90 protein-coding genes, 2 tRNA genes, 1 other RNA gene and 1 pseudogene (2 of these 94 cut by a window edge) are annotated in these 115343 nt (G+C 65.6%); 58 read left to right on the top strand and 36 right to left on the bottom strand.

Features of this window, described 5'->3' with window-relative positions; genetic code table 11:
* From CWT10_RS08505 to CWT10_RS08480, 6 genes are all read right to left on the bottom strand, one after another.
* A protein-coding gene (locus CWT10_RS08505; RefSeq protein ID WP_103062767.1) for a replication-relaxation family protein crosses the window boundary here: on the bottom strand, positions 1–361 show its 5' end (the start). Its footprint begins 464 nt before the window's first position; 361 of the gene's 825 nt are visible here — the first part of the coding sequence; the start codon lies at positions 359–361; the stop codon falls past the left edge of the window.
* Positions 362–574: 213 nt separating this feature from the next.
* Positions 575–2767, bottom strand: a complete 2193-nt coding sequence (locus tag CWT10_RS08500) for a type IV secretory system conjugative DNA transfer family protein (protein ID WP_103062768.1) — start codon at positions 2765–2767, stop codon at positions 575–577.
* 216 nt (positions 2768–2983) lie between these two features.
* Complete coding sequence (locus CWT10_RS08495) at positions 2984–3172, bottom strand: hypothetical protein (RefSeq protein WP_103062769.1); 189 nt, start codon at positions 3170–3172, stop codon at positions 2984–2986.
* Between the two features lie 33 nt (positions 3173–3205).
* Positions 3206–3835 (bottom strand): MT-A70 family methyltransferase, encoded by a 630-nt coding sequence (locus CWT10_RS08490; protein WP_103062834.1) that lies wholly within the window; start codon positions 3833–3835, stop codon positions 3206–3208.
* A 281-nt stretch (positions 3836–4116) separates the two neighbouring features.
* Complete coding sequence (locus CWT10_RS08485) at positions 4117–4398, bottom strand: hypothetical protein (protein WP_103062770.1); 282 nt, start codon at positions 4396–4398, stop codon at positions 4117–4119.
* 32 nt (positions 4399–4430) lie between these two features.
* The gene (locus tag CWT10_RS08480; protein WP_103062771.1) at positions 4431–4742 is read right to left on the bottom strand and encodes a phosphoenolpyruvate carboxylase; all 312 of its coding nucleotides are present in this window, start codon (positions 4740–4742) and stop codon (positions 4431–4433) included.
* Between the two features lie 220 nt (positions 4743–4962).
* Here CWT10_RS08480 and CWT10_RS08475 point away from each other — a divergent pair, with 220 nt between their 5' ends.
* The 3 genes from CWT10_RS08475 to CWT10_RS08465 all read left to right on the top strand — a co-directional run bounded on the left by CWT10_RS08475 (position 4963) and on the right by CWT10_RS08465 (position 8111).
* Positions 4963–5892 (top strand): hypothetical protein, encoded by a 930-nt coding sequence (locus tag CWT10_RS08475; RefSeq protein ID WP_128683362.1) that lies wholly within the window; start codon positions 4963–4965, stop codon positions 5890–5892.
* 203 nt (positions 5893–6095) lie between these two features.
* The gene (locus tag CWT10_RS08470; RefSeq protein WP_103062773.1) at positions 6096–6317 is read left to right on the top strand and encodes a hypothetical protein; all 222 of its coding nucleotides are present in this window, start codon (positions 6096–6098) and stop codon (positions 6315–6317) included.
* Positions 6318–6377: 60 nt separating this feature from the next.
* Positions 6378–8111: an SIR2 family protein gene (locus CWT10_RS08465; RefSeq protein WP_103062774.1), complete on the top strand. Its 1734-nt coding sequence runs from the start codon at positions 6378–6380 to the stop codon at positions 8109–8111.
* A gap of 452 nt (positions 8112–8563) precedes the next feature.
* Here the strand turns inward: CWT10_RS08465 and CWT10_RS08460 are convergent, their stop codons facing one another.
* Complete coding sequence (locus CWT10_RS08460) at positions 8564–9538, bottom strand: hypothetical protein (protein WP_128683358.1); 975 nt, start codon at positions 9536–9538, stop codon at positions 8564–8566.
* A 134-nt stretch (positions 9539–9672) separates the two neighbouring features.
* Complete coding sequence (locus CWT10_RS08455; RefSeq protein ID WP_233188100.1) at positions 9673–9837, bottom strand: helix-turn-helix transcriptional regulator; 165 nt, start codon at positions 9835–9837, stop codon at positions 9673–9675.
* A gap of 364 nt (positions 9838–10201) precedes the next feature.
* Between CWT10_RS08455 and CWT10_RS08450 the strand changes: the two genes are divergently transcribed.
* On the top strand, positions 10202–11170 hold the full coding sequence (locus CWT10_RS08450) for a hypothetical protein (RefSeq protein ID WP_103062776.1): 969 nt from the start codon (positions 10202–10204) through the stop codon (positions 11168–11170).
* Positions 11171–11220: 50 nt separating this feature from the next.
* On the top strand, positions 11221–14271 hold the full coding sequence (locus tag CWT10_RS08445; RefSeq protein ID WP_103062777.1) for a transporter permease: 3051 nt from the start codon (positions 11221–11223) through the stop codon (positions 14269–14271).
* A 330-nt stretch (positions 14272–14601) separates the two neighbouring features.
* Here the strand turns inward: CWT10_RS08445 and CWT10_RS08440 are convergent, their stop codons facing one another.
* The gene (locus CWT10_RS08440; protein ID WP_103062778.1) at positions 14602–15009 is read right to left on the bottom strand and encodes a DUF6907 domain-containing protein; all 408 of its coding nucleotides are present in this window, start codon (positions 15007–15009) and stop codon (positions 14602–14604) included.
* Between CWT10_RS08440 and CWT10_RS08435 the strand changes: the two genes are divergently transcribed.
* Entirely contained in the window at positions 15008–15229 is a 222-nt protein-coding gene (locus CWT10_RS08435) for a helix-turn-helix domain-containing protein (protein WP_103062779.1), read from the top strand. The genes CWT10_RS08440 and CWT10_RS08435 overlap by 2 nt on opposite strands.
* A gap of 94 nt (positions 15230–15323) precedes the next feature.
* On the opposite strand, the gene CWT10_RS08430 is transcribed toward CWT10_RS08435, so the two are convergent.
* The gene (locus tag CWT10_RS08430) at positions 15324–17240 is read right to left on the bottom strand and encodes an ATP-dependent nuclease (protein WP_103062780.1); all 1917 of its coding nucleotides are present in this window, start codon (positions 17238–17240) and stop codon (positions 15324–15326) included.
* A 143-nt stretch (positions 17241–17383) separates the two neighbouring features.
* Complete coding sequence (locus CWT10_RS17350) at positions 17384–17842, bottom strand: helix-turn-helix domain-containing protein (RefSeq protein WP_233188101.1); 459 nt, start codon at positions 17840–17842, stop codon at positions 17384–17386.
* 788 nt (positions 17843–18630) lie between these two features.
* On the opposite strand from CWT10_RS17350, the gene CWT10_RS08420 reads away from it, so the two are divergent.
* From CWT10_RS08420 to rnpB, 4 genes are all read left to right on the top strand, one after another.
* On the top strand, positions 18631–20331 hold the full coding sequence (locus CWT10_RS08420; RefSeq protein WP_146032391.1) for a hypothetical protein: 1701 nt from the start codon (positions 18631–18633) through the stop codon (positions 20329–20331).
* A gap of 26 nt (positions 20332–20357) precedes the next feature.
* Positions 20358–21227 carry a Nif3-like dinuclear metal center hexameric protein gene (locus tag CWT10_RS08415; protein WP_174721953.1) on the top strand — a complete coding sequence of 290 codons (870 nt, stop codon included), beginning with the start codon at positions 20358–20360 and terminating at the stop codon, positions 21225–21227.
* 65 nt (positions 21228–21292) lie between these two features.
* The gene (locus CWT10_RS08410; RefSeq protein ID WP_103062783.1) at positions 21293–22027 is read left to right on the top strand and encodes a zinc ribbon domain-containing protein; all 735 of its coding nucleotides are present in this window, start codon (positions 21293–21295) and stop codon (positions 22025–22027) included.
* Positions 22028–22257: 230 nt separating this feature from the next.
* An RNA gene (rnpB, locus tag CWT10_RS08405) (RNase P RNA component class A) lies at positions 22258–22646 on the top strand.
* Between the two features lie 91 nt (positions 22647–22737).
* On the opposite strand, the gene CWT10_RS08400 is transcribed toward rnpB, so the two are convergent.
* On the bottom strand, positions 22738–23916 hold the full coding sequence (locus CWT10_RS08400; protein WP_103062784.1) for a hypothetical protein: 1179 nt from the start codon (positions 23914–23916) through the stop codon (positions 22738–22740).
* 242 nt (positions 23917–24158) lie between these two features.
* Positions 24159–25049, bottom strand: coding sequence for a type I methionyl aminopeptidase (gene map / locus CWT10_RS08395; protein WP_103062836.1), 891 nt, complete (start codon positions 25047–25049; stop codon positions 24159–24161).
* 234 nt (positions 25050–25283) lie between these two features.
* On the opposite strand from map, the gene CWT10_RS08390 reads away from it, so the two are divergent.
* Positions 25284–26048 (top strand): histidine phosphatase family protein, encoded by a 765-nt coding sequence (locus CWT10_RS08390; RefSeq protein ID WP_103062785.1) that lies wholly within the window; start codon positions 25284–25286, stop codon positions 26046–26048.
* Positions 26049–26152: 104 nt separating this feature from the next.
* On the opposite strand, the gene panB is transcribed toward CWT10_RS08390, so the two are convergent.
* On the bottom strand, positions 26153–27070 hold the full coding sequence (gene panB, locus CWT10_RS08385; protein ID WP_103062786.1) for a 3-methyl-2-oxobutanoate hydroxymethyltransferase: 918 nt from the start codon (positions 27068–27070) through the stop codon (positions 26153–26155).
* Between the two features lie 1009 nt (positions 27071–28079).
* On the opposite strand from panB, the gene glnA (CWT10_RS08380) reads away from it, so the two are divergent.
* Genes glnA (CWT10_RS08380) through CWT10_RS08370 form a run of 3 tightly spaced genes read left to right on the top strand, consistent with a single transcriptional unit; the run spans position 28080 to position 33689 of the window.
* Entirely contained in the window at positions 28080–29411 is a 1332-nt protein-coding gene (gene glnA, locus CWT10_RS08380; protein ID WP_103062788.1) for a type I glutamate--ammonia ligase, read from the top strand.
* Positions 29412–29417: 6 nt separating this feature from the next.
* The gene (locus tag CWT10_RS08375; RefSeq protein ID WP_103062789.1) at positions 29418–32999 is read left to right on the top strand and encodes a bifunctional [glutamine synthetase] adenylyltransferase/[glutamine synthetase]-adenylyl-L-tyrosine phosphorylase; all 3582 of its coding nucleotides are present in this window, start codon (positions 29418–29420) and stop codon (positions 32997–32999) included.
* 39 nt (positions 33000–33038) lie between these two features.
* Positions 33039–33689, top strand: a complete 651-nt coding sequence (locus CWT10_RS08370; RefSeq protein ID WP_103062790.1) for a histidine phosphatase family protein — start codon at positions 33039–33041, stop codon at positions 33687–33689.
* 60 nt (positions 33690–33749) lie between these two features.
* On the opposite strand, the gene CWT10_RS08365 is transcribed toward CWT10_RS08370, so the two are convergent.
* The 7 genes from CWT10_RS08365 to lipB form a co-directional block, all read right to left on the bottom strand.
* On the bottom strand, positions 33750–34565 hold the full coding sequence (locus tag CWT10_RS08365; RefSeq protein WP_103062791.1) for an amino acid ABC transporter ATP-binding protein: 816 nt from the start codon (positions 34563–34565) through the stop codon (positions 33750–33752).
* Positions 34562–35536 (bottom strand): amino acid ABC transporter permease, encoded by a 975-nt coding sequence (locus CWT10_RS08360; protein WP_103062837.1) that lies wholly within the window; start codon positions 35534–35536, stop codon positions 34562–34564. The genes CWT10_RS08365 and CWT10_RS08360 overlap by 4 nt, the downstream gene beginning before the upstream one ends.
* Positions 35537–35541: 5 nt before the next feature.
* Complete coding sequence (locus CWT10_RS08355; protein ID WP_103062792.1) at positions 35542–36489, bottom strand: ABC transporter substrate-binding protein; 948 nt, start codon at positions 36487–36489, stop codon at positions 35542–35544.
* Between the two features lie 98 nt (positions 36490–36587).
* Positions 36588–38012 carry a type I glutamate--ammonia ligase gene (gene glnA, locus CWT10_RS08350; RefSeq protein WP_103062793.1) on the bottom strand — a complete coding sequence of 475 codons (1425 nt, stop codon included), beginning with the start codon at positions 38010–38012 and terminating at the stop codon, positions 36588–36590.
* 189 nt (positions 38013–38201) lie between these two features.
* Positions 38202–38924, bottom strand: coding sequence for a DUF4191 domain-containing protein (locus tag CWT10_RS08345; protein ID WP_103062794.1), 723 nt, complete (start codon positions 38922–38924; stop codon positions 38202–38204).
* Positions 38925–38954: 30 nt separating this feature from the next.
* A complete protein-coding gene (lipA, locus tag CWT10_RS08340) occupies positions 38955–39986 on the bottom strand; it encodes a lipoyl synthase (RefSeq protein ID WP_103062795.1) in 1032 nt (343 codons plus the stop codon).
* Between the two features lie 99 nt (positions 39987–40085).
* The gene (gene lipB, locus CWT10_RS08335; RefSeq protein WP_103062838.1) at positions 40086–40772 is read right to left on the bottom strand and encodes a lipoyl(octanoyl) transferase LipB; all 687 of its coding nucleotides are present in this window, start codon (positions 40770–40772) and stop codon (positions 40086–40088) included.
* 375 nt (positions 40773–41147) lie between these two features.
* On the opposite strand from lipB, the gene CWT10_RS08330 reads away from it, so the two are divergent.
* The 3 genes from CWT10_RS08330 (at position 41148) to CWT10_RS08320 (ending at position 44745) form a co-directional block, all read left to right on the top strand.
* Entirely contained in the window at positions 41148–42659 is a 1512-nt protein-coding gene (locus CWT10_RS08330) for a serine/threonine-protein kinase (protein WP_103062796.1), read from the top strand.
* A 320-nt stretch (positions 42660–42979) separates the two neighbouring features.
* On the top strand, positions 42980–43840 hold the full coding sequence (locus CWT10_RS08325; RefSeq protein ID WP_103062797.1) for a GAD-like domain-containing protein: 861 nt from the start codon (positions 42980–42982) through the stop codon (positions 43838–43840).
* Positions 43841–43842: 2 nt separating this feature from the next.
* Complete coding sequence (locus CWT10_RS08320; protein WP_103062798.1) at positions 43843–44745, top strand: polymorphic toxin type 15 domain-containing protein; 903 nt, start codon at positions 43843–43845, stop codon at positions 44743–44745.
* A gap of 92 nt (positions 44746–44837) precedes the next feature.
* Here CWT10_RS08320 and CWT10_RS08315 read toward each other — a convergent pair whose 3' ends face one another.
* From CWT10_RS08315 to CWT10_RS08295, 5 genes are all read right to left on the bottom strand, one after another.
* Positions 44838–45818 carry a Clp protease N-terminal domain-containing protein gene (locus tag CWT10_RS08315; protein ID WP_158247624.1) on the bottom strand — a complete coding sequence of 327 codons (981 nt, stop codon included), beginning with the start codon at positions 45816–45818 and terminating at the stop codon, positions 44838–44840.
* 2 nt (positions 45819–45820) lie between these two features.
* Positions 45821–46087, bottom strand: a complete 267-nt coding sequence (locus CWT10_RS08310; RefSeq protein ID WP_103062800.1) for a hypothetical protein — start codon at positions 46085–46087, stop codon at positions 45821–45823.
* Positions 46088–46271: 184 nt separating this feature from the next.
* On the bottom strand, positions 46272–47618 hold the full coding sequence (gene sucB, locus CWT10_RS08305) for a 2-oxoglutarate dehydrogenase, E2 component, dihydrolipoamide succinyltransferase (RefSeq protein WP_103062801.1): 1347 nt from the start codon (positions 47616–47618) through the stop codon (positions 46272–46274).
* 70 nt (positions 47619–47688) lie between these two features.
* Positions 47689–49104 carry a dihydrolipoyl dehydrogenase gene (gene lpdA / locus CWT10_RS08300; RefSeq protein ID WP_103062802.1) on the bottom strand — a complete coding sequence of 472 codons (1416 nt, stop codon included), beginning with the start codon at positions 49102–49104 and terminating at the stop codon, positions 47689–47691.
* Positions 49105–49267: 163 nt separating this feature from the next.
* Positions 49268–50848, bottom strand: coding sequence for a leucyl aminopeptidase (locus tag CWT10_RS08295; RefSeq protein ID WP_103062803.1), 1581 nt, complete (start codon positions 50846–50848; stop codon positions 49268–49270).
* Positions 50849–50962: 114 nt separating this feature from the next.
* Between CWT10_RS08295 and CWT10_RS08290 the strand changes: the two genes are divergently transcribed.
* The gene (locus CWT10_RS08290; protein WP_103062804.1) at positions 50963–51442 is read left to right on the top strand and encodes a hypothetical protein; all 480 of its coding nucleotides are present in this window, start codon (positions 50963–50965) and stop codon (positions 51440–51442) included.
* Positions 51443–51567: 125 nt separating this feature from the next.
* Here CWT10_RS08290 and CWT10_RS08285 read toward each other — a convergent pair.
* Positions 51568–53576 (bottom strand): annotated as a pseudogene (locus CWT10_RS08285) (alpha/beta hydrolase family protein).
* Between the two features lie 261 nt (positions 53577–53837).
* Between CWT10_RS08285 and dxs the strand changes: the two are divergent.
* The 4 genes from dxs (at position 53838) to pflA (ending at position 59491) form a co-directional block, all read left to right on the top strand.
* Positions 53838–55874, top strand: coding sequence for a 1-deoxy-D-xylulose-5-phosphate synthase (gene dxs / locus CWT10_RS08280; protein WP_103062839.1), 2037 nt, complete (start codon positions 53838–53840; stop codon positions 55872–55874).
* Between the two features lie 272 nt (positions 55875–56146).
* Positions 56147–58267: a pyruvate formate lyase family protein gene (locus CWT10_RS08275; protein WP_103062806.1), complete on the top strand. Its 2121-nt coding sequence runs from the start codon at positions 56147–56149 to the stop codon at positions 58265–58267.
* 77 nt (positions 58268–58344) lie between these two features.
* Entirely contained in the window at positions 58345–58590 is a 246-nt protein-coding gene (gene grcA2 / locus CWT10_RS08270) for an autonomous glycyl radical cofactor GrcA2 (RefSeq protein WP_103062807.1), read from the top strand.
* A gap of 22 nt (positions 58591–58612) precedes the next feature.
* Positions 58613–59491 (top strand): pyruvate formate-lyase-activating protein, encoded by an 879-nt coding sequence (pflA, locus tag CWT10_RS08265; protein WP_103062808.1) that lies wholly within the window; start codon positions 58613–58615, stop codon positions 59489–59491.
* A gap of 48 nt (positions 59492–59539) precedes the next feature.
* On the opposite strand, the gene CWT10_RS08260 is transcribed toward pflA, so the two are convergent.
* Positions 59540–60829, bottom strand: coding sequence for an HRDC domain-containing protein (locus tag CWT10_RS08260; RefSeq protein WP_233188102.1), 1290 nt, complete (start codon positions 60827–60829; stop codon positions 59540–59542).
* Entirely contained in the window at positions 60826–61428 is a 603-nt protein-coding gene (locus CWT10_RS08255) for a DUF3000 domain-containing protein (RefSeq protein WP_103062809.1), read from the bottom strand. The genes CWT10_RS08260 and CWT10_RS08255 overlap by 4 nt, the downstream gene beginning before the upstream one ends.
* A gap of 188 nt (positions 61429–61616) precedes the next feature.
* Between CWT10_RS08255 and CWT10_RS08250 the strand changes: the two genes are divergently transcribed.
* Positions 61617–62747: a lipid II:glycine glycyltransferase FemX gene (locus CWT10_RS08250; RefSeq protein WP_103062810.1), complete on the top strand. Its 1131-nt coding sequence runs from the start codon at positions 61617–61619 to the stop codon at positions 62745–62747.
* 29 nt (positions 62748–62776) lie between these two features.
* Here CWT10_RS08250 and treY read toward each other — a convergent pair whose 3' ends face one another.
* Together treY and glgX are read right to left on the bottom strand one after the other, a co-directional pair.
* Complete coding sequence (gene treY, locus CWT10_RS08245; RefSeq protein ID WP_103062811.1) at positions 62777–65311, bottom strand: malto-oligosyltrehalose synthase; 2535 nt, start codon at positions 65309–65311, stop codon at positions 62777–62779.
* Positions 65308–67689 (bottom strand): glycogen debranching protein GlgX, encoded by a 2382-nt coding sequence (gene glgX / locus CWT10_RS08240; protein WP_103062812.1) that lies wholly within the window; start codon positions 67687–67689, stop codon positions 65308–65310. The genes treY and glgX overlap by 4 nt, the downstream gene beginning before the upstream one ends.
* A 218-nt stretch (positions 67690–67907) precedes the next feature.
* Between glgX and CWT10_RS08235 the strand changes: the two genes are divergently transcribed.
* The 4 genes from CWT10_RS08235 to CWT10_RS08220 all read left to right on the top strand — a co-directional run bounded on the left by CWT10_RS08235 (position 67908) and on the right by CWT10_RS08220 (position 70566).
* Positions 67908–67980: transfer RNA gene (locus tag CWT10_RS08235), tRNA-Gly, on the top strand.
* A 1-nt stretch (position 67981) separates the two neighbouring features.
* A tRNA-Val gene (locus CWT10_RS08230) sits at positions 67982–68053 on the top strand.
* A gap of 80 nt (positions 68054–68133) precedes the next feature.
* Positions 68134–69378 carry a carboxylate--amine ligase gene (locus CWT10_RS08225; RefSeq protein ID WP_233188103.1) on the top strand — a complete coding sequence of 415 codons (1245 nt, stop codon included), beginning with the start codon at positions 68134–68136 and terminating at the stop codon, positions 69376–69378.
* Between the two features lie 147 nt (positions 69379–69525).
* Positions 69526–70566 carry a lipid II:glycine glycyltransferase FemX gene (locus tag CWT10_RS08220; RefSeq protein WP_233188104.1) on the top strand — a complete coding sequence of 347 codons (1041 nt, stop codon included), beginning with the start codon at positions 69526–69528 and terminating at the stop codon, positions 70564–70566.
* A gap of 45 nt (positions 70567–70611) precedes the next feature.
* On the opposite strand, the gene CWT10_RS08215 is transcribed toward CWT10_RS08220, so the two are convergent.
* Entirely contained in the window at positions 70612–71853 is a 1242-nt protein-coding gene (locus CWT10_RS08215) for a DegT/DnrJ/EryC1/StrS family aminotransferase (RefSeq protein ID WP_103062813.1), read from the bottom strand.
* Positions 71854–71977: 124 nt separating this feature from the next.
* Between CWT10_RS08215 and CWT10_RS08210 the strand changes: the two genes are divergently transcribed.
* From CWT10_RS08210 to CWT10_RS08110, 21 genes are all read left to right on the top strand, one after another.
* Positions 71978–73231, top strand: a complete 1254-nt coding sequence (locus tag CWT10_RS08210; RefSeq protein ID WP_103062814.1) for a carboxylate--amine ligase — start codon at positions 71978–71980, stop codon at positions 73229–73231.
* A gap of 180 nt (positions 73232–73411) precedes the next feature.
* Positions 73412–75463, top strand: a complete 2052-nt coding sequence (gene thrS / locus CWT10_RS08205; protein WP_103062815.1) for a threonine--tRNA ligase — start codon at positions 73412–73414, stop codon at positions 75461–75463.
* Positions 75456–76130 carry an HIT family protein gene (locus CWT10_RS08200; protein WP_103062816.1) on the top strand — a complete coding sequence of 225 codons (675 nt, stop codon included), beginning with the start codon at positions 75456–75458 and terminating at the stop codon, positions 76128–76130. Before thrS ends, CWT10_RS08200 begins: the two co-directional genes overlap by 8 nt.
* Before the next feature lie 8 nt (positions 76131–76138).
* Positions 76139–76780, top strand: a complete 642-nt coding sequence (pgsA, locus tag CWT10_RS08195; protein WP_103062817.1) for a phosphatidylinositol phosphate synthase — start codon at positions 76139–76141, stop codon at positions 76778–76780.
* Positions 76777–77784, top strand: coding sequence for a phosphatidylinositol mannoside acyltransferase (locus CWT10_RS08190; RefSeq protein ID WP_103062818.1), 1008 nt, complete (start codon positions 76777–76779; stop codon positions 77782–77784). Before pgsA ends, CWT10_RS08190 begins: the two co-directional genes overlap by 4 nt.
* Positions 77781–78962 (top strand): glycosyltransferase family 4 protein, encoded by a 1182-nt coding sequence (locus CWT10_RS08185; protein WP_103062819.1) that lies wholly within the window; start codon positions 77781–77783, stop codon positions 78960–78962. The genes CWT10_RS08190 and CWT10_RS08185 overlap by 4 nt, the downstream gene beginning before the upstream one ends.
* Positions 78963–79067: 105 nt before the next feature.
* Positions 79068–79679, top strand: coding sequence for a hypothetical protein (locus tag CWT10_RS08180; RefSeq protein ID WP_416171707.1), 612 nt, complete (start codon positions 79068–79070; stop codon positions 79677–79679).
* Positions 79676–80881 (top strand): PrsW family intramembrane metalloprotease, encoded by a 1206-nt coding sequence (locus CWT10_RS08175; protein WP_103062821.1) that lies wholly within the window; start codon positions 79676–79678, stop codon positions 80879–80881. The genes CWT10_RS08180 and CWT10_RS08175 overlap by 4 nt, the downstream gene beginning before the upstream one ends.
* Positions 80865–81500, top strand: coding sequence for an NUDIX hydrolase (locus CWT10_RS08170; protein ID WP_233188105.1), 636 nt, complete (start codon positions 80865–80867; stop codon positions 81498–81500). Before CWT10_RS08175 ends, CWT10_RS08170 begins: the two co-directional genes overlap by 17 nt.
* A 136-nt stretch (positions 81501–81636) precedes the next feature.
* Positions 81637–84018 carry a PrsW family glutamic-type intramembrane protease gene (locus tag CWT10_RS08165; protein WP_128683354.1) on the top strand — a complete coding sequence of 794 codons (2382 nt, stop codon included), beginning with the start codon at positions 81637–81639 and terminating at the stop codon, positions 84016–84018.
* A 52-nt stretch (positions 84019–84070) separates the two neighbouring features.
* Positions 84071–84754, top strand: coding sequence for a hypothetical protein (locus tag CWT10_RS08160; RefSeq protein ID WP_103063335.1), 684 nt, complete (start codon positions 84071–84073; stop codon positions 84752–84754).
* A complete protein-coding gene (locus CWT10_RS08155; RefSeq protein ID WP_128683352.1) occupies positions 84751–85401 on the top strand; it encodes a hypothetical protein in 651 nt (216 codons plus the stop codon). The genes CWT10_RS08160 and CWT10_RS08155 overlap by 4 nt, the downstream gene beginning before the upstream one ends.
* A gap of 131 nt (positions 85402–85532) precedes the next feature.
* Positions 85533–86297 carry a YebC/PmpR family DNA-binding transcriptional regulator gene (locus CWT10_RS08150; RefSeq protein ID WP_103063337.1) on the top strand — a complete coding sequence of 255 codons (765 nt, stop codon included), beginning with the start codon at positions 85533–85535 and terminating at the stop codon, positions 86295–86297.
* Between the two features lie 117 nt (positions 86298–86414).
* A complete protein-coding gene (locus tag CWT10_RS08145; RefSeq protein WP_269843779.1) occupies positions 86415–87020 on the top strand; it encodes a crossover junction endodeoxyribonuclease RuvC in 606 nt (201 codons plus the stop codon).
* 57 nt (positions 87021–87077) lie between these two features.
* A complete protein-coding gene (gene ruvA, locus CWT10_RS08140; RefSeq protein ID WP_103063339.1) occupies positions 87078–87686 on the top strand; it encodes a Holliday junction branch migration protein RuvA in 609 nt (202 codons plus the stop codon).
* The gene (gene ruvB, locus CWT10_RS08135; RefSeq protein ID WP_103063340.1) at positions 87679–88734 is read left to right on the top strand and encodes a Holliday junction branch migration DNA helicase RuvB; all 1056 of its coding nucleotides are present in this window, start codon (positions 87679–87681) and stop codon (positions 88732–88734) included. The genes ruvA and ruvB overlap by 8 nt, the downstream gene beginning before the upstream one ends.
* Positions 88735–88877: 143 nt before the next feature.
* Complete coding sequence (locus tag CWT10_RS08130) at positions 88878–89294, top strand: preprotein translocase subunit YajC (RefSeq protein ID WP_103063341.1); 417 nt, start codon at positions 88878–88880, stop codon at positions 89292–89294.
* A gap of 68 nt (positions 89295–89362) precedes the next feature.
* Entirely contained in the window at positions 89363–91315 is a 1953-nt protein-coding gene (secD, locus tag CWT10_RS08125) for a protein translocase subunit SecD (RefSeq protein ID WP_103063342.1), read from the top strand.
* Positions 91312–92415 carry a protein translocase subunit SecF gene (gene secF, locus CWT10_RS08120; protein ID WP_103063343.1) on the top strand — a complete coding sequence of 368 codons (1104 nt, stop codon included), beginning with the start codon at positions 91312–91314 and terminating at the stop codon, positions 92413–92415. Before secD ends, secF begins: the two co-directional genes overlap by 4 nt.
* Positions 92412–92966, top strand: coding sequence for an adenine phosphoribosyltransferase (locus CWT10_RS08115; RefSeq protein WP_103063344.1), 555 nt, complete (start codon positions 92412–92414; stop codon positions 92964–92966). Before secF ends, CWT10_RS08115 begins: the two co-directional genes overlap by 4 nt.
* A gap of 50 nt (positions 92967–93016) precedes the next feature.
* Complete coding sequence (locus tag CWT10_RS08110) at positions 93017–95383, top strand: RelA/SpoT family protein (protein WP_103063345.1); 2367 nt, start codon at positions 93017–93019, stop codon at positions 95381–95383.
* On the opposite strand, the gene CWT10_RS08105 is transcribed toward CWT10_RS08110, so the two are convergent.
* Positions 95347–96009, bottom strand: coding sequence for a hypothetical protein (locus CWT10_RS08105; protein ID WP_128683348.1), 663 nt, complete (start codon positions 96007–96009; stop codon positions 95347–95349). The two genes, CWT10_RS08110 and CWT10_RS08105, sit on opposite strands and share 37 nt — an antisense overlap.
* A gap of 199 nt (positions 96010–96208) precedes the next feature.
* Here CWT10_RS08105 and CWT10_RS08100 point away from each other — a divergent pair, with 199 nt between their 5' ends.
* Positions 96209–97066 (top strand): TrmH family RNA methyltransferase, encoded by an 858-nt coding sequence (locus CWT10_RS08100; protein WP_103063347.1) that lies wholly within the window; start codon positions 96209–96211, stop codon positions 97064–97066.
* Positions 97067–97188: 122 nt separating this feature from the next.
* Here the strand turns inward: CWT10_RS08100 and CWT10_RS08095 are convergent, their stop codons facing one another.
* The gene (locus CWT10_RS08095) at positions 97189–98859 is read right to left on the bottom strand and encodes a DUF349 domain-containing protein (RefSeq protein WP_103063348.1); all 1671 of its coding nucleotides are present in this window, start codon (positions 98857–98859) and stop codon (positions 97189–97191) included.
* A 223-nt stretch (positions 98860–99082) separates the two neighbouring features.
* Here CWT10_RS08095 and CWT10_RS08090 point away from each other — a divergent pair, with 223 nt between their 5' ends.
* Both CWT10_RS08090 and hisS read left to right on the top strand, forming a co-directional pair.
* Entirely contained in the window at positions 99083–99907 is an 825-nt protein-coding gene (locus CWT10_RS08090) for an MBL fold metallo-hydrolase (RefSeq protein ID WP_103063379.1), read from the top strand.
* Positions 99908–100027: 120 nt separating this feature from the next.
* The gene (hisS, locus tag CWT10_RS08085) at positions 100028–101425 is read left to right on the top strand and encodes a histidine--tRNA ligase (RefSeq protein WP_103063349.1); all 1398 of its coding nucleotides are present in this window, start codon (positions 100028–100030) and stop codon (positions 101423–101425) included.
* On the opposite strand, the gene CWT10_RS08080 is transcribed toward hisS, so the two are convergent.
* Both CWT10_RS08080 and CWT10_RS08075 read right to left on the bottom strand, forming a co-directional pair.
* On the bottom strand, positions 101422–103023 hold the full coding sequence (locus CWT10_RS08080) for a cation:proton antiporter family protein (protein ID WP_103063350.1): 1602 nt from the start codon (positions 103021–103023) through the stop codon (positions 101422–101424). The two genes, hisS and CWT10_RS08080, sit on opposite strands and share 4 nt — an antisense overlap.
* Positions 103024–103065: 42 nt before the next feature.
* A complete protein-coding gene (locus CWT10_RS08075; protein WP_103063351.1) occupies positions 103066–105438 on the bottom strand; it encodes a DEAD/DEAH box helicase in 2373 nt (790 codons plus the stop codon).
* 624 nt (positions 105439–106062) lie between these two features.
* On the opposite strand from CWT10_RS08075, the gene CWT10_RS17345 reads away from it, so the two are divergent.
* The 7 genes from CWT10_RS17345 to CWT10_RS08040 form a co-directional block, all read left to right on the top strand.
* On the top strand, positions 106063–108222 hold the full coding sequence (locus CWT10_RS17345; protein ID WP_233188180.1) for a hypothetical protein: 2160 nt from the start codon (positions 106063–106065) through the stop codon (positions 108220–108222).
* 61 nt (positions 108223–108283) lie between these two features.
* On the top strand, positions 108284–109075 hold the full coding sequence (locus tag CWT10_RS08065; RefSeq protein ID WP_103063352.1) for a DNA-directed RNA polymerase II: 792 nt from the start codon (positions 108284–108286) through the stop codon (positions 109073–109075).
* Positions 109076–109178: 103 nt separating this feature from the next.
* Positions 109179–110954, top strand: coding sequence for an aspartate--tRNA ligase (gene aspS / locus CWT10_RS08060; protein WP_103063353.1), 1776 nt, complete (start codon positions 109179–109181; stop codon positions 110952–110954).
* Positions 110955–111102: 148 nt separating this feature from the next.
* Positions 111103–112713 carry a peptide ABC transporter substrate-binding protein gene (locus CWT10_RS08055; RefSeq protein WP_103063354.1) on the top strand — a complete coding sequence of 537 codons (1611 nt, stop codon included), beginning with the start codon at positions 111103–111105 and terminating at the stop codon, positions 112711–112713.
* Positions 112714–112789: 76 nt separating this feature from the next.
* Positions 112790–113716, top strand: a complete 927-nt coding sequence (locus tag CWT10_RS08050) for an ABC transporter permease (RefSeq protein WP_128683346.1) — start codon at positions 112790–112792, stop codon at positions 113714–113716.
* Positions 113709–114677: an ABC transporter permease gene (locus CWT10_RS08045; RefSeq protein ID WP_103063356.1), complete on the top strand. Its 969-nt coding sequence runs from the start codon at positions 113709–113711 to the stop codon at positions 114675–114677. Before CWT10_RS08050 ends, CWT10_RS08045 begins: the two co-directional genes overlap by 8 nt.
* On the top strand, positions 114674–115343 hold the 5' end (the start) of the coding sequence (locus CWT10_RS08040) for a dipeptide ABC transporter ATP-binding protein (protein ID WP_103063357.1). Its footprint extends 1073 nt past the window's final position; the window shows 670 of its 1743 coding nt (coding positions 1–670); the start codon lies at positions 114674–114676; its stop codon lies off the right edge, out of view. Before CWT10_RS08045 ends, CWT10_RS08040 begins: the two co-directional genes overlap by 4 nt.

Raw genomic sequence — 115343 nt, 5'->3', positions numbered from 1 at the left:
AGGAGGGCTCGTTGGTGCGTTTCCTGCTGGTGGCGTCGGGGTTGATTAGGCGGTGTCCGGGTTCGCGTAGGTACCAGGTGTTGCTGGTGGATCCGGATTTGGCTCCGCCGATGCGGCGCTCGAGGTGGTCGGTCAGGCCGAGGCGGTGGTGGCGGTTCAGGCGGCGGCTGGTTTGTCGCAGTGCGGAACGGTAGGAGGTGTAGCGGCCGGTGAGGTGGATGATCTGGGCTAGCTGGCGGGTGGTGGCGTAGCGGTGTGCGGCCAGCAGTTTGAGGAGATCAAGGTCGGTGGTGTCGAGCTGGTCGGCGACGGCCTGGAGTTGGCAGCGTCCGATGCGCCCGCTGGTGTTTGGGATGCTCATGGGCGGGGCTCCTTATGGGTGTTGATTGGTGTAAGTGGACTTGCCGTGCTCCTGGGAGGGAGTCGGGTTGGCGGGCCGGTACGGGCTGACAGTCGCCTCCCTTGTTCGGTGGCGCTCGGCGCGGTGTGGCGGTGGGCGGCGGGCGGTTGCGGCGCCGAGTGGTGCGGCGATTGGTCTCCCGACGCGTCTGGTCTTGCCGGTGCGGCTCGTGGCTCATGGGGTGCCTCCGCGGCGGGGTCTGCGGCCGATGGCGACCTGAGCGGCCTGGCTGCGCGTCGGCTGGTCTTGCGTGGGCGGCGGGCCGGCGGTGGCTTGCGTTAGGCCGAGGCGTCGGAGTAGTTGGCTCTCGACGGTGTGTGCGTCTTGTCCGTAGCGGGCGGCGCTGGCGGCCGTCAGCGCGACCGGGTCGCCGTCTGGTGGTGGTAGCGGCAGTGTGTGGGCCAGGCACCAGGGGTTCGGGTGACCGTCGTGGATGGTTCGCACGTAGGCGCCAAAGCGTGGCAGTAGTTGGAGGTCGGCGGGTTCAAGCCCGATGGCTTGACGTGCGATCTCGCTGGCATCGGCAGCGGATAGGCCGAAGATGATCTTGTTGCCTGCGTTGGTGTCCACGGCGGAACGCAGGTGCGGTGGGAGCTGGGCGCGGTACTGGTGCGCCAGGTGGAAGGCGACCCCGAGGCTGCGCGCCTGGCTGAGTGCGTCGGCCAGGTCACCGGGCAGGGTCAGGTAGTCCTGGACCTCGTCGATGAATATGCTGACGATGTGCCGTCGCCCTGCCGGGAGGGCGGCTCGGGCCAGAATCAGGGGCCAGATCTGTCCGATGATCAGGCTGCCCAGCAGCCGGGCGGACTCGGCCCCGAGAATCCCCTTGTTCAGGCTTACCAGCACGATCCGGCGCTTGGTTAACAGGTCGGCCAGGTCGAAGGCGGGCGCGGTCTGCCCGAGCGTGGCGCGCAGGTGCGGGCGGATCAGGAACGGCTGGAGTTTGTTGAGTACCGGGGCGATCCACTGCATGCGCTGCGCCTCGGACAGGCGGTCGTATTTGTCCCAGAACTGGCCGGTTCCCAAAGGATCCGGCGCGCCGGCGACCACCCAACGGCGAAACTCCGGGTTGGTCAACAGCAGCGGTAGGTCCACCAGGGTGGATTCGGGGGTGCGGGCCAGCGTGAGCAGACCGGCGGTGAGAATCTCCTCAGTGCGCACGCCCCAGGCATCGGCGAACAGCGTCTTGAATGTCGCCAACACCGTATCGGCGATCACCTCCGGCTCCCACCGCTTACTAAAGGTAGTTGCCAACGGGTTGATGCCGACCGGTGTGGGGCTGGTCGGGTCGATCACCACCACATCGCCGTGCCGCTGGAGGGGGATACGAGCCAGCAGATCGTTGACCAGGTCGGTTTTAGGGTCGATCAGCAGCACTCCGCGGCCGGCGCGAATGTCGGCCAGAGCCAGGTTGGCCATCGCGGTGGACTTCCCGGCACCGGTCGGGCCGAGCAGCACCGTATGAAACAGGGCATCGCGGATCGAGACGCCCAACTTCTGCCCGCTCTGCTCATCGGCACCGGTGGCGAAGGCCCGCCGGGTGTCGCGCCGTACGGGCAGCGGTAGGTGCTTGGGATGAGCGGCCCCGGTTGCGGGCAGCCCGGCCTGACCGATCGGCCAACCACTCAAGCAGGCGATCTCCCGCGCGGACAGTGTCAACGGGTAGCGCCACGAGCGGCGGGCCTGATCAACCCGAGCCGGACTATCGGTGTGGGCGTGAAGATGAACTCCGGCGCTCTCCGCAACCCGCAACGCGCCCAGCAGGCTCTGCAACAACAGGCGTCGCCGCTTGGGCGAGCCGGCCTTGACCCCTAGCCGGACGATCACGCCCGCCCGATGGCTCGCGACCTGCGCTCGCCGCCGACGCCCGACCTCCCCACTGGCGGAGGGCGGCGGGGTCAGCCCGAGTACTTCCAGCCATCCCGCCGGCTGCGTGTCCTGGGCCAGGCTGGGGCGGTGGCGCGGGCCGATCATGACCTGAAGCACCAGCTCCTCGTCGGCGCCGGTGGTGGCCAGCGCCGCCAGCACGGCCCTGGCGATCGCCTCCAGACGCTCAGCCGACAGCGGCAGACTCGCACGCCGAGCCACCACCCGCAGCCCCTGATCCACCGGACCACGCTCCGCCGTATCAGTAGCCGCGGATATGCGCGTGCCGGGAATGAGTTCACGCACCACCGCATCCAGCCGACCACCGGCGGCCGAGCCCAGCAGATAGCGGGCACGACCATCCCGACCACGCGCCTCCAACACCACCCGGCCCAGCGTCGGGTCCGCCACGATCCGCTCCAAAAGACCGGTAGCCGTAGCCGCATCCAGCGGCAGCGCGAACCGGACGCGCCGCCACAGCAACAGATGACGGCCGCTCATTGCCGCCCGCCCTCCCGCGAGGCATGCGCCCCCTGGCCTTCAGTAGGGTTATCGGACTGGCCGGACGCGGCCTGGGCGAACAAGGCGATCAGGATCCGGGCCAGCGCCCGGTGATCGAGCGCATCGGTCCGGACCGGAACCACACGCACCCGACGCGACTTGGGCGGGCGGCCTCCCGCATGACGACGGCGGCTCACGGCCGGCCCCGTTTCCGACTCACCAGCGGCCCCGCCACCACACCACCACCGCGGCGATGACGCCTACCACGACGCCGGCGCCGGCGAGCCACATCCAAGCGCTTCGCAACAACTCGACGATCCACCTCAGCCCGATCGCAATGGCGATCAGCCCGACGCCGCCGCGAAGAAGGCTCCCAGACAGGCAGCTTCTCGAATCCCCACTCATCCCAGTCTCCTCCGTCAAACCACCGGGTGCCCATCACCGAACCTCCTCGCTGCCGCTGGCCCGCGAGCTATAACGAGGGACCGGATAGCCGGGGATACGGATGTCGGAGTCGATCTGATCGCCCCAAACCGCCCAGCCGGCGCGCGACTCCGGCCGACGCCGGGCGAACAACTCCAAATACGGACCCGGGCTGACCCGCTCGATAATCGCGAACTGCTCCGCCGGCTTACGCGAATGCTCCGCAACCGGGGCGTTGAACCACGTCGGTTGCGACCGGCTACCCAACGGCGCCGTACCACGTGTGCAGAACAGCAACTGCTCGGTGGCATTGCGCAACTGATAGCGGCCAGACAACCCCAGCCGGAACTTCACCCACGTCAGCGGGCTACGCACCGTGAACCCCCAGGCCTGCGCCACCTCATACGCCCGCGGCAGCAGACCGTTGGTGGTCCACAACCACAAGTGCGCGTCCTTAGCCGCCAACTGGCCCACCGGCAGCGCCTCGATAGTCTCCAGGCTCATCGTGCGGTAGTGCGCCTCACCACCCTGGCCGGGCCACGGCGGATCCACCAGGACCGTGGCGAAACCACCCTCCGGCACACCACCCGGTACCCTTGCGGCATCCTGGTGGCTGGTTTTCGTTTTCTCATCGCTGTAGCCCATAATCATTTCTCCTTTCCGATTACCTGCTTTGACCTAGTTTTCGCACACAAAACGCCCATAGACAAGAGTTCCGCTTAAGCCTTACCAGCCGACACGACAACCCTAAGAAAACACCCAACAAAGGGACTCAAAGATGACGGCGGGTAATGTGGCTTGTTCCGTTTCAAGTTAAACGGAGCCCAGAGTGTTTGCTGTAGAATTCACAACACCCAGGCAGCCAGTGAGCACCTCCTGCCAGCCGCGACTACCCGAACACGCGGGCCAGGCAAGCCACCGGCTGGCTATCGATCCCGGAAACGGCGCGCCGCCTCCTGCATGGCCCGAGCCGCCAGCAGCGCCGCCACATCCTGCTCGAACCTCAACCGGGCTGCCCGACGCCGCACCGCCTCGCACTCACGCTCCGCCCCACGACGAGCCAGCCTCGCCCCAGACGGACTAGACGGCGGCCGCGGCCTGCGCGAAGCAGCACGCCCAGAGGCGCCACCTCCGTCCTCCCACCACAGCCACCACGCCAGCGCCAAAACCGCCGCGCCCACCAACACCCCGGCAAAGAAACCCATCATCACCATCACCTCCCCGCGTCCGTGCCTGGGGCTCAGAAGCCCGCGATCGCCCGCGCCGCGCCCAGCGCGTACGCCTTAACGATCGCCTCGTAGTACGGCGCACCCGCCGGCGCGGACTCGTAGCACTGCTCGGCCAACCCCACCAGAGCCGCCGTGTTGCTCAGCGCCCCAGACGCCAGCACCGCCCGCGCCTGATCACGCGCATGCGCCACCTGCGCCTGGCCCAGCACCAAATCCACCTCCCGCCGCGACGCCCGCGCCACAGCCCGCGAAGACGGATCCGCAAACGGCATCACACCCGTCGAGTACGCCTCCGGCACCTGAGAAACCAGCTCACCAGACATGCTCAATCCCTTCTCTGATCTGCGTAAACACCGCCAGCCACGCCCAACCGAAGCACCGGACGCCGACCCAGCGGCCTGACACATCAAGCAGACCCCATGAGCAGCTCGGATCTAGGAAGTTGTAAGAAAGTCGGAAAACAGCCCAAAGATGGAACCGCTGTCGTATGCTACGTGCGTGCTCCAGGGCACAGCTCCCTGACGACCGGACACGGACAAGGAGGTGACCGACCCAGTGCCCAGCGACATCCGCGACCTCGAGGCAGACCTGCTCTACCTGCGCAAAGGAGCCGGAACTACACCCGGGCGCATGGCTTCTGTCGGGACACTGCGCCTAGTTCTGGGAGGCGACGACCAGCCATACAGCGAGCTTCGAGACCGCCTCGACTCTGCCATCAGGTCGCTGCACGACGAGGAAGCCGCCCTGCTGCTTGACGTCTTCGCCCTGAGCCCCGACACCGAGAGCCTTACGACCCTCCGTCAACGCCGCCAACACCACGGCACCAAGATCAGCCGCAAGATCGACACCGTCGCAAGCCGCGAAACCCGGGCCATCACCAACCTACGCAACCAACTCCTGACCGGCTGGTACCCCACATCCCCGATGCCGCCAGGCGCGCGCGTACCAGAGGCGCACAACAGCCTCATCCAAGACAACGTCGAGATCCTCACCGTTGTGGAGGACGGCTACTGGCAACAGACCCGCGAGCACTACCGCTTCCTCGCCCTGTTCGACGAAGCGGACTACATACGTATCTCCAACTCATTCCCCGGCATCATCTCGCCCCAACCCCCGTTCACGGTACGCACCCACCGCCTCGGCGACTCATACAGCCACGACTTCTACTACCAACACGGTCCCATGCGCCGAGGCCGAACCTACGACCTCCGCTACACCATCCGCCCAGACCCCACCCTGCAAGACGACCGCCGCATCAAAGAAACCAGCCGCGCCTTTCACGAACGCACACTCACCGCCACCTTCGAACTCATGTTCATCGGCGACGTCCCCGACACCATCTGGAAGATCGAAGGACTAACCTTCTTCGAACGACCAGGAACTCCAAACCCCAACAACCAACTAGGACACCCATGCAAAACAACATTCAGAGACCCCCACGGCGGACTCTTCTACGGCATCGGATGGCGGTGAACGAGCCATACGCGAAAGGGGCTATACAACTGGATCTATGACGAAGTCGCCGGCGCCAACAACACCCGATGCAATCTCGAGATTAACGCCCACCGGCAAAGCCTTTACTTAGAAGCGAATATGATATAGAATGTGCAGATATGAACGAGAAATATCGAGACAGCACTCCAGAAAGAAGTATCACCCAAGGGAGTAGGGTTCTAGTGACTGAGCAGGACATTTTGAACTACCTTGCCGATAAATTTGACGACTTAGGGTATGGCGCCTCGCCTTACCTGAAGAGGCATCCAGAAACGGTCACTGGGCGCGAGATTATAGACATGTCGGAGGAAGATTTCGCCGCATACACCGAAGCCAACCGGATCATAGACAATATCAGGACAGCTTTACCTCGGCGCCCAACAGGCATAGATGATCTCAACTGAGCTGGCTCGAACTGGACTCGATCTAATTCCCTGCGAAACACGACATCAAAGGTGTGTGGCATGCATCCTCATCTCGTCACAGATGCTGAGTATGGAGACGTTATCAAGGAGATTTCGTCTGCGGAAAAAGTGATGATCTACTGCGGCGCCGGCGTCACGTATCCACTCACCGGGCTTGGCTGGAATGCGCTTGTTGTGGACGTCGCAAACCGCCTCAAATCAGAGCTTCAACAGCTGGAATACCTGAAGGGTGATCGCGAATTCGACAACTTCGTTCATCAAATGGCTGGCAATTACCAACGACCCGCTGAAAACGCGACGCTACTATCAGCATATATGACACAGCTGTCTGACATGCTTAGCGGCGGGATCGGATTTGATTCTGATCGCGCACTGCGTGACGCGATCAGAAAAGCGATATATAGGCGCAGTACAACAAGTATTCTGCAACCTTACCAGGCGCTATTACCCCAATATGTAGCAGCGCTTATTGTCACGCTGCTGCAGAAGGAAGTTGACGTGCGAGTCGTCACAACAAACTATGACACTTTTCTCGAGCGCTCATTGAAGGAGCTGTTTAACGTACTAAATGAAGATGAAGGTTATGGAAAATATCGCTTGCTTGTAAGGAGTAATAGCGGCAGGAAATCGTTGCCAAGTTCCGCGAAAGGCGTGGTACCTATGGTATATCTCCACGGCAGAGTACCCATTAAGGACGACAGTAGAGGGCGCAGCGGGCTGCGTGCGAGCTCGGGAAAGATTGTATTCTCGGAACTAGATTACTATGCTCAAAATAAGAAGACCCAGAAGATACTTAAGGACTTTTCGGACGAAGTAGATTGCACGATCATAGTCGGTTCATCCCTGGATGACCCTCCGCTGCTAGATTGGATTCAGACTAACCGTGACGCTAGTAGCGATAACACCGTAATCTCGGTTCAATCTGTGCGCCAGGAGCCATACGGCCAGAGGACCCTGGATGAATCCAATCGAAAGAACTGGGTTGAGCAAAGAGCCATGCGCTTTCGCTCATTGGGGGTTGAACATTATGTGCCAGTTCGATGTTACGCAGACGTAGCAGTTTTCCTACGAGACCTGGTTCACGGTTTGCTCGCGACTACCCCTGGCCAGAGTATGTTTGCCTCCGAGAGCGATCTGTCTAAGTGGGGTAGTGCGCTCAACATCAATGAAGCTAAAGTTATGAGTCTTCACAAGAGCTTGGCAGCGCAGAATGAACTGATTGCATCTCAGCTCCGGATACTATTGCCTTTAGGTTACAATATAGAAACTAGGACAGAGTACTGGCTGAGAGCAGCCTCGCCACACGATGGCGATCCGTTTTATATGACGAAAATCGCCGACTCCTCTGGCCCCGTGTTGTCTTCGAACCATCGTCGCTCTGAGAGCTATTTACGTCGCTTTCCATCGCGTTCCGCCGCGATGAGAATTGCGCAACTTGATGAACCAGGTCTCGTTACTTTCAAGGCTCTCGGACAAAAGAGTTCCGCGTCGAGGTGGCAAGCATACTATGGAATACCGATTCACAACGCATTTGGCGACTTCGGAATTGCATCACAGGTGACCGTCGGCGCCGTCGTGGTTGCAATTCGTCTGCACGAAGAAAGCCATGAGTTCCTCGACTCCGACGAGCGGGAAAAGTTCGCTGAGGGAGTTGACGAGGTCTCGGCGAAAATTGCAGCAGGTGCACTTTCTCCAGAACAGGTGAACGCTAATACCAAGCTGATTTTCCTGTTGAAATATGCAGCGCTCGAGGCAAGTAGATGCATTCGATAACAATATTGCGGCTGTGAGTCAGTTGTCCTGATGAGCGTCTCGAAGGGGACTGGGATAGAGTGCCGGCTTACGTATTGCCTACGCGACTTTGCAGCGGCGCGGGTCGGCGAACGAGGCGTCGATCTGCAGGTCGACCGGCAGACCACCGTTGTGTACGAGTTCGCAGCGCGTCCACTTGTAGAACAGGAGGTCCAGATCCACCTGCTCGCCGCCGGTACTCGACGTTGATCGTCCAGCTGTGGCTGTCCTTCATGAATGCCACGAAGTTGGCGCGATCACCGCGTATCTTGGGGTGCGCCAGCCGGCCCGCAGCCGCCATGGCGACCAGTACCATCAAGAACGCGCCCTCCTGTCGGTGGTTGGCTCACAGGATCTCGGCGTCTGTCAGGCGGTTGAGGATCGGGTTTGGCGTTGTCATGGTTGATTCGCTGACGATAGAAGGGATCTTGGCATCACTCGCGCTCCGTGTCTTCGGTGTCGGTTCCTGGATGCCCGTCCTTGCTGCTCTTACTGGGCTTGCGCACGATCGCTCGTGCTACCGGGGTACCTGCTACAGTGCCTTCGGCTACAGATCTAACCAAGCTACGCAATTGCCTAGGAATGTCCTCAAGGTCTGGGGTTGTGAGTACCCAGATGGCGACGATCAGGATGAACACCAGGCTGGCCAGCGAGTAGCGCACCGCCTTTCGGTCCAAGAACGACGTCTTGACCTGGTCGGCTGCTTCATCGACTTGGGCGGCTACCTCGGGCGCGTGTTTGCTAATGAGGTCGTACGATGCTGCGGACGCCGCCGTGTCAATCTCGAACGCTTGAGGCGGTAGCTCTTGTTCGTCGACGACCCCTAGATTCTCGACGAGCTGACGTGCGGCGTGTTCGTAGGATCCGTCTGCCGCGAGCCGCTTGGTGGCAGCCTGCGCCGCCACTGTGGTTGCACTTGCCTTAACCGAGGTATTGATACCCGTGAGCGCTGAGGCGATCGCCCGAAGCGACTCATCGGGAATCATCTGCTCGGTGAGCCGCGCCATGCTGTCTTGAAGACCGGCCAACGCGGTGCGCATCGGTTCGTAGTCCTTCAGGGCAGCCGAAATAAGCGGCGCCGTGCCGTTCGATAGCTCATTGAGCCCAGCTGCTGCCGCGATCGACCGTGTCATCGCCTGCCTAGCAGAGTCGCTCAGCACAGGCAGTTGAACAGACTTGACAGCACGGTTCCACGCAGCGAGAGCGCCAAGCGTCCCGTCGGGTACTAGAGATTGCTGCGGCAGCTCGAACGCACGCGCCATGGTAGACACCGCCGCGTTGAGCGCTTTCAAAGTCTCTGGCTTGAGGACACTGGGGCCGAGGGCTGCGTGAATCGTGCCCGCAAGACTTTGACTGGCACCAGGGAGGTAGGGGCCAGTCCCGCCGGAACCTTCAGCCGTTGCTGTCATACATCGAGCGTACGACTAACAACCGACACGAATGGTCATGCAGGCACGCCATGCCCCGCCTCCACGCACCACCCCTCAACCGCGATGCTCCATCAGCTCCCGTGGATCGAGCTCGATCTGTTCGGCGATGCGTTCTAGGCTTTTTTGAGGGTGAGGTTGCGTTCTCCTCGTTCGATGCCGCCCATGTAGGTGCGGTGGACTCCCAGGAGGTCGGCGAAGGCCTCTTGGCTCAGGCCTCGCTGGAGACGGTAGGCACGCAGGTTTCGGCCAACGGTCTTCTGCAGGTCCCCAACAGCCATGGCCCTGAGCCTGGACGGCCGCTACTTGAAAGTCTACAGACTTATGAGTATCGTCGACGTCGCACAGCCAGACCACAGCAACACGAGGAGGCAAGACCGCACCAAAACATCAAGGAACCACAGCCGTCGCCCAGAAGATCTTCCCCGCATCCGGCCACGCCGCACGCCAGCCAGTCACGAAGCCGCACATCCGCGCGCACACCCACCTACCACTCAGCAGCCATTGGAGGACATTACTGCCACATCCATAGGTAACCACTATCAATACTTGACAATTCTGCACAATTTGTTATAATGTATACCGTAACCCATTGCGGTAGTAAATCATAAACCACTAATCCACGAAGGAGAGGATTGAAGCTTTATGAAACGAGAGAAATTATCATCACTAACCAGCGAGCACGGTCCGTCCAAGAAGTTGATGGCGCTGCTTGCGACGGGTTCCCTTGCGCTGGCGGGTATCGCCGGATGTTCCACCAATGAGGCCAATGCTGGCACGCCGACCGAGAGCGAACCGGCGGCAACGGCGGAAGCTACTCCGACGAACGCCGAGTTCGATCCTGAAGACAACACACCATACATGTATTACAGCGCCGAGGGCGGAGGTATTGACGGGATTCCCGAAAAGTATCAATACTCTTCCTTGGAGGAGTTCCTTGAGCCAGCGCTCAACCTCCAGCCAATCCCAACCGGCCTCTCAGATCAAGAGTATCTCGAAGCCTGGGTGGAACGCACCAATACACTCCTGATGCTGGGCCATCCAGACGACTATAAGGCGCAACCGATCAGCGCCGTTGTTGACGGAGAAAACCTTGGAGGCTGGGAAGAGCTTGGAGACTACGTACGCCCGAAGTTGACTGAAGCATATCAGTCCGCGTTGTTCGCCGATACAGAAGTACTTGATGCGGGTGCGTACAATACCAGTGTGAACGTATCGAAGATCGCGACAGGAAATCTCGCCAATGCCGCGATAACCGACCCGAAATACGAGTACACGATGTCTGGCAAGGCGATGTACCAGTTTAGCTATGCGCTCGACGAGGGTTATCCCATCATCTCGGAGCCAGCCGAAGGCGGCGGCCGAACCATCACCTTCGTATTCAACGAGAGCGACAACCAAAACGAAAACCGAATTCGTATGGAAAGTCACGACGGGGAGGTAAAGGGTAAGGGTAACCGCGTCTTCGACCCACACGAGGACGAGGCGAACGTACAGGGTACCGGAGGCAGCTTCTTCTCGCATATAGTTACCTTGACGACCACCATCGATGCATCGGGCAACGAGGTAATCAAGTACTGGGACGACGAGGAATACACTCCAGCCGACCTGTAGTCAACAACTGCTTGCAAACATAGCCACTTTGATGTTAAATAGAAGTGGCTATGTTTAAAATCAAAACCAAATTCATAGTGGTGGCCGCCTTGTCGTTGGCGACGGTATTAAGCGCATTGATGCCGCAGCCTGCTGATGCTGCCTATGGCGACAGCATCAAGGACTACGTTCAGTTCTACTCGTACTACCAGGCGCTGCTATCTCGCAACGGCGGGAGCGATGCCAGTACTTCCGACAGTTGCATCAGCAACAATATGCGCAGTGTCTTCATCGGCGACCAAAACAAGGCACCGAGCCAGGGCGAGAGTGATGGATCTGAGTGGCCGAGCCGGACACTGTTTGGCACGCAACACCAGCACTACACGTGGTTTGGCACCAACAAATACACCGACACTTACGTCTGGCCGCGAAACAAGATGACCTGCGCCAACATCATGAAGAACATGATCGACCTGCGCAGCACCGCCAGCAACAAGTACGCGGACTTCCTCCGCAAGATGAATGGCGAGTACGTGCAGTGTCTGGGCGCTGGAACTTGGGGAATATTCAAGCAGGACGCGATCAAAGCATGCACCGGCGTTACCGCTGACGGCGCCGATCGGCAGGCTAACTTCACCAAAGCGGTCGCCGCGCTCAATGGCGGCCGGGAGCCCGCGCTGAGCAACGAGATGAAGTACTACGCCTACCTGACCGCGCTCAACACCTCAAAGATCTGTATCACCCAGCGCATCGCTGAGTCCGATCGCGCCACCTATGCTGCTCACATTGGTACTGGCAAGCCGGTGCCGACATCCGACTACTCGAGTTTCTCCAGTAAGCTTGGCGTGACGCTGTCTGGCGACAGCTCACTCTACTTCTACGATATCCCTTTCTATAGTTCCGCCACCTCGCCTAAGGAGACGGCGTTGTTCGCTGTGGTGTCGACAACCGACACTCTTTCTAGTGCAACCTTCTCGGGTACCACCACGCCGATATATAGCAGCGCGTCGATGGCGCATATCAACTCGATGTGGTCTGGGCCGGGCGGCACAGTGGACTGCGCCGATATGGCCAAGGCCCTGGCCACCGACGACAGTCTGGCCAGCGCGTGGCGCAACTGGATTGAAAAACACCCAAACGATGTTCTCAAGCCTGGAGAGGGCACCACAACAGACGCTACCAAGAACATAGACCTTGATGCTGCCAACGACGCCGAAGCTGGCGAAAAGACCTGCAACATTGATGGCATCGGGTGGATCGTCTGTCCGGTGGTGAACTTCCTGGCTGGCATCGCTGACGATGCCAAGGGCTACCTCAACAACTGGCTTGAGTTCCCGGCTACCTACCTTGGTAATGGCGCCGAAGGATCAGTAGAGTCATACTGGCGCATAATGCGCGACTACGCCAACGTCTTGCTAGTCATCGCGTTCTTGGTGATTATCTATTCGCAGCTGACCGGTTTTGGCTTAAGTAACTACGGTATCAAGTCGATGCTGCCGAAGTTGGTGATTTGCGTGTTGTTGATTAATGTTTCGTTCTATATATGTGGAGCGCTGGTTGACGTCTCTAACCTCGTCGGGTCTGCGGCGTTCAACTTCATCAGCGCGGCGACGTCTGGCGAAGGTAACGGAGGCTACTGGAGTAGTGGCGCCGATGGTGCGGGTGGCGCGTTTACGGTGCTGGCTGCCTCCATCTTGAGCGCCACGGCTGTGGCTTGGTTCGCGGTTGGTGCGATCAGTACCGGGCTGATCGCTATCGTGCTGATCGCCCTGACGACTGTGGTGCTGTTGGGCGCGCGGCAGGCGATCATCATTATGCTGATCGTGGTTTCGCCACTGGCCTTCGCGGCGATGCTGCTACCAAACACCGAGGGGCTGTTCAAGAAGTGGTGGCAGATCTTCAAGACGATGCTGTTCCTGTATCCAACGATCGGAGTCCTGTACGGAGCGGCGAGGCTGGCGTCCAATATGATCAACTCCGTGCATACGACATCAGAGGACGGTATGATGTGGACCGTACAGATCATTGGCGCGGTGCTGAGCTTCTTACCGCTACTGTTGGTACCGACGGTGATCAAGAAAGCCATGGACGTGGGCAACATCAGCAATATGGTCGGCCGGCTACAAGGCAGCGCCAACAAGTACCTCGGTGGCAAGGCGCGGGAGCGCGCAGAGAGAGGCAACATTGCGCAACTGCGCAAGTTCCGCGCCGAGAAGGCGGAGCTACGGCGTGGCCTGATTCGGGGAGGTGCATACACCGGCCGCGGCGGTAAATGGAACTACCGAAATTGGCTTTCTGCGGGGAATCGGAGGTTCAATGCCAGTAGGTGGTCGGGTGATTTCGGGAATCGTCGAGCAATGGCTGGCTCCTACGCTGAAGACGCAGACTTCCAGGAGCAGATGAAGATGGCTAACGCATCCGTTAGAGATATGGGGTTGTCGAATGATGATCTGTTTGAGCTGGGTAGTACTGGAAAGATTGGCGATAAGCAGTATTCACATTACCAGCAACTGGCGGCGCTTGAGCAAGTTGGCGGTCTGTTGACGGCTAGTCAGGCACACAAATTGGCCAACTTAAGTTCTTCAGTCGAGGAGGACGGGTATGGTTATGTTGCGACTGATGATGCTAAGACTATGCGCGAGAAAGCCGCAGTCCGTAAATATATGGATGCCGCAGCCACGAAGTCTGGCAAGGCCGCATCTATTTCTGGCTCAGTCCGTGGCGATATAGTTTCTGGTGGTCGTGACGTCGATGAGAATGGCAGAGTCTTGCGGTACGACGACAACCACACCGCAAATAGCTACATAAAAGGTAGGATGAGCGCGACTGATCTAGCAGGGATGGATGCTGATGAACTTAGGTTCCTGCGAGAGTATGCTGACGAAGATGCGATGAAGGTACTTCAGAGTAAACGCGACACGGTAATGGCGTCCGACAGGCTCAGAGAGACGGTCAAAGAAAAGCTTCAAGGCGAACTTGATCTGATTCCACCGACAAACCAAGCCCAACGCGGCGCAGCCACTGGCAATTCAGATTCGGATTCAGAGCAAATGGTCCGGCTCCATGGCGGCACCTTCGATCAGTCTAACTCTGGGCTGTATATTCCGCGCGATCGGCGCTAGGTCTACACAATGGTCTCTCGCGGAGTCGCTGTAGGCAATTGCGCTTAGGACGACGCTTTCCATCCATCCGCCGGGAGGTTGCTGCACCGAGCCACGACGTCTTCTGAGGAAGGTAGCCGTGAGACGCCGACCACCGACCCTACGAGGACTTGGATCGCCGTCTGTGCGTAGTGGAGTCTAAGGTGCTGAAGCCTGCTAGCGGTGCGGCGTAGAGGAAGACTGTCGGAGGGGCCCTTGGCGGTTGTCTAGTGGAAGGGGCGGCACACGTGCGTGTCGCCCGTTGATCGTGAGTAGAGGCCCCTGCCGGAACCTAGGTCCAGGGTGTCTGGGTCATGTACGGCTGTTGAGGTAGGCGCTCAGTGCCGTTGCCAGCCTGCGGGCACTCTCGAGACTTAAGTCCAGGCCAGAGAACCCATCCCCGATGTAGACCCATGTCTCGGTATCGCCGTGGTACTGGTACTGCACGACAGTCAGCTCGGTGGGCGCAGGGCTGCGAGTCACCTCTCCTGCTTCCTTGTTGCGGTGGATTTCCACGCAGGACACGACCAGCGCCGTGGCTTCGTGAAGGAGGTCGTCTGGTGATTGGAGCTGGTGCTCTGTGGTGCACCACTCCGGGCAGCTGATCGCTGGGAGATTTAGGGCTGGCTTCGCTCCCATCGCTAGAGCCTCTCCATGCCCGTCGATGATACTCATAAGTCTGTAGACTTTCAAGTAGCGGGCGTCCAGGCTCGTGCCCATGGCTGTTGGGGACCTGCAGAAGACCGTTGGCCGCAACCTGCGTGCCTACCGTCTCCAGCGAGGCCTGAGCCAAGAGGCCTTCGCCGACCTCCTGGGAGTCCACCGCACCTACATGGGCGGCATCGAACGAGGCGAACGCAACCTCACCCTCAAAAGCCTAGAACGCATCGCCGAACAGATCGAGCTCGATCCACGGGAGCTGATGGAGCATCGCGGTTGAGGGGTGCACCGATCTATTACGGCTGCGGCAACAGAACACGAACATCGGTGGGAATCGACGTGAGGCATCAGGGAACCCTTCACGCGCTCCCCACCTAGTTGTCGAGCAGCGAGTTGATGCTGCTCACCAGCCTCTCAGCCTGTGCCAACTCATCATTTTTCAACTTCGGCATACTTTTCTGCCTCAAAAGCGCTCCGGCGGGTGAATAGTGGTTGATATGTCCGTTATTAATACCGCGGCTGGCAAACGCTTCTTCCACTCGCTTCACGATGCGGTCGCCCTTAGGTAGCTGATCGACCGTCAGAGGTTTGTCTGCAAGCAATCCTGCATACGCATCATTGATGAGCTTCAGATAGAGCCCCGAGGGAAGGATATCTTCAATATCGGCTTCTATCGCCCCGGTCGCGTTGCCAACTTCCACGATTCCAACCGAATATAGCTTACCGTTGTTGCGCATCGCATTAACCAGCTTATCGTTCTCTGCGGATGAGTCGGTGAGCACGGCGACTTTCATTGAGTTAGCTCCGAAGAGTGCCAAAAATGCAGGGAGCTTAGCTATGCCCCCTCCAGGCACTAGTACCCATTTTTCGCTCAGTCCGGGCTTCCCCGCTTTGGTGAGCTGGTCGGAAAGGTACTGAAGAAAGACCACGTCAGACGGACCCTCAACCAGAAGAACGTTTGGGCCTACGAAAAGCGTCTGCGTTAGCTGAATACCAAGGGCGGCGTGTAGTGGAAATGCTGATTCGGAGTCGGCTCTTAGTACATCAGCAGAAACTACTGTACCTCTCGCAACTTCGTCAACGACAGTGCGGACTCGTTGGAAACTATGTGGGTCGATCATAAACGGAGAGTGCGTGGTAAAGATCACCTGGTGTCGGGACGCCAGCCGCTCATCGACAAACCGTAGCAAATCATGCTGGGCGGTGGCATGAAGGCTTAGTCCAGGCTCGTCAAGCAGGAGGATAAGTGGTTGCGTCGCCTCTTCTTCGAGCTTCGAGAAGTATGCCAAGAACGAGAAGAACCAGACGAAGCCGCGAGAGCGTTCGTCGAACGGAACTGTGACGCGATGACGTTTGTTTTCTACACGGATCTGCAGGAGCGGCCCTTTATCGAGGGGCGGTTCCGCGGCTGGCTCAGGTCGCGAGAGGATATGCAGCTGTACCTGGAGCTCTGTATTTTGGCTCCAATATTCGAACACTTCGTCACTGATCGTGTTCGATGCGTTCTCTAATTGTCTGATCAATTGTTCGTGACTCTCGGGCGAGCTGAAATCCTCAGGGTCGACTCCAGCGATCGACAGAAGAGATAGCAGCGCTTCTTGCCCTCGGGTAAGATTATTGTCTCTACGACGCTGTATCAATTGAGGTATGGAGATTTTTCCCGGCATCACGTCGTAGTCGCCGAAGTACACGAATTTAGGTCGCCGTTCTGCAAGCACATCTATCGCCGCGAGAACGGGGTCGCAGTCCGGCCATCCGTCAATTATCTTAAGTGCGGCATCTGCCGAGGGGATCGATGACTCTAGATTCCTGAGGGCTGCGGCTAGCTCCGATATATTAGAAGCATCGTCGACTTTTCGCTTATCCACGCTTGGTAAATCGAGAGTGTCCCGAAGAGTGTTTAGTAACTCCATCTCATCAATCTCGACCAACCACTCAGGCTCGTCATACAGGAATCCGGTTATAATGACGATGCGCTTGCTTTTAAGCGCCCCTAGACAAAGTTTCTGTTCAACTGCGTCAATGTCGTCCTCGTCGAGTTCATATGTGAGCTCCGTCACTCTGATTGGTTCTCCCTTGGCCAACTCGCGAGACTTATGGGATGGGAAATCAAAGTCCGACACAAACTCTGTAGTGTTGTCCACTGGGTCGCTCTTATATAGAGACTGGAGTACGGCGGTCTTGCCAGACTCGTTTTTCCCAACAAGGGCAGTCACGTCGGGCTCAACGTCAAACTGTGTCGGTTCATCGATGCTCCGATAGCGTTGAATGTCTACGTGCACTAATTTCATGTCATCCTCCTGTGCTTTAGTGTGATTCGGTGGTTCAGTATGACGCCTTTATTATTGTACATCATGTGTCGCTGGTGTCGTCTTTCCCGTGGCGTCGTCGGCAGTAATTTGATAACAACATCGGCGAGTTGTAGTCACGATTCCTAGCTCTCTCTTAGGTGCTTCCGCACCGTGGTTCGCTCGAAGCCCAGCTCCAGGCCTATCTCGATGAAGGTTTTGCCCTCGGCGCGTAGCTCCAGAGCCCGCTGCCGGTCTTCCTCGGTGAAGCGATGCAGGCCTCTTGTGCGCTCCCGCTTGTTCGGCTTGCGCCAGATGGCACGCACAGTGCCCTCGTGAACGCCGTACCGCATAGCCACCTCCGAAGCGCCGAGGCCGCTGCCTGCTTGCTGGAGGATGGCGTCACGTGTCTGGGCGGGTAGAGGGCCGTACTTCGCGTGGGTGACTTGGCGGACGGGACTGGTAGACGAGATGGTGGCGTCTGCGTCGTTGGAGTCCTGGTTGCTTAGAGGTTCGATCAGGCGGTCTTGTTCGCCCTCCTCGTCCGGCTCCCGAAGCTGCCCCAGGTACCGTAACAGGGGAGCCCAGTTGTTAGTGTCGAGCATACCGAGGCGCACCACGACACCCTTATACGAACTCGCACCATGCGAAGTCGGCGTAGGGGCTGTCTCAGCCAACGAAGCGTGCTCACCCTGCGGGGTGGGCGTCTTCAGCGTCGGGCTCTTGGTTGTCTGGGGCGTTGGTTGGCTCGTGCTCCAGCGGTCTTTTGTGTGGTGTTGATCACTGGTGTGCGGCTCGCGGACGCCCGGCGAATGAACTCGCCCGGCAACGCCTGCTCGGTCCCGTCCTGCCGGACTCAGTGCAGTGCGAGCTTCGAGGACCGGCAGGTCAAGCAGTCTCAGCGGTGGGTGCCTGCGGTGGAGGGGCCACACATGTTCATTGGGGTCTGGCAGATCGAGCGGTACTGCCCACGGGGACCGTGTTCTCATGGCCGCGGGTGAAACTTTGGGATCACACCGACGTCGCGGAGGTTCGTAGTTCCGTCGGCGGAGTTTGTGCTGTGCCTGGACAAAATGTCGCGGCAGTGCCGCCATGCCTAAGAGACTGCACTCGGTTCCGCTGATCCCGGGCCAGTAGACCTGCCAATGCGGTAACACCTCGGAGCGCAACGCGCCCATCGCACGAAGAACCAGGTAGTCTGCGGACAGTCGGCGGTTGGCCCCTGCGGGCGCGGTTGAGAGCGGGAGTAGTGTCATGCAGGAAATAGATTCGCTGCTTGCGAGTCAGGATCACTTTCGCGCCCCCCGCGAGCACGGTCATGTGGGCGGGTGCCGGCATATCCGTAGATGCCCCGACCTCGCTTCTACCGGGAAATGGCTACACGACGCGCGCTTTGGATGACTGTTTCACCGGCGTGTCAAGTGAGGAGATCGCAGAGATCTTCAAGAGAGTCGGCATGCCGGGCGGGTATCCGCGCTTCGAGACCGTGCTGGGTGTGGTTGCGGATATGTATGGCGTGCAGGGGTTGGGGTATGTGCTGTCGGACTTGCTGGCGGCCACACCGAATGATCTGCATGACTTCTTTGCCCGACATGTCGCAAAGGGTGGGCGGCATGTGACAGCCAATATTGATAAAGCCATTGAGAGGTCTCTCGAATCGCTGGGCTTCGGTGATGCGTCGGATCGTATTCTGCATTTTCATGGTGCCGCCGAGGATGTAGCCGAACTGGCGGGCCTCGGTATAACCCTGGCGAATATTGAGAACGGGTTTGATGAATCTGTGGCTGCTGCGATGAGTGAGGTCATGGCCCGCGCCGACGTGGATTCGGTGGTGATAATGGGGTACTCGGGGCTGGACTACTTTGATGTTGACCCGTATTTGCGCTCCGATCGAGGCAGGGCTGCATTCAAGAACAAGTCGGTGTTGTGGGTCCTTCATGACCACACGAGTCCCGAGTTGCGAAGAGAGGACGAATATCGTAATCCGGCGATCGTGGCGATGCGGTCTGCGGGCGCCGATGTCACGGTGGTCCGTGGCGCTACGCGCAGGGTTGCCAATAGGCTCGCAAATAAATGGTGGCGGGGCCCGGTGCCCGAGTCTTCCCCGGCAGGTGTTGCGTCCGCGGTCAGCTCAGCAGCGATAGAGCCATTCGTGCCGACTGGGCCGTACAGCCGGGAATCGGCAACAATCGAGCTGTTGGCAAGGCTGGGTTGGTGTGGACGGATGATGGAGCTGCTGAAAAGTAATCCGGGGCTGGCGGACCGGCGTACATACCTGCAGTTCGCGGATTCGGCCTGGGATGCGGGGGAGTATCACATCGCCGAGAGAATGTGGAGGGCTGCGTACTCCGGCCAGACGAACGATGAACGAATCCAACGCGCTGAGCGTGTTGCGGCCTGCCAGTGGATAAGAGGCAGATACCGGCAGGCCATGAGTGGGCTGCTGGTGCTTGCCGATGCGATCGATCGCCTGCCCGAAGATGAAGTTTCGCTGCCTGCTAGACTCAAGGTTGCCGATACGCTCGTTCGTTTGCTTGAACAGATGCGACGTCTGCCGGACGTCAGGCGCTATGTGACATCGGAAGTCAGGGAACGTGCGCGGGACCTGCTTCCCTCACCGGTGCAGATGCGCGGTGAGGCCCTGGATCTACGGCGACGCGTCGAAGTATCTAGGGCGAAGTTGGAGGCGGACTCGGAGGAACAGGAAGAATTGAATGAGAAGGTGTCTATGGAGCATGCCAGCTCATCGTCGATGACGCGAATGTTGACTTATAGACAGGGGTGGCTGCGCGCGGCTCAAGACAGACGCATGAGCCGCATGCTGGCCGGTGAGCGAGTAGATGATGAGGCATGGCGGAAAGAGTACCGTGAGGTCGCGCTTAGACTTCGGGCAATCGGTGCCCGCGGGAACGCCGCGAGAGTCTTCATGCTGCCGCGGGCCACGGAGGTTTGGCCCCTGCGCGCACCGCTAGAGATGTTCCGAATGCGGGTTCGTTACACCTTTTATCATCGCATTCGTATGGCGGCCCATATAGTTGTCAGTGACTTGGAGTTCAGGCGGCGGTTGGCCACGACCAAGCGCCGTGGCGGATGAGCCGAAGCGCCTGTTACTGTCTGCGCATGCAGCAGCTTGTTCCCGATGACGCCCACAGGCATGGCGAGAGCCCGCTGACGGTCTCCGATGTGGAGGCGATACTGCGCGCGGCCGCTCCGCCACAGTTGGCCGAGTCCTGGGACTCCAACCGCCTGATCTGTGGGGACCCGGGCGAACCGGTGCGAAGCATCCTGCTGGCTGTCGACCCGGTCGCCGCGGTTGTGGATGAGGCGATCGAAGACGGCGTTGACATGGTTATCACACACCATCCCCTGTATTTGCGCGGAACCGATCACGTCTCGGCGACCGATCCCAAAGGGAGAGTGGTGCACCGGCTCATCCGTGCTGGCATAGCCCTGGCCAACGCGCACACTTCCCTCGACGCCGCCCATGGGGGCGTGGCCGACGCGCTCGCCTCACGCGTCGGGCTCCTTGACACTCGGCCCCTGCGGCCCGACCCCACCGATTCGACTTTAGGGATTGGCCGCGTGGGCGTGCTCGCCACGCCGACCCGTCTACGAGACTTCGCCGTCGACGTCGCCACGGCGCTGCCGGACTCAGCCCCCGGCCTGTTGGTCGGGGGAGACCCCGAGGCGCTTGTGGAGACCGTCGCGGTGTCGGGCGGTGCGGGAGACTCCCTGCTGGAAGCCGCCCGCACCGCGAAGGCCGATGTCTTCCTGACAGCCGACCTGCGGCACCACCCGGCCAGCGAACATCTGGAGGCCGGACGCCCGTACCTGCTGTGCGGTACCCACTGGGCCACCGAATGGGTGGGACTGGGGCCGCTAGCCGCCAGGCTTGAGAGCGCAGCGGCCGCGCGCGGGCATACAATCTCAGCACGCGTGTCGCAGATTGTCACCGACCCGTGGGTGCTGCGTCTAAGCACCGGCCCGTGACCCGTCGTCTTTGCGGCCATCCAGAATTCGATATCCGCCCCGACTGACCACAGAAGGACCAAGCCGTGACCAACGCCCCCCTCCACCGACAGCGGCTGCTCATAGATCTGCAGCAGGTCGACTCACAGCTCGCCCGCCTCACTCATGAGCGCAAGCACTTGCCCATACTTGAACGCATTGAGGCCACAGTGGAACGTCTGAAGGCCAATCGACGCCGGGCGGTCATGGCGGCGGCAGCGCTCGATGAGGCACAGGCCAACGCCAAGACGCGGGAGGAGGAGGTGGATCAGGTCGTGCACCGCGCGCAGGTGCTGCGCGAGCGCCTCACCTCCGGAGCTGCCGCCGCTCGTGATCTGCCTGCGATTCAGTCGGAGATTGACCAGCTAGGGCGCCGCCAAGCAGTTTTGGAGGAGGCACAGATCCAGGCGATGGAGGCGCTTGAGGAGGCACGCGCGGAGGCCGAAGGTGCCGCTGCTGAGGAGCAGGAGATTCGGGCCGGAGGCCGCGAGCTGACAGCTTTGCGCGACGCAGACTTCGCCCGTCTCGATGCGGAGATTGCCGACGCCCGCACTAAGCGCGCCGATCTCGCCGCCGCCATAGGCGAGGATCTGCTCGCGGAATACGAGACGGTGCGAGCCGCCACCGGTGGCCTGGGGGCGGTGGCACTGTACGGGCGCCGGGTAGAAGGGGGCAGCGTGGAGATCAGCCCGCAGGAGTACGCCCGGATCGCTGCTGCGCCCCAGGACCGAGTCATCCACGCCGAGGAAAGCGACGTGATCGTGGTCCGGATGGAGGACTGATCACTCCTTCGATTCGTCCGCCCCGCATCGCCTTTGCGTCCCCACCCGGGATTGTCGACTCTGCCCGGCGCCCGGCGCGCTGACTGGCCGCGGTGAGGCCAGCCGGGACCGGCTCCCTCACCTGTCCCGCGTCCCAGACACCACCCCAACCGGCACGCCCCCAATCGAAAGAGCCCCCTTAACAGGGCTAACGCTCAGCCTTGCCGGTGACCTAGAATCAACAACGCGGACAAGTCGACCGGGCGGCCGCGGTACCGCCGGGATGCCGGCGGATCGAGGAACGTCCGGGCTCCACAGAGCAGGGCGGTGGCTAACAGCCACCCGGGGTGACCCGCGGGACAGTGCCACAGAGAATAGACCGCCGGCTTCGGTCGGTGAGGGTGAAACGGTGGGGTAAGAGCCCACCAGCGTGACGGGTGACCGCCACGGCTGGGTAAACCCCGCCCGGAGCAAGACCGCGTAGCAGGTGCCCGCCGTCAGGCGGAAAGGGTTGCTCGCCCGAACCTGCGGGTAGGTCGCGTGAGGTCACCGGCAACGGTGATCCAAGATGGATGGTCGCCACCGCCAGGCCGGTAACGGTCGGCGGCAACAGAACCCGGCGTACAGGTCGGCTCGTCCGCATCCATGACTGACGGCTACGGCGGTCCCGCCCCATCCGGGTGCGGGACCGCCGTAGCCGTCATGTAGCCAGCCGAGGCTGTTGGTGACTGTCAGAAGGACTTCGCCTGGAAGTACCTCTCGTCGTTGCCGTAGAAGACCTCAACCGCGAACACGCCCTCCTCGGCTTTGGCATCCGCCTCACTGAGGAGGAATACGAAGTAGCCGGTTACGGAGCCCCCATCACGCGGTTGGTCCTGGAAACGGAACTCACTGTTCAGGAGCATCTTGTCCTGGCGGGAAGTGGTGTTGCCGTCCTTGACGAAGTCGACCTTCACCTTGTAGCCGTCCAACTGACCCTTGCCGTGGTAGATCGCCGTCACTGGAACCCGCATGTACACGTTGCCGTCGCCCGGCTCGGTCCAGAAGAGATCGCCGGCATCAGCCTTGACAGCACTGGTGGCATCCCACTCCACTGAGCCGACCTTGATCTCAACCGTCGCGTTTGGGTCGGTGGAGTCGTAGTCACCGGCCTCGAAGATGAACGAATCATTCTCGGGGTCAATCGCGGTGCTCACCGTAGCGCCCTTGTCCGAGGAGGAGTCGCCCCCCTGGTTCGGCGTCGAGGCGTTCTTGCTGGGCTCGGGCGCCGGGTCATCCTCGGTCGGCTCGGGCGTCGGATCGTCCTCGGTCGGCTTAGACGTGGAATCGTCGTTGGAAGCGGTGGAAGAGGATGTGGCGCTCGCGCGGCTGTCATCGTTGTCGTCGTTGCCGCGAGTAAGCGCCACGATGATGCCGATAACCAGCGCGATAATCACCACGGCGATGATGGTCCAGAACCACCACTGCTTGGTGACCGGTTTGTTGCCTCCCGGTGGGGCACCCTGACCGACATCAATCGGCTGCCAGCCAGCGGCCTGTGGGGAGACTCCCGGAGCCTGCTGCTGGTTGTGGTACGGCGTGGGGGACTGGGCGTAGTTCATGTTGGCTGCATACGGGCTGCCTCCTCCTGCGTAGTCGCCGGAGGGCGCCGACGCCGACTGACCGGTCGGGTCCGCGACAGGCGCAGAGGAGCCGGTTGGCACCGCCTGGGTGGGAGCCCAACCGGCATCGGCTGCGGATCCTGTCTGGGGGGCTGAGTTCGCGGGAGCGCCGGGCGCGGAGTCCTCCACCCACAGCTGCCAGCCTTCAGGGGCCGGACCCCAGGCGGGGTCGGGCTGCCAGCCCGCGGGCGGGTTGAAGCCCTCGGGGGGCGCCGGCCAGTTCGGCGGCGGGTTGAAGCGCAATGCCATTGGTAACTACCTCCGGGGAACGGGGATGCATGTTGTCAGGCGATGCCGAGACCCGTCGTCCCGGGCACGTCATGGGCAAGAATCTACACGGATACGATCGTCTGCGTAGCCCCCAAACGGTAGAATCCTCGGGTAGAGCTCCCCAACTAGATTTTGATCACGTTCTCAGCAGGTCTGACCGCTGTGGCAGGACGGGCTGCATGCCGACTCGCGCACACCTGAGTAGGCCAGTTTCGGCGTGCTCAGGGTAGCGTGAGGATTTCGGCGCCATCGTCGGTGACCACCAGCGTGTGCTCGAACTGGGCGGTAAGGGAGCGGTCCTTGGTGACCACGGTCCAACCGTCGTCCCACTGCTCCCAGTCCTCGGTGCCCAGAGTGAGCATCGGCTCGATGGTGAAGACCATACCTACTTCCATGACGTCGTTGAAGCGGGGGGCCGAGTCGTAGTGGGGGATGATCAGACCCGAGTGAAAGGCCTCACCGACGCCGTGCCCGGTGTAGTCCCGTACCACGCCGTAGTTGAAGCGCTTGGCGTACTTCTCAATAACTCGGCCGATCACATTGACCTCGCGGCCCGGTTTCACCGCTTTGATCCCACGTTCCATCGCGGCGCGAGTGCGCTCGATCAGCAGCGCCGTCTCCTCATCGACCTGGCCGACCGCGAAGGTGGCATTCGTGTCGCCGTGCACGCCGTCGAGGTAGGCCGTCACATCCAAGTTGATCAGGTCCCCCTCCTGCAGGACGGTTGAGTCCGGGATGCCGTGGCAGATCACCTCGTTGATGGAGGTGCAGATCGACTTGGGGAAGCCCATGTACCCCAGGCAGGACGGGTAGGCGTGGTGATCGCACATGTACTCGTGCGCGATACGGTCTAGCTCATCGGTGGCGACACCGGGCGCTATCGCCTCGGCGGCCTGGGCCAGGGCCCGGGCCGCGATCCGTCCCGCAGCCCGAATACGCTCGACCGTCTCGGCATCTTTCACGTCGGAGGCCGTAACCCGTTCGGGGCCGTCGTGGAACATGTACTCCGGGCGGGCGATGGATGCGGGCACATGCCGCTCGGGGGAGAGCGTGCCTTTGGTCAGGGCGCCACGCGGCGCCCTGACCGCCGGTGAGGTCGTGGGTGTAGTCATGGCGTCAGCATAGGAGCACGCGCACCGGGGGAGGGAGACGACCATGTCCCCGCGCCTTGTGCGGTCGGAGCTATTATAATTGACTGCCGATAGTAATTCGGTCGACTACCACCCACCTTTTGGGGTGAGGAGACTGCATGAGCATTGCCAACACGCTACTGAGCTCCAAACTCAGTCCGCGGCGCTTCGCCGCGGGGCGCGACGCTGCGGTTGGCATTGCCATACGATTGCGGCATGGCGACGATCTACTTGGTGCGGCACGGCCGCACCGTGCTGAATGAACAACGTCGTACCCAGGGCGCCGTCGACTCCCCGCTTACACCCGAGGGCCGTGTGGGCGCCGAGATCTGCCGGGACTACCTGGCAGACGTTCGCTTCTCCCACGCCTACTTCAGCCCACAGGGACGGGTCCAGGAAACCGGTAGCATTCTGTTGCAGGCTCATCCCGGGATTACCCCGGTGAACCTGACCGGCTTGCGCGAATACAATTACGGCATCTACGACGGTGGGCCCGATCCGATGATGCATGCCGCCCTGCCGGCGGAGCAGCACCTGCCGGCCGTGCTGACCGGTGCCCATCCGGGCGTCCCTGGAGGCATCACTGCCCGGGAGTACCTGGCCGATGTCGACGGCGCTATCGCCAGAGTGATGGCCGATCTACGCGCGCTTGGCCAGGACGCGCACGGGGAGGCGAACGTGTTGGTGGTCTCCCACGGTATGACGCTGATGACCATCATGGCGCGCTGGGTGGGGCTGGAGATCTACAGCATGGCGCCCATGGCCAACTGCGCTGTTACTACCGTGGAGGTCACGCCTGCCGCAGTCGACGGTGCCCCACGGTTGCTGGCTTGGGCCGAGGACCCGGCGAATCAGGGGATCACCTACTCGGTGCGGGATATTAGCGACGCATTTAAGGGAGTGGTGCCCGTGCCCATTGACTGGGAGCACCCGGAGGGCCTGCCGGCGGGAGGGCGCCTCGCCACGCGGGCAGAGGCGTGAACCCATGTCCGGCGCCTCCCAGCCGGAGCCGGTGAGAACCGGTTGGACGCGGTCGGATCAGGTGGGACGAACCGTTGGCGCCGGGGATTGCTTCGCTGCCGGACTCACGCCTCGAAGGCCTCCGCGGCACCGGGAAATGAGGTGTCACGCACCGCGGCGTTGTACTCCTGGGCGGCCTGTTGCAAAGCCTGGCCGATCTGCCCGAAGCGACGCACGAACCGCGGTTTCCACTCGGTCATGCCAGCCATATCCGTCCACACCAGTACCTGGCCGTCGCAGTCGACTCCGGCGCCGATGCCGATGGTCGGTACCGCCAAGGCACGTGTAATCCGTGCCGCCACCGGTGCTGGCACCATCTCCAGCACGACGGCTACTGCGCCGGCGTCTGCTAGTGCCCGGGCATCGGTCAGGAGCGCTTCCTGCGCTTCTTCTCCGCGACCCTGCACGCGGAATCCTCCGAGTTTGTTGACCGACTGCGGGGTGAATCCGAGGTGGCCGGCCACTGGGATACCCGCCTGTGACAGAGCCCGTACCGTTGCCTCCCGGGGACGTCCGCCCTCAAGCTTGACAGCGTTGGCGCCCACGCGCATGAGCCGTACGGCACTGGCCAGGGCCTGCTCCGGTCCGGCCTCGTAGGTGCCAAAGGGAAGGTCCGCCACCACCAGGGCCCGGGTGGTGGCGCTGGCTACTGAACGGGTGGCCACCACCATTTCATCCAGGGTGACCGGCATGGTGGAGTCGTAGCCGAGCATCACATTGCCCAGCGAGTCGCCCACTAGCAGCATGTCGGTGCCCGCTGCGTCGAGGATGCGCGCGGTGACCGCGTCGTATGCAGTGAGCATGGTCAACTTCTCGCCCTGCTGCTTCGCGCTCAGCAGGTGGTGCACGCGCACCTTCTTGACCTGTGAGATCTGCCGTTCCGCTGCGGCCGGAGTAGCGGCTTCGGAGGTCGGGCGCTCGGCGGGGGAGGCACCGGCCGCGGCGGCATCTGCGGATGGCTGGTCGGAAGCGGAAGTGCTCATGCCCGGAGCCTACTCGCGGATGCGGGCGGACTGCCTCGGGACCCAAGGCGACGCAACAGGTGGACCCCTGCCTGCGCAGGCGGTCAGCAGCGCCCACTCTTTGATAGCCACGATGGGCAGTGGAGCGTCGTTGTTCGAGCTGGTCCCTGGGAGGGTCAGCGTCTGCGAGTCCTTCTCTAAGACTGACAACGGGAGGATGAACCCGGGAGTCTGGGGGATGCCGAGCCTGGCGTGAGTCATCGGGTGTTCACTGGCAGCGCTGTTTGAGGCTGCAGACGGGCACGGGCCGCACGACTCGTAGACATGGTGGACACGGTGTGTCAGCGACGCTGTTGCCGGTGTGACGGTTGAGGTCTGCACGCTTACGCTGTCGCGACCATTTCGGCCGATCCGGTTATTCGTTGAATTTTCGCCGAATTCTGAATTCGGGCTGTAGCTGGCGCGAGTCTCCTGCGTGCGCCGGAGGCCTTGCCGCACATGGGAGACTCGCCGGCGTCTCGAACCCGGTGTGAAAACCGCGGAATCATGCGGATTACCCAATCAAGTCCGATCCTTAAGCGTGCGGCGAGCGTGAGAGTCTGGCCGATCCTGCGGTCAGGAATGCACAGAGATGGGAGGCAGCGGGCTCTTCCGGTTTGAGGGTGTGATGGGGGATGGCTGCGGGGTCAGGTGCGCGGGGTGGCGGTGACGCTCACCGTGCCCCCATGGGTGTTGCACGACCTCGGGTCGTGCAGTGCCGCCCGGGGTCTGCATTAACACTGCCCTGCCGGCCGCCTGCCTAAAGCACGCATCCGCGCCCCCACCCACCAACTAACACCGAACGACGCCCCCGAACCACATACATCCGCGCCGATAACCCGTGCATGGTCGCGCCCAGCCGCGCACGCCGCACCGGCGCGCGAAACCTGAGCGCCCCAACCACCCGATAGGCTGGCCGAGCAGCCCGGCGGCGCCGGCCCGCGGTGGGTCGGTGCCGGTCGGCTCCGCGTAAGGAGGCATTGAAGACATCATGGACAAGCAGCAGGAATACGTTCTGCGTGCCATCGAGGAACGCGACATACGCTTCATCCGACTGTGGTTCACGGATGTTCTCGGTCAGCTCAAGTCGGTGGCGATTGCTCCGGCTGAGGTCGAGGGCGCCTTCGAGGAGGGCATCGGCTTCGACGGCTCCGCCATTGAGGGGCTCACACGCGTGTTCGAGTCAGACATGCTGCTGTCCCCTGACCCCTCCACCTTCCAGATGCTGCCGTGGCGGGAGGAGGTCAACAGCGTCGCCCGCATGTTCTGCGATGTGCTGACCCCCGACGGTGAGCCCGCCCGCACCGATCCGCGTGCGGTGCTCGAGCGGCAACTGGCCCGTGTGGCCGATGCCGGTTTCACCTGCTATGTCCACCCCGAGATCGAGTTCTATCTGGTTGACCGCGATGCGGACGGTCGCATCATCCCCACCGACCACGCAGGCTACTTCGATCATGTACCCGGCGGCACGGCACACGAGTTCCGCCGCCATGCCATCCTCATGCTCGAACAGATGGGCATCTCGGTGGAGTTCTCCCATCACGAGGGTGGCCCGGGGCAAAATGAGATCGACCTGCGCTTCGCCGACGCCCTGTCCATGGCCGACAACATCATGACCTTCCGCGCGGTCGTACAGGAGGTGGCCTTGCAGGAGGGCTGCCAGGCCACCTTCATGCCCAAGCCTTTCATCGGCCAACCCGGCAGCGGTATGCACACCCACTTCTCCTTGTTTGAGGGCGACCGCAACGCCTTCCACGACCCTGCCGGGCAGTATCAGCTCTCGGGCACCGGACGCGCCTTCATCGCGGGACTGCTGCGCCACGCAAACGAGATCTGCGCGGTGACCAACCAGCACGTGAACTCCTACAAGCGTCTTTGGGGCGGTGACGAGGCCCCCAGCTACGTGTGCTGGGGCCACAACAACCGCTCCGCTCTGGTCCGCGTGCCCATGCACAAGCCTGGCAAGGCCCAGTCCGCCCGCATCGAGTACCGCGGCATCGACTCCTCCGCCAACCCCTACCTGGCCTTCGCGGTGATCCTCGCCGCGGGCCTGAAGGGCATTGAGGAGGGTTACGAGCTGCCCGCCGAGGCCGAGGACACCGTCTGGGCTCTGTCCGAGCTGGAACGTAAATCGCTCGGTATCGGCGCGTTGCCAACCTCCCTGAAGAGCGCAGTTGCCGCCATGGCCGATTCCGATCTTGTGGCCGACACCCTGGGAGAGGACGCCTTCGAGTTCTTCAGGCGCAATAAGCGCCGCGAGTACTTGGCCTATGACGCCCAGGTCACTGATTTCGAGATCGGCCAGTTCTTCCCGAGACTGTGATCGCCTATGGCCACTAACCGGGAACATGCGGATGAGCGTCCGGAAGCGGTTACTAGCGGCCCAACCCGCGGTCCTGACCAGCGCGGAGGGGAACGCCGGCCCAGCACCCGGACACGGCTGCTGTGGGCTGGCTTCGCCGAGGTCGATCGTGCATACGGCCTGCTGAATGATCCGGCGCTCACACCGTTCCTACCGTCTGTCGCCAGTTTGACGGACTCAGACGCCCCCGGTGAGCCGGCCGGGCTGGATTCGGCCCGTGGGCGGCTGGTGGATGAGCTCGGTCGCACCGCTGATCCGGACTTGGCGCTGCTGACCCTCGTACGCCTGGCAGAGGCCTGCACTGTGATCGGGGATGAGGACGGCGCCCATGAATGCCTCGGAGCTCCCGCCCGCGCACTGCGCGGGATACTGCACGCCGCCGCCTCAGCCGCCCGCACCCCATCGGCTCCCGGCGGCCGGGATGACCTGCAGGAACCCGCGCTTCCCTCTCCACTCGCTCCCCAATCGCCGCGCTTGGCCCACCTGCACCGCTTACTGGCCGTGATCGGTTCCTCCCGAGCTCTTGGCGACTTCCTGATCACCCACCCCGAACACCTGGACGCTCTCGCTCCCGAACACGCCTGGGACGCCCCCGGACAGCCCGGCGCCCTCGCCGTGCTTCGCGGAGCGGTCACCCGGGTCTTGCCCCAGGCACCTGCGCCCGTGGAAGAAGCGACCGCCGCGCGGGCGATCAGTGCGCTGCGCGTCGCCTACCGCAGCCGGCTGCTGGCCGTAGTCGCCGACGATCTGACCAGTGCCAGTCCGCTGGTGCACATGCCGGACGTCGGTAGACGTATGACTGAATTGGCTGATGCGGCCCTGGATAGTGCCCTGATGATTGCTCGCGCCATGATCGGTCCGGCTGCCGCCGATGTGGCCATGGCGATAATCGCCATGGGCAAGGCCGGCGCTTGCGAACTTAACTACATCTCCGATGTGGACGTGGTCTACGTGGTGGCCCCGGCCCGGTCCGGGCAAGGCGTCGTGTCGCCGGCCGAGGACGAGGCGCAGGAGCAGACGGTGCTGCGGGTGGGAGCACAGATCGCCGCGCAGATTGCGCATATCACCTCCGGGTCAGGTGCAGAGCCTCCGCTATGGCCGCTGGACACGGCGCTGCGCCCCGAGGGCAGGGACGGCGTGCTTGTACGCACCCTCGGCTCGCACCTGACCTATTACGAGCGTTGGGCCTCCTCCTGGGAGTTTCAGGCTTTGCTAAAGGCGCGGGCCTGCGCCGGCGACCGGGAGCTGGGGGCCGCGTATGAGGCTGGAGTCGCCCCCTTCGTCTGGTCGGCAAGTCGCCGGGAGAACTTCGTTGATGACGCACGCGCTATGCGTCGCCGGGTCGAGAATGAATCCGCCCAGCCGGGCCCGGATGATCGCCGTATCAAACTTGGGCCCGGCGGCCTACGCGACGTGGAGTTCACCGTGCAGCTGCTCCAGCTCGTGCATGGCCGGGCGGACGAGGGACTGCGCGTGCGCGGCACGCTGGACGCGCTTATGCAGTTGTCGGCCGGCGGCTACGTGGGCCGGTCAGACGCCGCCGAGCTTGGTGACTGCTACCGGATGTTGCGGCTGCTGGAGCACCGCGCCCAGCTGCTGCGCATGCGCCGCACCCATGAGCTGCCAGCTGGGGATGCGGATCTCCGCTGCCTGGGACGGGGGATAGACCGGCGCAAACTCGGCGAACCGGCGGCCGTGCGCAAGCTGTTTGACTCCGTGCGCCGCCGCGTGCGAGCACTGCATGAGGAGATCTACTACCGGCCGCTGCTCAGCGCCGCCGCCAGCCTGAGCACCGAAGAGCTGACGCTCACCCCCGATGCCGCCCGAGAACGGCTCGCGGCCTTCGGCTACCTGGATCCCGATGGCGCCTTGCATCACATCCAGGCTCTCACCGAGGGGGTCAGCCGCCGCGCCGCCATTCAGCGGCAGCTGCTGCCCGTGATCATCGGCTGGATAGGGCAGGGACCCGACCCCGACGCCGGTCTGCTGTCCTTCCGCCGACTGTCGGAGTCCATCGGCGGGTCCCACTGGTATCTAGCCATGCTGCGGGACTCACCGGTGGCCGCCCGCCGCCTGTGCCAGGTGCTGGCGGGCGCCCGGTGGACAACCGACCGGCTGGCCGAGCGCCCTGAGTCGATCGCCTGGCTCGATGACGACGCCGAACTTACCCCCCGTCCGCCCGGCAGCATTTGTGCCGAGACAAGCCGGGTACTGCGCCGCCGTGCCTTCACCGCCGCAGATGCCGTCGGCCTGGAGCAGCAGGCCGGCGAGGCCATTCGCGCCGTGATGGGGGTGCGCACACGTGAACTCATCCGGGCCGCGCTGGCGGACTCTCTGGACGGCGTCGATCCCGGCCGCGCCGCCCGGATCATCGGCGACGCGACCGATGCCGTCCTGGGGGCGGCCCTGACGGTGGCCACCGGACTGGTAATCGCCGAGCGCGACGGGCAGGACGCGGTCGCCGCCGGACCTGATCCGGATGGGACCTGGCCCGCGGCTAACGCCTCCCACGCGATCATTGCCATGGGGCGCCTGGGTGGGCGGGAGATCACCTACACCTCAGATGCGGACGTGCTGTTCGTGCATGAGCCGCGCCCCGAAGCCGACATCGAAGCGGCGGCCGCCGAGGCGGAGGCAGTCGCCAAGTGGGTGGCCCGGCTTTTGGCTCAGGCCCGCCCACATCCCCTGGTGGTGGACACTGGGCTGCGGCCGGAGGGACGCCAGGGGCCGGTATCCCGCTCCCTGTCCTCCTACGCCGAGTACTACCAGCGTTGGGGATCGGTGTGGGAGCGTCAGGCCCTGCTGCGCGCCCGCGCCTGCGCAGGCGATCAGCGACTCGGCGCGCGCTTTGAGGAGCTCATTAACCCGCTACGCTGGAGCTCGGAGGGACTCGACGAGGCGGGGCTGCGGGAGATCCGGCGGCTGAAAGCCCGTATGGAGGCCGAGCGGCTGCCACGAGGCGCCGACCCGAGCCGGCATGTCAAGCTCGGTCCGGGCGGGCTGTCGGACGTGGAGTGGTCTGCCCAGGTGCTGCAACTGACACAGGCGGACCACGTGCCGGGCTTGCGCACCACCTCGACCCTGGAGGCGTTGTCCGCGGCCACGCAGGCGGGCCTGATCGGGGTGGACGACGCCAGCAAGCTCACCGCCGCCTGGGTGCTGTCCTCCCGGGTGCGTGCCGCCGCTGTGCTCGGCACCGGTCGGGAGGGCGGGGAACGGGTGCAGGTGCTGCCCACAGACCAGCGCGAGATCCGCCTGGTAGCGCGTCTGCTGGGTATCCCGGCGGGTAGCGAGCGCGACCTTGAGGATGTCTACCGGCGCACCGCCAGACATGCCCGGCGCGTAGTTGAACGCGTGGTGTTCGGGGACGCCGGGCCCACGGCTCCGTCGCAGGCGGACCGATTGCGGTCCGCACCCGCGCACTCTCAACGGGCACATGCGGGCTCGGACAGGGGTGGTGACGCCACGAAGTTGGCCGCAGGCCGGAGCGGTCGTGGTCCCCGCACCTCCGTACGCCGACGCAGTAACGGTCCCTACCCGTGGTCCTGACGGCGACGTCGGCGGCGAGACCCTGGCAGGATAGGCGCCGTGAAGCTTCTTCTTGTCCGTCACGGCCGCACAATCGCGAATGTCGCCGGCGCGTTGGACACCGCATTCCCCGGAAACTGTCTGGATGCCGTCGGAGTGGAGCAGGCCTCCCTGCTGCCTGCGCGTCTGGAGTCGAGCGGCGACCTGGACGCCATTTCGTCCCTGTGGGTTTCCCCGATTCAGCGGGCCCGGGAGACTATCGCGCCGATTGAGCGGGCCACGGGCCTGGCGGCCCGCATCCGTCCCGGCCTGCGAGAGGTGCTGGCCGGGGATATGGAGATGAACACCGACGTGCGCTCGGTGGCCTGCTACACCGACACAACCCGGTCCTGGATGGTTGGGCGCACAGCGGCGCGCATACCCGGCAGCCCCGAGGACGGCGCGGATACTTTTGCCCGCTTCAACGGCGTTATTGAGGAGATCTATAACTCCACCCGCACAGGCGGAACCGCCCTGTTGGTGGCTCACGGCACCATCCTGCGCCTTTGGGTGGCGCTGGCGGCGGCCGCCGCCGGGGGAGTGGATCCCGCCTGGATCGCCGAGCATCCCATGCGCAACACCGCCGTAAGCGTGGTGGAGGGCGACCCGCAGTTAGGCTGGCGGCTGGTCGACTGGGACGAGGGCACCTGGCGGGCCGACGCCGTCGGTTGAGCCCGGAAGGGTGCCCCGGAGAGCTGAGGGCATTGGACGTCAAGTGCTGGGCGGCGCCGTTCACAATACGGACGCGAGGAAGGCCTGGGTGCGCTCCTGAGTGGGATGGTCCAATACCTCGACCGGGTTGCCAGACTCGCACACCGACCCACCGTCCATGAAGATCAGCTGATCCCCGACCTCCCGGGCGAAGCCCATCTCGTGGGTGACCACTACCATGGTCATGCCGTCCGCGGCCAGATCTTTCATCACCTGCAGCACCTCCCCGACGAGTTCCGGGTCCAGGGCGGAGGTGGGCTCATCGAAGAGCATCAGCTCCGGATCCATCGCCAGCGCCCGGGCGATCGCCACCCGCTGCTGCTGCCCACCCGACAGCTGCGAGGGGTAGTGGTCCAACCGGTCGCCCAGCCCCACCCGATCCAGTAGCTGAATGCCGCGTGCGCGGGCCTGCTCCCTGGGCATGTGCCGCACATGGATCGGAGCCTCAATGACATTGCCCAGGGCGGTCATATGGGGGAACAGGTTGAAGCGCTGGAAGACCATGCCGATCTTGGATCGCTGCGCGGCGCGCTGCTTGTCCGTCAGGGCATGCAGCTGCACAGTCCCGTCCGGGCGCCGGACCTCCCGCATGCCGATCAGCTCCCCGTCCACCCACACACGCCCGGCGTCAATGGTTTCCAGCTCATTGATGCAGCGCAGCAGCGTGGACTTGCCGGACCCGGACGGTCCCACCAGCACCGTCACCGAACCGGGCTCGACTGTCAGGTCGATGCCCTTAAGGACATGCAACTCGCCGAAGAATTTGTGCAGTCCGGCGATTCGCACCTTAGGCGTTACCGACTGGTTGGGGTATGGGTCTGTGCTCGATGTGCTCACGGAGTGACCTCCAGGAAGGGGTTGTCCTTGGTGGTGTGGGAGTCGAGGATGGCCTGCTGGCGCGCGGACATGCCCCGCCTGCCATTGGATCTGCTGGAGCCGTCGAAGCCGCGCCCAAAATAGCGCTCGATGTAGTGCTGCCCCACCATCAGGATCGAGGTGATGATGATGTACCACAGGGCCGCCACGATCAGCAGGGGAATCGGCTGGTAGGTGTAGGAGGCGTAGGAGTTGGTGACGAAGGTCAGGTCCAGGGTGAAGGGAACCGCCAGCACCAGGGAAGTAGTTTTTAGCATGGAGATCGTCTCGTTGCCGGTGGGCGGCACGATCACCCGCATGGCTTGCGGCAGCACGATGCGTCGCAGTATCTGTCCCTTGTTCATACCCAGGGCGCCCGCCGCCTCGGTCTGTCCGGGGTCCACGCTGGCCAGGCCGGAGCGGACGATCTCCGACAGGTAGGCGCCCTCGTTGATGCCCAGCCCCAGTACGGCGGCGACGAAGGGGGTGAAGACTGTGGTGGTGCGGAAGGTGATCAATTCCGGACCGAATGGCACGCCCAGGCTCAGGTACTGGTACAGGGCCGACAGTGCCCCCCAGAACACCAGCTGAGTGTAGATCGGCGTGCCCCGGAAGAACCACAGGTAGGCCAGGGCCACTGCGCGCAGCACCGGATTGGAGGACTGGCGCATAACCGCCGTCGTCACCGCCAGGATGATGCCGATGAACATGGCCATGAAGGTCAGCAGAAGCGTCCAACCTACGGCCCGCACCACATGCACCTCCCGGAAGAAGAACCACACCGTGCTCCAGTGGAACTTCTCATTGGTCAGCAGCGCATGGATCAGCATCGCGCCCAGGACAGCCACGATTGTGGCACTGATCCAGGTGCCGGGGCGGGGTACCGGCTTCAGGCGATTGAGCTGCACCGACTGCTCGGCCACAGGAGCGGGGGAATGAGGGGCTGCTTTCATGTTCATCACTGCTCCACGTTCGGGTTGAGTTCGGCCGTGGCGAGTGCGGCATCCCTAATGCCCCACGCCTCCAGGATCTCTTCCCAGAGTCCCTCATCCATGAGGTACTGCACGGCCGCCTGGAGGGCGGCGTTGAAGTCCGGATCGGCCTTGGTAAGGACGATTCCCTGGGGGAGGGCGTCCTCGACCTCACCGACGGTCTCCAAGGCCCCATCGGTCAGTTCGACGGCGTATCCGGCCACCGTGGAGTCGGAATAGACCGCGTCGATCACATGCCCGATCAACCCGGTGGTCGCCTCGGACTGGGTGGAGTAGGAGCGCACGGAGATGGCCGGCAGGCCGGCCGCGGTGCAGGCCGCGGAATCGGCATTCATTGCCTCCTCCTGGGCGGTGCCGGTCTGCACCCCGATGGTCAGGCCGCACAGATTCATATGGTCTGAGGGGTCCACGCCCTCCGGGTTGCCGGCCACCACGTTGAAGCGCGAGCCCACGTTGATGTATGCGATCATGTCCACCTGCGACTCGCGCTCGGCGGTTATCGTGAACGAAGAGATGCCGGCGTCGTACTTGGAGCCGACGGCGGCGATGATGGAGTCGAACTCAGCGGTGTGCGTGATTGTGTCCACTCCCAGGACCGCGGCTATCGCCTTGGTCAGGTCGACGTCGTAGCCGATGGCGGTGCCATCGGTGTCCAGGAACTCAGCGGGCGCGTAGTCGGTGGAGGCGGCCACATCCAGCACGCCGTCGGCCAGAGCGCCGTCGGGAAGCATGTCGATGATGTCCTGCTGCGCCTGAATGCCGGAGGTGTCATACCCGGTGAAGACGGCGTCCTCGCCCTCCCGGGCGGTCCTCCAGTCGGCGGCGTTGGTACAGGCGGACAACGGGACCATCAACGACGCCGCTAGACACAGCCCAGTAGCGACATGCGCGCTCAACGTGCGGGCCGATCTCATCGTGGCTCCTTACGGTCGAGGACTACAACCACCGTTAGGATATCCAGATGAGGGTATATATATGCAAATAGCTGTTCGGAGGATCACTGAGACGCCGCTTACAGGTCGTAGTAGAGCTCGAACTCGTACGGATGGGGCCGCTGGCGCATGGGGGCGATCTCGTTGGTGCGCTTGTAGTCCACCCAGGTCTCGATCAGGTCTGGGGTGAATACGTCGCCCTCACTTAAGTAGTCGTGGTCGGCCTCCAGGGCCTCAAGCGCCTCGTCCAGCGTGCCCGGCAGCTTGTCGATGTCGTGGTAGTCCTCGGGTGCCAGCTCGTACAGGTCCTTGTCAACGGGCTCGCGCGGCTCTATCCGATTGCGGATGCCGTCAATGCCGGCCATGAGCGTGGCGGCGAAGGCCAGGTAGGGGTTGGCCGACGGGTCGGGCACGCGGTACTCGATGCGCTTGGCCTTGGGGGAGGAGCCGGTAACCGGGATGCGGATACAGGCGGAGCGGTTACGTGCCGAATACACCAGGTTCACCGGTGCCTCGAATCCAGGCACCAGTCGGTGGAAGGAGTTGACCGACGGGTTAGTGAAGGCCAGCAGGCTGGGTGCGTGGCGCAGGATCCCGCCGATATACCAGCGGGCCAGGTCGGAGAGCTGCCCGTAGCCGCGCTCATCGAAGAAGAGGGGCTTGCCGTCCTTCCACAGGGAGTGGTGAGTGTGCATGCCCGAGCCGTTGTCGCCGAAGATCGGCTTGGGCATGAAGGTGGCGGTCTTGCCGTTGCGCCAGGCCTCATTCTTCACGATGTACTTGAACTTCATCATGTCGTCACCGGCGGCCAGCAGCGAGGCGAAGCGATAGTTGATCTCCTGCTGCCCGGCGGTGCCCACCTCGTGGTGGGCACGTTCGATCTCGAGGCCGGAGTTGATGCAGGTGCGCACGATCCGGTCGCGCAGGTCGGCCATCTGGTCGTTGGGGGAGACGGGGAAGTAGCCGCCCTTGAAGGCGGTCTTGTACCCCTTGTTGCCGCCGGGTTCATCGCGCCCGGTGTTCCAGGCCGCCTCGGCGGAGTCGATCAGGTAGCGGGTGGAGGCGGGCGTGGTTTCATACTGGATGGAGTCGAAGAGATAGAACTCCGCCTCGGCCCCTATGTAGCAGGTGTCGGCGATGCCGGTGGCGCGCAGGTAGTCCTCCGCCTTGGCGGCGATCGAGCGGGGATCACGGGAGTAGACCACATCGGTGAACGGGTCCACGATCGAGAAGTTGATAACCAGTGTGCGCTGCTCGCGGAAGGGGTCCAAGAAGGCGGTGCTCACATCAGGAATGAGCTTCATGTCCGACTCATGGATGGCGGTGAATCCGCGGATGGAGGAACCGTCGAACATCAGACCGTCGGTGAGTGCTTCATCCTTGAAGGCCGCCACCGGGATGGTGAAGTGCTGCATGACGCCGGGCAGGTCGCAGAAGCGTACGTCCACCAGCTGCACCCCCTCGCGCTCGATGTAGGCCAGCGCTTCTGAAGCGTCACTGAACATGAAGTCCCTCCATACCGGGTGCGTGTTGTTCCTGCCCAATCGTTCCGGGGCTCTCGGCGCGCGCAGGCTAGTGCGACGTGGTGTCGGCGAAGTGCCGCAAGTGTGTCTGCCGTGTTTCGTATGCGGGGATTGTGCGTGGGCTAGATGAGGTCCGGGAGGACTCGCCCCACCGGTCGACGCCGTCGCGGCTCAGCGACCGCGCATGGCGCGGCGGTCGGGACGGATGTTATTGGGGTCTATGTACTTGGGGATCGGCAATCCCTTGGAGGACAGAGAGGACAGGCGTTTGGCAACCCGATCGATTTCGGTGTTGGTCAACTTGGTGGGCTTGGTCGGCAGGCGCCTCATGGTGCGCTCCAGGTGAATCAGCCGTGTCTGGCCTTCTTCGGTGCCCACACTGATCACGTGAACCGGCACCGTGGACAGGATTCGACGCAGCACCCTCTTCTCCTCCTCGACCATGCGCTGCGTACGGGCGGGCGGGCCCTCGGCCACCAGGACCACGCCGGGACGCCCCACCATCCGCCACACGAAGTCCTGAGTCTTCGGGTTTAGGGCGACGGGTTCGGACTCCACATACCAGCCGCGACCGGCCTGGTCGAGCACTGCCTTGACGGCCCCGGGGTGGCCCTCGATCTGCATATAGGAGGCGCGCCGGGTGGTCAGGGACAGTACCAGCATGTCCAGCATTAGCGCGAAGACGACCGCCATCAGCAGCCAGTACCACAGTGCCTGTTCGGTCAGGGACGCCAGCGCGCCTGCCAGGGCCAGCAGGACTACGACGATGCCGAGCAGTGCCCAGCCGATCCACCGGTAACTGCGCCGTGAGATCGTGTATGAGTCCTTGATGTTCTGGGCTACCTGGGCGAGGCGCCGCTTCTTCTTCGGCTGGGCGCTCTGGGCTGTGCTCACAGCCCACACCTTAGCCGACGACGGCGCCTGTCAGGAGGCGGCGCGGCCGGCAAGACCGTCGGCCAGCAGGGCGGCGGCCTCCTGCCGCGCGGTCCCGGGCTCGGCCAGATCCTGCATACTGTCGGGAATGGGCCTGCCGGTGGCGCGCATCGCCCGCGCCCACAGCATGCCGGAGCGGTAGGAGGAACGCACCATCGGTCCGCTCATCGCCGCATTGATCCCCATCTGCTCGGCCAGCTCCGCCAGTTCGACGAACTCCTGGGGCTTGACCCACCGGTCGATTGGATGGTGCAGCTTGGAAGGACGCATGTACTGAGTGATCGTGAGGATATTGACGCCGGCTGACACCAGGTCTCCGATCGCCTGCTCGATCTCAATGCGGGTCTCGCCCATGCCCAGAATCAGGTTGGACTTGGTCAGCAGTCCCGCCTTTGACGCCTGGGAGAGCACCTCCAGACTGCCCTCGTATGAGAATGCGGGACGGATCCGCTTGAAGATGCGTGGGACGGTCTCCAGATTGTGGGCGAACACCTCTGGTTGGGAGGCGAAGACCTCTTGCAGCGCCTCCCGGTTTCCCCGGAAGTCGGGCACAAGCAGCTCGATGCCACAGCCGGGCACTCGCGCATGCACTAGCCGGGCCGTCTCCGCGTAGAGCCAGGCACCGCCGTCGGGCAGGTCATCGCGGCAAACGCCTGTGACCGTGGCGTAGCGCAGCCGCATCTCGGCTACGGAGGCGGCGACCCGGGCGGGCTCGTCGGGGTCGTACTCGGTGGGACGGCCGGTGGCGATGTTGCAGAAGTCGCAGCGCCGAGTGCACAGGCTGCCGGCCACTAAGAAGGAGGCCTCCCGATCATTCCAACATTCGTAGACATTCGGGCAGTTGGCCTCGGCGCACACGGTATGCAGGCCGTGGGCGCGCACCAGGCTGCGCACGTCCTGATAGGTGTCGGTCACCACCGCGCGGGTGCGCAGCCACTTCGGCTTGTGCTCTATCGGTGTCTCGGCGTTGCGGGCCTCCACCCGTAACAGGCGGCGGCCTTCGGGGGCGACGACGTCAGGCACTGGCACTCCTCCGGGACGTAGGACTTCGGACGGCCAGTCTATGCCCACGACGACGAGAAATGGGACTGAGGGCCTACGGGGTGGGCTTGGTGTGTTCCATCAGTCGTCGGCCATAAGTGGGATCAACTGCCGACGCAGTGCGGCCATGACAGGATCCGCCAGCTGGGACGCCTCATAGTGGATCCCGGTCTCGGCGGCTAGAGAGGTGACCCCGGCATCGGTGATTCCGCAGGGGATGATACGGTCCAGGTCGAAAGCGGCCAGATCCGGGTCCACGTTCAGGCCGATGCCGTGCATGGTTGTGCCCCGAGCCACCCGAACCCCCAGGGCGCAGACCTTGCGCTCCACCGCGTCGCGCCCATCGCGCCCGGGGGCGGGCGGGACCCAAACCCCCGAGCGTCCGTCTACACGCATGGTGTTCACGCCGAACTCGGTGCACACCTCCATAACCGCGGTCTCCAATGCGCGCACATAGGCGATCACATCTATCGGCGCGGCCAGGCGAATGATCGGGTAGACGGTCAACTGCCCCGGACCGTGCCAGGTGACCTTCCCGCCCCGGTCGACATCCACCACGGGCACATGCGCGGGACCCACCTGCGGGCCTGGTGGCCGTTCCCATGAGTGGGTGCGACGCCCCACCGTGTAGACGCTCTCATGCTCCAGCAGCAGTACCGTCGCCGGCCGGCGTCCGGAGGCTACCTCGGCATGCACGGTGCGCTGAAGCTCCCAGCCCTTTAAGAAGGGCACGAGCCGGGTTCCCAGATCGACGTCGATACGCTCCATGCGCCGCATCCCGCCAGCCTAGAGGAGTACGGGGGTATCCGGCTTCTCCGGCTCGAGGCGTTGGCGTCGGCTTCGGCTGATATAACCAACGGGTTCGGTCGGTGGAGCTGGGGGCTGGGGAAGTCTCCGGATTCGGGACGAACGGTGTTCCCGCACCCGATGCCGCGCGCCCCAGCCGCATGATTCTGACCAAACCAAAGGCGCGTGCCGGCGCTCACTACACCACCTCCACCGTTGACCGCCGGCACACCGGCACCCTAGGCAACCGCACTCGCTTGACCTAAACCACCACGCCCACAAGCCGGAAGAGCCGGTTATCCACAGGTAGGGCATTGCCTCTGGCGGCTCTGCGGCACAGCGGCGACCATTGTTGTCATGAGCATCAGACTGCGCCGGTCCCGCCATTCCCGGCGGGAGGACCCGGCTGAGGATCCGGACGCCCTCGCGCCCGAGCTGTGGGACGCGCTGATCGCCGCGGGGCTGGCGGTGGGCTCGCCCCTGGGAGCGGGTGCATCGCAGCACCCGGCGCCGCGGCGCGGGGTGGATGCGGCCGGACGTGACGTCGTCATCCACCTGCTCGATCTGCCCGAAGACGCCTCGGGCGCCCGAACGCTGCGGCGCCTGGACGAGCTACGTGCCCTGGCCCATCCCGGCCTGGCACCAGTGCGCGACGTCGTCTTTCTGCCTGGCGGCCGCGCCGCGGTCATCATCGATTTGATCATCGGCGCGGATCTGGCGGTGGTGCTGGGCGCGCGCGGTGGCCTGACTCGCGCCGAGGCCGCCCGGGTCTTGGACGACGTCGGCAGCGCCCTGGCGCACCTGCACGAGCACGGCATGGCTCACGGGGACGTCTCCCCGGCCAATATCATGGTCACCACCGAGGGGGCCCTGGTGCTGATAGACTTGTTCGGCGGCATCCTGGAATCCGGGACGGAGAGCTGCGCCGCTCCCGAGCGCCGAGGTGGCGGCCCGGCCACGCCCGCCTCCGACGTGTACGCGCTGGCGGCGCTGCTGCGTGAGTGTGCATCCGGCTCGGCGCTGCTGCGCGCACGGCTGGAGCGGATACTGCCCGATGCCCTCGACGCCGACCCGGGCCGTCGACCCAGCGCCCGGGCCCTGGCCGCACGCGCTCACGAACTGGCCAGCCCCGGTCGGATCCTTCTGCCCGACGGTGCCCGCCTGGCAGCCGGGGCGCTGCGCGCGGCGGCGGCCCGCCCCACCCGGGTGGTTCCCAGCCGTCGAGGACTGCGCCGCCGATCCGAGGATGCGGCAGTAGGCGGCGCGGCACGCGAGCGCGATCGGCGTTCCCGACCACGCCGGCGAGGCCGCGGCCGGGCGACCCGGCTCGCCATAAGCGCCGTTGCCCTGGTCGCCCTCACCGGCGCCGTGACTGGACTGGTCAGCACAGGGATGTTCACCCCAGGAGTGGTCACGCCAAGCGCCACTGCTGGCTCCGGTGCGGCCACGGAGGTCGGAGCGCAGGTGTCCGATGGTGCGCGTGAGTCCCTCGTGGATGTGGTGGTGAATCTGACGGGGCGACGTGATGCGGCGTTGAACGCAGGCGATGCTGAGGCCCTGGCGGAGACCACCGTGCCAGGGTCACCGGCCGCACAAGCGGATACGGAGGTGTTAGCCGCACTGACTGCTGCGGGCGAGAGCGTGGACGGCCTGGACACCTCAGTACTGGGCGTCGTCGAGGTCGGCGTGCCGGAGGACTGTGAGGCCTGGGCGGGCGCCAGGGCCGTAAAGATACGGCAGTCCCAGCCGCCGTCCACCCGCACCAGGGCCGATGGGACCGTGCGCACCGTGCCGGCGCTGAGCGCGCGTGAAGTGGTGCTGGTGCTGGTGCCTGGGCCATGGCGCGTGGCAGAGGTGCGGGAGGCCTAGACGATCCGATTGCTTCGGGACTGGCGCGGGCGGGGCTGAAAAGGATTGCTGTTGCGGGACTCTTGGGAGAGACGGGATGAATCGCCTCAGCCGTGATCGATTGAGGGGGTTGTGAACAGTGCATCGGTACGGCCCGGATCGGAGCCTCCTCGGAGACGTGGTATCCGGCGGGAAGTGTGATGTGTGCGACCGATTCGACAACCGTCGCGGGAGCCGATCGCTCGCGTCTGCAACTCGAGGGTGACCACTGACCTGAGGAGCGTTGTGGTAATCTCGTTTGAGTCACGGTTTGATGGTTGCTTGGCGCAGGGAGGAGGCTCATGATGGACGACGACGCTTGGCGCGCCGGGCACGGGGAGGATGAGACCGATCCCGCGGGCCTGTGGGATTTCACGCCGGTGCCCGAGCCGACCGATCCGGTGGAGCAGGATGCGTTTACTGATGAGGTGATCGACCGGGATCTGATTGATCCGGACACGGGGGCCGGTCTGGCGCCGATGGGTGTGGGGGTGCCGGTGCCGGAGGAGTATTTCGAGCGGTTCGCGGACATCCTGCCGCGTTCGGTTCTGCATGTTTGGCGGAGGTTTGGGTTTGAGGGCTTCGGTGATGGTCTGTTCTGGATCACCGACCCCATCGCGTGGGCGCCGGTGGTTCGCGAGTGGCTGGACCCCGTAAGGGACCGTCTGCCCTTCACCGACGCCTTCTACTGCCTGGCCCGCTCCGCCATGGGCAACCTATTCCTATGGGGGGAGAATACCGGTCACAGCGTCGAGATCGACCCCACCTATGGTGAGGTGATCATCGACCAACTCGCCATACAGTCCGCAAACGACCCGGAAGTACGCCAGCGACAAGGACGAACGGCTTTCTCTGGTGCTGCGGATCGTAGTGTTGAGGGTCCTGAGGATGTGTCTGAGCGGGCGTTGCCGCCGCAGGCGTTGGAGCGTTTGGGGCCGGTGGATGCCGGGCAGGTGTATGGGTTTGTGCTTCCTCCGGTCCTGGGTGGGCCGATCGGTGTGGACAACCTGCGCATCACCGACGCCCACACCTACCTGACCCTGCAGGCGCAACAGGGTGAGATCACCGTCAGTGATCCGGTGGGCGCCAACTGGGTCCAGGTCGCCGCCATCATCGGCGCCGACCCCAGCGTCCTGCCGAACCAGCAGCACCCGGAGCCGTGATAGTGGGACCGGACACCACGCTGTATGCGCCCATGCCACTGCCCGATGAGCATGGCTTCCGGCACGCCCTGGGCGCCGAGGACCACTCCGCGGTGGCCAAGCAGTACCCGCCCGCCCCAGCCCGCGACGACCGAACCATGGTGCGCACCGTCTACCACAACGGCCGCAAACGCCGGCTACAGGCCAAGGGAGCGGAGTTCGAGTTCCAACTCGACGGCCAATACCAGGTCCTGGCACAAATGCCCGCCAAGTACTACCTGGCCGCCCGCGACCTGTTTAGACAACAAGGCAGACAAGGCAACGAAGCCACACGACGCGCACGCGAACAACTCAGAAACAGACTTGCTGAGTACGGTAGGGACCGTCTTGACATGTCTAGTGCCGCGTCCCGCGCTTGGGCGCGTGAGGCTATGCGGCAGGTGGCGATCCTGCACAACCCCGACCAGGTCCTGGGCGGTGACCTGAGTCCCTCCCGGGACGCGGGCGGTATACCGATCCCTGGGGACAGGGGCGTTAACTCCTCGCTGGGGGCGCAGAACCTCAGTAATGCCGCAGTGATCGATGCTGCCGCCGAGCGGCAGGTCGCCGCCGGGAATGGCCACCTGCCGCTGAGCTTCCAGGTGGTGCTGACCAACCGGCGTCGTAACGTTGAGCGGTTGCGCGCCCGCCAGCCTCCCCCACCACTGCAACTCGCTCAACCGAGCACGCAGCACGATGAGCAGACGCCCACAAAGACACTCAGCAAAGCAGTGCTGGCAGCCCGCCCACCCCCGCAGGCCGACCGAAACCCCACCACCGCCGCCCGCATCCGCCAAACCCTGGGCATACACACCCCCACCTACACACCCCCACACCGAAACCGACCCGGTCCGTACACAACCCGCGACAACACCCCAGAAAGATAAACGGAACCAGCGGTCGGTGACAGCAATAGGAGGTCCGGCACACTTGTCACGAACACCGCCCCCATTCGCCGGCAGATCGTAGCGGGCGCGTGTCAGGACGCGGCCGCCACGGTCCTGGCGATGGAACCGAAGGTGGTCACCATGCCGATGCGCGTCAGCCTTCGCGTCGCCGGGTGCAGTAGACGCCCGGACAGGCGCCAGATGCGGTAGGCGCGGGTGAAGGTGAGGGCGCATCCACCCGGAGCGGGGTTGAGGTCGAAGCGATCGTAGGCGAAGGTCTGGCCACGGTTCGGCCCGTCCAGCAGCGTTTTGACCCAGATGACCGAATCCGGCGTCGACTCGATCCGTCTCCACTGCAGCGTCATATGGCGACCGGTACGAGATTCGTGGCGGGAGATGATCCCTTCTGGGCACGTCCGGCGCATCTCCTCCGCGAGAACGGCCCAGGCGGGCAGCAGCGACGGGTCGGCCAGAACCTTACACACCTGGGCGGGCGAGGCGGAGATAAACCGGCGCAGGCACAGGGCGGCGGCCGGCTCCTGCGGCAGCAGGTCGGGATCGACCGCAGCGCCGCCGGGGGAGTCGGGACGGCGCCCCTCGCGGGCGGCAAGATCGGCGCGCAGGGCGTCCGGATCCACGCCAAGTCGGCCGAGTATGCGCATCGGCACGTCGGACCCGAGTAGTGCCCGTAGCGTGGACAGCGAGGTGTTGAAGGAGGCCGAGGTGTTGAAGGAGGCCCGCCTGTCGGTGGCGAACTGTTCTGCCCTGGCGGACATGGGGACCGCATCGCGTTCCGCCAGGACCTGCGCCTCCAGGGGCGATACCGGCGTGACGGCAGGCATGGCGGACGTATCGATGCCGACTGCCGCCAGATCCTCTTCGGACAATTCCTGCATAGCCCTTCGGGCACCGGCCAGGGTGACTCCGTGTGCGCCCAGCAGCGCCGCCGCCGCACCGCCCTCGGCGAGCAGGCCCAGCAGCAGATGGTCAAGGTCCACCTCGGGATGACGCAGGCGGCAGGCCTCGTGCCAGGAGCAGGAGAGCCAGGCGATCATGTGTGTGGTCCAACTCATGGTTATCGAGTGCTCCTTCGTGCGGGTGCCAGTCCTGGTGCGACCCGTTTGGCGTACTTCTTGTGGACGGCCTGGCGGGTGACGCCCAGATGGGTCGCAATCTCCGCCCATCCCATGCCGTCGCGTAGCGCGGCCTCCACCTGGGCGAGTTCCAGGGTCTCGGTCAGTCGTCGAAGCGCCGCCACGGCGCGCAGTCCGGCGACCGGATGGGTGGTGTCGGCGGCCGCGGAAGCGACTTGGTCGGGCGGACGTGCGGGTGTTGAAGCCATGTAAGCAACCTACGTTGACAAGTGCGCATTGTCAACCGAGGTTGCGTAAGTGTGTATCCGCCATGGCCGAGTCACGCGAGCAGGACCGACGGACCCGCATTACACATGGAAGGGGCCCGCACCTGACCGAGGTGCGGGCCCCATGCGGCTTTGCTGTCGGGCGGGCCGGTTGCTGCGGGCAGACCTACAGGCCCAGCTCGCCGGCGAAGTCACCGTCCTCCAGGCGCTTCTTGACGGTCATGAGGTACCGCGAGGCGTCCGCACCGTCAACGAGGCGGTGATCGTAGGACAGCGACAGGTAGCACACCGAACGCACGGCGATCACCTCGTTGCCGTCCGAATCCTTGACCACCCGCGGCTGCCTGGTTATCGCCCCGAGGCCCAGGATGGCGACTTCCGGCTGATTGATAATCGGGGTGTCGAATAAGGCCCCGCCGGAGCCGGTGTTGGTGATGGTGAAGGTGGCGCCGGACAATTCGCCGGCCTCGACCTTGTTGTCCCGGGTGCGTGCCGCCAGGTCGTTGATGCGCTTGGCCAGGCCGGGGATATTCAGATCGCCGGCGTTCTTGACCACCGGCACGTACAGGCCTCGCGGCGTGTCCACGGCGATGCCAATGTGCTCCACATCGTGGTAGGTGACCTGCTCCTGACTGATCGACGCATTGATCTTGGGATGCGCCTTCAGCGCTTCGGTGGCTGCCGCCACGAAGAAGGGAAGATAGGTCAGCTTGGTGCCGTTCTTGGCCAAGAAGTCGTCCTTGACCCGTGCTCGCAGTGCGGCGATGCGGGTGACGTCGACTTCCACGACGGTTGTCAGCTGTGCGGAGTTTTGCAGCGAGGACATCATGCGGTCCGCGATGAGCCGACGCAGGCGCGGCATCTTCTCTGTACGCCCGCGCAGCTTGGTGTCCACCGGCGCCGGGGCCTTGGCGGGCGCCGGCGCGGACTGCGCAACCGGAGCGGCGACAGCCGCCTGGGGTGCCTGAGAGTCGGCGAAAGGTGCGGGTGCGGCCGGCGCGGCTTGTGCCGCAGCCGCTGCCTCCACATCCTGTTTGCGGATGCGACCGCCTACGCCGGTGCCGGTGACCGTCGCCAGGTCCACGCCCCGCTCACGTGCCAGCTTGCGCACGATCGGCGTGACGTAGGCGGAGGACGGCGGACCGCCCACGGCGGGCGCCGATGCCTCAGAGGGCTCGGACGTAGTCGCCACGGTAGGGGCGGCGGGCGGCTCAGGAGGAGCGGATTGCTGCGTCGGTGTCGTGGGCGCCGAGCCTGGCACATTACCCGCTTCGGCGGGGTCGCCAACTATGGCCAGGACGGTACCGACCTCGACGGTCTCATCCTCGGCCACCCGGATCTCCAACAGTGTGCCCGCCACGGGGGAGGGCACTTCGGTATCGACCTTGTCGGTGGCCACCTCGAGCAGCGGTTCACCGACTTCGACGGTGTCACCGACGGACTTCAGCCAGGAGGAGACCGTCCCCTCGGTGACCGACTCGCCCAGTACGGGCATCTTCACTGACTCGGACATGATCGACTCTCCGTCTCTTCTTGTTGGTTGAGGTGGTTGAATGGTTCAGTTCGGCCGGAGCCGATATCGGTCAGCCGTGGTTGTGTAGCGGTTTACCGGCCAACACCATGGCTGCCTCGCCGATGGTCTCGTTCTGGGTGGGGTGGGCGTGCACAAGGGCGGCGACGTCGTCGGCGTCGGCCTCCCAGGACACGATCAACTGGCCCTCGCCGACCTGCTCACCCATTCGGGCGCCGATCGCGTGAAAACCTAGGATGGGACCGTTCTTCAGTGAAACCAGTTTGACAAAGCCCTGCGTGCCCAAGATCTGAGACTTGGCATTGCCGGCCACGTTGAACTGGCTGGTAACGATCTTGTCCGCACCATGGATCTCGGCGGCGCGTGCCTCAGACAGTCCCACGGAGGCGATCTCGGGCTCGCAGAAGGTCACCTTGGGGACCTTGACGTCATCAACCGGCTCGGGATTGAGACCCGCAATCCGTTCGGCGACGGCGATGCCCTGGGCGAAGCCGCGGTGGGCCAGCTGTACGCCGGGCACGATGTCGCCGACCGCCCACACCCCGGGTACGTTCGTGCGCCCATGGGGGTCGGTAAGGACGAAGCCCCGGTCCATGGCAACACCCGCCTCCTCATAACCCAGGTTCGCCGTTGCCGGGCCCCGGCCGACGGCGATGAGCAGGACTTCGGCGTCAATGGCTGCACCATCGGCGGTGCGCACCTGTACGCCGGAGGCGGTACGGTCCACCGACTCGAAGCGGGTACCCACGCGGAAGTCGATTCGACGCTTGCGGAAGGCGCGTTCGAGCTGCTTGGAGATCGCCTCGTCCTCATTCGGCACCAGGTGCTCCAGCGCCTCAATGATCGTGACCTGCGAGCCCATAGACGCCCAGGCGGAGGCGAACTCCACCCCGATCACTCCACCGCCTAGGATCACCGCCGAGGCGGGAACATGATCGAGCTCGAGGGCCTGGTCACTGGTGATAACCGGGCCGGAGATCTCCTGGCCCATGGTCTTGGGGTAGGAGCCGGAGGCGAGGACGACGTTTCTTCCCCGGTAGCTCCGGCCCGCAACCTCCACCGTGTTCGCCGATGCCAGGCGGCCCCATCCGCTCACCAGGTCGATGCCCCGGGAGGACACCAGCCCCTGCAGACCCTTGTACATGCGGGTGACAATGCTGTTCTTGTACTCCTGGACGGCGGGCATGTCGATGCCCTCGAAGGCGGCCCGCACGCCGACGGCGGCGGCCTGGCGAATCGTCTCGGCGGTCTCGGCCGAGTGCAGGATCGCCTTGGTAGGAACGCAGCCGCGGTGCAGGCAGGTGCCGCCCACCTTGTCTGCCTCAATCAGGGCCACGTTCAAGCCGAGTTGGGCACCGCGCAGAGCTGCAGCGTAACCGCCCGAGCCACCGCCCAGCACGACCATGTCGTATTCGCGCGTCCGGTCATGCGGGGGGTTGGTCCCATCTATTGCACTGGCATCGGTCATATGAGTACTCCTAGTCGGTGGCACAGCCGGCTCGATCGGCACGGTCGGCGCAGAGCATCGGCACCCGGCAGCGGGTGCCGACCCGCCAGCGGGGACCTGAGTCCCAGACAGCCTACGGCATGACTCACCCGGTAGCCCACCGGAGGAGGGTGTGTTTCACCGTTCAGTCGGCGGCCGCCTCCGCAGCCGCGCGCTGCTCCAGGAAGGCCAGTAGGGTGGACACTCCGAAGCCTGTGCCGCCTTGGGGGGTCAGTCCCCAGGGTGCCTTGTCGTTGTAAGCCGGCCCTGCGATGTCCAGATGCGCCCAGGGCGTGTCTCCGACGAATTCGCGCAGGAACAGACCGGCCACCAGCATGCCCCCGGCCCGGTTGCCTACGGGCGCGTTGCGCAGATCGGCGAAGGGGGAATCCAGATTGGCCCGCAGGTGCGCCGGCAACGGCATGGGCCAGAAGTCCTCGCCGGCACCTTCGGCCGCGGCCAGGACATCGGCGCGCATGGATTCACTTCCCATCACGGCTCCGACCCGCTCACCCAGCGCCACGATCTGGGCTCCGGTCAGGGTGGCGACGTCCATCACGGCGTCAGGGGATTGTGCCACCGCGGCCGCCAACGCGTCGGCCATCACCAGCCGACCCTCGGCGTCGGTGTTGGTGATCTCCACGGTGGTGCCATCGAAGGTGGCGACCACATCGCCGGGCCGCTGCGCCTTCCCGCCGGGAAGGTTCTCCGCCAGGGCCAGCCAGGCCGTGACCCGCACCGGCAGCCCCAGGCGGGCGGCCGCCAGGGTGGCTGTCAGCACGACGGCTGCGCCGGCCATATCTGACTTCATGGCGGGCATGGACGCCGGCGGCTTGAGGGAAATGCCGCCGGAGTCGAAGGTGATGCCCTTGCCGACCAACGCCACATGTGCTGCACGACCGCCTCTGGTCCTGGGAGACCATTCCAGGCGGACCAGCCGGGGCGGATGCACCGAGCCCTGTCCGACGCCGACGATACCGCCAAAGCCTTCGGTGGCCAGACGCTCGTCGTCGTACACCTCGACCTTTAAACGCCCGTCCTTCCGGGCGCGGTCGGCGTCCTCGGCGGCCCGGCGGGCGCGGTCGGCGAAGGCGGCGGGGGTCAACTTCGCGGGCGGGTCATTGACCAGGTCGCGGGCCATGGCGACGGCCTGGGCAAGAACGCGGGCGCGCGCGAGTATAGGCGCTGTGGCATCGACCCGGTTACGGTGCAGCAGGGTGCGCGGCGCCGGACTCAAAGGAGTCAACACGGTAATCCGGGCCAGGGGAGAGGTGGATTCGGGCACCCTCCCGGACCACGTGTAGGCGCCCTCCAGCGCGCCCTCGGCCACCGCGGCTAGGTCATCGGGGTTGTCAGCGGGCAGGGCGAACACGGCGTGGTCGGTTCCGGCCAGCTCACGGGCGGCGCGTCCGGCTGCCCGACGCAGCGCGGCGGTGTCATCGGCCTCGCCGGTGCCCACGACCAGCACCTGCGGGGCCAGTTTGCTCTGCCGGTGGCCTCCCAGGGCCGCGGTCGGCACCCGCACCACCGTGTCCAGGGCGCCTTTGAAACCGAGGGTGGGCAACAGGGCCGTAAGCGCGTCCAATTCCGGTTCTGCGCCGACCCGAGCCGACTCGGTCAGCAGTACGGGACCCCCGTTGGCGAGGCGTGCGGCCAGCACCAGCACGTCGCCGCCCGCATCGGCGGCCGACGAACTGGATGTCGTAATCTCACTGATCTGACTCATGCGGGAATGGTAACGTCACAGCCGGCGCCGTCCGCTGGGGCGGCGCCGGGCGGCGCCGTCCCGAGCGATGGCCTTGCCCCACCCGAATAAGTGCAGCACGAGGTCAGCTACCGTATGGATGATTCTTCACAGGCGCGGTCACTGAATGACACACGTCGTCCGGCGCATGGCTGGGGGCGGGCCCTGGTAGGCGTTTTCGCGGTTTTCGGCCTGGTGATACTCGTGCCCGCCTTCATCGACCTGGCGCGTTCGGGCACGGGGACCCGTACACCGGCCGCACTCAGCATGCTGTGCGGGCTGGGTTACCTGCTGCTGTCGGTGGCCGTGGCCCACAACGGTCGGCGGATGCGCCGGGTCGGCTGGGCCTGCCTGGCGCTGGAACTAACGGGCCTGCTCGCCGTCAACGGGGCCGGCCTGGGCGGTTCAAGCTGGTCGGAATGGGGGCGGTCACTGTGGTACCTGCCCGTGCTCCTGCCGCTGATCGCGGCAGTTCAACTGTGGCTGGCAGATCCGCGTCGAATTGTCACCAACGCCGAGCGGATCACCGACATCTCCGACACGATCCAGGAGACGGTCCATCGCGACCGCAGATGACCGGACGGGACCAGGGCACACGCCTCAGACCCATGCAGATCCATTCAGACCCATGCCTGGGAGCCAGGGCGCGGGAGGGGAGGGCGGCCGAGCTCCGGCGCGCCCGCCGGCCCACCGTCAACTCGTCAACGGTTAAGGTTGTCGACCCGCAGGGCGATGCGTTCGGTCGCCGGTGAGTCCAGCCCCCAGACCTGGGCATAGAAGCTCAACTCGGCCTGGTAGGCACGGTGTACGTTGGCGGCCAGGCTGAAACCATGCCCCTCGCCTTGGAAGAGTTCGAATGCCACCGGCAGCCCCTTGGCCTTCACCGCCTCGTACATGGCGGTGGCCTGGGCCGCCGGAATGATCGGATCCGCGCTTCCCTGCAACAGCAGCAGAGGGGCGTGGATATCATCGATATGACTCAGAGGCGAGCGCTGCGTGAACACCGGGTCGTTCAGGTCCTCGGAGCCGACCAGTCGCTGAATGTAATGGGACTCGAACTTGTGGGTGGTGCGGGCCAGCTGGGCGAGGTCGGCCACCCCGTACAACGAGGTTCCGGCGCTGAACACGTCGGAGCGGACCAGGGCCGCCAGCGCGGTAAAACCTCCGGCGGAGGCGCCGCGCACCGCGATGCGGGCGGGATCCACCCGGCCGGAGGCGGCCAGGAACTGGGCGCCGCAAACCACGTCGTCGACGTCGTATACGCCCCACTTGCCGTTGAGCAGGCTGCGATAGTCCGAGCCGTAGCCGGTGGAACCGCGGTAGTTCACGGCCAGGTAGGCGAATCCGCGACTGGTCCAGAACTGGATGCGCAGATCGTAGCCGGGCCGATCCATCGCCGTGGGGCCGCCATGGACCCCCACAATCAGCGGCGGCAACTCGTCCTGGGGCCCCACATAGGTCGCAGAGGCGGGCGGATAGAAGAAGCCGTGCGCGGTCGCGGAATCGGTGGTGGTCCAGGAGACAGGCTCGGCGAAGGAGATGCCGGCGTCATGGGCGCTGAAGTCGCCCGCGCCGCGCAGCACTTCTACGCCGCCGCCGGCACGCACCTCCACAATGCTGGGCAACTCGGTCTCACTGCCCGCCAGCATCACTACGCGTCCGGAGGCGGAGGCGACATTGCCCAGGGGCTGCCAGCCCACGTTCCACTCCTCCAACTCGCCGTTGGACAGCTTGACGGTGCCCAAGTGCCATACGCCCTTGCGCGCCCAGGAGGCGATCAGATGCTCCCCGTCGAGCACGTCGAAGTGGTGGGGTCCCAGGACCCAGGCGGGAGAGGTGAAGGTGGCGTCCACTGGATGCAGCGGGCGCGTGCGCAATGACTCGGTCCAGCCCTCCCGGTTGGTGCCGCGGCGGGGAATCCCTCGGTGCGGTACAGGTTCCAGAACCCGGAAGCGTTGGACACGTGCACGAGTTCGCACTCCTCGGTCCAGCGCGGCTCGGAGACCGAGTAGCCGCTTCCTCCGTCGACCACTGTCTGGGTGCCGATGGTGCCGTCAGGACGCAGATCGCCCACGTGCAGGCGGGCGTTGTCCCACGGCATATCCGGGTGGTTCCACGTTATCCAAGCCAGATGTTCGCCATCGGGGGAGAGCGTGGGGGAGACCACGAAATCGGTTCCGGAGACGACGGTGGTCACGGCCGCGTCGTCACGCGCCCCCGAGCCGTCCAGGGGGATGGCCACCAGGGTGTTGACCGGTTCGCCAGCACCCCGATGATCCTCGCGCACCGCGTAGACCAGACCGCGCGCCGTGTCGATTTCCAGATCGCCGTGGCGCACGTCCCCGTAGATGGTCAGCGGTACCAGGCCACGCAGTCGATGGGCGACGTCGTAGCGGTACAGGCGTCCGTCCCCGGCGTGAGACACGACAATAATGCCCGAATCAACGGCGTAGGCGCGTCCGCCGTACTCGTAGACGCGGGTGCGGGTGTCAACCAGCTCGTCGGAGGGGGTCAGCGGCAGCACCTCCCCGACCTGCCCGTCGCCATCGCGGCGCAGCAGGACTTGCCTGCCGGCCTGAGAGGCGCGCTGCTCCACCCAGTAGGTGTCCCCGCCGTCTACGCGCACCTGAGACAGTGACAGGGTGCGGGTGGTGATCGTGCCGGGGGTTATCGGCGAGGGCCAGGTCCCGTACGGCGCTGTCGTGCTCATCGTTCCTCCTCAAGGCGGTGCGATCACTGCGGTCCGTCGTGCGGGCGGTCCGTGTGGTCTGGGGCCAACCCTACGTGTTCACAATGCCTGCGGGCCCGCTTGTCCGCACCCACAGTTCGCGGGTCGTGGCGGCGTGGGCCGGGCCGGTGCGCCTATGCTGAGGATCCGTGGCGGGCGCCTACGTGCGCTCGGTGGGAACCGGGCCGGTATCCGGGCCATAAATCGAGGAGAGGAACTGCGCCGATGAGCGAAGACACTGCCATGCTCGGCGCGGGTGGCGCACAACCGCTGGGGGACGCGGCGGCGCCGGCCGGCGCTCGCGCAGGCGGACCACTGCCCTCCACCCCGCTGTTGTCCCGCATCGGCCGTCCGGCCGACCTGCGTCGCCTGACCAGTGAGCAGATCGAGATGCTGGCGGCCGAAATCCGCCGGTATTTGGTGGCCACGGTGGCACGCACCGGCGGACACCTCGGGCCTAACCTTGGGGTGGTCGAACTGACTCTCGCCCTGCACCGCACCTTCCATTCCCCGCGCGACACAATAGTCTTCGACACTGGGCACCAGGCCTATGTCCACAAGTTGCTCACCGGTCGCCAGGACTTCAGTCGGCTGCGTGAGCGCGGCGGCGTGTCGGGCTACCCCTCCCGGCAGGAATCCATTCACGACGTCGTCGAGAACTCCCACGCTTCCACCGCCCTTTCCTGGGCGGACGGTATTGCCCGTGCCAATCAGCTGCAGGGGCGCGGAAGGCGGCACATCGTCGCCGTGATCGGCGACGGTGCCCTGACCGGTGGCATGGCCTGGGAGGCACTTAACAATATTGCGGACTCCGCCGACAAGCACTTGGTGATCGTTGTCAACGACAACGGCCGCTCCTATGCGCCGACGATTGGCGGCCTGGCACACCACCTGGACGCGCTGCGAACCAATCCCGGCTATGAGCGCATACTTTCCGGCGTCAAGCACGCCCTGCTGTCCCAGGGTGCGCCCGGACGCGCCGCCTTCGACGCCCTGCACGGCCTGAAACAGGGCCTGAAGGACATCCTGGTGCCTTCGGCGTTCTTCGAGGACCTGGGCATCAAGTACACCGGCCCCGTGGACGGGCACGATGAGACCGCCCTGGAGTTCGCCCTGACTCGCGCCCGGGAGTACACCGAGCCGGTGATTGTCCATGTGATCACCGACAAGGGCCGCGGCTACACCCCCGCCGAGGAGGACGCGGCGGACCGTTTCCACGCAGTAGGCCGCATTCATCCGGAGACGGGTCTGCCCGTGGTGCCCTCCCGGTTCGGCTGGACTGCCGTCGTGGCGCAGGAGCTGGTGGAGCTGGCGCGCGCCGATGAGCGGATTGTGGGTATAACCGCCGCGATGCAGCAGCCGGTGGGGCTGCAGCCGCTGGCGGACGCCCTGCCGCAGCGGGTCATCGACGTGGGCATCGCCGAGCAGCACGCGCTGACCAGCGCTGCGGGCATGGCCTTCGCCGGCATGCATCCGGTGGTTGCGCTTTACGCCACCTTTCTCAATCGGGCCTTCGACCAGGTACTGATGGATGTGGGCCTGCACCGGGCCGGTGTGACGATCCTGCTGGACCGGGCGGGCATCACCGGCACCGATGGAGCCAGCCACAACGGCATGTGGGATATGGCCCTGCTGGCGCACGTTCCCGGCCTGCACCTGGCGGCGCCGCGCGACGAGGCCACCCTGCGCGAGGCCTTGAAGGCGGCGATGGGGGTCGACGACGCCCCCACAGTGGTGCGCTACCCCAAGGGCTCCCTACCCGCGCCCTTGCCCGCCGTGCGTACCGTGGGGGAGTCCGACGGGCTGTTCGGGCCGGTGGACGTGCTGGTGGAGCCGACCGTTCCCGACGGGCCGGCGCAGGCGCTGCTGGTCGGTGTCGGTGCTATGGCGGGCGTGACCGTCCAGGCGGGGCGGCGCCTGAACGCCGCCGGGCTGGCCGTGCGAGTGGTCTGTCCCCGCTGGCCTGTTCCCGTCCCGCCGGCGCTGGTAGATATGGCGCTCAATTCTCCCGGGGTGCTTGTGGTCGAGGACGGGCTGGTCGAGGGCGGCGTCGGCTCCCAACTTCGCGATGCGGTTGAGGATGCGGCGCTGGCCCGGGGCGACGGGCAGGTGCCGCGGGTGGCGCGGCTGGGGGTTCCGCGCCGCTTCCTGCCCACCGCCGAGCGCGGTGAACTGCTGACCGAGTTCGGGATGGATGTGGATGGGATCTGCGCCCTGGCGGGTCGTCTCACAGGCGACGGGCGGGCCGGGGCCAGCGTCAACTCTCCCTACCCGGCCTAGGACGCCGGTCCCATGCCGGTGTTGCGCTCAGGTGCGCGAGTCACCCGCTGTGAGGGCGGCCGTAGCGGTGTGGCGGCGGACTCACTCCAGGCTGCCACTTGGGACGAATGTCCTAGGGTGGCGACAGCTTGAGGGTGCCTGTGAGTGATCCCACCGGGCTGCTCGGGACACGCATGGTGCAGTGCGGGACGTCTGGCCTAGTCTTGGGTCAACGGCGCAACGATGTACCGCCACGCCTCACAAGGGCGCACCAAGCCAATAGGAGGGCACGGATGACAACCGAGGTCACAGCACCAGCCACTGCGGAGGAGACCGCCGCTCGTGAGGCGTGGGAGGGTTTCGCCACGGGCCCATGGACCGAGGACATCGACGTTCGCGACTTCATCCAGCGCAACTACACGCCCTACACGGGCGACGCATCCTTCCTCGCCGGCGCCACCGACAAGACCCTGCGCCTGTGGGACACCCTGGAGAAGGACTACCTGTCCGAGGAGCGCAAGGTGCGCATCCTGGACGTCGACACGCACACGCCGTCGGATATTGACGCATTCCCCGCCGGTTACATCAGCGAGGACGACGACGTCATCGTTGGACTGCAGACCGACTCGCCGCTCAAGCGGGCCATGATGCCCAACGGTGGCTGGCGCATGGTTGAGCAGGCGATCAAGGAGGCCGGCAAGGAGGTCGACCCCGAGGTCAAGAAGATCTTCACCCGCTACCGCAAGACCCACAACGACGCCGTCTTCGACATTTACACCCCCCGCATCCGTGCGGCGCGCTCCAGCCACATCATCACCGGCCTGCCGGACGCCTACGGGCGCGGGCGGATCATCGGAGACTACCGGCGCGTGGCCCTTTACGGCGTCGACCGCCTGATCGAGCTCAAGCAGAAGGCCAAGGACGCCGTCACCGGCAAGCCCTTCTCCGAGCATTGGGCCCGATACCGCGAGGAGCACTCCGAGCAGATCAAGGCTCTGAAGAAGCTCAAGAACATGGCCACCACCTACGGCTTCGACATCTCCGGCCCCGCTAAGAACGCCCATGAGGCCGTGCAGTGGACCTACTTCGCCTACCTGGCCTCCGTGAAGTCACAGGACGGCGCCGCCATGAGCATCGGTCGCCTGTCCGCCTTCCTGGACATTTACTTCGAACGTGACCTGAAGGCCGGCATCATTGACGAGTCCCGCGCCCAGGAACTGATCGACAACATCGTCATGAAGCTGCGTATCACCCGCTTCCTGCGCACCACCGACTACGATCAGATCTTCTCCGGTGACCCCTACTGGGCCACCTGGTCCGACGCCGGTTTCGGTGAGGACGGCCGCCCGCTGGTCACCAAGACCTCCTTCCGACTGCTGCAGACCCTACGCAACCTCGGTCCCGCCCCCGAGCCGAACATCACCATCTTCTGGAATGAGGAACTGCCCCAAGGGTACAAGGATTTCTGTGCCCTAATCTCCATCACCACCTCCGCCATCCAGTATGAGGCCGACGAGCAGATCCGCGAGCACTGGGGCGACGACGCAGCCATCGCCTGCTGTGTGTCCCCGATGCGGGTGGGCAAGCAGATGCAGTTCTTCGGTGCCCGCGTCAACTCCGCGAAGGCATTGCTGTACGCCATTAACGGCGGCCGCGATGAGATGACCGGGAAGCAGATTGTTACCGGACTGCCGGGCATTGAGGGTGACGGCCCGCTGGACTTCGACGAGGTCTGGGACAAGTACGAGAAGATGCTCGACTGGGTGGTCGGCACCTACGTCGAGGCCCTCAACATCATCCACTACTGCCACGACCGCTACGCGTATGAGTCCATCGAGATGGCGCTGCACGATTCAGAGATCGTGCGCACCATGGGTTGCGGAATCGCGGGACTGTCGATCGTCGCGGACTCCCTGAGCGCCATCAAATACGCCAAGGTCACCCCGGTGCGTGATGAGACGGGCCTCGTGATCGACTACGTCACCGAGGGGGACTTCCCGATCTACGGCAATGACGACGACCGCGCCGACGAGATCGCCGCCACGGTGGTTCACACGATCATGGCCAAGATCAAGGAGCAGCCCTTCTACCGCGATGCCATCCCGACCCAGTCGGTGCTGACGATCACCTCCAATGTGGTGTACGGCAAGGCCACGGGCTCCTTCCCCTCAGGGCACAAGAAGGGCACCCCCTTCTCCCCGGGCGCCAACCCGGAGAACGGTATGGACACGCACGGCATGGTCGCCTCGATGCTCAGTGTCGGCAAGCTCGACTACAACGACGCCCTGGACGGCATCTCCCTGACCAACACCATCACTCCCCAGGGCCTGGGCCGCACGCTTGACGAGCGCGTGGCCAACCTGGTGGGCATCCTCGACGCCGGATTCGTCCCCGACGACTGCGCCGAGGTCTGAGCCCGCCGCCCAAGTGGGCGATGGCCGCCAGACCATCCGAATACACATTTCTCACCTCACTCAGAAAGGGGCCTGCCATGGCCACATACGAAGAGCGCCTGGAGTCCATGAAGGCTCAGCGCAATGACAACGGCGGCGTTAAGGGCCTGTACCACGCCAACATCAACGTGCTGGACCGTTCCACCCTTGAGGACGCCATGGAGCACCCGGAGAACTACCCGAACCTGACGGTGCGCGTGTCCGGCTATGCCGTCAACTTCGTCAAGCTGACGCGTGAACAGCAGCTCGACGTGCTCAACCGTACGTTCCACGCCGGCGCCTGAACCGCACGGGTGAGGTACTCAGATGACTGAGACCATCACCCCGGAGCAGGCCAGCGGCCGGGACCAGGACTTTCTGGCCCCGGCCGCTCGTCTGCGCGGGGCGGGAATCGGCGGGCTCGAGGAGCTGACCGACCTGGAGCGGTCAGAGCGCCTGGCACGTATGCGCGAAGGATCACTGGGATCCATCCATTCCTGGGAGCTCGTCACCGCGGTTGACGGACCGGGCACGCGGATGACGGTCTTCCTCAACGGCTGCCCACTGCGCTGCCTGTACTGCCATAACCCGGACACCTTCCTGATGCGGGACGGCGAACCTGTGGAGGCGGATGAAATCCTGCGGCGCATCAGGCGCTATCGCAAGGTTTTCAAGGCTACCGGGGGAGGCCTCACCCTGTCCGGAGGTGAGGTGCTCATGCAGCCGGCCTTCGCCGCGCGCATCCTTGCCGGCGCCAAGGCCATGGGTGTACACACCTGCATTGACACCTCCGGTTACCTCGGGATGCACGCTCCGGAGGAGATGCTCGACAATATCGATCTGGTCCTGTTGGACGTCAAAAGCGGCGATGAGGATACCTACAAGAAAGTCACCGGCCGCGAACTCGCGCCGACGCTCGAATTCGGTGACCGGCTGGCCGCCAAGGGCATTGAGACCTGGGTGCGTTTCGTGCTGGTGCCGGGGCTGACTGACGATCCCCAGAACGTGGAGAACGTTGCCCGTATCGTGGAGCGCTGGCGGCCCGTGGTCTCCCGTGTGGAGGTGCTGCCCTTCCATCAGATGGGAACTGACAAGTGGGAAGCTCTGAACCTGGAGTACAAGTTGCGTGACACCCGGCCGCCGGAGCCGGAACTGGTGGAGTCCACCCGGGAGATCTTCCGCGCTCACGGATTCACCGTGCACTGAGCATTCATGGCCTCATGCATGTCCTGCGCATGCAGGCGCCAGTGGGAATCAGGAAAGGGCCGCCGACAGGGGCGCGGCGATCTGCTCGACCTGCCAGGGGCGGGCCTCCAAGTCCTTCAAGCGCTCCGACACCGCTGCCACCGATGACTCGACGTGCCGGCCGGCCGCCTCGGCCTCGCCGAACTCCCAGGCCAGGTGGCGCTGCGCATCGGTGCCCAGCAGCAACTCGTGAGGAATACTCAACTGCTCCGCGCGCTCACGCACCGTGCCACGCACCCGCTCCAGGGCTGCGGCCGACTCGGGATGATGCCGGCTCCAGGAACGCGGCTGCGGCAATTCACCAGGGGCGAGAGGGGCATGTACAGGGGGCAACTGGTTGTCGGGCAGGGCCAGGGCCCGTTCCACCGCCTGCCACCACCGTTCCTGATGCTGGCGCGCAGCCCGTGATGAGAACTCGCGCAAAGCTACAAGACGGCGCTGAGACGTAGGGCGCACAACCGCCGCGGCGACCAGGGCGCGATGTGGCAACACCTTCGAAGGTGTCACATCCAGCTGCTGGGCGAGTTCCTCACGGGCGGCCCACAGCTCACGCAGTACGGCGGCGGAGCGAGGCGAGCGCAGCGCGGTGCCGGACCGGGGTATGCGCCGCCAGGGATCGGGCCGGGACGGCCGTTCGGGGCGGTTGAGCACATAGGCGAATTCCTGGGCCGCCCACTCGGCTCTGCCGGCCGAGCGCAGTTCCTGGTCAAGGGCATCGCGCAGAGGCAGGAGCAGCTCGACATCCAGCGCCGCATACACCAGCCACGACTCCGGGAGCGGGCGAGTAGACCAGTCCGCGGCGGCATGGTCCTTGGCCAGGCGCAGTCCCAGGGTCTGCTCAATCACGGCGCCGAGCCCAACGTGCTTGCGGCCCAGTAGCCGAGCGGCAAGTTCGGTATCGAACATTTCGCGGGCGCAAAGACCCAGGGCCTTCAGACAGGGAAGATCCTGATCGGCGGCATGCAACACCCATTCGGGGCCGTCCAGGGCGGTCGCCAGGGCGGACAGCTCGCCCGCCCCCCGAGGGTCCACCAGCACTGTTCCGGCGCCCTCCCGGCGCAACTGCACCAGGTAGGCGTCCTGCCCGTAGCGGAATCCGGAGGCGCGTTCTGCGTCAACGGCGATCGGTCCGACACCCGATTCCAGGGCCGCTGCCGCTCGAGCCAACGCCGCCGGCGTGTCGGTCACTGGCGGTAGACCCTCGGCTGGATGGGGATAGGCGATCACCTCGTGTGCGGGCACCGGGGACTGGGTCGTGCCCGGGACGGCGGCGGGACGGGGCGTCGGTGCGCCGTTCACCGGGCCGCACCAGCCAGTGCTAGAGGGACGGCGCTTTCCGGCTCATGCCCTGCGGTTAGGTGCATCAGCTCGTACCAGGCCCTGAGGTGAGGGCCGAGATCGGGCGTGGTCGGGCTCCAGGAGGAGCGGATTTCCACGTGTGCGCAGGCATCGGTGAGCTCCAGGCCTCCGAAGGTATCGGAGAGCACCCGCGTGACGGTGCCGACCAGCGCGTGTCGCCCCGCACCGCAGTGGTCTAGCGCGTCGGTTAGCCAGGACCAGGCCGCGCGGCCCAGCAGCGGGTCGGCGCCGATCTCCTCATCAACGCGTGAGCGCACCATGACCACCAGTCGGAAGTCGCCATCCCAGGCCGGTTGGGTGTCCGGGTCGTGCAATACCACGAAACGGCCCGAGGAAACAGGAGTGCCCGCGTGCGTCTCGACGGTCTGTGCGGTCAGCGCTGCAGCATAGGGCGCCAACCGCGCCGGTGCGGGCACTTCCTTTAGGATCAGGCCACGGGGTCGGGACGTGGCGCGCAGCGATTCCAAGGCGGTGCGGAAACGCTCCGGCGTCACAGATGCGGCCGGCTCTTCGGTCGAGGCGCGGGGGATATCAGCCACAGTGCCAGGCTACCGGCGTGTGAGTGTTCGCCGTGTTGCCACGCCGGGCCGCTTTCCCGCATCGGACACGTCTCACCGGAGCAAGGACGCCGCGACTACTACTCCTGGTCTATCGTGAGATAGGCCAGGCGGGCTCCGCTCGCGGCGGCTACGACATCAGCAACTGAGACAGGACAGGAACGCACTCCATGACCTCGCCCGAGAACGCCACTCCTCTCGTATCCCGCGGCTCCATGAGGCGCATTGACTGGGAGACCTTCCGTAGCATCGCGGCCGACGCGGATACCACTTTGCCGATCGAGCAGACGGCGGCCTGGGACTCCTTCGACGCCGCGATGGAGGGACGCGAGCCGTGGGGGCGCGTGGTGTACGAGGCCGGCGGCAGTCCGCGAGCCCTGATCGCCCTGACACGCATGAGTGTGCGCGGCTTCCCCTACCTGTGGGCCAGGCATGCGCCGGTGTGGCTCGGCGAAGCTCCTACCGCCGCCGAAGAGGCCGAGCTGCGGGAACTGCTCATCCGGGGCGTGCGCTTCCACGAGCCAGGTGTCGTCTTCCTGCGCCTGCACTTCAGCCACCCGGCTCCCGAGCTGCGCGAGCTGTTGCAGACCATGGCCTATGACCGCACCGTGATTCTGAACGTGGACCACGAAGACGATGAGGCCTTCCTCGCCTCCTTCAAGCCGCGTGGGCGGCGCGATGTGCGCAAGGCCCTGCGCAACACCGAACTGACCTATCACGACGAGACCGACCGTGCCGAGGAGGTATTCGGGGAGCTGTATGAGATCCTCACCGAAACTGGGGAGCGGGATGGTTTCCACGCGGCCCCGGAGCAGACCTACAGGACCATGCTGCGCACCCTGGGCCCCGAGCACTGTCGACTGTATGTGGCCCGCCGCAGCAGCGGTCAGGCCCTGGCGTGGAGCATCGACACCGTATGGGGGGATAGCGCCGCACGCTACTATGCCGCCTCCACTGCGGAGGGTCGTCGGGGTCGGGCTGCCGACGCCCTGCTTTACAAGGAGGGCTGCTGGCTGCGTGAGCGCGGCGTACGCACCTGGGACCTGATGGGCGCCGGATCGGAACGGACCCCTGAGTTGGACGGCGTCGGTTCGTTCAAGGCGAAGTTCACCCCTGAGGGCGCGGTGGACATCGCCGGCCCCTGGGATGTGCCGGTGCGGCCGCGCGTTTATGACACCCTGGTACGCGCCCTCGAACTCAAGCACCGTGTGGAGACCGGTGCCATCTGTCTGCGCGAGCGTCTGGGAACACTACGATCCAGCCAAGACGGCGACGACGCCAACCAGTCCATGGGACAGTAGTGCACGGGCGGGTCGGGCGGTGACCGCCGTCAGGACCCGCGCACACGGGACAGGATGATCACCGGCTCATCCCCGACGACTTCGGTCAGCAGTCGGGTGCCGCCGGCGATCTGGGCGCCGGTGAGCACATCGGTCCAGGTTCCCTGCGGCAGCACGATCGTGTGGTTGGCCCAGCCGCCCAGCCTTTCTAGGCGACGCCCCAGGCGTCGCACCACCACCGCGACATCCGGCTCGCCGTCGCACAGGCGGGTGTAGGCGAAGGCGCAGGCCGTGGTGGTCGGCAGCGGCCGGTAGCCGGAGCGCTCACCGACGAAAGTGTCGGGCCTCTCGGCGCGCAGCCGACACAATTTGGACGTCAGGCGCAGTTTGGCCTCGTCCAGCGTCATCTCCGCATCGGCGGGCGCCTGTAAGACCCGTGCCAGGGAGGCACGCAGCCCGGAATCGCCGTCGTAGGCGACCGGCCGGCGGTTGTCGGGGTCCACCAGGGAGGTGCGGGTTACCTCGCTGCCCTGGTAGACGTCGGCGACTCCGAGCCAGGTCAGGGTCATCGCCTTGTTCGCCAGGATCGTGTCTCTCACGGCACGGGAGGTCAGCGCGGCGAACTCGTTGAGTTCCTCGGCCACGTCCGCTCGCGCCAGCAGAGCGGTCGCGTAGTAGGCCAGTTGGCTCTCGCGCTCGGTGTCCGGAGTCGTCCAGGTCGTCCACGACTTCTGCTCACGGGCCGCCTTGATGAGGTAGGCGCCGAGTCGCTCGCCGCTCATCGGGTCTGCCGAGGCGGGCGCCCAGGTGCCCCACAGCGTCTGCCACAACAGGTTCTCCGTGCATCCGTCCAGATCGGCCGGACGCACGTCCGCGGTCAGGTCGCGCAGCCGATGGACGAGTTCGACCCATTCGGCGCTGTAGGACGCGAGTACGTCGATGCGGGCGCGCACGTCCTCACTGCGCTTGGTGTCGTGGGTGGTGGAGGTGACCATGGTGGCGGGCCAGGTGTGCTGGACGCGCTGCGCCCAGGCGTGGGCCTCGTCGGCGGGCAGGGCGAAGCCGCCGGGATCGCCGCCCACCTCGGTCAGGCTGGTCAGGTGCGTCCAGCGGTAGAAGGTGGTGTCCTCCACGCCCTTGGCGGTCACAGCGCCGCACACCTGCTGGAAGCGGGTGATGATCTCCGCCCGCTCGGGCGTGTCCGACGGTTCACCGGTGCCAACCTGCTCGCCCAGCAGAATCGCCACCACCAGGTCCAGCGTGGGGTACTGGTCGGGGGACAGGCGGGTACGGGCCCGCTCGGCGGTGTCCCGCAGGACGGCGGCCTGCTCGTCGTCCGCCCGGCGCCCCGGAAGCACATAGGCCCGATAGCGGTCGGCGGCCACCAACAGCTCCACGACGCAGGCACGCAGATCCCGGAAGGTGTGGTCGGACAGATACAGGTCCCGGGCGGTGATCGCATGCAGCAGATCCACCAGCCGGTTGACCTCCGCGGCCAGCGAACCGGAGATGATCTCCCGCTTGGCGTCGCCGGCCACGCGGGCATAGTCGATCGGCACATTCCCGGTCAGCTCCCGCATCATGAAGCCAAGGGTGCGGGCCCCCGCAGGATCGACCTGCAGCTGGTCGATGCGCCAGGCGGCGTCATAGCCGGTGGTGCCGGCCGCATGCCAGGACTCCGGCAGCAGCTCGTCGGGGGCGAGGATCTTCTCGGCCGCAATCCAGGCCCCGTCGGTCGCGTGCGACAACCGCTCCAGATAACCCTCGGGATCGGCCAGGCCATCGGGGTGATCCACGCGCAGCGCGTCGATCGTGCCGGCCCGGAGCAGCTCGAGGATGAGGGCGTGGGAGCCCGCGAACACCTCAGGGTCCTCCACCCGCACCGCCGCCAATGTGGCGATATCGAAAAAACGCCGGTAGTTGAGCTCTTCGTCGCCGACCCGCCAGTAGGCGAGGCGGTAGTGCTGACGTGCAAGCAGCTCGGGCAAAGGCAGCGCCTGCGTGCCCGCGGCCAGCGGAAAGACGTGGTCGTAGTAGCGCAGCACCCACTGTTCGCCCCTCTCCGGTTCGGTGGGGATGACCATGCGCTCAACGCTGAACTCGCCGTCTTTGAGGACCTGTCCGATGCGCTGGCCGAGCACCGGCATCAGCAGCTTCTCGCCCCGGGGAGCGTCGAACCAGGCGACGTAGGGGGACTGCTCACCGTCACGCAACACCGACCACAAGGGCGGGTTATGCCATACCGGAGTCGGCACCGACATATGGTTGGGAACGATGTCAACCACCACACCCATGCCGGCGGCATGAGCATCCCGGGCCAGTTCCTCCAGGCCCTCCCTGCCCCCCATAACGGCGCTGATATGGGTGTGGTCGACGACGTCGTAGCCGTGGGTCGAGCCCGGGCTGGCGGCCAGAACGGGGGAGAGGTACAGATCCGTCACCCCCAGCTCATGCAGATAGGGCAGTAGGGCCCGCGCGTCGGCGAAGGTCAGTGATGTCCCCAACTGCAGCCGGTAGGTGGTCACTGGCGTGCGCCGCCCCGGTCGGGGCAGGTGTGCGGCGCGTTCGTGCTCCGGGGTAGTCATCGGGAACCTCCCTGCGGTTGTGCCCCGCGGTGCGCTGTGGGCGCTATCGCCTCCTGCACCGTGGCGGCTCGGACCTGTTGGTCGTGCTCGTCGTCGTACTCGGGACCGTCTGGCCCGTTCGGCTCGGGCTCGGGAAGCGACAGGAGGAACAGCATGGAGTGGGCCTCCACCGTCACCTCCTGGCCGGCCTGCCACTCCTCGCCGGAGCCGGTGGCCACCTGCTCCGGGCGCGGGGCCGTGCTCGGAGCGGTGTCGAGCACGGTGCGCCAGCGGGGTGAGTGGTCCGCCCCGGGCAAGGTGAAGACGATGTCTTCACCGGAGGCGTTGAACAGCGCCAGGAAAGAGTCATCACTGATGCGTCGGCCACGCTCATCGGGTTCGTGGATGGCGTCGCCGTTCAGGAAAACCGTGATTGCCCGGGCGTACCAGGTATCCCAGTCCTCATCGGTCATGCGTGCGCCGGAGGGACTGAGCCATTCGATCTCGCCTAGTTCGGACTCTCCGCCGTGGCCGGCCTCGCCGGTGAAGAAGCGGCGGCGGCGCAGCACCGGATGATCACGGCGCAGACGGATCATGTTGCGGGTGAAGCGCAGCAGATCCTCCTGCTCCTCGGTCAGGTTCCAATCGACCCAGGTGAGCTCATTGTCCTGGCAATAGCCATTGTTGTTGCCGCTCTGGGTGCGTCCCATCTCATCGCCGTGACAGATCATGGGAACACCCTGACTGAACATCAGGGTGGCTATGAAATTGCGTACCTGCCGACCACGCAGCGCCAGCACATCCGGATTATCGGTGGGGCCCTCGGCTCCGCAATTCCAGGAGCGGTTGTCCCCGGCACCGTCCGCGCCGCCCTCGCCGTTGGCCTCATTGTGCTTGTCGTTATATGAAACCAGATCATGCAGGGTGAAGCCGTCGTGCGCGGTGACGAAGTTGATGGATGACACAGGGGTGCGGCCGGAGCGCTGATACAGGTCCGAGGATCCGGTGATGCGCGCGGCGAACTCGCCCAGGGTGGAGGGCTCGCCCCGCCAGAAGTCGCGCACCGTATCCCGGTACTTGCCATTCCACTCGCTCCACATGGCGGGGAACTCGCCCACGTTGTAACCGCCCTCGCCCACATCCCAGGGCTCGGCGATCAGCTTGACCTGGGACAGTATCGGGTCCTGATGAATGATGTCGAAGAAGGCGGAGAGCTTGTCCACCTCGTGGAACTGCCGCGCCAGGGTGGAGGCCAGATCGAAGCGGAAGCCGTCCACATGCATCTCGGTGACCCAGTAGCGCAGCGAATCCATGATCATCTGCAGCACCGCCGGTGAGCGCATCAGTAAGGAGTTGCCGGTGCCGGTGGTGTCGAAGTAGTGTGCCTGATCGCCGTCGACCAGCCGATAGTAGGCCGCGTTGTCGATGCCCCGGAAGGACAGTGTGGGCCCCATGTGGTTGCCCTCGGCCGTGTGGTTGTACACCACGTCGAGAAGCACCTCGATATCGGCCTCATGGAGGGCCTTGACCATCGCCTTGAACTCCTGCACCTGCTGCCCGTCGGTGCCGTGGGCGGCGTAGGCGTTGTGCGGGGCGAAGTAGCCGATCGTGTTGTAGCCCCAGTAATTGGAAAGCCCCTTGTCCTGCAGGAAGGCATCGTTCACGAACTGATGGACCGGCATCAGCTCGATTGCGGTGATACCCAGTTTGCTGAGGTGCTCGATGACCGCAGGCTCGGCCAGGCCAGCGTAGGTGCCACGCAGGTGCTCCGGAATGTGCTCGTTGAGTCGGGTCAGGCCCTTGACATGCGCCTCATAGATGATCGTGTTGTGATACTCGTGGCTGGGTGGGCGGTCCCGTCCCCAGTCAAAGTATGGTGAGACCACTACCGAGCGCATGGTGTCGGGAGCCGAGTCCTGCTGGTTGCGCACCGCAGGGTCGGAGAAGTCGTAGGAGTACAGCGCCTGCGAACCGGTGACCTGGCCGGAGATGGCCTTGGCGTAGGGGTCCAGCAGGAGTTTCGAGGGATCGCAGCGGTGCCCGTTGGCGGGGTCATAGGGGCCGTGCACTCGGTAGCCGTAGTGCTGGCCGGGCTGCACGGACGGCAGGTAGGCGTGCCACACATCGGCGTCCTCCTCCGTCAGTGGAATGCGGGTCTCCTGACCGTCGTCGTCGAACAGGCACAGTTCAACCGCCTCGGCGACCGAGGAGTACAGGGCGAAGTTAGTGCCCGAACCGTCGTAGTTCGCACCCAGCGGGTAGGCCCGGCCCGGCCATACCGAGCGTTCGGGGTTCGCCGGTTCCTGTGCCCGCACCTCGGTGGGCTGCTCGGCGGCAGGTATGGCTGGTGGCGTTGAAGGCTCCGGTTCAGTGGCGGAGGCGGTTGTGGCACTGTGCATGGACCTAACTGTGCCACGGATTGAAGGCCTGGGAAGGGACATGCCGGAGCGGGGCGCGGCGACGGCGGTAGCCGCTAAACGGTGGCTAATACTGCCGTACTGGGGCAGTGTCGCGGGACAGGCGTGACCTAGGTCATCGGCGGTCGTGGCGGTGTGATTTGGCAGCGTCCGTGACGCTCTGCTACCTTTTTCCGTGCCTCCCCGCCAGGGGCGGATATGCGGATGTGGCTCAGTTGGTAGAGCATCACCTTGCCAAGGTGAGGGTCGCGGGTTCGAGTCCCGTCATCCGCTCGGGCGATTGGCGCAGCGGGAGCGCGCTTCCCTGACACGGAAGAGGTCACTGGTTCGATCCCAGTATCGCCCACTGTGTGAAGGCCGCCGGCCGGGCGACTCGGGCCTGTGCCGTGATAATTCGGGCAGAGAGCGGATAAGCAGGGGGTGTCCTTGACGGGTGCGTACGGCGATGAATCATTGCGCCCGGATCTGTTGCCCGTCGTCGTAGGCGGAGATATAGGGGCCTACGCCTTGGCTCGTCAACTCCACGAGGCTACCGGCCAGCAGGTGACTCTGATCGCTTCCCAACCCATTCAGGCTATCGCGCTGTCTGGATACATCGAAGTGGTGTACCGCAAGGTGGAGGATCTGGCCCTGATCGCCGTGTTGCGCAGCCTGGCCCAAGGGCGTCGCCCGCGCAGCGCCGTGGTGATGACCAACCTCGATTCTGTAGCCCACACGCTGGTATCCCATCGGGATGAACTCGAGCCGACCTACGTGGTGCCGTTCCCTTCCAGGTCGGCGATGGAGCGCCTGAGCAACAAGGTGAGTTTCGCTCAGGCCTGTGAGGCACTGGGGCTGCGCACGCCCCGGCAGGTGGCGATCACCGGGGCCGATCTGGCGGCCAGCGATCCCCAGATCGACATCCCCCTGCCCCTGGTGGGTAAGGCCGCCATCGGTTCGGACTGGGACAGGCTGAACTTCGAGGGCAAGCGGAAGATTTATTTCCTGGACACCCCTGAGCAGCTGCACGACATGTGGGAGGATCTGCGGCGCGCGGGCTTCGAATCCACCTTCCTGGTCCAGGAGCGCATACCGGGAGAGGACCACGCCATGCGGTCGGTGACCGCATACATCGACTCTGCCGGGAGCACCGGTGTGATCGGATCCGCGCGGGTTCTGCTTGAAGATCATGCTCCGTCACTGATCGGCAACCCGGTGGCAATGATCACTGAGCCATTCCCGGAGCTGTGGGAGGCCGCGGAAAGGCTCCTGGCGCAGGTGGACTACCGGGGCTTCGCCAACTTCGACATCAAGATCGACCCCCGCGACGGTCAGCCCGTCTTCTTCGAAGTCAATCCGCGCATCGGTCGGAACTGCTACTACCTCAACGCCGCCGGCGTGAACCCGATGCTGCCCATGATCCAGGACCTGGTGGACTGCCGGCCCGGTCCGCGGCAGGAGGCTGACCGGGAGGCGCTCTACAGTCTGCTGCCTCATCATCTGCTGCTGCACCAGCTCGATGACCCGGTGCTGCGTCGACGCGTGCTGCGGCTGGCCCCGCGCGCCGTGGACCCGCTGCTGGATCCCGCCGAACGCTCGCTGCGTCGACGTCTGTTGGTGGCCGCGCAGAAGCTCAACCACGATCGCAAGTTCCACCGCTTTCATCCCAAGCCGCTGCTGCGTAGACGATGACGGCATCTGATCCCGCATCCGGACTAGGGCGGTTGTACTTTGTGGGGAGGAGTCGAGACGGACGATCCTCCCCGCGAAGGATGCCCGGCGTCCCCGGTCTGGTAATACCATGGGTAAAACACAGTTTTTACTCAGGAGAGCTCGCATATGGCCTTAGAACCGTCACCTGACCGCGGCCGGATAGTCGCCCTCGACGCCGACCAGATGCGCATGGCGATCGGTGGGAAACCGGCGTGCCTGGAGCAGACCGAGCCCTGGGAGGCCTTCGAGCGCAGCCAGGGCCGTACCTTGTTCGGTCGTTATGCCTATGAGGTGGATTCCAAAACGGTGGCGGTGATCGCCCTGTACCGCTACGGCCTGGCGAAGTGGTCCTTCCTGTGGGCCAAGCATGGACCGGTGTGGCTCGGCGAGCAGACCCCGGCCCGTGAGGCCGAACTGCGCCGCCTGCTCGTGCAAGAGGTGCGGCGACGGGACAAACGTGTCGCCTTCATCCGCATGCACGCCCGTTTCCAGGCGCGAGACACCCTGCCGCTGATGAGTTCGATCACCTATGACCGCACCTACGTGATCGACCTGCGCCCGGGCACACCCGAGGCGGTGCGCGCCGCCATGCCTAAGGACGGGCGCCGAGGCGTGCGCCGCGCCGAGCGCGTTGCCCGTGAGGCCGGATGCACCGTGGCGGAGGAGACCGGACTGAGCCGGGAGGAGTTTGAGAGCGTCTACCAGGTCTTGGTCGCCACCGCCGAGCGTGACGGCTTCCGTCCCCATCCGATCGGCGTCTATTGGGACATGCTCACCAGCCTGGGTCCGAAGCACGCCCGGCTGTTCGTACTACGGCGTGATGGCGTGCCGCACTGCTGGGACTTGGTAACCGTCACCGGGAAGGATGCCGCCACCTACTACGGTGCGTCCTCGGACGCCTCGCGCAGCTTCCGGGGCGCCGAAGCGCTGGACTGGGCCGTGGCCTGCCAGCTCGCCGCGGAGGGCCTGCGCAGCTTGGACCTGATGGGGGCCGAATCCACCCGCGTGCCGGAACTGTACGGTGTGGGCCGGTACAAGCGCCGCTTCGCGCAGCATCCCACCGAGGTCGACGGCGCGTGGGACGTGCCCGTCCGGCCGCTGCTATACCGGTCGCTGGTGGGTGCGCGGCGCACGCGTCACGCGATTCGTCGGCGCATTGGGCGCTGACGGCGCATCGGGCGCTGCCGGCTCGGGGCGACCTGCCGTTCCGCCCTACCCGCGGTGACGAGACCACTCCTGCGCCAGACGGACGGCCCGAGCGGCGCGGTCATTGTCCAGTTCCGTCGGCAGCGCCACCACCCGCGCGGAGACGTCGTGAGTCACCGGCAGGCCTTCGGGCGGAACCCGGAATGCCTTCAATGCGGTCTTGCCGTCCACTCCGGGATAGAGCAGGGGCCGCCCCCACCGCTCAGCGAATACGCCAATTGCGCGCATGGCGGTGATTAGGTGCTCGGCCTGAGCGGTGTCGGGAAGCAACAGGGGGAACCGCAGGAGCGGTTCTGGCTCGCCGCCTATCACCGCACCGGGCACGCTGACTCCCGGCAGCTCCGGCAGGGTCTGTCGGAAGCTGTTCACGATCCGGATGCGGGCGGTATTGGCGGCGGTCAGCTCGTGCAGGGCGGCGGTGGCCCTGCCTGCCACCCACTGCGATGGCGCCATTGGCGCATAGGGCAGCTGACCGCCCTGCTCGGCGCGGGCCACAGGTGGGTCCAGCAGGCCGAGGCGAGAGGCTGCCGCACGTGCCGGGGACGATACGGCCTGCGGCACACGCGCCAGGACCCGGGCCTGATTGCGATACATGCGTGACGCCGCATCTAAACGGGGCGAAAGTGGCGGCAGCCCCGCCAACGCGGCTCTCAACGCCGAGTCGAGGCCGGGGTCGCGCGATCCCAGCGCCGGATTGACCCACACCGCGCCACCGAAGTGGGTCGGCAGGATTTTCTGCACACCGAATGAGTGGAAGGACACGTCCGCTAGCGGCTGCAACTCATCTGCGCGCGCTAGCCGGGCCACGCAGTGCGCGGCGTCCTCCATGACCAGGGCGCCCGCGGCCCTTGCCCGTCGAGCCAGGTCGGCCGACTCCCGCTCGGCCTGAATGCCGAAGGTGTGCTGAATGATGACGCCGCGCAACGCGCTGCCGCGGCCCTCGGCGGCAGGTGTGGGGGACTGATCGCAGGCACCCGGGGTGAGTGCCAGCGTATCGGCGTCAATGTCGGCGTAGCGCGGCGAAAGCCCCGCCGCGATGATGGGAACCACCGCGGTGCAGCAGGTGAACAGTTGGGTAAGAACATCACCGTCTCCGCGCAGGGCGTGGAGCTGCTCCAGCACCACCTGCATGCCGTAGCGCGCCTTGAACACCGGATACCAGTCCTGCGCATCGGTATCGCTCAGGCGGGCCAGTTCGGCCCGCAACTGCGGGAAACGGCTGTCGACTCCGGTCATCGCGTCAGTCATAGCGATCTCCTCCAGGCAACTCACTGCGGGCAGTGGCGAATGTTAGGCAGTGTAGTGGCCGTCAGCCGGTACCATCCGCTACCGAGTCCAAGGCGATCCGCCCCTTACTCCCAGGAGCACCCATATGAAGAAGTTCCAGCCGGTCATTGTCGGCGGAGACATCGGCGCCTACGCGCTGGCCCGCCAGCTGAATGATGCCTACGGCGTCGTGCCCGTGCTAGTGACCAAGTATGATCCGCTGGCGATCCGGGACTCTGCGATCGTGACCCGTCACCAGTGCGACCGCGCCGACGACGCCGCAGGGCTGGTAGCGGATCTGGAGGCACTGGGCGCGCGGCTGTCGGCGGACAACCCCGGGGTGCCGCTGCTTCTACTTGCGAACACCGACTGGCGGATCCGGGTCCTGGCCGAGCACCGCGACCGTCTGGAACGGTTCTACCTGGTGCCGATCCCCCAACTGGAGACGATCGACCTGGTCAGTGACAAGGAAAGATTCGCGCGGGTGGCCGCCGAGCAGAACCTGCCGGTGCCACGTTCCCACTACCAGGACTTCTCCGGGGCTGACGCCCCGGACTGGGCTCCCGTCCCCCTGCCCGAGGACTTTTTCTTCCCGCTGGTGGCTAAACCGGCGGACTCCGCCGCCTACGAGACCCTCATATTCGAGGGCCGCAAGAAGGTCTACTTCATCCAAGACGCCGTGGAGCTGGAGGAGCTTTGGCGCACGCTGGTGGCGGCCGGGTTCCGCAGCCGCTTCGTGGTGCAGCAGTTGGTACCCGGGGATGACACGGCGATGTACTCCCTGACCGCATATGTGGATTCCCAGGGGCGCATGTCTATGGGCGTCGCGGCCCGGGTGCTGCTGGAGGAGCATGCGCCGGCCACACTGGGCAACCCCTGCGCCATGATCACCTTCGACGCCCCGGACCTGCTCGCCGCCGCCGAGCGTTTCCTCGCGGCCACCGGCTACCGGGGCTTCGCGAACTTCGACATCAAGCGCGATCCACGCACGGGGGAGTTCTACTTCCTGGAGGTCAACCCGCGCATAGGCCGCAACAGCTTCTACTGCGTTGGCGCCGGAGTGAATCCGATGGAGGTTCTCGTTGCGGACGTGGTCGAAGAACAGCCAATCGAGCCGGGCCGTTACACGGCGGCGTGCTTGTATACACTGGTTCCGCGGCGCCTGCTGGACCGGTATGTGCGCGATGAGGCACTGCGCCGTCGAGTCGGAGAGCTGCGCCGTTCGGGACGCGTGATCAACCCGCTGAACAACCCGCGGGACGCCTCCCCGCGGCGCCGACTGTACCGGCTGGCCGGCGAACTCAGCCAGTGGCGCAAGTTCCGTAACCACTATCCCGTCCCCACCGACACCGGCTTCTGAACCCCCTCCTGAGCCCTTGGCGGCAGGCCGCCAGATGCCGTCCGGGACCGGTGCGGGGCGGGTCACGCGCCGCTCCAGCGCCTCAGCCGCCGGGGCCCCGGCGCCACTGGGTATGATCCGATGCGTGCGAGCACCAGTACAGCTCGCCTAAACCTGATCGATTGATCAAAAGGAGCCTCCGTGTCCAACCAGTCCACCATCGACATTCTCCTCGAAGGCGCGAGCCGCAGTCTCGAGGAGGGCACCACGGGCACCACCCTGTTCGCGGAGCGGATCAAGACCGACGGCGTCGTGGCTATGCGGGTCGATGGTGAGCCCTGGGACCTGGACCGCGTCCTGCCTGCCGACGCCGTCGTCGAGCCCATTACGCTGGACAGTGAGGACGGGCTGAACATTTTGCGGCACTCGGCTACCCACGTGATGGCGCAGGCCGTCCAGGAGCTGTTCCCAGACGTGAACCTCGGCATCGGCCCCTTCATCACCGACGGCTTCTACTACGACTTCGGCGGTATCGACGCCGTCACCCCGGAACTGCTGCGCGAGATCGAGAAGCGCATGAAGCGCATCGTCAAGGAGGGCCAGACCTTCCGCCGCCGCGACATCACCGAGGCCGAGGGGCGCTCCGAACTGGCCGACCAGCCCTACAAGCTGGAGCTGATCACCACCAAGGGCGCCGGCGCCGAGTCCGCCTCCGTGGAGGTCGGTGCGGGCGGACTGACCATGTATGACAACGTCCGCCGCGACGGCACCGTCGCCTGGAAGGACCTGTGCCGCGGCCCCCACCTGCCCTCCACCAGGCTCATCGGCAACGGCTTCGCCCTGACCCGCTCCTCGGCCGCCTACTGGAAGGGCGACCAGAACGGGGACTCCCTGCAGCGCATATACGGCACCGCCTGGGCCAGCAAGGATGATCTAAAGGCCTATCAGACCCGCATGGCCGAGGCCGCCCGCCGCGACCACCGCAGGCTCGGCGCCGAGCTGGACCTGTTCTCCTTCCCCGAAGAGATCGGCCCCGGCCTGGTCGTCTTCCACCCCAAGGGCGGCATCCTGCGCCACGAGATTGAGCAGTACGTGATCGACCGGCACATCGAGGCCGGCTACGACCTGGTCCACACCCCGGAGATCTCCAAGGGCGGCCTGTTCCACACCTCCGGGCACCTGCCCTACTACGCGGACACCATGTTCCCGCCCATGCTCGCCGACGAGGAGCGTGACGCGCAGGGCAACATCACCAAGGCCGGCCAGGAGTACTACCTCAAGGCCATGAACTGCCCCATGCACAACCTGATTTTCCGCTCCCGCGGCCGCTCCTACCGGGAACTGCCGCTTAAGTTCTTTGAGATGGGCCGCGATTACCGCTACGAGAAGAGCGGCGTGGTACACGGGCTCACCCGCATGCGGGGCTTCACCCAGGACGACTCCCACACCTACTGCACCCCCGAGCAGGCGGGGGAGGAGATTCGGCGGCAGATCGAGTTCTTCCTGTCGATCCTCAAGGCCTTCGGCCTGGACGACTTCTACCTGGAGCTGTCCACCCGCGACGATGACGGCGCCAAGCAGGACAAGTTCATCGGCTCGGACGCGGACTGGGAGGCCGCCACCCGCACCCTGCAGGAGGTGTGCGACTCCACCGGCCTGGAGCTGGTTCCCGACCCGGGCGGCGCCGCCTTCTATGGGCCGAAGGTATCCGTGCAGGTCAAAGACGCCATTGGCCGTACCTGGCAGATGTCCACCATCCAATACGATTTCAATCAGCCCGAGCGCTTCGACCTGGAGTACACGGCCGCCGACGGCAGCCGTAGGCGGCCCATCATGATTCACGCCGCCAAGCTCGGCAGCGTGGAGCGTTTCATCGGCGTGCTCACCGAGCACTACGCCGGTGCCTTCCCCGCCTGGCTGGCGCCCGTGCAGGTGCGGCTGGTGCCCGTGGCGGAGGCCTTCGACGCTTACGTCGATGACGTGGCCGCCAAGCTGCGCTCCCGGGGCGTGCGCGTGGAAGTGGACCACTCCGATGACCGCTTCGGCAAGAAGATCCGCAACGCCTCCAAGGAGAAGATCCCCTTCACGCTGATCGCCGGCGGGGAGGACGCCGATGCCGGAGCGGTCTCCTTCCGCTTCCGCGACGGCACCCAGACCAACGGCGTGCCCGTGGAGGAGGCCGTGGCACACATTGCGCAGGTGATTGCCGAACGCATCAATGATCCGGCAGGGGAGAAACTCACCCATGACTGAGCAGGCACAGCCCGAGCGGACCGAGGCCAGTACGGCCCCCGGCGGCCCGCTGAGTCACCTGGAGGGCACCGTAGTAGACGGTGTGCGCATCGAAACGCCTTTTCAGCATGCCGACGCTCCTGACCCATTCGGGCGGCTGTGGACCCCGCACCGCATGGTCTACATCGGCGGGCAGGACCGGCCGGCGGATGACACGGTCGCCCAGTGCCCCTTCTGCGCCGCCCCAGGCCGCAATGATGCCGACGCCCTGATTGTGCATCGCGGCCAGACCGCCTACGTGCTGATGAACCTGTACCCCTACAACACCGGCCACCTACTGATCTGCCCCTACCGGCACGTCTCCGACTGGACCGAGGCGACCGACGCCGAACGGACGGAGATCGGGCGGCTCACCGCCCGGGCCATGGAGGTGGTGCGTGCGGTGTCCCATCCCCACGGTTTCAACCTGGGCATGAACCAGGGCGAGGTCGCCGGCGCCGGCATCGCCGCCCACCTGCACCAGCACATCGTGCCGCGATGGACCGGGGACGCCAACTTCATGCCGATCATTGGTAAGACCAAGCCGGTGCCCCAGCTGCTGGGTGATCAGCGCGAACAGTTGGCCACAGCCTGGAACAGTGCGCCCACCGCCCTGGATGCCCATTGCAACGCCGACTCTGAAGGCTGAGGAGTCGCATGCTTGGACAACACGGAAGAGGCATCACCCGCGCCCTGTTCACCGGCCCTGCCCGGGTCCTGGCCAGGCTCGGCGTCACCCCCAATATGCTTACGGTCGCCGGGACGGTGGCCACCATCGCCGTTGCCGTTCTTACCCTGCCCCAGGGACGCTTCATCCTCGGCCCCGTGCTGCTTCTGCTAGTGCTGATCGGCGACTCCTTCGATGGCATCCTGGCCCGCCTGACCGGCACGGAGTCCTCCTTTGGTGCCTTTCTGGACTCCACCATGGACCGATTGGCCGACGGCGCCGTCTTCGGCTCCTTGGCCGTGTGGGCGGCCCTGCACCTGAATCCGGGAGCGCTGCGCACCGTAACCGTTGCCATCGCCGTGACCGTAGTTGTGCTTGCCGCCGCCGTCCCCTACGCCCGAGCTCGGGCCGAGTCCGTAGGCGCCACCGCGACGGTCGGTATCGCCGAGCGCACCGACCGGCTGATCGCCGCCGGCGTAGGGACTGTCGCCGTCGGCTTGGGAGCGCCCACTTGGGTGCTCACGGCGGCGCTGGCTGTGATCGCAGTGGCATCACTGATCACCGTAGTACAGAGGATTATGGCGGTCCGAGAGCAGCTGTGGCGCCCGGGAACGTTGGAGGCGGACTCATGAGCATCGGCATTGAGGACTTGTACCGTTTCGCCTGGCGGCATGTGCGCAAACTGCCCACACCCCTCGGCTACAGCCTGTCCGCAGCCGGGGCCGACGTCGTGTGGGCGCTGCACCGCATTCGTGGCGGCGACAGGGGCGTGGGGCAGTTGGAGAAGAACCTTGCGCGGCTGATGCCGGAGGCCTCCGCCCGCCAACTGCGCCGCGCCTCCCGCAACGCCATGCGCTCCTACATGCGCTACTTCTACGAGGCCTTCGCCCTGCCAGGCATGAGCCCGGAGCAGATTCTGGCCCGTGTACGCCCGGAGATCGACGCGCGCCTGCACACCGACATCGCCCGTGGCTCCGTCGTGGTGGCCCTGCCTCATATGGGCAATTGGGATCTCGCCGGTGCCTGGGCTTGTCGGGAGCTCGCCCAGGTGCTCACCGTGGCCGAGAAACTGGAGCCCGCGGATCTGTTCGAGCAGTTCGTCGCCTTCCGCCAGTCCCTGGGGATGAGGATCATCGGCCAGGGCCGTGGGGATAAAGTCTTCGACCTTCTCCTGCAGGCGGCCGCACAGGGCCGCTATCTGATTGCGCTGCTGGCCGACCGGGACCTGTCCAGCTCGGGTGTGTTGACATCTCTGGCGGATCATCCGGCGCGCGTGGCGGCCGGCCCGGCCGCACTGGCCGAGCGTCTCAACCTGCCCCTGTACTACGCCTCGATCCATTACGAGCGGCTGAAAGGCGAACGGCGTCGGCAGGCCGGCTCGCCGTGGGGCATCGTATTGACAATCCGCCCTGTGGAAATGCCCACGGCCGGTCGGGGACGCGAGCGCGTCACCGCCTTGACCCACGCCTGGACGGCGCAGATCTCCCCGTACTTGGCGGCGCATGCCACCGACTGGCACATGCTCCAGCCGGTTTTCGATGCCGACCTCGATCCGGCGCGGCTGGCCCGCAGGCATGCGACCGAGGCCGCGCGATCCGCCTCAGACGGCAAGCCGGAGGGAGAGGTAGAGGTATGAGAATCGGGATCGTGTGCCCCTACTCGCTGGACGCCCACGGTGGCGTGCAGGCACATGTCATGGACCTGGCCGAGGAATTGATGAGCCGCGGTCACCGGGTTCAGGTGCTCGCCCCCGCATCCCCGGAGCTGGAGCTGCCCGAATGGGTCTCCAGCGCCGGCGACGCCATAGCTATCCCCTACAACGGTTCAATCGCCCGCCTCAACTTCGGTGCGGCGGTGGCGCGCCGCGCCCACCGTTGGCTAGTCGCCGGCGACTTCGACCTGCTGCACATCCACGAGCCGATCACCCCCAGTGTCGGCATGTTGGCACTGCAGGCCACCAACGGCCCGGTGGTCGGCACCTTCCACGCCGCCATGGACCGTTCGCTGGCCCGGGAGCTGCTGTCACCGGTGACCGTACCGCTGGTGGAGAAACTCACCGCCCGGATTGCCGTGTCTGAGGAGGCGCGTCGCACCCTGATCCAGTACCACGGCGGTGATGCGGTGGTGATCCCCAACGGGGTGAATGTGGCGCCCTTCGCTAACGCTCCCAAGGATGATCCGCGTTTCGTCGGCACGGAATCGGCGCCCACCATCTCTTTCCTGGGCCGCCTGGATGAACCCCGCAAGGGCCTGCAAGTGCTCGCCCGCGCGATTCCGCGGGTACTGTCAACCATTCCGGACGCCCGTTTCCTCATAGCCGGTCGTGGCGATGCCGGTGGTGAACGTGCCGCCCTGGCCCGATACGGGGATCGGGTGGTTTTCCTTGGTGGTGTCTCCGACGCCGACAAGGCCGCGATGCTGGCCTCCTGCTCCTGCTATGTGGCCCCGCAGACCGGGGGGGAGTCCTTTGGCATTGTGCTGGTTGAGGCGATGGCGGCCGGTACCCATGTGGTTGCCTCCGACCTGACCGCCTTCTCCGACGTGCTTGGTGCCGGAGCCTACGGAGCCCTGTTCCGCAACGGTGATGGGGAGGATCTGGCACGTAGCATTGTGGACACGCTCACCGACACCGCGGCCGCCGACGCGCGTAGGACGGCCGCTTCGACGGTGGTGGGCCGTTATGACTGGTCGGCGGTGACCGACGCCGTTCTGGACGTGTACGACATGGCCCTTTCCACCGCCCACACCCGGGTTACCGTCGCCCCCGGATCTCGCACCATGATGGGCCGTCTGCGCGACGCCCTTGAGGACTGAGCGGAGGAGACAGTGCCGCCGATTCCTATCATCTGCGTGGGACCGCCACCTTTAGCGGTCCCGCCAGGCCCGGCTGGAGGGCCTCCGTTCTGGTTGGTGCCGGCCGTGGTCGTCCTCGCCGTTGCGCTCGTGGTACTGGCCATCGCCTGGTCCTTGTATGCCAAGGCGCTGCGTGTGGACCGACTACACCGGCAGGTCCTGGGCTCGCGCGCCACCCTGGAGGCCCAGTTGGTGCACCGGGCGCAAGCGGCCGCCGACCTGGCTGCCTGTGGCCTGCTCGATCCGGCATCGGCGTTGTTGCTGTCCCGCGCCGCCTACGACGCGCTGGACGCCGATGGCCCACTGGTTGAGGACGGCCTGGGTGTGGAGGCGACCGGGCGGGGTGAAACCGGCGGGGAGCAGTCGCGTAGCCGGGCACGCATCGAATCGGACCTGTCGCGCGTGATCCGCACCGTGGTCGACCCGCAGGCCCGCACGGCCCTTGGAACCGACCCGGTGGGCCGAGAGCTGTTGGGCAGGTTGGACAAGGCCGCCTACCGCCTGATGCTGGCCCGCCGCTTCCACAACACCCATGTGGCCGAGGCCCAGCGGCAGCGCCGCGCATTGGACGTTCGCGCCCTGCACCTAGCCGGGCATGCTCCGCTGCCACGAACCTTCGATATCGACGATGCCATCACCGCGGAGCCTGACGCCGGTAGTACGGAGATGACTACATGAGCGGACCGTCCAACTTCTCCAGCCCAGGCGGCGCCTGGGCGCCCCGCCCCGGATACCGGCGCAGCGCCTACCCTCCCGCCGGCACCTCCCAGCTCAGACCCGACGGCGCATGGACCCCGCAGGCGATGGTGCACCGGCGTCGCGGCACCGTGGCCAGCGTGGTGATCGCCGGTGTGGGAGCTGCAGGCCTGGCACTAATGCTGTGGTTCACCTACACATCCACCACATCCGGTACGGCCTCCGAACTGCTGGTTCCGATTCTGTTGGCGCTTGTGCCACTGGCGATTGTGCTGGCGACCGTTCGTTGGATCGACCGCTGGGAACCTGAACCGCCCGGTGTGCTGGTGGCGGCCTTCCTGTGGGGTGCCGGGGTCGCCACCGTCATCTCCCTGGTGGTAAACACCTCCGCCTCCCTGCTGGTGTCAGCGGCCACCGGTTCCATGTCTGGCGGCCGCCTAGTTTCTGCCGTAGTCACCGCCCCCATCATCGAGGAGACCACCAAGGGGCTAGGTCTACTCATTGTCTTCCTGATCTGGCGGCGCAACTTCAACGGCGCCGTTGACGGCATCGTGTATGCCTCGGTGATCGCGGCCGGCTTCGCCTTCGCAGAAAACATCCTGTACTTCGTGCAGTACTCGGACGCTTTGCTGGGCACTTTCATCATGCGCGCAATCGCCTCCCCTTTCGCCCATGTGTCCTTCACCGCCTGCACCGGGTTGGCGATCGGGGCGAGTGCACGCATGCGTTCGCCGCTGGCCTGGATGTGGACCATGCCTCTGGGACTGGCCTGCGCCATCGTGCTGCACGCCTTCTGGAACGGCATGTTGAGCGTGGACTTCTCCCTGTACTTCTATGTGGAGATCCCCTTCTTCATCGCGGCGGTCAGCCTGGTGCTGTGGCTGCGCTGGCATGAGCGCATGACCATGCGGCAGCGGCTGGCGGATTATCAGCGGGCCGGCTGGTTCTCGCCGGCCGAGGTCACCATGATCACCACCGGCGCCGGCCGGTCGGCCGCTCGCCACTGGGCCAAGAGTCGCGGCCCGGCCGCGGCCCGATCAATGCGGGAGTTCCTGGCCACGGCCTCGGCCCTGGCGCAGCTGCGGCAGCACGCCATCGACGGGCATGCCGACGCCGACTTCGCCGCGCAGGAGGCTGCGCTTCTGGAGGCAATCACAAAACACCGCCATGTCTTCGCCGGATGAGGCCGGCATCGCCCACAGGGTAGGCCGGATGCTGGCTGCCGACGGGCGCGATGCGCAGCGGGTGCCCGCCAACTGGACCGAGCTGCTCGATCCCGATGAGTGGCGGCTGAATACGGCCGGGCTGCCGTTCCGTCGGGCCGCCCGCGTCATAGCCCTGCGGCAAGTGCCGCGCCCGGCGATCCTGCTCGTGATCGGGCACGACTTCGGCGATGTCTCCCACTCGTGGGGCTTCACCCCGGGTGGGGGTCTGCTGAGGGGGGAGACGCCTATCGCCGGGGCCAGGCGCGAGTTGGCTGAGGAGACCGGAATCACCCTGGCCGAGACTGCCTTGATCGGCCCGGTGGTGGAGCGTAAGGCCCTGTTCACCTTCAACCGAGTCACCTGCCGCCAGGACGAACTGTTCTACCTCACCTACCTCCAGGAGAGCGTCGGCGTGGACCGCTCCGGCTGGACCGACGCCGAGCAGCAGGTGCTGGACTCGCTGCGCTGGTGGGACCTGGACGAGCTGGACGGCGCCGTCGCGGCCGGCATGACCGTCTACCCGCGCATTCTGCCCGCGCTCGCCCGCGAGCTCCTGGACGGCTGGGACGGCCGGGTCCATCACGTCGTCGAGTACTAGCCGACCTTTTCGACGGGAACCGGCGTCATGGAGTAGCCCGACTCCCTCGCCCGCTGTTCTGTATGTTGTGCGTCTGAATTTGGGTTGTGACATACTGACCTCTGTCCGTGCTCTTTCGCCTGATGAAAGGTCCCTGATGTCTTCGATCCCCGTCGCAGCTCCTGGAGCGTCGTCGCCTGATTCGTCGCCCGAGTTCCGTGTGGAGTGGTGGGAGGTGCTGCGCGACCGGTTGAGCGATACGGTCTGGTTCGGGCGTTTGGTGCGGTTTCGTGTGGTGTGTTCGTGGTTGGCGGCGGTGGTGGTGCTGGTGGGGCTGGTTGTATCGCCGACGTTGAGGGCGGCCCTGGGCGCGTGGATCGGCTGCCTGTGGCTGCTGCTGTGCTGGTTTGTCCTGGCACGGGCGAAGACAGTGTCTTGGGCGTTGGTGTCCGGGATGCTGGCGGCGGCGATGGTGTGGGCGGGGGTTATCGCTGCGACAAGCACGTGGATCTCGGAACTGGCGGAAGTGGGGGTGTCCTCTACGGCCGCTTCGGTGGTGGTGGCCCCGTTGGTGGAGGAGGTGGGCAAGCTGGTGCCGCTGGCGGCGCTGGCTTTGGCGGCTCCGGGGCGGATACGGCGGCTGCTGGCGAGCGACTGGCTGGTGCTGGGTGTTGCCTGTGGTGCAGGGTTTGAGGCGGTTGAGGAGATGGCGCGTCGTATCGTCATCTTGGAGACACAGCCGAGCCTGTTCGGTGCGCTGGATTTGTTGACATGTTCCTACCAGGGTGTCGGTGATTTGGAGTGCTTGGGTGCGACCATGTTTTCCCTCAGTCCGTTTTCGGGGCAGGCGGGGGAGTATCTGGTTTTCGCGGGACACGCGATCCTCACCGGCCTGGTGGCCGGGACGTTTGGGACGGCAATCGCCGTGTGGCGCCGGTGCGGAGGCATGGTCGGTTGGAGGCGGGTGGTGGTGCGCGCCGCGTGCACGCTGGCGCCGTTGTGGGCACTGTGGGTCGTGATGGTGGATCACGCTGGCCGCAACGCCAGTCACTATGGGCCTTGGTCGCAGACCGGGGACCAGGCGCCGTGGTGGCCGGTGGGAGCTACCTCAACGCTGACGCTGGGCGGGCACGGGCGCGGCTGGATGCTGCTGGGACTGCTCGGTGTGGCGTGGCTGTTGGACGTGCGCGTCTTGTGGGAGGGGGGTTATACGCTGTCGCTTGAGGGCGACGACGGCGGCGGGAGGTGGGGGCCGTGGCGTCTGCGGCGTATCAAGGCGCTGCGTTATGACCGTTGGCGGTCGTTGCGGGCGGTGACGATCGATCTGGTAGCCACCACCGGAATTGAGTGGCGGTGGGCGTACCGCACGCTGTTGGAGGCGGCCGGTACTCGCCGGCCGGGGCTGTTGGCGATCGCTCCGGCGAGGTTGCGTATTGGGCGGGAGGAGGCGGTTCGCGCAGTCCTGGACTCCGTGCCGCAGCGCTGGTGGCCCTGGCGGCTCGCCGGTATGGGGGTGCTGGGAGCGGCGGCCGGCCTGGTGGCGCTGACACCCGCCCTGGCCGGCGTGTTGGAGGCGCAGTTGAACGACTCGGGCTCCTTGTGGTGGTTGGCGGGGATTCTCCACGCCTTGGGGACCTGGTGGGAGAGTTTGAGCCTGGAGCAGAAGGCCGCCTTGGTGTTCTTCGTCGGGGCGGTGGTGGTGCTCACCGGCGGGACCTTGGGGTTGGCCTTCGAGCTCGGCATGGGTGCTGCCACCTTCTTCGACGCCGCCCACGGGGCCGCTGATCTGATGCGCGACCCGTTGGGGACGGTGCGGCGTTACCTGTCTACTCACACGCCCGCTGAGATCGTCATGGATCTGGCACTGGCGGGGCTGACGATCCTGGGTGGAGGCACTGCCAGCGCCATGGGCGGGCAGGTCGCCCGCGGCGCTCACTGGGCGTCCCGCCAGGCCGCCCGCCAGGCGCGCTACGAGTACTGGCTGTGGCGTAATGACCGGGCCGCCTGGCGTAATTACGTCAAACAACGCAACCGGGCTGTGCGCGCCCACCTGGCCGATGAGACAGGTGGGGTAAAGCCCGGTTTGTTCGATCCGCGTGCCGGCAAGCACTACCCCGGCGTGCGCAAACCCGTACGCGGGTCCAGTGAGGGCGGGGTGGGCACCTGGGGCAAGGGCCGTAACCACAGCCCCTCCTGGCGCTCGGCGACCTATGAGGAGCAGGTCACCGGCGTACGCGTGCAAGACTCCTACTTCGTGGGCGGCAAGGAGTTCGACGGCTTCAAAGACGGCGCGCTCATCGAGGCCAAGGGCGAGGGTCTGGCCAACCTCATGAACCAAGAATGGGGCAAACACGTTGTCGATGACGCCGTCGAGCAGGCGAGAGAACAGGTCGCGGCGGTGCGCGCCACCGGCACCAACACCCCCATACACTGGCACATCGCCGAAAAAGAATTCTACGACCAACTCCTAGACCTCCAAGCAAACGGGGACTTCCCCTCCACCATCAAGCTGTTCCTCACCCCGCCCAACTACTACTAACCAGCAACCACAACCAGCCCACAACCGCAGCCAACAGGAAAGGAAAGACACCATGAAATGGCACCTTTCATTCAAGATTCAGCGTCCGGGTTTGGACCGGCGTATGGATGAGTCGATCGCCGGGGCGTGGGAGTTCATGCAGGCGATCAAGCCGTATGACCCCACCTTCCACCGGTGGCGGGAAACCGCCCGCACCAAGGCCCAGGCCGAGGCCAACCCCAACATCGAGACCCTCGACCAACTCCGCCAGGCCGTCTACGCAAGCGCCGACCCCGAACTCCCCGGCGTCATCAGATCATTCTTCAGCGGCGACATTGGCACTGGAGGCAGCAACCTATACATCCAACTGGGCATGGTGTACACCGACACCCACTCCATAAGACTAGAGACCGGCCCCGCCCTGGGGGCGCGTATTGACACCGATGAGGACTTCGCCGACTGGCTGATATACACCGGCGCCCGCATTATCAACCCCACCATCGGCGCACTGACCCGGGAAGACTACAAGCCCCGCAACATCAACATCGAAGGCCCAACACCATACAACTATGGTCAAGGTTGGAAGATGTTCTTCCACCGCGACTCCCCCCACTGGGCACAGGCCCACGCCCTAGCAAGCAAGGCCATGCCCGTAGCCGAGGGCGCCATCCTCACCTACGGCACCCCCGACACCTACACCCAAACCCTCAACCAATGGCCCCGCCCCCAAAACCCACAAGAAGGCCAGCCGTCATGAAATGGAATCTAGACTTCAACATCTACCGTCCGGGTTTGGACCGGCGTATGGATGAGTCGATCGCCGGGGCGTGGGAGTTCATGCAGGCGATCAAGCCGTATGACCCCACCTTCCACCGGTGGCGGGAAACCGCCCGCACCAAGGCCCAGGCCGAGGCCAACCCCAACATCGAGACCCTCGACCAACTCCGCCAGGCCGTCTACGCAAGCGCCGACCCCGAACTCCCCGGCGTCATCAGATCATTCTTCAGCGGCGACATTGGCACCGGAGGCAGCAACCTATACATCCAACTGGGCCTGACTCGTCCCGACACCCATTCCATAGAACTGGAGACGGGCCCCGCACTGGGGGCGCGTATTGACACCGATGAGGACTTCGCCGACTGGCTGATATACACCGGCGCCCGCATTATCAACCCCACCATCGGCGCACTGAGCAGACAAGGCGAGCCTCTCAACCCCGACCCCGAACCATACGACTACGGACCCGGCTGGAAGATGTTCTTCCACCGCGACTCCCCCCACTGGGCACAGGCCCACGCCCTAGCAAGCAAAGCCATGCCCGTGGCCGAGGGCGCCATCCTCACCTACGGCACCCCCGACACCTACACCCAAACCCTCAACCAATGGCCCCGCGACAACGGCTAGCCCTGTGCCTGGGCGCACGGGGACCGGTGACCGGGCGTGTTTTGACCGATCCCCTAGACTGAGGGCAGGTACGTTCGCAATTCCTCCCGACCTCCGCCGGTGGGAGGCACGGAAGACTGCAAGGAGAACACATGTCGGGTCACTCCAAGTGGGCCACCACCAAGCACAAGAAGGCGGCCATCGACGCCAAGCGCGGCAAGCTCTTCGCCCGCCTGATCAAGAACATTGAGGTGGCCGCCCGCACCGGCGGAGCAGACCCGAGCGGCAACCCCACCCTGTACGACGCCATCCAGAAGGCCAAGAAGAACTCCGTCCCGGCGGATAACATCACCCGCGCCATCAAGCGCGGCAGCGGCGAGGAGGCCGGCGGCGCAGACTGGCAGACCATCATGTATGAGGGCTACGGGCCCGAGGGGGTGGCCTTCCTGGTCGAGTGCCTGACCGATAACCGCAACCGCGCTGCCTCAGATGTGCGTGTTGCCTTCACCCGCACCGGCGGCTCCCTGGCAGACCCCGGCTCCGTGGCCTACAACTTCACCCGCAAGGGCGTGGTGGAGGTCGCCAAGGGCGACGGCGTGGATGAGGACACCATCCTCATGGCGGTGCTTGATGCCGGCGCCGAGGAGGTCGTTGAGGGCCCAGACTCCTTCGAGATCATCTCCGAGCCCGGCGACCTGGTAGCCGTGCGCAAGGCCGTCACCGATGCCGGCATGGACTACGAGTCAGCCGAATCCCAGTTTGTGGCAGGCACCACCGTCACGGTAGACAGCGACGGCGCCCGCAAGGTGATGCGTCTAATAGACGCCCTGGAGGATCTCGATGACGTGCAGAACGTATACACCTCTGTCGACATCACTCCCGAGATTGCGGCCGAGCTGGGCGGGGACGACGAGTAGCCGGCGCCGCCAACACGGGGACTGGCCATGACCGAAGCGTCCCGACCCTTCGCGGAGCATGGAGGCGGCCGCGGCTCAGGCGATCGTGGTGCCGTTGCCGAGCAGCGTGTACTGGGCATCGACCCAGGCATGACCCGCTGCGGCTTGGGCTGCGTCGATGTGGACCCGCGCCGCCGCGCCCGCCTGGTGGAGGTAGGGGTGGTGCGCACCCCCGCTTCGGCCAGCCCCGAGCTGCGCCTACTGACCATCGCCGACGCCCTGGAGGACTGGATCGCCCGCCTGGGCCCTAACGCCCTGTCGGTGGAGCGCGTATTCGCCCAGGACAATCTGCGTTCGGTGATCTCCGTGGCCCAGGTGATCGGTGTGGTCATGGTGGCCGGTGCCCGCGCTGGACTGGAGGTGGCCCAACACACCCCCAGCGAGGCCAAGGCGGCCGTGACCGGCTCCGGAACGGCCGGCAAGGCGCAGGTTCAGGCCATGGTCCAGCGCATCCTCGGACTGAACGCTCCGCCACGTCCCGCGGATGCAGCCGATGCCCTGGCTCAGGCGATCTGTCATGGCTGGCGGGGCGGGGGCACCGGCGTGGACGGCGGCACGGACATGGTTTCCGCCGGCGGTTTTATCCGGGCCAGCGCCCGCACCCCTGCCCAGCAGGCGTGGGCGGCCGCCCAGGCGCGGGCCCGCCGCACCGGCGCCGTCGACCCGCGCCGCAGAACCCGCTAGAGTCGGCGCCATGCTGAACAGGTGTTCGACACCCGATACCCTAGGAGCTCGGACTGCATGATCGCCTCACTGCGCGGAACCGTTCTGGATGTCTCGCTGGCCGCAGCCACGATTGAGGTCGGCGGAGTGGGGATGTCCTTCCAGGCCACGCCCGCCACCCTGGCCGGGCTGCGTATCGGTGAGGAGGGATTCGTCCACACCGAGCTGATCGTGCGCGAGGACTCCCTGACCCTGTACGGCTTCGCCGACGCTGATGAGCGCCGCTGCTTCCAGGTGCTGTTGGGCGCCAAGGGGGTGGGCGCCAAACTGGCCCTGGCGATACTGGCAGTGCACACGCCCGATGCGTTGCGCACAGCCGTTTCCGGCAATGATGTCGCCGCCCTCAAGCGTGTGCCCGGGCTGGGGCCGAAAGGGGCTCAGCGGGTCATAATCGACGTCGCCGACAAGCTGGGTCCGCCCACCGGCTCAGCCCCCGTGCCCGAGCCGTCTACCCCCGAGGGAGAGCCCAATCCCGATGTGGTGGCGGCCCTGGTGCAGCTTGGGTGGAATGAGGCCACCGCCACCCGGGCGGTCGCCGCCGTCGAAGCCGAGCTGCGGGCGCCGCTGCCGGTTCCGGAGTTGTTGCGCGCCGCCCTGCGACAACTGGGAGGAGGAGTCCGTGGCTGAATACCCAGCACCGGTCGGCGGGCCGGACGGGACCGGCCGCATTGTTGGCGGTGGTGCCGATGACGCCGAGCGCGCCGCCGAGGCCGCCCTGCGCCCCAAACGCTTGGAGGACTTCGTCGGCCAGCAGGTGGTGCGCGGGCAACTGTCCGTGGTGCTGCGCGCCGCCCTGGCCCGAGGGGCGGTGCCCGACCATGTGCTGCTGTCAGGCCCGCCCGGCCTGGGAAAGACCACCCTGGCGATGATCATTGCCAACGAGGTGGACGGCGCGCTGCGCATCACCTCCGGTCCTGCCATCCAGCATGCTGGAGACCTGGCCGCGATCCTGTCCTCCCTGGAGGAGGGCGATGTGCTGTTCATCGATGAGATTCACCGCCTCGCCCGCACCGCCGAGGAGATGCTCTACCTGGCAATGGAGGACTACCGGGTGGATGTCGTCGTCGGTAAGGGGCCGGGCGCCACCTCCATCCCACTGACCCTGCCTCCCTTCACGGTCGTGGGTGCCACCACCCGTGCCGGCCTGCTGCCGGCCCCGTTGCGTGACCGTTTCGGTTTCACCGGGCACCTGGAGTATTACGGCCCGGGTGACCTCACCCGCATCGTCACCCGCTCCGCGGGCCTGCTGGGTGTCAAAATTGGTGCCGACGCGGCCGGGGAGCTGGCCCGCCGCTCCCGGGGCACACCCCGTATCGCCAACCGCCTGTTGCGCCGGGTCCAGGACTGGGCCCAGGTGCACGGCACGCCCGGGCAGCTGGATCTGGCCGCGGCGCGCGGCGCCTTGGAGGTCTTCGAGGTAGACGAACTGGGCCTGGACCGCCTGGACCGCTCCGTGCTGGAGACTCTGTGTACACGGTTCGCCGGGGTTCCCGTGGGGCTGACCACACTGGCGGTCAGTGTGGGGGAGGAGCCCGAGACGATTGAGACGGTTGCGGAGCCCTATCTGTTCCGGGAGGGGCTGCTAATCCGCACCCCGCGCGGGCGCATGGCCACTCCTGCCGCCTACACCCACCTGGGCCTGCACCCACCCGACGACGGCGCCCTGTTCGCCTGAGCAGGTGGCTTGTGAGCCGATAAGGGGTGCGTGTCACACCCGCGCACCCCGCCGGTCCGGGCGGGCGAGTGCCGCCGTGGCCTAGACTCGCTGACGCCGTCGCCCCGGCGACGCAGGCTTTCCTCACGAACGGAGTCGTTATCATGGACCCCATGCTCCTCATGCTGATCATCATGCTGCTGGTCTTCTGGCTTATGTCCAGGTTCGCCCGCAGACAGCAGCAGCGAATGATGGATGAGCAGAAGCGCCGCACCGAGGAAGCGCTGGTGCCCGGCACCTGGGTGCGTACCCGCGCCGGCTTCTACGGAACCGTCGTGGAGGTGGACGGAGAGGTGGTGACGCTGGCGACCCCCCTGGGGGACGAATCGCTCTGGGCCACCAGTGCCATCGTGGGCGCGGAAGAGCCTCCCTTCGCCTCAGCCGATGAGGATGCGACTGAGGCGGATGAGCAGACCGGTGCAGAGCCCGACGGCGCGGCCCCGCAGATCGAACATGTCCAGGACTCCGCCAGCCCGCAGGAGGCACCCGAGGGGCCGTCCGAGTCCCAGCCCCAGGCCTGAGACCGCAGCCACGCCGTCGCCCGGTAGGGGCTGGCGGCGTATACCGCTCTTTCCGAGGAGAGGACCGCTTGTCCACTAATAAACTCAAGCATCCCGGCCGGCGCCTGCTGACGCTGCTTCTGGTGGTCGTACTGGGATATGTAGGCCTGGCGATCGGCGCCGCCACCGGTCGCACCCAGATGACCCCGGGGCTCGCCCTCGACCTCGAGGGCGGCACCCAGATCATCCTGACCCCAACCACTTCCGACGGTTCAGAGATCACGGATGAAGATCTCAATCAGGCCATTGAGATCATCCGCCAGCGTGTGGACGCCTCCGGCGTGTCCGAGGCCCAGATCTCCCGCCAGGGAGGCAACAACATCGTGGTCTCCCTGCCCGGCACACCCAGTGAGGAGACCCTCGATCTGGTGCGTAACTCCGCGGTGCTGTACTTCCGCCCCGTGATCCGGATACTGCAGGCCAGCGCCGCCACCTATGCCGAGGCCCAGAACAACTACGTCGCCAGCCAGGCCACGGCCAGTCCCACCGCTCCTGCCACCGACGCCCAGAGCTCCACTGAGGCTCCCGAGGAGGCCCCGGCGCAGGAGAGCCCCGAGGCCCAGGCGGTGCCGACGGCACCGGTGACGACCGAGGAGATGGCGACCTCCCTCGCCGATGTCAACGGCGACGGCACCATCGGCCCCGACCCATTGGAGTCGACCAGTGACGATCACTCCTCCGACGCCTGGATCTCCGAGCAGCTCATCTACGACGCCTACATGACTGACTGCACTTCCCCCGAGTCGCTGACGGGCGAGGTTCAGGATCCCGGCGCCGCGGTAATCTCCTGCGCCCGCGACGGCAGCGGCGCCATTTACATACTCGGTCCCGCGGATATCGCCGGCACGAATGTGCGCTCGGCCTCCTCGGGCCTGGAGACCACCAGCCAGGGCAATACCATCAACAATTGGGTGGTCAGCCTGGAGTTCGACGACCAGGGCGCCCAGCAATTCGCCGACGTCTCCGAAAGGCTGATCGCATACCGCGACAGCGCTGCCACGGCGACGGACGCAACCTCCGTCAACTCCCAAAAGGCCCAGTTCGCGATTGTGCTGGACGGACTGACGATCATGGCCTCGGGATTCAACCCCGATGTCGTCACCGCCATCACCGACGGCCGGGTGCAGATCTCCGGTCGTTTCACCCAGGCACAGGCCAACACACTGGCCAATCAGTTGTCCTTCGGATCCCTGCCACTGTCCTTCACCGTTCAGTCCGAGCAGCGCATCTCGGCCACCCTGGGCACGGAACAGCTGCGTAACGGCCTGATCGCGGGGCTGATCGGCTTCGCACTCATCGTGGTGTACTTGGGATGGCAGTACCGCGGACTGGGGATCGTGGCGGTTGCCTCCCTGCTGGTGGCCGCCGCCGGTACCTATCTGGTGATCGCCCTGCTCAGCTGGTCCATGGGCTACCGGCTGTCGCTGGCAGGTGTGGCCGGGCTGATCATCGCCATTGGCATCACCATGGACTCCTTCATCGTGTATTTCGAACGTGTGCGTGACGAGGTGCGCAATGGTCGCACCCTGGTGGCGGCGGTTGACGAGGGCTGGCGACATGCCCGCCGAACGATCATCGTCTCGGACTCGGTTAACCTGCTGGCCGCGGTGGTCCTGTACTTCCTGGCCGTCGGCGGCGTGCAGGGCTTCGCCTTCACCCTGGGCGTGACCACGGTGGTCGACCTGGCTGTCATCATCCTATTCACCCATCCGATGCTGGTGTGGATCCTGCGGTTCCGCTTCTTTGGAGAGGGCCACCGCCTGTCGGGCCTGGACCCCGAGCATCTGGGTGCTCGCTCCCGCGCCGCCTACAGGGGTGGACTACTGGCCGGTTCCGCAGCCGCCACGGGCTCACTGGCCCGGCGGCGCGCCGCGGCCCGCCGCGCCCAGGAGCGGGCAGATGACACCTCGCCCACCGATGAGGACACCGAGTCCAAGGAGTCCACCGACTCCCACAGCGGAAAGGAGGACGAGCAGGCATGAAGTCCCTCGCCCAGCTCGGCAACGAGCTCTACTCCGGCAAAACCTCATTCCCCTTCATCGGCAGGCGTCGGCTGTGGTATGCGATCGCAGGCGCCGTGATGACTGCTTCCATCGTCCTGATCGCTACCGTGGGGCTCACGCCCGGTATCGACTTCCGAGGCGGCTCGGAGGTCACGGTCACCTCCCTGGCTAATCCTGCAGTCGGTCCCGCCAACCGGGTCCTGGCTGAGGAGGGCCTGGCATCGGGGGCATCGGTGACCACTATGGGATCGTCCTCGGTGCGCGTGCAGACCAATGAGCTGAGCAACGACGAGCTCAACACCCTGTCCGCAGCCCTGACCGACGCCTATGGCGTGACAGAAGCCGACGTCTCGGCGACCACGATTGGACCGACCTGGTCAGCGGATGTGACCAGCAAGGGGGTACGGGGCCTGGTCATCTTCTTCGTGCTGGTCGGCGCCCTCATTTGGGGCTACTTCCGCACCTGGAAGATGGCGGTGGCGGCACTGCTGGCCCTCAGCCATGACATTTTGATCACCGTGGGCGTCTACGCGGCCAGCGGCTTCGAAGTCACTCCCGCCACCATCATCGGTGTGCTGACGATCCTTGGCTACTCCCTGTACGACACGGTGGTGGTGTTCGACAAGGTGCGTGAGAACACCGACGGCTTCGAGACCCAGACACGTTCCACCTACGGCGAGTTGGCCAACCTGGCGGTCAACCAGTCCCTGGTTCGCTCGATCAACACCTCCGTGGTCGGTGTGCTGCCAGTGGCCTCTTTGCTGGTGGTAGGTGCTTTCATTCTGGGTGCGGGTACCTTGCGCGATATCGCCCTGACCTTGTTCATCGGGATGATCGCCGGCACCGTGTCGTCATTGTTCTTGGCCACCCCGATCCTGGTTGATCTGCGGGGACGAGAGAAGGCTGTTAAGGAGCAGGCGGACAGGGTGGCCCAGGCCCGGGACCAGCGCCTGGCCCAGGCCGGCGACGATCCGGAGGCGCTCGCAGCCATCGCCGCCACGCCTGTGGCCGCCCCAGTGATTCCCGGTCACCATCTCGGATTCTCCGCCCAGCCCAAGAGGAAGAGGAAGCGGCCATGACCACTTCACCCGCCCTGCCCCGCGAGCTCACCCAGCTCGTTTTGGACAACCTACGACAAATCCCGGACTTCCCAGAGCCGGGCGTACTGTTCCGTGACATCACCCCGTTGCTGTCTAACGGCGAGGCCTTCGCGAATCTCATTGACGGCCTGGCCGCCCACTATCGCGGCCACATCGACGCCGTCGCCGGTTTGGAGTCCCGGGGCTTCATTCTTGCCGCGCCACTGGCCGTCCATCTGGGCATCGGCATGGTGATGGTCCGCAAGGCCGGGAAACTGCCCGGCCCGGTGCTCGGCGTCGACTACGAGCTGGAGTACGGCACCGCCCGCATGGAGTTGCGGCCCGAGACGGTCACGGAGGGATCGCGCGTACTGGTAATCGACGATGTGCTGGCCACCGGTGGCACGGCGGCCGCCTCCATCAGCCTGCTTGAGCAGGCCGGTGCGAAGGTCGAGTCGATCTGCATGCTGCTTGAGCTGGCGGGGCTGGGCGGGCGCGAGAGGCTCGCCGGACGGGATATCGACTCCGTCGTCGTTTTCGAATCCTCCTGATCCCCGCCTGCCGGGTCTCGTCGTTAGGAGAACGCGGTTATGATCCGGGTATGACGACGGACACGCGCAGCGGAGCCGACACGGCTGATGAGACGGTCGTGCCCGGTTCTCGGGTGCGCAGCCGCCTGGCCTGGTTCGGTGCGCGCGGTCATTCGACACCCCCCGCCATTGAGCCGCTCATGCGGGCGCTGCGGGCCAATCATCCCAAGGCCGATACCAGTCTCATTGTGCGTGCCTATCGGGTGGCGGAGAAGGCACATGCCGGCCAGAAGCGCAAGTCAGGGGAACCCTACATCACCCACCCGGTGGCGGTTGCCACGATCCTCGCCGAACTGGGAATGACTCCGCAGACGCTGGCCGCCGCCCTGCTGCACGACACGGTGGAGGACACCGATTACACGCTGGAGCGGCTGCGTGCCGATTTCGGTGACGAGATCGCCCTCCTGGTGGACGGCGTCACCAAACTCGACAAGGTCCAGTACGGGGACGCCGCCCAGGCCGAGACGGTGCGCAAGATGATTGTGGCCATGTCCAAGGACATCCGGGTGCTGGTCATTAAGCTGGGTGATCGGCTGCACAATGCGCGCACATGGAAGTACGTTCCCCAGGACAGCGCCGCCCGCAAGGCCAAGGAGACCTTGGAGATCTACGCGCCCCTGGCGCACAGACTGGGGATGAACACCATCAAGTGGGAGCTGGAGGACCGTTCTTTCAAGGCCCTGTATCCGGGCGTATACGATGAGATCGAGCATCTGGTGGCCGAACGCGCCCCCGCCCGGGAGGAGTATCTGCGCCAGGTGCGCCTGCAGATCGAGGAGGATCTGAGGGTTAACAAGATCAAGGGCATCGTCACCGGTCGCCCCAAGCACTACTATTCGATCTACCAGAAGATGATCGTGCGGGGCAAGGACTTCGACGACATCTACGATCTTGTCGCAGTGCGCGTGATTGTTGACACGGTCCAGGACTGTTATGCAGTGCTGGGTGCATTGCATTCGCGCTGGACACCCATGTCAGGGCGCTTCAAGGACTATATCGCTGTCCCTAAGTTCAACCTCTACCAGTCACTGCACACCACGGTGATTGGTCCGGGCGGCAAGCCCGTGGAGATCCAGATCCGCACCCATGAGATGCACCGTATGGCGGAGTATGGGGTGGCGGCACACTGGAAGTACAAGGAGGATCCAAATGCCACCGGCCCCAGTCCTCTGGGCGGTGCCCCCGGTGAGTCCGACGCCGGCGAGCTCGGTTGGCTGCGGCAGCTGGTCGACTGGCAGAAGGAGACCCAGGATCCTGCCGAATTCCTGGACTCTCTGCGCTATGAGATGTCCGGCGGGCAGGTGTATGTGTTCACACCAAAGGGGGATGTGCTGGCCCTGCCGAGGGATTCCACACCTGTGGACTTCGCCTATGCCGTGCACACGGAAGTCGGTCACCGCACCGTAGGCGCCCGCGTCAACGGTCGCCTGGTGCCACTGGACACCAAGCTGGAAAACGGTGACACGGTGGAGGTGTTCACCTCCAAGGCGCAGGGGGCGGGGCCCAGCCGCGACTGGCTGAACTTCGTCGGCTCCACCCGGGCACGCAATAAGATCAAGGCATGGTTCTCCAAGGAGCGTCGTGAGGAGGCCATTGAGGCCGGCAAGGGCGCTATCGCCCGCGCCATGCGCAAGAAGGACCTGCCCATCCAGAGACTGATGAGTCACGACTCGCTCATGAATGTCGCCGAGACCCTCAACAAGCGGGACATCGACGGGCTGTATGCGGCGGTCGGCGAGGGGCACGTATCCGCTCAGCACGTGGTGGACACGCTCGTGGCATCAATGGGCGGGGAGGCCGGTGCCGAGGAGACCCTAGCCGAGGGGGTGCTGCCGACTCGAGCGGCACCCACCCAGCAGCGCAGCCGTGCCGTTGGCGATCAGGGCATCATCGTTGAGGGCATGGGCGAAGGTGATGTGTACGTTAAACTCGCCCGCTGCTGCACTCCCATGCCGGGTGACGATGTCGTCGGCTTCATCACTCGTGGTTCCGGCCTGTCGGTTCACCGTGCCGACTGTCAGAACGTTGAACAGCTTAAGCGGCAGCCCGAGCGCATTCTGAATGTGCGGTGGGCCGAGCACGCGCAGAGCGCCTACCTGGTTCAGCTGGAGGTTGAGGCACTCGACCGAGGAGGCCTGTTGGCGGATATCACGCGCGTCTTGGCGGACAACCACGTGAACCTGATCAGTGCCAACGTCGGGACCTCCCGGGACCGGGTCGTGGTGGGCAGGTTCGTAGTCGAGTTGGCCGAGGCCGGGCACCTGGATCACACGCTTGCCTCACTGCGTCGGATCGACGGCGTCTTCGAGGCGCGGCGCCTGACCTCCTCATCCAACCGTCATCAGCATGGGGCGAGGGCCGGGCGCAGTGGACAGTGAGTATCGGTCTGATACTCGGGCAAGGGCGCGTACAAGTCGTCGATCAGGCGGCGTGCCCGCCTGAGTCCCCGCATGCTTCCGCCCCGGCAGGACAGCAGGGCGGATTCCAGCTCTCGTCGAGTCAACCCTGCGCGGCGGCCTTGCAGCACCGCGTGAACTGCCATCGTCGGTGGCGCGGTGCGCGCCAGGTCGACGACGGTGCGCGCCAGCCTCAGGCAGGGCACGCCCGCCAGAGTCACCACGTCGGTGGCGGGCACGGCCCGTAGTAGCTCCAGCTCTGCGGGCGCTTCGCCACCGGTATGCACCCATAGCGCAGTGCGCCCGGCTATCGCGAAACCTGCCGGTGGCTCAGGTGCAAGAGCGCCGGCACGGGCAGTGGCCGTGGTGAGCATGTCGGCAGGCACCGCCCGCCCCAGCACATCCACCAGCACCTGGTGATCCAGGCCTTGGCATCGCAGCAGGGCTAGCTCATGCTGCTCGGGCGCTTCCAGCATCGGCTGCACCGGACCGGGCAATAGGCGAGCCAGCAACGCGCGCGCAGGAACCGTGCGGACTGTCGTACGCCGGGATGCGCCCGACATCCGCGGATAGGGCGGCGATTGGCTGGTGACGGCGGTTGTAGCCATGTCCGCATCTTCGCCCGCCCACGGTCTGTTACACCAGCACCGAGTGCAGGCCTGTGGAAAACTCAGACGCATTTGGGGGCGCAGGTGGTTCTGAGGGGCACGCGTCCGGGAGGGATCCATCTGCGTGTAGACCACCACACTACGAGACCCACCCGCTAGACTCGCCGCGCACCGTGACCCACCAGGAAAGGACCTGACTATGACCGGGACTACGGCCGAGGGCGGAATCAAAGATGTGCTCGGGGGAGAGGTCCTGACGGACCGGGCGACGCCTGCGGCCCAGCGGATAGCCGACCTGGCCAAGGTGTCCGGGCGACCCACCAAGTCCGTGCTGGTGGAGGATTACGAGCCGTTGCTGAACGCCTTGCGTGCCGGTCTGCGCTTGTCCGACGTGTACGTGCTCGACTCGGCCACGCTGCCCCGCGAGCTGTCGGATCAGTGCGCGCGTCGGCGCGTCCCCGTTACTACCGTGGCCGCGGGCTTGGCGACCGAGCTGTTCCGTTCCGACAAGCGCCCTGAGGTGTTCGGCGTCGCCCGGGTGCCGCCCCCCGTGGAGGCTGGGCGCCTGCTGCAGACCAAGGGAGACTTGCTGATCCTCGACGGGGTGCGGATTGTCGGCAACATTGGGGCGATCGCCCGCAGTGCCTATGCCTTCGGCGCCGCCGGGGTCGTGCTGGTGGACTCCGGGCTTGCGTCTATTGCCGATCGTCGTCTGATCCGGGCCAGTCGTGGCTACGTCTTCTCCCTGCCGGTGGCGCTTATGGATTGGCCGCAGATGACCGCACTGGCCGCCGAGTTCACCCGCGCCGGCGGGCACCTGGCGGCGCTGGACGCCGGTGCAACCGGTTCGCTTGATCGACTATCGGCATGGGAGGGCAGGCTCGCGCTCATTCTGGGGGCCGAGACCTCCGGGTTGACTTCGCAGGCGCGGTCCCTGGCGCAGGCGACGGTGAGCATTCCGATGAATCCGGCGGTGGAGTCACTGAACGTGTCGGTCGCCGCCGGTGTATTGCTGCACCGCCGCGCCTGGCGCAATCTGGCGCCGGCAACTCAGTAGAAGGACTCAGCCTCAACCGTGGCCCCGACATACTCGGAGCACAAACACACGACGGCGGGTCCCGTCCTATAGATGCGGATGGGACCCGCCGTCGTCGGCATAACCGAACTGGTGGACGGCCCTCAGGCGCGTGTGGTGCGACGTACCTGATCCAGCCACGCGCGGCGGGCGGTTAGCGCCGCCTCCGCCTGAGCCTGTGCCTTGGCATCGCCGGAGGCCTCAGCTGCCGCCAGATCGGCCTCCAGCTCGGCAATGGAGTCCTCCAGCTGACTGGCCAGCCCCTGAGCGCGCGCCATGGTCTCCGGGTCGGTGCGGCGCCACTCGGCCTGCTCGGCGCGGCGCAGTGCTTCCTCGACGGCGCGCATGCGCGACTCCAACCGCCGCACTGCATTGCGAGGCACACGGCCTGCCTCATCCCACGCCTCCTGGATGGGGCGCAGGGCCTTGCGGGCGGCCTTGGGATCCTTGATCGGAAGCAGGGCCTCGGCCTTAGCGGCGAGCTCCTCCTTGACCTTCAGATTGCTGGCGTACTCCGCGTCTGTGGCCTGGTCCTTGGCGCGGCGGGCGTCGTAGAAGACCTGCTGGGCGGCGTGGAAACGCTCCCATAGGGCGTCGTCCTCCTTGCGGGAGGCACGTCCGGCCTTTTTCCACTCATTCATGAGTTCGCGGTAGCGGGCGGAGGTGCCCGCCCAGTCCGTGGAGTTGGAAAGCTCCTCAGCCCGCTTAATCAACGCCTCCTTGGCGGCCTTCACCTTGGCCTGCTTGGCGTCCAACTCACTGAAGTACTGGCGGCGGTGACGGTCGAAGGTGGTGCGGGCGTGGCTGAAACGCTTCCACAGCGCGTCCTCGGTGGGACGGTCCAGACGTGGGCCGCGGCGCTGCGCCTCCTTCCACTGCTCCAGCAGGGCGCGCAACTCCGCGCCGGATGACTTCCACTGGGTGCGGGCAGGGTCCTGCGCGGCCACGGCCTCGGCCCGCTCCACGATGGCGGTGCGATCCTTCAGTGCCTGTTCCTTTGCGGCGGCGCGCTCGGCCGCAACCGCCTGCCGACGTTCCAGTGCCACCGACTTCAGTGCGGTGAATCGGGCACGCAGGGCCTCCAGGTCGCCGACGGCGGCCGGCTCCTTGAGGGAGTCGTCCAAGTTCTTGATGGTGGAGTCGATCTCACGCACGGACAGGTGCGGAAGCCGGGCCGCGAACAGGTCGACGTTGGAACTCAGGTCCAGGTAACGGCGCACGTAGTAGGCCATGGCCTCGGCGATCGGCACGCCCGGGAACTGTCCCACCTCGCGTTCGGTTCCCCCGTCTTGCACGTAGACCCGGCCTTCGCCGTCGACCCGGCCCCATTTGGCGGCATCCATGGCGGCCTCGGGGTCGACCTGCGGCTCCGCCGGTGCGGCCTGTTCGGAGGTATCGGAATCCGCCGAAGTCGCCTGCGACGGCTCGGGCCGGGCAGCTGGCGTGTGCTGCTCGCCCTCAGGGTCGGAGGCGGTCTCGGAGGACTCGGAGGACTGGGTGGTGGATTCGGGAGTCTCGTCGACGGCGGTCGGTGCCTGTTCCTCGTTGCCGGATGGGGAGTCCGCAGGTGGCTGCGCCGGGGCCTCGTCGCGACTGTCGTCGGGGCTCTCGGCGTGCTGCGCCGGGTTGGTCGGCTCGGTCTGGGTGAGTTCGGTGTCGGCCGGCCCGACGGCGTCGGGAGAAGTCGGCGTGGGCTCGGTAGCAGCCTGCCCGGTGTCGGCCGTGGGCTCCACCGCTGTGGTGGCTTCGGCCTGGGGCTGCGTCTGCTCGGTCATTGCGCTCCTTCACGGATCTGACGGGGTGGGGCGAGCGGATCCGCCCCGTTCCGTTCACGTCCGGCGCGGGGCCGGACGACGACATGTCGCCGGAGGGCGACAGTTGAGGACGAGCCTACCTGTCGGTCGGGCGGGGCGGAACCACTGCGGCCACCTCGGAATCACCAGCGGCGGACAGTTCGGCACGATTAGCCACAGCTGCTCTTCAGCTACCATGGCCGACATGCTCATTGAGCGCACTCTAGCTGCAGTTTTCGGAGCCAACTGCTACGTCCTGGCCGCTGAGCCGGGTGCCCCCGCCCTGGTGGTGGATCCGGGCGCGGGTGCGGCCCGTGGTGCCATGGCCTTGCTGCGTTCGAATCACTTGCGGCTTGGCGCCATACTCTTGACCCACGGTCACGCCGACCACGTTTGGGACGCTCAACGGTTGATCGATGCTGCGGTGGCCCAGGGGCGCATAGACGCCGGGCCGGATGGCGGGGTGGATCCCACTGGGGTGCCGGTTTACATTCCCCAGCCTGACCTGTACCGGCTCGATGATCCCGCAACCACAACTGGAATCGCAGCCGACGGCATGACATTCGCCGACTTGGCCGGCAGCCAGTGGCAGCGACCGGCGGATGTGCGTGCCTTCCCGCAGGACGGATTCGGGGCAGCCGTCGAACTGGTCCCGGGCGTCGCGTTAAGGGCCGTGCCCGCGCCCGGTCACTCGGAAGGGTCCACTTTGTTCTTCCTAAACGCCGACTTGGGTGACAGCCAGCTGCTGTTTGAGGCGGAGGTCCTTGATGATCCGACCGACATTCCGGAGCGCGAGTACCTGGTGGCGCTGGACGGCGATGTGATCTTCAAGGGCAGCGTGGGCCGTACCGATCTGCCGGGCGGAGACCAGTATCAGATGTGGGCGACGCTGCGGCTGTTAGCAAGCGTTATCGATCCGGAAACGGTGCTGCTGCCCGGGCACGGCGCGGCCACGACCATGGCCCACGAGCACCATGCCAACCCCTATTTGGCCGAGGCGAAGGTCCGCGGCGGCGAGACCGGTGCGTGAGCGCCGGTCGGGGCGGGCACGGCGCACAGCAGGGCGAGACCGGTGCGTGAGCGCCGGTCGGGGCGGGCACGGCGCACCTAGCGTCATGGCTGTCATCGCTTGGCGAGATGACATGACACAATGCGGCCCATGGCTCCAGCACAGGTCCGACAGGCGCAATCCTCTCTCTCCGGCTTTCCCGAGTGGCTTCCCGCCGCCCGCATCGTCGAGCAGCAGTTCCTCGACACCCTGCGCCGCACCTTCGAGTTGCATGGCTTCAGCGGGATCGAGACCCGCGCCGTCGAGCCGCTGTCGGAGCTGACCCGCAAGGGGGAGACCAGCAAGGAGGTCTACCTGCTCTCCCGCCTGCAGGCCGATCCCGGTGAGGAGAATGCGGACCCTGCCAAGCAGCTGGGACTTCACTTCGACCTGACCGTCCCCTTTGCCCGCTACGTGCTGGACAACGCCGGCACCCTGCACTTCCCGTTCAAGCGCTACCAGATCCAGAAGGTCTGGCGCGGCGAGCGCCCGCAGGAGGGCCGCTTCCGTGAGTTTATCCAGGCGGACATCGATGTCGTGGGCGACGGCGCCTTGCCACTGTTCCACGACGTCGAGATGCCGCTGGTCATGCACGAGGCCCTGTCCGCACTGCCCATCCCGGCCGTCACCATCCACGTGTCCAACCGTAAGGTCGCCCAGGGCTTCTACCAGTCGCTCGGGGTCGCCGAGGAGCAGCTGGCTGAGGTGCTGCGGGTGGTCGACAAGCTCGACAAGATCGGGGCCGGCCGGGTCGCCGCGGAACTGGTTGACGTCGTCGGCATCACCGCCAAGCAGGCCGAGGCGGCCCTGCACCTGGCTGAGATCACTGGGGATGATCCCGAGCACGTACGCGCCTGTGTTATGGCGGCTCTCGACGGCGCGGCACCCACCGAGCTGCTGGTGCAGGGCCTGGAGGAGCTGGCTGAGTTGCTGCGTGCGGCCGGGAGCCGCCGCCCCGGTGCCATTGTCGCCGACCTGAAGATCGCTCGCGGCCTGGACTACTACACGGGAACTGTCTACGAGTCCTTCATGACCGGCCACGAGGACCTCGGCTCGGTGTGCTCCGGCGGCCGCTACGACTCCTTGGCCTCCGACGGCAAACGCACCTTCCCCGGCGTGGGCATCTCCATCGGTCTGTCCCGCCTGCTGGCGAGGGTGATTGGCGCTGGCATGGTGGAAGTGACCCGGGCCGTGCCGACGGCGGTGCTGGTCGCGGTTGCCGATGAGGCGCACCGCGGCGCATCCGATGCCATTGCCGATCGGCTGCGCGGCCGTGGTATTGCCGCCGACGTGTCCCCGACAGCCGCCAAGTATGGCAAGCAGATCCGCTTCGCGGACAAGCGGTCCATCCCCTTCGTCTGGTTCCCGGGCGCGGACGGTGAACCCGACTCGGTCAAGGACATTCGCTCCGGCGATCAGGTTCCGGCTGACGCTACTACCTGGTTCCCCGCCGATGAGGCCGACCTGTTCCCCCAGCTAGCGCAGGTGGACGCCAACTAGCTAGCGTTGGCGTCGTAGACACCATCCACGGCGGCCGGAGGTAGGGCCTCGGCGGCCCGGGCCAGGGCCTCTCCGGCGCCCTCGTAGAGGTTGATCACGGCGTCCACCCCCGCAGCCCGCATGGTCGCTGCCTCGTCGTCATAGCGGGCGATCGCCAGGATTCGCCCATCGAATTCGTTGCGGCCCAGCCACTCCAGTACGTGCACATTGGCACCAGGCTCGGACATGGCCAGCACCACCGTTGACACGTGCACCGCCTCCAAGCGCTCCCAGAACTGGCGGTCGGTGGCATCCGCCTCCATGACGTTGAATCCCTGGCGCGTCATCTCTTCCACCTTGGTGGCGTCGTTGTCGATGCCGAGCACACCCGTCTGCCCGTCGGCGTACAGGCGGGTGTAAGTGGAGCGTCCGGCCCGCCCCATGCCGAATACCACCGTGCACACGCCTTCGAGCCGCAAAGGCTGCTCATCGGGGTGCAGCGTGGTGTTGGGACGGTCGGGCAACCGCTCGGACATCCACTCCACCAGGGCGGCGGGCTTGTGGTTGACGACTGCAGACACCACGAAGGACAGCGCCAGCGCCAGGGAGATCGCCGCCGGCCATTCGCCGCCGAGCAGTCCGTGGTCGGTGGCGGTGTCCACCACAATCAGTGCGAACTCGCTATATGCCGTCAGGGCCATGCCGGTCAGCACGGAGGTACGGCGCCGCATACCCATCACCCGCAGCACTCCGGTGTAGATCAGTGACCGCAGCGGCAACAACACCAGCAGCACTCCAGCCAGGGCGAAAGCAGAGCTTCCGGGGATTCCGTCCAAACCGATGGCAAGGAAGAAGCCGACCAGCAGCAGCTCCTTGATGGTGAACAGGGCGCTTGAAAGCTCCTTGGCGGCGGGGTGTGAGGCGAATAGCGCACCCATGATCAGGGCGCCCAGATCCCCGTCGAGGCCGACCAGATCGAACAGCAGATAGCCGGGCAGCAGCGCCATGGACATGCCGAACAGGGCCCGCATCTCCCGGTGGTCGATGCGGTCCAGCACACCGCGCAGCAGCCGGGACGCCGGCCACAGCGCCACCAGGGCAACTGCCCACGGGCTGGGAGCACGTCCCGATGTGACGGTCATGTAGGCGACTGCCGCGATGTCCTGCAGCACTAGCACGCCAATGGCGATGCGCCCGTAGAGGGAACCGGAGTCATCACGCTCCTCTAGAAGCTTGACCACAACGACCGTTGATGAGAATGACAGAGCGAAACCCACCGAGGCGATGCCCCCGGGGGTGGTGGCGCCCAGACTCAAGCCGAGGGCTAGCATCCCCGCCACCAGCCCGGTCCCGAGGACGGTCAGCACCAACATGACGATCATGGCGGTGCCGGCGACCTCCTTGCGGCGCAGCACCCGCAGATCGAGCTTCAACCCGATGGTGAACAGTAGCACCGCCACCCCGAGATCGCCGAGCACCTCGATGAAAGTCAGATTCGGTAGTGGCGAGGAGCCCAGGACGAATCCAGCTGCCAGAAACCCGACCAGCGGGGGTAGGCGCAGCAGGGTCGCGGTGAAGCCGAACACCACCACAGTGAGCAGATACACGGCTGGGATCATGCGGTTGTCCTCCCCTCCGCGGCCGGGCTCAAAGCCGGTGTGTCACCGCCCGCCGCGATTACCCCGGAAACCGCCCTTGTGGCCGCTGTTCCAGCCGCGGTTGCCCCAGCGGCCGTTCCTGTCGTTGCTGTCATTCCGACGGTTATCACGGTCGTAGCGCCGCTTGAAGCCGCCACGCTCATAACGCCTCGAACCGTGGTCGTTGTTCCGGCCGCGTGACCCTCCGGAGCGATCGCCGCGCTGGTCGTCCCAACCGCCTGAGCCCGGCCCCTCGTCCACGCGAATGCGCAGCTCTCGGCCAGCGAAGGTCGCATGCCGCATACGTTCCATCTGCTCGTCATCCAGCGGCGTGTGGATCTCAACTAGTGAGAAGGACTGCAGGATATCGATCTTGCCGATGTCGGAGCCGGAGATGGCGCCCTCGTTAGCCAGGGCGCCAACGATCGCGCCCGGCAGCACGCGATCCCGGTGGCCGACTTCGATGCGGTAGACGGTTCCGGTTCCGTCCTCATGACGGCGCCGGCCACCCCTGGATGCGCCTGGCTTGCCATCGATACGGTCTCCACGGCGCCCACGGCGGTCATCACGGCCGCCTTCGAAGGAAGCAGACACGAAGGTGCCGTCATCATCCAGGAGCTCCTCGCGATTGCCCCGCCGGGGACGCTTGCCGTCGTCACGACGTCGGGGCCCCTCGTCGCCGACGGCGAGGGCCAGCAGGGTGGCGGCAAGCTCGTCAGCCTCGATTCCCAGCTCTTGGCTCTTGGCGGCGACCAGATCGGCATACATCTCCAGACGGCCGCGCTCGCGTCGAGCGGCGGCCCGCTCGAGCAGTTTGCCCGCGCGGTGCTCGGATACGTCCGCGGGGGAGGGGAGGGTGATTTCCTCCAGACGGGTACCGGTCAGCCGCTCGATCTGGCGGAGCTTGCGCTTTTCCTTGGGGGTCAGGAAGGTGACGGCCTCGCCGTGGCGTCCGGCGCGCCCGGTGCGGCCGATGCGGTGCACATAAGCCTCCGCCTCCCGGGGGACATCGAAGTTGACCACCAGCCCGATGCGGTCCACATCCAGTCCCCGGGCGGCCACATCAGTGGCCACCAGCACGTCGAGAGTGCCGGCGCGCAGTCGCTCTACGAGCCGTTCGCGCTCACGCTGCGGCACGTCACCAGAGATGGCGGCCGCCTGAATTCCGCGGCCGGCCAGCTCGATGGCGACGTCCTCGGCGGTTGACTTGGTACGGACGAACACCAGAGCGGCTTGTGCCTCGGTAACGGCCAGTACCCGGGCGGCGGCGCCGATCTTGTGCCGGAAGGGCACCACCGCGTAGGTCTGCCGGACGGTGTCCACCGTGGAGGCCTGACGGGAGACCTCCACACGGATCGGGTCTTCCAGGTGCTGGCGGGCCACCGCCTGGATGGCGGGCGGCATGGTGGCGGAGAAGAGAGCGGTGCGGCGGGGGGATGGTAGGGAGGCGGCGATCGCCTCGACGTCCTCGGCGAAACCCATGCGCAGCATTTCGTCGGCCTCGTCGAGTACGAAGTACTTCACCTGGTCCAGTGCCAGGGCGCCCTTGTCCATCAGGTCGATGATGCGCCCGGGTGTGCCTACTACCACCTGGGCGCCGTCCTTAAGCGCACCGATCTGCGGACCGTAGGGGGCGCCACCGTAGACGGCGACCACATCGAGGCCGCGTGAGCGACTGGCCATATCGGTTATGGCCTCGGCGCTTTGAAGTGCCAATTCGCGCGTGGGCGCCAGGACCAGCGCCTGCACCTCGCCGTCGCGGGCGTCTACGGCGTCCAGTAGCGGCAGTCCGAAAGCGGCCGTCTTGCCGGTCCCGGTCTGGGCGATACCAACAACGTCGCGGCCCGAGAGCAGCACCGGGATCGCCTCGCGCTGAATGGGGGTCGGCACCTGGAAGCCCATGTCCTTGACCGCCTTGAGCAGATCCGTGGGCAGGCCCAGGTCATCGAAGGTGACGGCCTCGGGTGTCGGGTAGTCCGGATCATCCTGCCCCGGATCCTCGTCTTCGGCTTCGTCCACGAAGTCCGCCTCGGATTCGGGCAGCTCCGGGTCGGCCTCGGGCAGGTTCAGGTCGACATCATCGGCCTCATCCTCATTCTCCAGATCCTCGGGATCCTCGGGTGACTCCGAGGATGCGGGAGTATCGAAGGACTCAGCGGACTGCGCCGAGGCGGGTACGGGATCGGCGGGGGAGGCGAGGTCGGCATCATGTGCGTCCTCGTGCACATCCCGAGCACCGACGTCGCTGGGGTCCTGGGGCGCGCGGGCCCGCTGGGCGGCGTCGGGGGCGCCGGCGATCTCGGCGCTGAACAGGTCGTCTATACCCAGGGCGGAGCCGGGGGTGGTGTCGTCGGGGGCGCCGAAGGGCGCAGAATCCCCAGTAGGGGTGGCTGTCATCGTCATTTCCCGTATCTGATTCCACATGAGGGAACCGGTCGCGGAGCGTGGGGGAGACCGGACGGTCTCCGCTCTTGCCGCACCGCACCCACCACACTCACCCGGCCGCCATCGGACTCGACGGCGGGGCCTCACGGGTTTCACGCACTTAACTCACGGGGCCACGTCCGGCGCCGCACAGTGCGGGCGGCGGAACGAGCCGTGAACGGGGCTCACAGCACGGATCACTCCTGAGTGCAATGGTATGCGGGTGCGCGCCGAGACACGAGGGACAATCGCCTTTGCGCGCATCAAGTCACACGTGAATCCGGTCTCGCCGATTCCGTCGGCACAGCCCGGCCGAGCCATATCGAGACCTTCGAAACGATAGTGAGACGTGGGTGGTCAATGCGCGCGTGTCGCCCGCAAACTGGGTGCGGCATTCCTTGTCATCACGGGGATTGTCGTCTTCCACGGTGCGTGCGCCGCAGGCCGCGGTCCGGTTCGAACCGCGGGTGAGACCGCCCACGCTCCCGACATTTCAGTGCCGCACAGACAATTTCGACGATACCATCGAAATGCGTCGGAGGGACCGGCGTGCCTCCCAAGCATTCCTGAGAAGGCCAACAGGCGAGTTCTGAATCGATGACCCATTCCCCGCGCCATGCCAAGGCTTCTAGAGCGGCACGCAGACCCGCGCTGCGCGCCGCATTCGTACTGCCTACCGCACTGGGCCTCGTGCTGCTCAGCTCCGCAGGAGCGGGCGCTCTGGCAGCAGGCGGGCGGCTGGTGCCGACCGGATCCGATGCTGCAGCTCCCGCAGCATCACCAGTGGTGGGGCGCACGGTGGAAATCACGGAGGTGGTCACCCTGCCTGATCCTTCCTCCACCAACTCGCCGCAGGCAGAGCCCATCGCCGGTCGGGCTGGCACCGAGGCTGGGCAAGCCGGGGCGGACAATGACGCGCCGGCCGCCTCAGCTACAGCGCGGGCGAGCGGAATCGGAGCTGAGGGTGCTCTTCCCCCAGGGGTGGATGCTGCGCCGCAGCCGGGTACGGAGACGTTGAGTCCAGCAACCGAGGATGACGCTGCCCGGGTCGGCAAGGTGACGGTGGGTGTGAAGATCCCCGGCGCCACTTATGTATCCTCCTCCAGCACCGACCGGCCGCTGCTGATGTTCTCCGATTGGGAGGATTCCGAGGGACGAACCCTGGGCTCGGACGGCACGGTCGCTGCCGCCGTTCAGGTACGGATCGTGGACGAGTCCGGCGCGGCGCAGTCGGCGACCATATACCCGGAAGTCACCAACGGGCGTTCCGACTATTCGCTGCCACTTTGGCCCTTCACGCAGGCCATGGAACCGCATGTGGGCACGTACACCATCGAGTGGCGGTTCCCGGGCGCGGCCGACTGGGAAGTGATCGACACCATGACCATGGATGTACGGCTGCCCGAGGCGACTGAAGAGTCGACGCTGAGCTACTCCGACGGCGTCCTAACCGGCACCGGCTGGGCCTTCGACCGCAGCACCAACATCGGAGGAACCTTCAATGTGGTCCTGGAAATCGCGGATGCCCAGGGCAACGCCCGGCCCGTGATGGTCAGAGCCCGCTTCTTCGGCACCCGGTTCACCATCACGGACGCCGCCCTAGCCGATGCCGGAGCTTCGGTCGGTGCGGGCTACACCATCTCCGCTACTCCGACCGGCGGTAAGGTCGGGGCGATCTCGGTAACAATCCCCGGTAACGTTCCCGCCCCCTCCGCGCAGCCCAGCACCGCAGCGCCGACCACCGTGCCGTCTTCACCCCCGGCCGTGGAGCCCACGGCCGATCCCACGCCTTCCGCCTCGCCGGAGCCTGAGCCCACGGCCGATCCCACGCCCTCTGCCTCGCCGGAGCCTGAGCCCACGGCCGATCCCACGCCTTCCGCCTCGCCGGAGCCTGAGCCCACGGCCGATCCCACACCCTCTGCCTCGCCGGAGCCTGAGCCCACGGCCGATCCCACACCTTCCGCCTCGCCGGAGCCTGAGCCCACGGCCGATCCCACACCCACGGCCGCACCTACCGAGGTGAGTCCGACGGCCTCTCCGCAATCACCGTCGACGCCGATCACCACGCCCGCCCCAGGCACCCGGCCCCCGGGCGGTACGAATACCGGCTTCGATAGGTTGAACGAAGGTGTAGATGTTGATCCCCTGGTGGTGCGCGACACCGGTGGCAGCGCGGGACAGGCCGGCTCCAACCCCTCGCCCCAGCAGGACAACACCGAAGCGGTGCAGGGGTCTGCGGACGATACCGCCCGCAGACCGGCCAACGCCCCGATTTCGCCTGTCCGGGATCCCGGTGAGCTCGGACCGGACAACGCCGGCTCCCTATCTGGCACCCGTCAGGGCACTGCCATCACGCTGATCTTCCCCTCCTCCAAGGTCACTGCAGGGGACTGGGTGGCCGTGTTCGTCTTCCCCGGCGCGACCACTCCCGGTTGGGTGCAGGTCGACGCGGACAACTCGGTATCGATCGACATCTCCACCCTTGAACCCGGCAGTTACAAGATCGCCGTCGGCGACCGTGACTCCCAACTGCTGGGTTGGGCGCAGCTCGAGATCGCCCAAACGGCTAGTGCACGCACCGACGGCGCCGGCATCACCCTCATAACCGGCGATGCGTTGACTCCCAGCGGTCCGCTCGGCGCGGACGGCTGGAAGCTCATTGGTGCCGGGATGCTGCTCGTGCTCGGTGCCGTGTCCTTCGTGGTGCTGGCGCGCCCCACATTGATCGGCACGTGGACGCGAATTAATCGCCGATAACGTGTATGCTCGTTACAGACGCGTAACGAGAGGGGGAGGCGTGCTTCAACGGTCGCGGATTATGACGCCGCGCAACCGCCGCGGCCACGGGGCGGTTGCTTTGGTGACGCCGGATCACGCCCGCCGCCTCCTGCGCCGTCTGCTCCTCATGCTGCTGATTGCGGTGATGGTGTTCACGCCCACCGCTGGAGCGCAAGCCGATCAGCTGTTGGGCAACTCCACCACCGGCACGGCCTCCACCGTCAGCCCGTCGACTATCGCACTCGGTGGGACGCTAACCTATACACTCTCCGGTTTCCCGCAGGGAGCCAAGGTGGAGATCCTCATTGACGACGGCGAGCTCGCCCCCGGCGGCCAGACCGGCGTGGTCGGTCAACTGACCGTGGGCGAGGACGGCACCCACGCCGGCGCCGTCGAACTGCCCCCGTACGTGGCCAAGGGCACGCATTGGCTGCGTTTCCGCGTCACGGAGGGTGAAGATATACCAACCAATACGGTGCGCACCCTGGACTACACCAACAAGAGCCCCTACTTCACGGTGGCCGATGTAACCGTCATCGGTGGGGAGTCGCAGGCCAGCCCGCCCCATGAGCCCGCGAAGGACTCACAGACGGTCGGTGATGTCGCGTCGTCCTCGCCCACTGTGACGGCTACCGCTCCGGTGGTCGCTGCGGGAGGCGGCTCGGACGCCGCCTCTTCCGGAGACGGCTGGATTTCCGCCTCTATGCCGGTGGTGACCACCGTCGTGCTGGCGTTGGCGGCGGTGCTGGCGGTGCTGAGCGCGATTATGGCGGTAGAGCGTCGGCGGCTACTGGCCTATGAGCGTCAACTCGAATACGCCGCCCGGCGCTGAGCGGCGTACCGACCCGGCGTAGTATCGCCGCCGGTGCCCGCCCGTCTCGCGGTGCACCCCGCCGGACGCCGGTCCAGCGTCCCCAACGGAAGGAACCAGCATCGTGATGCGAACCCGTGAGGCAGGCACGCTGCGCGCCGCGGATATCGGAGAAGTGGTCACACTCGCCGGATGGGTGGATCGTCGCCGTGATCACGGCGGCGTCGCCTTCATCGACCTGCGAGACGCCTCGGGCATCGCTCAGGTCGTCATCCGTGAGGAAATCGCCCACGATCTGCGTGCCGAGTACGTGCTCCGGGTGACCGGCGAGGTCTGCGCCCGTCCCGAGGGCAACGCCAACCCCAACCTGCCCACCGGGCAGATCGAGGTCGTCGTCTCCGACGTGGAGATCCTCAACCCTGCCGCGGCACTGCCCCTCCAGGTTTCCGACCATGCCGAGGACTCCGGCCAGGTGGGGGAGGAGACCCGCCTGAAGTACCGTTATCTCGACCTGCGCCGCACCCCCATGCAGCATGCCATGCGGCTGCGCTCCAAGGTCTCTCAAGCCGCCCGCCGGGTGCTGGATGGCCACGACTTCGTCGAGGTCGAGACGCCCACGCTGACCCGCTCCACCCCGGAGGGCGCCCGCGACTTCCTGGTGCCCGCCAGGCTCGCTCCCGGTTCGTGGTACGCCCTGCCGCAGAGCCCCCAGCTGTTCAAACAGCTGCTCATGGTGGCCGGTATGGAACGTTACTACCAGATCGCCCGCTGCTACCGCGATGAAGACTTCCGTGCCGACCGCCAGCCGGAGTTCACCCAGTTGGACGTTGAGATGAGCTTCGTCGACCAGGAGGATGTCATCGCCGTCGCCGAGGACGTCCTGCGCGAGGTCTGGGCTTTGATCGATTACGAGCTGCCCACCCCGATTCCGCGCATCACCTACCGCGAAGCGATGGAGCGTTACGGGACCGACAAGCCGGATCTGCGCTTCGGACTTGAGTTGGTGGATCTGACCGACTTCTTCAAGGACACCACCTTCAGGGTATTCCAGAACCCTTACGTCGGCGCCGTTGTGATGCCGGGAGGCGCCTCCCAGTCCCGACGCACCTTCGACGCCTGGCAGGAATGGGCCCGGCAGCGCGGTGCCCGCGGTCTGGCCTACGTAACCGTGGCCGAGGACGGCACCCTGGGTGGCCCTGTCGCCAAGAACATCACTGACACCGAGCGCGCCGTGCTCGCCGCGGCTGCGGGCGCGCACCCGGGGGACTGCATCTTCTTCGCCGCCGGCGCCGTGGACGCCTCCCGCGCCCTGCTGGGGGCCGCCCGCCTGGAGATCGGCAAGCGCTGCGGGCTGATTGACGAGGGTGCCTGGTCCTTCGTCTGGGTGGTGGACGCCCCCCTGTTCAAGCCGTCGGCCGAGGCCAAAGCGGAGGGAGACGTGGCGCTGGGCGAGTCGGCCTGGACCGCCGTCCACCATGCCTTCACCTCGCCCAAGCCGGAGTGTCTGGACAGCTTCGACACCGATCCCGGCTCCGCGCTCGCCTACGCCTATGACATCGTGTGCAACGGCAACGAGATTGGCGGCGGATCCATCCGTATTCACCGGCGTGATGTTCAGGAGCGCGTCTTCAAGGTGATGGGGATCGGCCCGGAGGAGGCCCAGGAGAAGTTCGGCTTCCTGCTGGACGCCTTCAAGTACGGCGCTCCGCCGCACGGCGGCATCGCCTTCGGCTGGGACCGCATAGTGTCGCTGCTCACCGGCGCGGACTCCATCCGCGATGTGATCGCCTTCCCCAAGTCTGGCGGCGGCTACGACCCGCTGACCGACGCGCCAGCGCCGATCACGCCCGAGCAGCGCAAGGAAGCGGGTGTCGACGCCGTGCCCGAAGACGAATCCTGACGAGCCGATTCGTTACGACGTCAATGTGTGTATTCTCTAGCGCGTGTGAATAGTCTCGACGGTCGATGCGTCGCATCGGCCGTCGAGCGCGTCGCCGCAGACGCCTTCGCGCATCCGCTTCAACTAGTACAACGACCATAGAGGACCGATGAACACCGCAACTGTCGTCTCCCGCCGTGCCTTCGGCATTGGAGCAGCCTCAACGGCCGTGCTGTTGTCCCTGGCAGCATGCGGTTCCAACAACTCCGATGACTCGGCCGCTAGCAATTCCGTACTCGCCTACGGCACCGAGCCGCAAAACCCGTTGATTCCCTCAAACACCAATGAGGTCGGGGGCGGACGCATCGTGGATCTGCTCTTCGCCGGCCTGTTCAGCTACGACGCCGATGGGGGCATAGTCAACGAGGTCGCCAAGGACATCACCACCGACGACAACCAGACCTTCACCGTCACTCTCAACGAGGGCTGGACCTTCTCCGACGGTACCCCGGTAACCGCCGACTCCTTCATCAACGCTTGGAACTACGGTGCGCTGCTGTCCCACGCGCACCTGTCCAGCTACTTCTACGAGCCGATCCAGGGCTTCTCCTACGATGAGGACTCCGAACTGACGGGGTTGAAGAAGGTCTCCGACACCGAGTTCACCATCACCCTGACCGAACCGCAGTCCGACTTCCCGTTGCGCCTGGGCTACTCCGCCTTCTACCCGCTGCCGGAGTCCGCCTACGACGATATGGACGCCTTCGGTCAGAACCCTGTCGGTAACGGCCCCTACACGCTGTCCAGCTGGACCCACAACGACCGGGCCGAGCTAGTCACCAACCCCGACTACGCCGGCCCGCGCAAGGCCGCCAACGAAGGGATCACCTTCGTGTTCTACACCGACTACGACGCCGCCTACGCCGACCTACAGTCCGACGCCGTCGACGTCCTGGACGCGATCCCGGATTCCGCCCTGGCCACCTTCAAGGACGACCTGGCTGACCGGGCCGTCAACGAGCCTGGCGCGGTTGTGCAGTGCTTCTCCATCGACGTCGACTCCGAGCACTTCAAGATGGATCAGGAGGGGCGACTGCGCCGTAGGGCCCTGTCCCTGGCCGTCAACCGGCAGGAGATCTGCGACACCATCTACAACGAGACCCGCACCCCGGCATCCGACTTCACCTCCCCGGTTATCGACGGGTGGACCGAGGATGTCGAGGGCAATGAGGTGCTGACCTACGACCCCGACGCCGCCAAGGAGGCGTGGGCCGCCGCAGATGCCATCAGCCCCTTTGAGGGCGAGTTCACGATTGCCTACAACGCCGACGGCCCGCACAAGACTTGGGTGGACGCCGTATGCAATTCCATTAAGAACACCCTCGGGATCGAGGCCTCCGGCAAGTCCTACCCGACGTTCCAGGAGCTGCGCGACGACATCCATGCCCGCGCCATCAAGTCGGGCTTCCGCAACGGCTGGCAGGCCGACTACCCGTCCATGTCCAACTTCCTGGGCGCCGTCTACCAAACGGGAGCCGGTTCCAATGACGCCCACTACGCCAACGCGGAGTTCGACGGCCTGCTGAAAGGGGCCGCGCAGGCCACCGACCCCGACGAGGCGCTGAAGCTGTACAAGCAGGCGCAGACGATACTGCTTACCGACCTGCCGGCCATTCCGCTGTGGTACCAGAACGGCTTCGGTGGCTACTCGAGCCTGGTGTCCAACGTCGAGTGGGGCTGGAACTCCGTTCCGCTCTACTACGCCATCACCAAGGCCTGACACTCCCGGCTGTCGGGGCCGGGCGGGCGCCCGCCCGGCCCCGATGACTTGATCGCCAACAAACAGGAAGACTCACATGCTCCGCTACGTTGGGCGCAGACTCCTGCAGATGGTTCCCGTGTTCTTCGGGGCCACCTTCCTGATCTATGCCATGGTCTTCGCCTTGCCCGGCGACCCGGTGGCCGCCCTGGGCGGGGAGCGGGCCCTGTCCGACGCCGTCGTCGCCCAGATCCGCGCCGAGTACCACCTGGATCAGCCCTTCATTGTCCAGTACCTGCTGTACATCAAAGGCATCTTCACCGGTGATTTCGGCACCACCTTCTCCCGTCAGCCCGTTTCCGAGGTGATGGCGCAGGCCTTCCCCGTCACCATCAAACTGGCGGTGATGGCGCTGGTGTTGGAGGCCGTATTCGGGATCATCATCGGGACCGTGGCTGGGCTGCGCCGGGGCGGAGCCTTCGACGCCACGGTGCTGATCGTCTCCATGACGGTGATCGCCGTCCCCACCTTCGTCATCGGTTTCGTGCTGCAGTTCCTCATCGGCATCAAGGCCGGCTGGCTGCCGGTTACGGCGGGCAGCAATCCGGGCGTCCGAGACCTGCTCATGCCTGCCATGGTGCTTTCGGCCGTCTCCTTCGCCTATGTGCTGCGGCTGACCCGCACCTCCGTGGGGGAGAACCTGTCCGCCGACTATGTGCGCACCGCCCGGGCCAAGGGCATCTCCGAGCGCCGCGTGGTCACCCACCACATCCTGCGCAACTCGTTGATCCCGGTGGTGACCTTCCTCGGGGCGGACCTGGGGGCGCTGATGGGCGGCGCCATCGTCACGGAAGGAATCTTCAACATCCACGGTGTTGGCGGCACCCTGTACCGGGCGATCCTCCAAGGTCAGGGAACAACGGTCGTATCCTTCACCACCGTGCTCGTGCTCGTCTTCATCATTTCCAACCTGCTCGTGGACCTGCTCTACGCCGCCCTCGACCCGAGGATCCGCTATGCCTGACACTCTTCAACCAGGTGCGCCCGGTGCCACCCGCCCCGGCCAGGAGCGCTTCGTCTCCGACGTCGATGAGACCGGTCTGGGCGCGGTCGATGCCGTCGCCGACGAGTCCGCACCGGCGTCGATGTGGGGGGAGGCGTGGAAGCAGCTGCGTCGGCGTCCCCTGTTCTGGATCGCCGCCCTGCTTATCCTCGCCGCCGTCGCACTGGCGGTGGCGCCGGGACTGTTCACGAACACCGATCCCCGCTTCTGCGAGCTGAGCAACTCCCTGGCGCCGGCACGGTCCGGACATCCCTTCGGCTTCGACAAGCAGGGCTGCGACATCTACGCCCGTACCGTCTATGGCGCCCGTGCATCTGTAAGCGTAGGGGTGCTGACCACGCTGCTCGTGGTCGCGGTCGGCTCTATGGTTGGCGCCATAGCGGGATACTTCGGCGGCTGGTTTGACACCCTGCTGTCGCGCATCACCGACATCTTTTTCGCCGTGCCCTTCATGCTCGCCGCCATCGTGGTGATGAGCATGTTCAAGACGCACCGCTCGGTCTTCACGGTGGTGCTGGTGCTGGGGATCTTCGGCTGGCCGCAGATTGCCCGCATTACGCGTGGCGCGGTCATGTCGGTGAAGAATGACGAGTTCGTCACCGCCTCGACGGCATTGGGCGCCGGCAGATGGGCGACCATGTTCCGGCACATCCTGCCCAACGCTGCAGCCCCCATCATCGTCACCGCGACCGTGTCCCTGGGGTCATACATTGTCACCGAGGCGACCATGTCCTTCCTAGGGATCGGGCTGCCAGCAACGATCGTGTCGTGGGGTGCGGACATCTCCGCCGCCCAGTCCTCTCTACGCAACGCCCCCGGCATCCTCTTCTACCCGGCCGGTGCCCTGGCTCTGACGGTGCTCGGCTTCATCATGATGGGTGACGTCGTGCGCGACGCCCTCGACCCCAAGGCCCGCAAATGAGTGAAGCGAACGCGAATGCCATGACCGACACCACCACCGCGCAAAGGCGCCCGGATCCCGATAAGCCGCTGCTGGAGATCCGCGACCTCGAAGTGGCCTTCCGTTCCTCCACTGGCATGGTTCCGGCGGTGCGCAAGGCGAATCTAAGCGTCTACCCGGGCCAGTCCGTGGCCATTGTGGGGGAGTCCGGCTCCGGCAAGTCCACAACCGCCCACGCCGTTATCGGGCTGCTTCCGGGCACCGGCCGCGTAACCGGCGGACAGATCCTGTTCGAAGGACGCGATCTGACCCGCGCCTCCGCCAAGGACATGACCGCCTTGCGCGGCGCCCGCATCGGCCTGGTGCCGCAGGACCCGATGAGCAACCTAAACCCAGTATGGTCGATCGGCAACCAGGTCAAGGAAACGCTGCTGGCCAACAATGTTGTGCCGGGCGGCCGGCTGGACCGCAGAGTGACCGAACTGCTCACCGAAGCTGGCCTGCCGGACGCCGACCGCCGCGCAAAGCAGTATCCGCACGAGTTCTCCGGAGGTATGCGGCAGCGAGCCCTGATCGCCATCGACATAGCCGCCGACCCGAGTCTGCTGATCGCCGACGAGCCGACCAGTGCATTAGACGTCACCGTCCAACGGGTCATCCTCGATCACCTGCAGACCCTGACCCGCG

Origin of the sequence: Actinomyces qiguomingii, from assembly GCF_004102025.1 — a bacterium.
Taxonomy (GTDB): Bacteria; Actinomycetota; Actinomycetes; order Actinomycetales; family Actinomycetaceae; genus Actinomyces; species Actinomyces qiguomingii.
The sequence above is the reverse complement of the archived record's forward strand: the minus strand, read 5'-3'. Positions and strand labels throughout refer to the sequence as shown.

Bases quoted from the DNA above. Each gene is read 5' to 3' on its own strand.
- CWT10_RS08500 (WP_103062768.1), bottom strand. From the start codon at position 2,767: ATGAGCGGCCGTCATCTGTTGCTGTGGCGGCGCGTCCGGTTCGCGCTG.
- CWT10_RS08495 (WP_103062769.1), bottom strand. From the start codon at position 3,172: ATGAGTGGGGATTCGAGAAGCTGCCTGTCTGGGAGCCTTCTTCGCGGC.
- CWT10_RS08490 (WP_103062834.1), bottom strand. From the start codon at position 3,835: ATGGGCTACAGCGATGAGAAAACGAAAACCAGCCACCAGGATGCCGCA.
- CWT10_RS08485 (WP_103062770.1), bottom strand. From the start codon at position 4,398: ATGATGGGTTTCTTTGCCGGGGTGTTGGTGGGCGCGGCGGTTTTGGCG.
- CWT10_RS08480 (WP_103062771.1), bottom strand. From the start codon at position 4,742: ATGTCTGGTGAGCTGGTTTCTCAGGTGCCGGAGGCGTACTCGACGGGT.
- CWT10_RS08465 (WP_103062774.1), top strand. From the start codon at position 6,378: ATGCATCCTCATCTCGTCACAGATGCTGAGTATGGAGACGTTATCAAG.
- CWT10_RS08460 (WP_128683358.1), bottom strand. From the start codon at position 9,538: ATGACAGCAACGGCTGAAGGTTCCGGCGGGACTGGCCCCTACCTCCCT.
- CWT10_RS08455 (WP_233188100.1), bottom strand. From the start codon at position 9,837: ATGGCTGTTGGGGACCTGCAGAAGACCGTTGGCCGAAACCTGCGTGCC.
- CWT10_RS08450 (WP_103062776.1), top strand. From the start codon at position 10,202: ATGAAACGAGAGAAATTATCATCACTAACCAGCGAGCACGGTCCGTCC.
- CWT10_RS08445 (WP_103062777.1), top strand. From the start codon at position 11,221: ATGTTTAAAATCAAAACCAAATTCATAGTGGTGGCCGCCTTGTCGTTG.
- CWT10_RS08435 (WP_103062779.1), top strand. From the start codon at position 15,008: ATGGCTGTTGGGGACCTGCAGAAGACCGTTGGCCGCAACCTGCGTGCC.
- CWT10_RS08440 (WP_103062778.1), bottom strand. From the start codon at position 15,009: ATGGGCACGAGCCTGGACGCCCGCTACTTGAAAGTCTACAGACTTATG.
- CWT10_RS08430 (WP_103062780.1), bottom strand. From the start codon at position 17,240: ATGAAATTAGTGCACGTAGACATTCAACGCTATCGGAGCATCGATGAA.
- CWT10_RS17350 (WP_233188101.1), bottom strand. From the start codon at position 17,842: ATGCTCGACACTAACAACTGGGCTCCCCTGTTACGGTACCTGGGGCAG.
- CWT10_RS08415 (WP_174721953.1), top strand. From the start codon at position 20,358: ATGCAGCAGCTTGTTCCCGATGACGCCCACAGGCATGGCGAGAGCCCG.
- CWT10_RS08400 (WP_103062784.1), bottom strand. From the start codon at position 23,916: ATGGCATTGCGCTTCAACCCGCCGCCGAACTGGCCGGCGCCCCCCGAG.
- map (WP_103062836.1), bottom strand. From the start codon at position 25,049: ATGACTACACCCACGACCTCACCGGCGGTCAGGGCGCCGCGTGGCGCC.
- CWT10_RS08390 (WP_103062785.1), top strand. From the start codon at position 25,284: ATGGCGACGATCTACTTGGTGCGGCACGGCCGCACCGTGCTGAATGAA.
- panB (WP_103062786.1), bottom strand. From the start codon at position 27,070: ATGAGCACTTCCGCTTCCGACCAGCCATCCGCAGATGCCGCCGCGGCC.
- glnA (WP_103062788.1), top strand. From the start codon at position 28,080: ATGGACAAGCAGCAGGAATACGTTCTGCGTGCCATCGAGGAACGCGAC.
- CWT10_RS08375 (WP_103062789.1), top strand. From the start codon at position 29,418: ATGGCCACTAACCGGGAACATGCGGATGAGCGTCCGGAAGCGGTTACT.
- CWT10_RS08360 (WP_103062837.1), bottom strand. From the start codon at position 35,536: ATGAAAGCAGCCCCTCATTCCCCCGCTCCTGTGGCCGAGCAGTCGGTG.
- CWT10_RS08355 (WP_103062792.1), bottom strand. From the start codon at position 36,489: ATGAGATCGGCCCGCACGTTGAGCGCGCATGTCGCTACTGGGCTGTGT.
- glnA (WP_103062793.1), bottom strand. From the start codon at position 38,012: ATGTTCAGTGACGCTTCAGAAGCGCTGGCCTACATCGAGCGCGAGGGG.
- lipB (WP_103062838.1), bottom strand. From the start codon at position 40,772: ATGGAGCGTATCGACGTCGATCTGGGAACCCGGCTCGTGCCCTTCTTA.
- CWT10_RS08330 (WP_103062796.1), top strand. From the start codon at position 41,148: ATGAGCATCAGACTGCGCCGGTCCCGCCATTCCCGGCGGGAGGACCCG.
- CWT10_RS08325 (WP_103062797.1), top strand. From the start codon at position 42,980: ATGATGGACGACGACGCTTGGCGCGCCGGGCACGGGGAGGATGAGACC.
- CWT10_RS08315 (WP_158247624.1), bottom strand. From the start codon at position 45,818: ATGAGTTGGACCACACACATGATCGCCTGGCTCTCCTGCTCCTGGCAC.
- CWT10_RS08310 (WP_103062800.1), bottom strand. From the start codon at position 46,087: ATGGCTTCAACACCCGCACGTCCGCCCGACCAAGTCGCTTCCGCGGCC.
- sucB (WP_103062801.1), bottom strand. From the start codon at position 47,618: ATGTCCGAGTCAGTGAAGATGCCCGTACTGGGCGAGTCGGTCACCGAG.
- lpdA (WP_103062802.1), bottom strand. From the start codon at position 49,104: ATGACCGATGCCAGTGCAATAGATGGGACCAACCCCCCGCATGACCGG.
- CWT10_RS08295 (WP_103062803.1), bottom strand. From the start codon at position 50,848: ATGAGTCAGATCAGTGAGATTACGACATCCAGTTCGTCGGCCGCCGAT.
- CWT10_RS08290 (WP_103062804.1), top strand. From the start codon at position 50,963: ATGGATGATTCTTCACAGGCGCGGTCACTGAATGACACACGTCGTCCG.
- dxs (WP_103062839.1), top strand. From the start codon at position 53,838: ATGCTCGGCGCGGGTGGCGCACAACCGCTGGGGGACGCGGCGGCGCCG.
- CWT10_RS08275 (WP_103062806.1), top strand. From the start codon at position 56,147: ATGACAACCGAGGTCACAGCACCAGCCACTGCGGAGGAGACCGCCGCT.
- grcA2 (WP_103062807.1), top strand. From the start codon at position 58,345: ATGGCCACATACGAAGAGCGCCTGGAGTCCATGAAGGCTCAGCGCAAT.
- pflA (WP_103062808.1), top strand. From the start codon at position 58,613: ATGACTGAGACCATCACCCCGGAGCAGGCCAGCGGCCGGGACCAGGAC.
- CWT10_RS08250 (WP_103062810.1), top strand. From the start codon at position 61,617: ATGACCTCGCCCGAGAACGCCACTCCTCTCGTATCCCGCGGCTCCATG.
- treY (WP_103062811.1), bottom strand. From the start codon at position 65,311: ATGACTACCCCGGAGCACGAACGCGCCGCACACCTGCCCCGACCGGGG.
- glgX (WP_103062812.1), bottom strand. From the start codon at position 67,689: ATGCACAGTGCCACAACCGCCTCCGCCACTGAACCGGAGCCTTCAACG.
- CWT10_RS08220 (WP_233188104.1), top strand. From the start codon at position 69,526: ATGGCCTTAGAACCGTCACCTGACCGCGGCCGGATAGTCGCCCTCGAC.
- CWT10_RS08215 (WP_103062813.1), bottom strand. From the start codon at position 71,853: ATGACTGACGCGATGACCGGAGTCGACAGCCGTTTCCCGCAGTTGCGG.
- CWT10_RS08210 (WP_103062814.1), top strand. From the start codon at position 71,978: ATGAAGAAGTTCCAGCCGGTCATTGTCGGCGGAGACATCGGCGCCTAC.
- CWT10_RS08200 (WP_103062816.1), top strand. From the start codon at position 75,456: ATGACTGAGCAGGCACAGCCCGAGCGGACCGAGGCCAGTACGGCCCCC.
- pgsA (WP_103062817.1), top strand. From the start codon at position 76,139: ATGCTTGGACAACACGGAAGAGGCATCACCCGCGCCCTGTTCACCGGC.
- CWT10_RS08190 (WP_103062818.1), top strand. From the start codon at position 76,777: ATGAGCATCGGCATTGAGGACTTGTACCGTTTCGCCTGGCGGCATGTG.
- CWT10_RS08185 (WP_103062819.1), top strand. From the start codon at position 77,781: ATGAGAATCGGGATCGTGTGCCCCTACTCGCTGGACGCCCACGGTGGC.
- CWT10_RS08175 (WP_103062821.1), top strand. From the start codon at position 79,676: ATGAGCGGACCGTCCAACTTCTCCAGCCCAGGCGGCGCCTGGGCGCCC.
- CWT10_RS08170 (WP_233188105.1), top strand. From the start codon at position 80,865: ATGTCTTCGCCGGATGAGGCCGGCATCGCCCACAGGGTAGGCCGGATG.
- CWT10_RS08165 (WP_128683354.1), top strand. From the start codon at position 81,637: ATGTCTTCGATCCCCGTCGCAGCTCCTGGAGCGTCGTCGCCTGATTCG.
- CWT10_RS08160 (WP_103063335.1), top strand. From the start codon at position 84,071: ATGAAATGGCACCTTTCATTCAAGATTCAGCGTCCGGGTTTGGACCGG.
- CWT10_RS08155 (WP_128683352.1), top strand. From the start codon at position 84,751: ATGAAATGGAATCTAGACTTCAACATCTACCGTCCGGGTTTGGACCGG.
- CWT10_RS08150 (WP_103063337.1), top strand. From the start codon at position 85,533: ATGTCGGGTCACTCCAAGTGGGCCACCACCAAGCACAAGAAGGCGGCC.
- ruvA (WP_103063339.1), top strand. From the start codon at position 87,078: ATGATCGCCTCACTGCGCGGAACCGTTCTGGATGTCTCGCTGGCCGCA.
- CWT10_RS08130 (WP_103063341.1), top strand. From the start codon at position 88,878: ATGGACCCCATGCTCCTCATGCTGATCATCATGCTGCTGGTCTTCTGG.
- secF (WP_103063343.1), top strand. From the start codon at position 91,312: ATGAAGTCCCTCGCCCAGCTCGGCAACGAGCTCTACTCCGGCAAAACC.
- CWT10_RS08115 (WP_103063344.1), top strand. From the start codon at position 92,412: ATGACCACTTCACCCGCCCTGCCCCGCGAGCTCACCCAGCTCGTTTTG.
- CWT10_RS08110 (WP_103063345.1), top strand. From the start codon at position 93,017: ATGACGACGGACACGCGCAGCGGAGCCGACACGGCTGATGAGACGGTC.
- CWT10_RS08105 (WP_128683348.1), bottom strand. From the start codon at position 96,009: ATGGCTACAACCGCCGTCACCAGCCAATCGCCGCCCTATCCGCGGATG.
- CWT10_RS08100 (WP_103063347.1), top strand. From the start codon at position 96,209: ATGACCGGGACTACGGCCGAGGGCGGAATCAAAGATGTGCTCGGGGGA.
- CWT10_RS08095 (WP_103063348.1), bottom strand. From the start codon at position 98,859: ATGACCGAGCAGACGCAGCCCCAGGCCGAAGCCACCACAGCGGTGGAG.
- CWT10_RS08090 (WP_103063379.1), top strand. From the start codon at position 99,083: ATGCTCATTGAGCGCACTCTAGCTGCAGTTTTCGGAGCCAACTGCTAC.
- hisS (WP_103063349.1), top strand. From the start codon at position 100,028: ATGCGGCCCATGGCTCCAGCACAGGTCCGACAGGCGCAATCCTCTCTC.
- CWT10_RS08080 (WP_103063350.1), bottom strand. From the start codon at position 103,023: ATGATCCCAGCCGTGTATCTGCTCACTGTGGTGGTGTTCGGCTTCACC.
- CWT10_RS08075 (WP_103063351.1), bottom strand. From the start codon at position 105,438: ATGACAGCCACCCCTACTGGGGATTCTGCGCCCTTCGGCGCCCCCGAC.
- CWT10_RS17345 (WP_233188180.1), top strand. From the start codon at position 106,063: ATGACCCATTCCCCGCGCCATGCCAAGGCTTCTAGAGCGGCACGCAGA.
- CWT10_RS08065 (WP_103063352.1), top strand. From the start codon at position 108,284: ATGACGCCGCGCAACCGCCGCGGCCACGGGGCGGTTGCTTTGGTGACG.
- CWT10_RS08055 (WP_103063354.1), top strand. From the start codon at position 111,103: ATGAACACCGCAACTGTCGTCTCCCGCCGTGCCTTCGGCATTGGAGCA.
- CWT10_RS08050 (WP_128683346.1), top strand. From the start codon at position 112,790: ATGCTCCGCTACGTTGGGCGCAGACTCCTGCAGATGGTTCCCGTGTTC.
- CWT10_RS08045 (WP_103063356.1), top strand. From the start codon at position 113,709: ATGCCTGACACTCTTCAACCAGGTGCGCCCGGTGCCACCCGCCCCGGC.